The 114,412-nt window shown below is 71.6% G+C and carries 105 protein-coding genes, 2 tRNA genes and 2 pseudogenes (2 of these 109 only partly in view); 35 read left to right on the top strand and 74 right to left on the bottom strand.

What is annotated here, in order from left to right; all coding sequences use genetic code 11:
• Together FY030_RS01815 and ligD are read left to right on the top strand one after the other, a co-directional pair.
• Window positions 1-568, top strand: the 3' portion of a protein-coding gene (locus FY030_RS01815; RefSeq protein ID WP_158060026.1) for an ATP-dependent DNA ligase. Its footprint begins 416 nt before the window's first position; only the last 568 of its 984 coding nucleotides appear in the window; the start codon falls outside the window, past its left edge; it ends in the stop codon at window positions 566-568.
• Window positions 565-1,413, top strand: a complete 849-nt coding sequence (ligD, locus tag FY030_RS01810) for a non-homologous end-joining DNA ligase (protein ID WP_158060025.1) — start codon at window positions 565-567, stop codon at window positions 1,411-1,413. The genes FY030_RS01815 and ligD overlap by 4 nt, the downstream gene beginning before the upstream one ends.
• A gap of 91 nt (window positions 1,414-1,504) precedes the next feature.
• On the opposite strand, the gene FY030_RS01805 is transcribed toward ligD, so the two are convergent.
• From FY030_RS01805 to FY030_RS01780, 6 genes are all read right to left on the bottom strand, one after another.
• A complete protein-coding gene (locus FY030_RS01805; RefSeq protein ID WP_158060024.1) occupies window positions 1,505-1,837 on the bottom strand; it encodes a histone-like nucleoid-structuring protein Lsr2 in 333 nt (110 codons plus the stop codon).
• Window positions 1,838-2,006: 169 nt separating this feature from the next.
• Window positions 2,007-2,186 (bottom strand): hypothetical protein, encoded by a 180-nt coding sequence (locus FY030_RS01800; RefSeq protein ID WP_158060023.1) that lies wholly within the window; start codon window positions 2,184-2,186, stop codon window positions 2,007-2,009.
• The gene (gene lysS / locus FY030_RS01795) at window positions 2,186-3,703 is read right to left on the bottom strand and encodes a lysine--tRNA ligase (RefSeq protein WP_158060022.1); all 1,518 of its coding nucleotides are present in this window, start codon (window positions 3,701-3,703) and stop codon (window positions 2,186-2,188) included. The genes FY030_RS01800 and lysS overlap by 1 nt, the downstream gene beginning before the upstream one ends.
• 113 nt (window positions 3,704-3,816) lie before the next feature.
• On the bottom strand, window positions 3,817-4,326 hold the full coding sequence (locus FY030_RS01790) for a methylated-DNA--[protein]-cysteine S-methyltransferase (RefSeq protein ID WP_158060021.1): 510 nt from the start codon (window positions 4,324-4,326) through the stop codon (window positions 3,817-3,819).
• Window positions 4,323-5,933 carry an AlkA N-terminal domain-containing protein gene (locus FY030_RS01785; protein WP_272950532.1) on the bottom strand — a complete coding sequence of 537 codons (1,611 nt, stop codon included), beginning with the start codon at window positions 5,931-5,933 and terminating at the stop codon, window positions 4,323-4,325. The genes FY030_RS01790 and FY030_RS01785 overlap by 4 nt, the downstream gene beginning before the upstream one ends.
• 55 nt (window positions 5,934-5,988) lie before the next feature.
• The gene (locus FY030_RS01780; RefSeq protein WP_158060020.1) at window positions 5,989-7,233 is read right to left on the bottom strand and encodes a calcium/sodium antiporter; all 1,245 of its coding nucleotides are present in this window, start codon (window positions 7,231-7,233) and stop codon (window positions 5,989-5,991) included.
• 19 nt (window positions 7,234-7,252) lie between these two features.
• On the opposite strand from FY030_RS01780, the gene FY030_RS01775 reads away from it, so the two are divergent.
• Both FY030_RS01775 and FY030_RS01770 read left to right on the top strand, forming a co-directional pair.
• A complete protein-coding gene (locus FY030_RS01775) occupies window positions 7,253-8,314 on the top strand; it encodes an SAM-dependent methyltransferase (RefSeq protein ID WP_238348506.1) in 1,062 nt (353 codons plus the stop codon).
• Between the two features lie 10 nt (window positions 8,315-8,324).
• On the top strand, window positions 8,325-9,494 hold the full coding sequence (locus FY030_RS01770; protein WP_238348505.1) for an NADH-quinone oxidoreductase subunit D: 1,170 nt from the start codon (window positions 8,325-8,327) through the stop codon (window positions 9,492-9,494).
• A 67-nt stretch (window positions 9,495-9,561) separates the two neighbouring features.
• On the opposite strand, the gene FY030_RS01765 is transcribed toward FY030_RS01770, so the two are convergent.
• From FY030_RS01765 to FY030_RS01715, 11 genes are all read right to left on the bottom strand, one after another.
• Window positions 9,562-10,332 carry a VOC family protein gene (locus FY030_RS01765; protein WP_158060018.1) on the bottom strand — a complete coding sequence of 257 codons (771 nt, stop codon included), beginning with the start codon at window positions 10,330-10,332 and terminating at the stop codon, window positions 9,562-9,564.
• A 37-nt stretch (window positions 10,333-10,369) separates the two neighbouring features.
• Entirely contained in the window at window positions 10,370-11,032 is a 663-nt protein-coding gene (locus FY030_RS01760; protein ID WP_158060017.1) for a class I SAM-dependent methyltransferase, read from the bottom strand.
• A 90-nt stretch (window positions 11,033-11,122) separates the two neighbouring features.
• Window positions 11,123-11,620 (bottom strand): DUF3180 domain-containing protein, encoded by a 498-nt coding sequence (locus tag FY030_RS01755; protein ID WP_158060016.1) that lies wholly within the window; start codon window positions 11,618-11,620, stop codon window positions 11,123-11,125.
• Window positions 11,617-12,519 (bottom strand): 2-amino-4-hydroxy-6-hydroxymethyldihydropteridine diphosphokinase, encoded by a 903-nt coding sequence (gene folK, locus FY030_RS01750; RefSeq protein ID WP_158060015.1) that lies wholly within the window; start codon window positions 12,517-12,519, stop codon window positions 11,617-11,619. The genes FY030_RS01755 and folK overlap by 4 nt, the downstream gene beginning before the upstream one ends.
• Window positions 12,503-13,444, bottom strand: coding sequence for a dihydropteroate synthase (folP, locus tag FY030_RS01745; protein WP_337692471.1), 942 nt, complete (start codon window positions 13,442-13,444; stop codon window positions 12,503-12,505). Before folP ends, folK begins: the two co-directional genes overlap by 17 nt.
• Window positions 13,441-14,019 (bottom strand): GTP cyclohydrolase I FolE, encoded by a 579-nt coding sequence (gene folE / locus FY030_RS01740; RefSeq protein ID WP_238348697.1) that lies wholly within the window; start codon window positions 14,017-14,019, stop codon window positions 13,441-13,443. The genes folP and folE overlap by 4 nt, the downstream gene beginning before the upstream one ends.
• 34 nt (window positions 14,020-14,053) lie before the next feature.
• Window positions 14,054-16,096: an ATP-dependent zinc metalloprotease FtsH gene (gene ftsH, locus FY030_RS01735; RefSeq protein ID WP_420371867.1), complete on the bottom strand. Its 2,043-nt coding sequence runs from the start codon at window positions 16,094-16,096 to the stop codon at window positions 14,054-14,056.
• Window positions 16,097-16,259: 163 nt separating this feature from the next.
• On the bottom strand, window positions 16,260-16,811 hold the full coding sequence (hpt, locus tag FY030_RS01730; protein WP_158060013.1) for a hypoxanthine phosphoribosyltransferase: 552 nt from the start codon (window positions 16,809-16,811) through the stop codon (window positions 16,260-16,262).
• Window positions 16,812-16,879: 68 nt separating this feature from the next.
• Window positions 16,880-17,995, bottom strand: a complete 1,116-nt coding sequence (locus FY030_RS01725; RefSeq protein WP_158060012.1) for a tRNA lysidine(34) synthetase — start codon at window positions 17,993-17,995, stop codon at window positions 16,880-16,882.
• A gap of 87 nt (window positions 17,996-18,082) precedes the next feature.
• Window positions 18,083-19,216, bottom strand: coding sequence for a zinc-dependent metalloprotease (locus FY030_RS01720; protein ID WP_158060011.1), 1,134 nt, complete (start codon window positions 19,214-19,216; stop codon window positions 18,083-18,085).
• Between the two features lie 71 nt (window positions 19,217-19,287).
• A complete protein-coding gene (locus tag FY030_RS01715) occupies window positions 19,288-20,865 on the bottom strand; it encodes a D-alanyl-D-alanine carboxypeptidase (RefSeq protein ID WP_158060010.1) in 1,578 nt (525 codons plus the stop codon).
• Window positions 20,866-20,957: 92 nt separating this feature from the next.
• On the opposite strand from FY030_RS01715, the gene FY030_RS01710 reads away from it, so the two are divergent.
• Together FY030_RS01710 and FY030_RS01705 are read left to right on the top strand one after the other, a co-directional pair.
• The gene (locus tag FY030_RS01710; RefSeq protein ID WP_158060009.1) at window positions 20,958-21,479 is read left to right on the top strand and encodes an inorganic diphosphatase; all 522 of its coding nucleotides are present in this window, start codon (window positions 20,958-20,960) and stop codon (window positions 21,477-21,479) included.
• A 234-nt stretch (window positions 21,480-21,713) separates the two neighbouring features.
• Entirely contained in the window at window positions 21,714-23,237 is a 1,524-nt protein-coding gene (locus FY030_RS01705) for a DUF3352 domain-containing protein (protein WP_158060008.1), read from the top strand.
• A 69-nt stretch (window positions 23,238-23,306) separates the two neighbouring features.
• On the opposite strand, the gene FY030_RS01700 is transcribed toward FY030_RS01705, so the two are convergent.
• From FY030_RS01700 to FY030_RS01665, 8 genes are all read right to left on the bottom strand, one after another.
• Window positions 23,307-23,380 (bottom strand) — tRNA-Thr (locus FY030_RS01700).
• Window positions 23,381-23,438: 58 nt separating this feature from the next.
• A complete protein-coding gene (locus FY030_RS01695; protein ID WP_238348504.1) occupies window positions 23,439-25,043 on the bottom strand; it encodes an alpha/beta hydrolase in 1,605 nt (534 codons plus the stop codon).
• 35 nt (window positions 25,044-25,078) lie between these two features.
• Complete coding sequence (locus FY030_RS01690; protein ID WP_158060007.1) at window positions 25,079-26,293, bottom strand: DNA polymerase III subunit delta'; 1,215 nt, start codon at window positions 26,291-26,293, stop codon at window positions 25,079-25,081.
• Window positions 26,290-26,979, bottom strand: coding sequence for a dTMP kinase (gene tmk, locus FY030_RS01685; protein ID WP_158060006.1), 690 nt, complete (start codon window positions 26,977-26,979; stop codon window positions 26,290-26,292). Before tmk ends, FY030_RS01690 begins: the two co-directional genes overlap by 4 nt.
• Before the next feature lie 101 nt (window positions 26,980-27,080).
• Window positions 27,081-27,842 carry a MerR family transcriptional regulator gene (locus FY030_RS01680; protein WP_158062573.1) on the bottom strand — a complete coding sequence of 254 codons (762 nt, stop codon included), beginning with the start codon at window positions 27,840-27,842 and terminating at the stop codon, window positions 27,081-27,083.
• Window positions 27,843-27,884: 42 nt separating this feature from the next.
• Entirely contained in the window at window positions 27,885-28,394 is a 510-nt protein-coding gene (locus FY030_RS01675) for an Lrp/AsnC family transcriptional regulator (RefSeq protein ID WP_158060005.1), read from the bottom strand.
• A gap of 125 nt (window positions 28,395-28,519) precedes the next feature.
• Complete coding sequence (locus FY030_RS01670) at window positions 28,520-33,688, bottom strand: cell wall-binding repeat-containing protein (RefSeq protein ID WP_238348503.1); 5,169 nt, start codon at window positions 33,686-33,688, stop codon at window positions 28,520-28,522.
• Between the two features lie 336 nt (window positions 33,689-34,024).
• The gene (locus tag FY030_RS01665; protein WP_158060003.1) at window positions 34,025-34,606 is read right to left on the bottom strand and encodes a winged helix family transcriptional regulator; all 582 of its coding nucleotides are present in this window, start codon (window positions 34,604-34,606) and stop codon (window positions 34,025-34,027) included.
• 86 nt (window positions 34,607-34,692) lie between these two features.
• Between FY030_RS01665 and FY030_RS01660 the strand changes: the two genes are divergently transcribed.
• Window positions 34,693-35,865 carry a trans-sulfuration enzyme family protein gene (locus FY030_RS01660; RefSeq protein ID WP_158060002.1) on the top strand — a complete coding sequence of 391 codons (1,173 nt, stop codon included), beginning with the start codon at window positions 34,693-34,695 and terminating at the stop codon, window positions 35,863-35,865.
• An 82-nt stretch (window positions 35,866-35,947) separates the two neighbouring features.
• Here the strand turns inward: FY030_RS01660 and topA are convergent, their stop codons facing one another.
• A complete protein-coding gene (gene topA / locus FY030_RS01655; RefSeq protein ID WP_158060001.1) occupies window positions 35,948-38,695 on the bottom strand; it encodes a type I DNA topoisomerase in 2,748 nt (915 codons plus the stop codon).
• 147 nt (window positions 38,696-38,842) lie between these two features.
• Between topA and FY030_RS01650 the strand changes: the two genes are divergently transcribed.
• Complete coding sequence (locus FY030_RS01650) at window positions 38,843-39,535, top strand: hypothetical protein (protein ID WP_158060000.1); 693 nt, start codon at window positions 38,843-38,845, stop codon at window positions 39,533-39,535.
• 12 nt (window positions 39,536-39,547) lie between these two features.
• Here FY030_RS01650 and FY030_RS01645 read toward each other — a convergent pair whose 3' ends face one another.
• Window positions 39,548-41,074 carry a DUF7059 domain-containing protein gene (locus FY030_RS01645; protein WP_158059999.1) on the bottom strand — a complete coding sequence of 509 codons (1,527 nt, stop codon included), beginning with the start codon at window positions 41,072-41,074 and terminating at the stop codon, window positions 39,548-39,550.
• A gap of 116 nt (window positions 41,075-41,190) precedes the next feature.
• Between FY030_RS01645 and FY030_RS01640 the strand changes: the two genes are divergently transcribed.
• Entirely contained in the window at window positions 41,191-42,114 is a 924-nt protein-coding gene (locus FY030_RS01640; protein ID WP_238348502.1) for a GNAT family N-acetyltransferase, read from the top strand.
• Between the two features lie 126 nt (window positions 42,115-42,240).
• Here FY030_RS01640 and FY030_RS01635 read toward each other — a convergent pair whose 3' ends face one another.
• On the bottom strand, window positions 42,241-44,598 hold the full coding sequence (locus FY030_RS01635; RefSeq protein WP_158059998.1) for a sodium-translocating pyrophosphatase: 2,358 nt from the start codon (window positions 44,596-44,598) through the stop codon (window positions 42,241-42,243).
• Between the two features lie 195 nt (window positions 44,599-44,793).
• Between FY030_RS01635 and FY030_RS01630 the strand changes: the two genes are divergently transcribed.
• Entirely contained in the window at window positions 44,794-47,163 is a 2,370-nt protein-coding gene (locus FY030_RS01630) for a DEAD/DEAH box helicase (RefSeq protein WP_158059997.1), read from the top strand.
• Window positions 47,164-47,287: 124 nt separating this feature from the next.
• Window positions 47,288-47,821 carry a leucine-rich repeat flightless-interacting protein gene (locus tag FY030_RS16690; protein ID WP_238348501.1) on the top strand — a complete coding sequence of 178 codons (534 nt, stop codon included), beginning with the start codon at window positions 47,288-47,290 and terminating at the stop codon, window positions 47,819-47,821.
• 83 nt (window positions 47,822-47,904) lie between these two features.
• Here FY030_RS16690 and FY030_RS17255 read toward each other — a convergent pair.
• The 7 genes and pseudogenes from FY030_RS17255 to FY030_RS01595 all read right to left on the bottom strand — a co-directional run.
• Window positions 47,905-48,282: pseudogene (locus FY030_RS17255) on the bottom strand (Rv3654c family TadE-like protein); the annotation flags it as partial.
• Window positions 48,283-48,296: 14 nt separating this feature from the next.
• Complete coding sequence (locus tag FY030_RS01620) at window positions 48,297-48,623, bottom strand: TadE family type IV pilus minor pilin (protein ID WP_158059995.1); 327 nt, start codon at window positions 48,621-48,623, stop codon at window positions 48,297-48,299.
• A gap of 32 nt (window positions 48,624-48,655) precedes the next feature.
• Window positions 48,656-48,859 (bottom strand): DUF4244 domain-containing protein, encoded by a 204-nt coding sequence (locus tag FY030_RS01615; protein WP_158059994.1) that lies wholly within the window; start codon window positions 48,857-48,859, stop codon window positions 48,656-48,658.
• A gap of 210 nt (window positions 48,860-49,069) precedes the next feature.
• On the bottom strand, window positions 49,070-49,666 hold the full coding sequence (locus FY030_RS01610) for a hypothetical protein (RefSeq protein ID WP_158059993.1): 597 nt from the start codon (window positions 49,664-49,666) through the stop codon (window positions 49,070-49,072).
• On the bottom strand, window positions 49,663-50,469 hold the full coding sequence (locus FY030_RS01605; RefSeq protein ID WP_158059992.1) for a type II secretion system F family protein: 807 nt from the start codon (window positions 50,467-50,469) through the stop codon (window positions 49,663-49,665). Before FY030_RS01605 ends, FY030_RS01610 begins: the two co-directional genes overlap by 4 nt.
• A gap of 88 nt (window positions 50,470-50,557) precedes the next feature.
• Window positions 50,558-51,612, bottom strand: a pseudogene (locus tag FY030_RS01600) (TadA family conjugal transfer-associated ATPase).
• A 360-nt stretch (window positions 51,613-51,972) separates the two neighbouring features.
• Window positions 51,973-52,842: a Fic family protein gene (locus FY030_RS01595; RefSeq protein WP_158059991.1), complete on the bottom strand. Its 870-nt coding sequence runs from the start codon at window positions 52,840-52,842 to the stop codon at window positions 51,973-51,975.
• Window positions 52,843-53,249: 407 nt separating this feature from the next.
• On the opposite strand from FY030_RS01595, the gene FY030_RS01590 reads away from it, so the two are divergent.
• Entirely contained in the window at window positions 53,250-53,744 is a 495-nt protein-coding gene (locus FY030_RS01590; RefSeq protein WP_158059990.1) for a phage holin family protein, read from the top strand.
• 39 nt (window positions 53,745-53,783) lie between these two features.
• On the opposite strand, the gene FY030_RS01585 is transcribed toward FY030_RS01590, so the two are convergent.
• Both FY030_RS01585 and nth read right to left on the bottom strand, forming a co-directional pair.
• Window positions 53,784-54,443 (bottom strand): NUDIX hydrolase, encoded by a 660-nt coding sequence (locus FY030_RS01585; RefSeq protein WP_158059989.1) that lies wholly within the window; start codon window positions 54,441-54,443, stop codon window positions 53,784-53,786.
• Between the two features lie 7 nt (window positions 54,444-54,450).
• The gene (nth, locus tag FY030_RS01580; RefSeq protein ID WP_158062571.1) at window positions 54,451-55,164 is read right to left on the bottom strand and encodes an endonuclease III; all 714 of its coding nucleotides are present in this window, start codon (window positions 55,162-55,164) and stop codon (window positions 54,451-54,453) included.
• A 123-nt stretch (window positions 55,165-55,287) separates the two neighbouring features.
• Here nth and FY030_RS01575 point away from each other — a divergent pair, with 123 nt between their 5' ends.
• Complete coding sequence (locus tag FY030_RS01575; RefSeq protein WP_158059988.1) at window positions 55,288-55,965, top strand: Crp/Fnr family transcriptional regulator; 678 nt, start codon at window positions 55,288-55,290, stop codon at window positions 55,963-55,965.
• 121 nt (window positions 55,966-56,086) lie between these two features.
• Window positions 56,087-57,709: a vWA domain-containing protein gene (locus FY030_RS01570; RefSeq protein ID WP_158059987.1), complete on the top strand. Its 1,623-nt coding sequence runs from the start codon at window positions 56,087-56,089 to the stop codon at window positions 57,707-57,709.
• 19 nt (window positions 57,710-57,728) lie between these two features.
• Here FY030_RS01570 and FY030_RS01565 read toward each other — a convergent pair whose 3' ends face one another.
• From FY030_RS01565 to FY030_RS01545, 5 genes are all read right to left on the bottom strand, one after another.
• Window positions 57,729-58,013 carry a DUF1540 domain-containing protein gene (locus tag FY030_RS01565; protein ID WP_158059986.1) on the bottom strand — a complete coding sequence of 95 codons (285 nt, stop codon included), beginning with the start codon at window positions 58,011-58,013 and terminating at the stop codon, window positions 57,729-57,731.
• Between the two features lie 639 nt (window positions 58,014-58,652).
• Window positions 58,653-59,513 (bottom strand): MBL fold metallo-hydrolase, encoded by an 861-nt coding sequence (locus FY030_RS01560; protein ID WP_158059985.1) that lies wholly within the window; start codon window positions 59,511-59,513, stop codon window positions 58,653-58,655.
• Window positions 59,513-60,451, bottom strand: a complete 939-nt coding sequence (locus FY030_RS01555) for an NUDIX hydrolase (RefSeq protein WP_202879742.1) — start codon at window positions 60,449-60,451, stop codon at window positions 59,513-59,515. The genes FY030_RS01560 and FY030_RS01555 overlap by 1 nt, the downstream gene beginning before the upstream one ends.
• Window positions 60,452-60,456: 5 nt before the next feature.
• On the bottom strand, window positions 60,457-60,948 hold the full coding sequence (locus FY030_RS01550) for a RidA family protein (RefSeq protein WP_158059984.1): 492 nt from the start codon (window positions 60,946-60,948) through the stop codon (window positions 60,457-60,459).
• Between the two features lie 4 nt (window positions 60,949-60,952).
• Complete coding sequence (locus FY030_RS01545; protein WP_131103473.1) at window positions 60,953-61,117, bottom strand: Sp36 family protein; 165 nt, start codon at window positions 61,115-61,117, stop codon at window positions 60,953-60,955.
• Window positions 61,118-61,209: 92 nt separating this feature from the next.
• On the opposite strand from FY030_RS01545, the gene FY030_RS01540 reads away from it, so the two are divergent.
• Together FY030_RS01540 and FY030_RS01535 are read left to right on the top strand one after the other, a co-directional pair.
• Window positions 61,210-61,998, top strand: coding sequence for an alpha/beta hydrolase family protein (locus tag FY030_RS01540; RefSeq protein ID WP_158059983.1), 789 nt, complete (start codon window positions 61,210-61,212; stop codon window positions 61,996-61,998).
• A gap of 48 nt (window positions 61,999-62,046) precedes the next feature.
• On the top strand, window positions 62,047-64,752 hold the full coding sequence (locus tag FY030_RS01535; RefSeq protein ID WP_158059982.1) for a transglycosylase domain-containing protein: 2,706 nt from the start codon (window positions 62,047-62,049) through the stop codon (window positions 64,750-64,752).
• A 13-nt stretch (window positions 64,753-64,765) separates the two neighbouring features.
• On the opposite strand, the gene FY030_RS01530 is transcribed toward FY030_RS01535, so the two are convergent.
• Window positions 64,766-65,230, bottom strand: a complete 465-nt coding sequence (locus FY030_RS01530; RefSeq protein WP_158059981.1) for a GatB/YqeY domain-containing protein — start codon at window positions 65,228-65,230, stop codon at window positions 64,766-64,768.
• 131 nt (window positions 65,231-65,361) lie between these two features.
• Between FY030_RS01530 and FY030_RS01525 the strand changes: the two genes are divergently transcribed.
• Together FY030_RS01525 and FY030_RS01520 are read left to right on the top strand one after the other, a co-directional pair.
• A complete protein-coding gene (locus FY030_RS01525) occupies window positions 65,362-66,315 on the top strand; it encodes a metallophosphoesterase (protein WP_158059980.1) in 954 nt (317 codons plus the stop codon).
• A gap of 96 nt (window positions 66,316-66,411) precedes the next feature.
• Window positions 66,412-66,488 (top strand) — tRNA-Pro (locus FY030_RS01520).
• 97 nt (window positions 66,489-66,585) lie between these two features.
• Here FY030_RS01520 and FY030_RS01515 read toward each other — a convergent pair.
• Together FY030_RS01515 and FY030_RS01510 are read right to left on the bottom strand one after the other, a co-directional pair.
• Entirely contained in the window at window positions 66,586-67,224 is a 639-nt protein-coding gene (locus FY030_RS01515; protein ID WP_202879741.1) for a LysE family translocator, read from the bottom strand.
• Window positions 67,221-67,787, bottom strand: a complete 567-nt coding sequence (locus FY030_RS01510; protein WP_158059979.1) for a CGNR zinc finger domain-containing protein — start codon at window positions 67,785-67,787, stop codon at window positions 67,221-67,223. Before FY030_RS01510 ends, FY030_RS01515 begins: the two co-directional genes overlap by 4 nt.
• Window positions 67,788-67,951: 164 nt before the next feature.
• On the opposite strand from FY030_RS01510, the gene FY030_RS01505 reads away from it, so the two are divergent.
• The 9 genes from FY030_RS01505 (at window position 67,952) to FY030_RS01465 (ending at window position 76,371) form a co-directional block, all read left to right on the top strand.
• Entirely contained in the window at window positions 67,952-68,590 is a 639-nt protein-coding gene (locus tag FY030_RS01505) for a hypothetical protein (protein WP_158059978.1), read from the top strand.
• Window positions 68,591-68,796: 206 nt separating this feature from the next.
• A complete protein-coding gene (locus tag FY030_RS01500) occupies window positions 68,797-70,185 on the top strand; it encodes an L-serine ammonia-lyase (RefSeq protein ID WP_158059977.1) in 1,389 nt (462 codons plus the stop codon).
• A gap of 108 nt (window positions 70,186-70,293) precedes the next feature.
• Window positions 70,294-73,092, top strand: coding sequence for a hydrogen gas-evolving membrane-bound hydrogenase subunit E (gene mbhE / locus FY030_RS01495; protein WP_158059976.1), 2,799 nt, complete (start codon window positions 70,294-70,296; stop codon window positions 73,090-73,092).
• Window positions 73,092-73,424 (top strand): sodium:proton antiporter, encoded by a 333-nt coding sequence (locus FY030_RS01490; protein WP_158059975.1) that lies wholly within the window; start codon window positions 73,092-73,094, stop codon window positions 73,422-73,424. Before mbhE ends, FY030_RS01490 begins: the two co-directional genes overlap by 1 nt.
• Complete coding sequence (locus FY030_RS01485; RefSeq protein ID WP_158059974.1) at window positions 73,421-74,929, top strand: monovalent cation/H+ antiporter subunit D family protein; 1,509 nt, start codon at window positions 73,421-73,423, stop codon at window positions 74,927-74,929. Before FY030_RS01490 ends, FY030_RS01485 begins: the two co-directional genes overlap by 4 nt.
• Window positions 74,926-75,279 (top strand): Na+/H+ antiporter subunit E, encoded by a 354-nt coding sequence (locus FY030_RS01480; RefSeq protein ID WP_158059973.1) that lies wholly within the window; start codon window positions 74,926-74,928, stop codon window positions 75,277-75,279. Before FY030_RS01485 ends, FY030_RS01480 begins: the two co-directional genes overlap by 4 nt.
• Window positions 75,276-75,536: an MrpF/PhaF family protein gene (locus FY030_RS01475; RefSeq protein ID WP_158059972.1), complete on the top strand. Its 261-nt coding sequence runs from the start codon at window positions 75,276-75,278 to the stop codon at window positions 75,534-75,536. The genes FY030_RS01480 and FY030_RS01475 overlap by 4 nt, the downstream gene beginning before the upstream one ends.
• A complete protein-coding gene (locus tag FY030_RS01470) occupies window positions 75,536-75,904 on the top strand; it encodes a cation:proton antiporter (RefSeq protein WP_158059971.1) in 369 nt (122 codons plus the stop codon). The genes FY030_RS01475 and FY030_RS01470 overlap by 1 nt, the downstream gene beginning before the upstream one ends.
• A 65-nt stretch (window positions 75,905-75,969) precedes the next feature.
• On the top strand, window positions 75,970-76,371 hold the full coding sequence (locus tag FY030_RS01465) for a hypothetical protein (RefSeq protein ID WP_158059970.1): 402 nt from the start codon (window positions 75,970-75,972) through the stop codon (window positions 76,369-76,371).
• Between the two features lie 98 nt (window positions 76,372-76,469).
• Here the strand turns inward: FY030_RS01465 and FY030_RS01460 are convergent, their stop codons facing one another.
• The 8 genes from FY030_RS01460 to FY030_RS01425 all read right to left on the bottom strand — a co-directional run bounded on the left by FY030_RS01460 (window position 76,470) and on the right by FY030_RS01425 (window position 86,027).
• The gene (locus tag FY030_RS01460) at window positions 76,470-77,048 is read right to left on the bottom strand and encodes a DUF5063 domain-containing protein (RefSeq protein WP_158059969.1); all 579 of its coding nucleotides are present in this window, start codon (window positions 77,046-77,048) and stop codon (window positions 76,470-76,472) included.
• Window positions 77,049-77,099: 51 nt separating this feature from the next.
• Window positions 77,100-77,726, bottom strand: a complete 627-nt coding sequence (gene recR, locus FY030_RS01455) for a recombination mediator RecR (RefSeq protein WP_158059968.1) — start codon at window positions 77,724-77,726, stop codon at window positions 77,100-77,102.
• Between the two features lie 249 nt (window positions 77,727-77,975).
• Entirely contained in the window at window positions 77,976-78,650 is a 675-nt protein-coding gene (locus FY030_RS01450) for a lysophospholipid acyltransferase family protein (protein ID WP_158059967.1), read from the bottom strand.
• A gap of 9 nt (window positions 78,651-78,659) precedes the next feature.
• Window positions 78,660-81,179, bottom strand: coding sequence for a DNA polymerase III subunit gamma and tau (locus FY030_RS01445; RefSeq protein WP_158059966.1), 2,520 nt, complete (start codon window positions 81,177-81,179; stop codon window positions 78,660-78,662).
• Window positions 81,180-81,189: 10 nt separating this feature from the next.
• Window positions 81,190-82,293 (bottom strand): hypothetical protein, encoded by a 1,104-nt coding sequence (locus tag FY030_RS01440; protein WP_158059965.1) that lies wholly within the window; start codon window positions 82,291-82,293, stop codon window positions 81,190-81,192.
• The gene (locus FY030_RS01435; RefSeq protein WP_158059964.1) at window positions 82,290-82,622 is read right to left on the bottom strand and encodes a PadR family transcriptional regulator; all 333 of its coding nucleotides are present in this window, start codon (window positions 82,620-82,622) and stop codon (window positions 82,290-82,292) included. The genes FY030_RS01440 and FY030_RS01435 overlap by 4 nt, the downstream gene beginning before the upstream one ends.
• 77 nt (window positions 82,623-82,699) lie before the next feature.
• On the bottom strand, window positions 82,700-84,931 hold the full coding sequence (locus FY030_RS01430; protein WP_158059963.1) for a HelD family protein: 2,232 nt from the start codon (window positions 84,929-84,931) through the stop codon (window positions 82,700-82,702).
• A gap of 76 nt (window positions 84,932-85,007) precedes the next feature.
• Entirely contained in the window at window positions 85,008-86,027 is a 1,020-nt protein-coding gene (locus FY030_RS01425) for a helix-turn-helix transcriptional regulator (RefSeq protein ID WP_192498673.1), read from the bottom strand.
• A gap of 351 nt (window positions 86,028-86,378) precedes the next feature.
• Here FY030_RS01425 and purD point away from each other — a divergent pair, with 351 nt between their 5' ends.
• The 4 genes from purD to ppk2 all read left to right on the top strand — a co-directional run bounded on the left by purD (window position 86,379) and on the right by ppk2 (window position 93,820).
• A complete protein-coding gene (purD, locus tag FY030_RS01420; RefSeq protein ID WP_158059961.1) occupies window positions 86,379-87,773 on the top strand; it encodes a phosphoribosylamine--glycine ligase in 1,395 nt (464 codons plus the stop codon).
• A complete protein-coding gene (locus FY030_RS01415; RefSeq protein WP_158059960.1) occupies window positions 87,773-88,828 on the top strand; it encodes a phosphoribosylaminoimidazolesuccinocarboxamide synthase in 1,056 nt (351 codons plus the stop codon). The genes purD and FY030_RS01415 overlap by 1 nt, the downstream gene beginning before the upstream one ends.
• Before the next feature lie 11 nt (window positions 88,829-88,839).
• Complete coding sequence (gene purL, locus FY030_RS01410) at window positions 88,840-92,853, top strand: phosphoribosylformylglycinamidine synthase (RefSeq protein WP_192498810.1); 4,014 nt, start codon at window positions 88,840-88,842, stop codon at window positions 92,851-92,853.
• Between the two features lie 70 nt (window positions 92,854-92,923).
• Window positions 92,924-93,820, top strand: coding sequence for a polyphosphate kinase 2 (gene ppk2 / locus FY030_RS01405; RefSeq protein ID WP_158059958.1), 897 nt, complete (start codon window positions 92,924-92,926; stop codon window positions 93,818-93,820).
• Between the two features lie 20 nt (window positions 93,821-93,840).
• Here ppk2 and FY030_RS17150 read toward each other — a convergent pair whose 3' ends face one another.
• The 4 genes from FY030_RS17150 to FY030_RS01385 are packed head-to-tail and all read right to left on the bottom strand — an operon-like array spanning window position 93,841 to window position 95,619.
• The gene (locus FY030_RS17150; RefSeq protein ID WP_202879740.1) at window positions 93,841-94,275 is read right to left on the bottom strand and encodes a VOC family protein; all 435 of its coding nucleotides are present in this window, start codon (window positions 94,273-94,275) and stop codon (window positions 93,841-93,843) included.
• A 35-nt stretch (window positions 94,276-94,310) separates the two neighbouring features.
• Entirely contained in the window at window positions 94,311-94,736 is a 426-nt protein-coding gene (locus tag FY030_RS01395) for an iron chaperone (protein ID WP_158059956.1), read from the bottom strand.
• Between the two features lie 26 nt (window positions 94,737-94,762).
• Window positions 94,763-95,170 (bottom strand): VOC family protein, encoded by a 408-nt coding sequence (locus FY030_RS01390; protein ID WP_158059955.1) that lies wholly within the window; start codon window positions 95,168-95,170, stop codon window positions 94,763-94,765.
• A gap of 5 nt (window positions 95,171-95,175) precedes the next feature.
• Entirely contained in the window at window positions 95,176-95,619 is a 444-nt protein-coding gene (locus tag FY030_RS01385; protein ID WP_158059954.1) for a helix-turn-helix transcriptional regulator, read from the bottom strand.
• Window positions 95,620-95,804: 185 nt separating this feature from the next.
• Between FY030_RS01385 and FY030_RS01380 the strand changes: the two genes are divergently transcribed.
• Window positions 95,805-96,326: a pyridoxamine 5'-phosphate oxidase family protein gene (locus FY030_RS01380; protein WP_158059953.1), complete on the top strand. Its 522-nt coding sequence runs from the start codon at window positions 95,805-95,807 to the stop codon at window positions 96,324-96,326.
• A gap of 38 nt (window positions 96,327-96,364) precedes the next feature.
• Here the strand turns inward: FY030_RS01380 and FY030_RS01375 are convergent, their stop codons facing one another.
• From FY030_RS01375 to FY030_RS16225, 6 genes are all read right to left on the bottom strand, one after another.
• Window positions 96,365-97,663 carry an adenylosuccinate synthase gene (locus tag FY030_RS01375; protein ID WP_158059952.1) on the bottom strand — a complete coding sequence of 433 codons (1,299 nt, stop codon included), beginning with the start codon at window positions 97,661-97,663 and terminating at the stop codon, window positions 96,365-96,367.
• 53 nt (window positions 97,664-97,716) lie between these two features.
• Entirely contained in the window at window positions 97,717-98,694 is a 978-nt protein-coding gene (locus FY030_RS01370) for a helix-turn-helix domain-containing protein (protein ID WP_158059951.1), read from the bottom strand.
• 231 nt (window positions 98,695-98,925) lie between these two features.
• Complete coding sequence (locus FY030_RS01365) at window positions 98,926-99,339, bottom strand: DUF3151 domain-containing protein (RefSeq protein WP_158059950.1); 414 nt, start codon at window positions 99,337-99,339, stop codon at window positions 98,926-98,928.
• A complete protein-coding gene (fbaA, locus tag FY030_RS01360) occupies window positions 99,336-100,364 on the bottom strand; it encodes a class II fructose-bisphosphate aldolase (RefSeq protein ID WP_158059949.1) in 1,029 nt (342 codons plus the stop codon). Before fbaA ends, FY030_RS01365 begins: the two co-directional genes overlap by 4 nt.
• A gap of 64 nt (window positions 100,365-100,428) precedes the next feature.
• On the bottom strand, window positions 100,429-101,073 hold the full coding sequence (locus tag FY030_RS01355; RefSeq protein ID WP_158059948.1) for a TrmH family RNA methyltransferase: 645 nt from the start codon (window positions 101,071-101,073) through the stop codon (window positions 100,429-100,431).
• Window positions 101,070-101,213: a hypothetical protein gene (locus FY030_RS16225; protein ID WP_192498672.1), complete on the bottom strand. Its 144-nt coding sequence runs from the start codon at window positions 101,211-101,213 to the stop codon at window positions 101,070-101,072. The genes FY030_RS01355 and FY030_RS16225 overlap by 4 nt, the downstream gene beginning before the upstream one ends.
• Before the next feature lie 144 nt (window positions 101,214-101,357).
• Between FY030_RS16225 and FY030_RS01350 the strand changes: the two genes are divergently transcribed.
• Window positions 101,358-102,554: a sunset domain-containing protein gene (locus tag FY030_RS01350; RefSeq protein WP_158059947.1), complete on the top strand. Its 1,197-nt coding sequence runs from the start codon at window positions 101,358-101,360 to the stop codon at window positions 102,552-102,554.
• A gap of 96 nt (window positions 102,555-102,650) precedes the next feature.
• On the opposite strand, the gene pyrE is transcribed toward FY030_RS01350, so the two are convergent.
• The 3 genes from pyrE to FY030_RS01335 are packed head-to-tail and all read right to left on the bottom strand — an operon-like array spanning window position 102,651 to window position 104,828.
• Complete coding sequence (gene pyrE / locus FY030_RS01345) at window positions 102,651-103,196, bottom strand: orotate phosphoribosyltransferase (RefSeq protein ID WP_158059946.1); 546 nt, start codon at window positions 103,194-103,196, stop codon at window positions 102,651-102,653.
• 34 nt (window positions 103,197-103,230) lie between these two features.
• Window positions 103,231-104,013, bottom strand: a complete 783-nt coding sequence (locus tag FY030_RS01340; RefSeq protein ID WP_158059945.1) for an SDR family NAD(P)-dependent oxidoreductase — start codon at window positions 104,011-104,013, stop codon at window positions 103,231-103,233.
• A 20-nt stretch (window positions 104,014-104,033) separates the two neighbouring features.
• The gene (locus FY030_RS01335) at window positions 104,034-104,828 is read right to left on the bottom strand and encodes a deoxyribonuclease IV (RefSeq protein WP_158059944.1); all 795 of its coding nucleotides are present in this window, start codon (window positions 104,826-104,828) and stop codon (window positions 104,034-104,036) included.
• 47 nt (window positions 104,829-104,875) lie between these two features.
• On the opposite strand from FY030_RS01335, the gene FY030_RS01330 reads away from it, so the two are divergent.
• On the top strand, window positions 104,876-105,301 hold the full coding sequence (locus tag FY030_RS01330) for a hypothetical protein (protein WP_158059943.1): 426 nt from the start codon (window positions 104,876-104,878) through the stop codon (window positions 105,299-105,301).
• A gap of 9 nt (window positions 105,302-105,310) precedes the next feature.
• Window positions 105,311-106,108, top strand: coding sequence for an exodeoxyribonuclease III (locus tag FY030_RS01325; protein WP_158059942.1), 798 nt, complete (start codon window positions 105,311-105,313; stop codon window positions 106,106-106,108).
• Window positions 106,109-106,147: 39 nt separating this feature from the next.
• On the opposite strand, the gene FY030_RS01320 is transcribed toward FY030_RS01325, so the two are convergent.
• The 8 genes from FY030_RS01320 to pstS all read right to left on the bottom strand — a co-directional run.
• Window positions 106,148-107,380 carry an MFS transporter gene (locus tag FY030_RS01320; RefSeq protein ID WP_238348500.1) on the bottom strand — a complete coding sequence of 411 codons (1,233 nt, stop codon included), beginning with the start codon at window positions 107,378-107,380 and terminating at the stop codon, window positions 106,148-106,150.
• On the bottom strand, window positions 107,377-107,958 hold the full coding sequence (locus tag FY030_RS01315; protein ID WP_158059941.1) for an HhH-GPD-type base excision DNA repair protein: 582 nt from the start codon (window positions 107,956-107,958) through the stop codon (window positions 107,377-107,379). Before FY030_RS01315 ends, FY030_RS01320 begins: the two co-directional genes overlap by 4 nt.
• Entirely contained in the window at window positions 107,955-109,877 is a 1,923-nt protein-coding gene (locus FY030_RS01310) for an MFS transporter (protein WP_192498671.1), read from the bottom strand. Before FY030_RS01310 ends, FY030_RS01315 begins: the two co-directional genes overlap by 4 nt.
• Before the next feature lies 1 nt (window position 109,878).
• A complete protein-coding gene (locus tag FY030_RS01305; protein ID WP_158059940.1) occupies window positions 109,879-110,610 on the bottom strand; it encodes an LppX_LprAFG lipoprotein in 732 nt (243 codons plus the stop codon).
• Window positions 110,611-110,631: 21 nt separating this feature from the next.
• On the bottom strand, window positions 110,632-111,411 hold the full coding sequence (gene pstB, locus FY030_RS01300) for a phosphate ABC transporter ATP-binding protein PstB (RefSeq protein ID WP_158059939.1): 780 nt from the start codon (window positions 111,409-111,411) through the stop codon (window positions 110,632-110,634).
• 21 nt (window positions 111,412-111,432) lie between these two features.
• Window positions 111,433-112,587, bottom strand: coding sequence for a phosphate ABC transporter permease PstA (gene pstA, locus FY030_RS01295; protein WP_158059938.1), 1,155 nt, complete (start codon window positions 112,585-112,587; stop codon window positions 111,433-111,435).
• Window positions 112,587-113,552, bottom strand: a complete 966-nt coding sequence (gene pstC / locus FY030_RS01290; RefSeq protein ID WP_158059937.1) for a phosphate ABC transporter permease subunit PstC — start codon at window positions 113,550-113,552, stop codon at window positions 112,587-112,589. Before pstC ends, pstA begins: the two co-directional genes overlap by 1 nt.
• 120 nt (window positions 113,553-113,672) lie before the next feature.
• Window positions 113,673-114,412, bottom strand: the 3' portion of a protein-coding gene (gene pstS, locus FY030_RS01285; protein WP_158059936.1) for a phosphate ABC transporter substrate-binding protein PstS. 493 nt of this gene lie beyond the right edge of the window; 740 of the gene's 1,233 nt are visible here — the last part of the coding sequence; its start codon lies beyond the right edge, outside the window; the stop codon is at window positions 113,673-113,675.

Below are 114,412 nucleotides of genomic sequence, written 5' to 3'. Positions count from 1 at the left end.
CCTCGACGTCCCGGGGGTGCTCGTGTCCCCCGTGTACGACGACGGGGCCGAGCTGCTCGCCGCGACGGCAGACCAGGGCCTGGAGGGCGTGGTCAGCAAGCGCCGGACCGCCACCTACCTGGAGGGCGGGCGCTCCACCGACTGGCTGAAGTTCCCCCACCGCGACACCATGAGCGTCGTGATCGGCGGTTGGCGGGCGCAGACCGGCACCGCCACCCGGCTGGGGGCGGTGCACGTGGGGCTGCCCGCGCGAGACATCGAGGGTCGGCCGCTGCGGGACGGTGCCGGACGGCTGCAGCTGGTCTACGCGGGCCGGGTTGGCAGCGGGCTGGTCGGCCGGACCGGGCTCGCGCTGGCCGAGCGGCTGGCGCAGGTGCCGGACGCGCCATACCCGTTCACCGCGGCGATCCCGCGCGCGGAGGCGACCGCGTCCACCTGGCTGGAGCCGCAGGTGGTCATCGACGTCGCCTCGCTCGGGCTCACGCCCGGCGAGGGCCGACTGCGCCAGCCCAGCTTCCAGGGCGTGCGCGAGGACCTCACGCCGCTGGACCTGCTGGAGCTGCCGTGAGCAGCCAGAGCGTCAGCGTCGCCGGGCGGACCCTCAAGGTCTCCAACCTGGACAAGGTGCTCTACCCGAGCACCGGCACCACCAAAGGCGAGGTGCTCACCTACTACGTCACCCACGCCGAGCAGATCCTCCCCGAGCTGGAGGGGCGCCCGGTCACCCGCATCCGCTGGCCCGAAGGGGTGGAGAAGGCGCACTTCTTCGAGAAGAACCTGCCCTCGGGTGCCCCTGAGTGGCTGCCACGGGTGACGGTGCCGACCCCGGGATCCTCCCGCGGGCACTCCCACCTGACCTTCCCTCTGGTCACCGACCTGGCGGCTTTGGTCTACCTGGTCAACCTGGGCAGCCTGGAGCTACACGTGCCGCAGTGGCGGGTGGATGAGCAGGGTGAGCCCCTGCCGCCGGACCGGCTGGTGGTGGACCTGGACCCCGGACCGGGGACGGGCCTGGCGGAGTGCGCACGGGTCGCACTCATGGTGCGCGAGCGGCTGGAGGCGGTGGGGCTGAGCACCCGGCCGGTCACCAGCGGGTCCAAGGGAATGCAGCTCTACGCCGACCTCGAAGGCACCCGCACCTCCGAGGAGGTCAGCGCGGTCGCCAAGGCGCTGGCCGAGCAGCTGGCCGTCGAGCACCCCGACTTAGTGACGGCCAAGATGGCTAAGTCGCTGCGGCCCGGACGCATCTTCCTGGACTGGAGCCAGAACAACGGAGCGAAGACCACGATCTGCCCGTGGTCGCTGCGCGGCCGGCAGCGACCGCAGGTGGCCTTGCCCCGGACGTGGGACGAGGTCGAGGCGGCGACGACCGGCCAGGTCGAGCTGACCCAGGTCACGCTGGAGGAGGTGTAGCCGCCGGGCACCGCGGGGTCGGGCACTGCGGGGTCGGGCACGGGCAAGCCCGGGCGCCCCGCAGGGCGGCCCGGGCTCGACCATCCAGGGGTCAGTTCGCGGCGGCGTACGCGTCGCGCAGTTCCTGGGACACGCGGCCCCGGGAGCTCACCTTGTAGCCGTTCTCGCGACCCCACTCGCGAATCTTGCTCAGATCCTCGCTGGGACCGGAGGAGGTCGAGGACCCGCGACGGCGGGTCTGCCGACGGCCGCCGGAGCGACGAGCCTGTCCGATCCAGGGAGCAAGGTCTTCCCGCAGCCGCGTGGCGTTCTCGTCGTTCAGGTCGATCTCGTAGGTGACACCGTCGAGGGCGAACTCGACGGTTTCGGTGGCGTCACCGCCGCTGACATCATCGACGAGGATCACTTGTACGCGCTGAGCCATTCGGTATCTCCTTGGAAGGTGGGATTGGATTCTGCCGAGTCATCGGCAGTCGTGATCACAGTAGCGCATAGTGGTGCATTCGTAGTAACCCTCTGCGACACGTTTCTCTGCCGCCATTTCACTGTCGGCAGAACCCGTCGCCCAAGGCGGGCGGACGTTCAGCAAAAGTTCAGCGAGTTGACGTATCCTCTGACGCACTCTCCTGCCGGTCGAACTCGCGCTGGGCAGCCCGCTCGCGCCGGTCACCCTCGATCATGTGCTTAACGATCACGAAGAAGAGATAAAGAAGCCCTATCGACGGTAGTAGCGCTGCCAGGATCATCCAGCCTTCATACAGCAGATCCGACATCACGCCTCCGGCTTCAGGAACGGGAAAAGGATCGTCTCGCGGATCCCGGTCCCGGTGAGCAGCATCAGCACGCGGTCCAGGCCCAGCCCCAGACCGCCCATCGGCGGCGCCGCGTACTCCAGCGCCCGGAGGAAGTCCTCATCCAGCTGCATCGCCTCGGGGTCACCCCCGGCCGCCAGCAGGGACTGCTCGGTCAGCCGCTGCCGCTGGACCTCGGGGTCGACGAGCTCGGTGAAACCGGTTCCCCGTTCCACACCGCCGATGATCAGGTCCCACGCCTCGATCAGCCCCGGCCGCTCCGGGTGGGGCCGGGCCAGGGGCTGGGCAACCGCGGGGTAGTCGCAGACAAAGGTCGGCTGGATCAGCGTGGGCTCGACGACATCACCGAAGATCTCCAGCGCGATCCTGTCCGCACCCGATCCGGGCTGGACCGGAATGTCGTGCCGGTCGGCCAGGGCCAGGAGCTCCTCGACGGAACTGTCGACCGACACCTGCTGACCCATCGCCTGGGAAAGACCCTCGTAGAAGGGCAGCCAGCGCCATTCCTCACCCAGATCCACCACCCCGGCGGGAGTTTCGATCCGCGTGCCCATTCCCAGGGCCTGCGCGGCGGCGAGAATCATCCGCCGGGTGAGCTCGGCCACGGTGCGCTGGTCGCCGTAGGCCTGGTAGGCCTCGAGCATGGTGAATTCTGGGGAGTGGGTGGAGTCGATGCCTTCGTTACGGAAGATCCGCCCGATCTCGTAGACCCGCTCGATTCCGCCGACGACCGCGCGCTTGAGGTGCAGCTCCAGCGCGATACGCAACGTCATCGGCAGATCGAGGGCATTCAGGTGGGTCCGGAAAGGCCGGGCATTGGCACCGCCGTGGACCGGCTGCAGGGTCGGGGTCTCGATCTCGACATATCCCTCTTCCTCGAGGACCCGACGGACGGCCCGCGTCGCAGCGGCGCGGTCCAGGACCATCTGCCGCGCCTCGTCCCGCACGATGAGGTCGACGTAACGCTGGCGCACCCGCTGCTCCTCGGACATCTCCTTGTGCAGCACGGGCAGGGGCCGTAGCGCCTTGGCGGCCATCCGCCACTCGTCGGCCATCACCGACAGCTCCCCGCGCCGGGAGCTGATCACCCGTCCGTGCACGAAGACGTGGTCACCCAGGTCCACCCAGGCCTTCCACCGCTCCAGCGCCTGCTCGCCGACCTCGGCCAGCGAGAGCATCGCCTGCAGCCGGGTCCCGTCACCGGCCTGCAGGGTGGCGAAGGCGAGCTTGCCGGTGTTGCGGACGAAGACCACGCGGCCGGACACACCGACCAGCTCGTGGGTCTCTTCCCCCGCCTGCAGACCGTCCCAGGTCTGCCGCACGTGCGCCAGGGTGTGGGTGACCGGCACCCGCACCGGGTAGGGGTCGATCCCGGCCTCGAGCATGGCCGCCCGCTTGCCCTTGCGCACGCGGATCTGCTCGGGCAGCTCTGCGTCGGCGGCGGCGTCGGGGAGGGCGTCGGTCAGGGGATCGGTCACCCTTCCAGGGTAGTCGGGCCCGTGCTGGGCTCCCAAAGCGGAGCCCAGGGCCACGACGCGACCGACCGGTCGTCCCGGGTGCTCCTCTGGCGGGGTCGCCGGCCCCCCCGTGCTCACCAGAGCAGGTCGCCGGCCACCCGCCGTTCCAGGTCGAGCAGGACCTGCTTGCGCTCCACCCCTCCGCCGTACCCGGTGATGGCGCCGCTGGCGCCGACGACCCGGTGGCACGGGACCACGATCGAGATGGGGTTGCGCCCGTTGGCCATCCCAGCCGCGCGGGCGGCGCCGGGGCTGCCCACCGCGTCGGCGAGCTGCCGGTAGGAGCAGGTGGTCCCGTACGGGATCCGGGCCAGGGCGCCCCATACCCGCTGCTGAAAATCGGTGCCGGCGGCGGACAGGGGCAGGTCAAAGTCGGTGCGGGTGCCGGCGAAGTACTCCCGCAGCTGGCGGGCCGCCTCCTGCAGGACGGGCGGGGCGTCGACCTCGCCGACCTCTTCACCGAGGTCCTGCGGCGCGTGGCGGTGCTCGCTGAAGTAGACGGCGGTGAGGTGCTGCCCGTCGGTGGCCAGGCGCAGGGTGCCGACCGGTGAGTCGATGGACAGGTGCTGGGCATGGAAGGTCATCGCTTCTCCTGGTGCGGGCGGGTGGGGTGGGTCAGCGGCAGCCGGGCCGCGGCGTGGCTGGAGGAGGCCCAGAGCAGGGCGGTGGCATAGGAGCGCCAGGGCCGCCAACGGTCGGCGAACTGGCCCAGCGCGCGGGGATCCGCGGGCAGCCCGGCGGCAGCCGCGGCCGTGCGGACGCCGAGGTCGGAGGCGGGGAACGCGTCCGGGTCGCCGAGCCCGCGGAGCAGGACGATGTGGGCGGTCCACGGGCCGATGCCGGGCAGGGTCAGCAGCTGCTCCTCCGCCGCCCGCCGGTCGCTGCCAGGCCCGAGGTCGACGGTGCCGTCCGCCAGCGCGGCGGCCAGGGCGCGCAGGGTGCGTCGTCTGGTCGCGGGCATCCCCGGCAGCAGCCCGTCCGGCGCCTCCGCTACCAGCTGCGGCTCGGGGAAGACGTGGGTGACCCCCTTCTCGCCCCAGCCGGATGCGCCGAAGCCCTCCGGCAACGGGGTGCCCAGCGCGCGCACCAGCCGCCCGGCCTGGGTGGCGGCAGCCGCGGTGGACACCTGCTGGCCCAGGACCGCGCGCAGGGCCATCTCGGCGCCGTCGACCGCCCCCGGCAGCCGGACCCCCGGCGTCGACCGGACCAGGGGCGCCAGGACGGGGTCGTTGCCCAGGTGCTCGTCGACGGCCTGCGGGTCGGCATCCAGGTCGAGCAACCGCCGGCAGCGCCCGATCGCCGTGGACAGGTCCGCCACAGCCGAGAGCCGCACGGTGGCAGGCACGTGCCGGCCACTCTCGCCGGGTGGGCGTAGGGCCACCACGCCGGGGCCGCCGGGCAGGCGCAGGGTGCGGGACAGGGCACCGTCGCCCCAGCTCTCCACGCCCGGGACGGCGGTGGCGGCGAGGTGACCGAACAGGCTGGGCGCGTGCAGCGGTGCCCGCTGGGGCAGCCGCAGCGCGATGGTCACTGGGGCGCCGTCCCCCAGGCCGGGCGCGTGTCCTGGCCCGGCCGCCCGCTCGCCGTCGCGGCCCCGCCCGGCGGACGGCCCGCGCCGGCGGGCGGTCCTGCGCAGCTCGGTTGGGGTGGCCGCGTACACGCTGCGCACGGTGTCGTTGAAGGAGCGGATGCTGGAAAAGCCGGCGGCGAGCGCCACCTCGGCCATCGTCAGCGTCGACCCCTCCACGAGTAGACGCGCCGTCTGCGCCCGCTGGGCCCGTGCGAGGGCGAGCGGTCCGGCGCCCAGCTCGGCCCGCAGCAGGCGCTCCAGCTGCCGCATGGAGTAGCCGAGCCGGCGGGCCAGGCCCCCCACGCCCTCACGGTCGACGACGCCGTCGGACAGCAGGCGTATCGCGCGGGCGACGACGTCCCCGCGCACGTGCCAGTCCGGCGACCCCGGGGTGGCGTCAGGCAGACACCTGCGGCAGGCGCGCAAGCCGGCTGCCTGGGCGGCTGCCGCGCTCGGGTAGAAGCGCATATTGCGCACGCGTGGGGTGATCGCGGGGCAGCTGGGCCGGCAGTAGATCTTTGTGGACAGCACCCCGGTGACGAACCACCCGTCATAACGGGGGTCCTTGCTGCGCACGACCGCGCAGCAACGGTCGTGGTCGAGGTGCAGGGGGCCGGTCACCCCTCCATCCTGCGCGCCCAGGAGCACCACGTCTAGCAGGAAAACGACATCACCCTCAGGTGCGCCAGGCGCGATCGATCTCGTCGTCCTGACCGGCGTCGGCCGCCTTGCGTTCCTTGCGCCGGCCCAGGTCGAAGGCCACGGTCCCGACGAGGGTGAGCAGCACGAGCGGAAGGACCAGGACAACCATGACCGTGGTGAAGCCCTCGAGCGCATCGTGCCGGGTGGCGTCCAGGACGACGAAGCCGACGTAGGCGATGTAGAGCGCCATGAAGAGCCCACCCTCGCGCCGGCCGACCCGGTATCCGGTGAAGGCCACCGGCGCCAGGGCCACCGTGGCGGCGATCATCAGCGGGATGTCCAGCGCGATGGCCGGGCCCGGGATCTCCAGGCCGCCGCCCGGGGCGAGGAGTGCCGGCAGGCCCAGCACCAGGCCGAGGTTGAAGATGCAGCTGCCGACGATGTTGCCGACCGCGATGTCCCGCTCACCGCGCAGGGCCGCGATGAGCGAGGTGGCCAGCTCCGGGAGGGAGGTGCCGATCGCGACGACGGTCAGCCCGATGACCAGGCCGCTGACCCCCATAGCGGAGGCGATGTTCACCGCGCCGGTGACCAGGACGCGGGCTCCGAGCACGAGCAGCCCGACCCCGACGACCACCAACAGGATCGCAACCAGCACGCCGGGGTTGCGGTAGGCGGCCAGCACCACCTGCCAGGGGCCCTTGGCCAAGGATCGGGGTTTCGTGGCGGTCGCGCCCTGTCCAGGGCCCGGCGACCGCGGCGCCGTTGGCTCCCCCGGGGGTTCCCGGCCAGCTGCGTCCTTGCCCTCACCCGCCTGCCCGTCGCCGTCCCGACGGCTGAGCCAGAGGGCCAGCGCGGTGTGGACGCCGAGCAGGAGGAGCAGGATCCCGCCTTCCAACCGGCTGATCCGACCGTCGAGGGCGAAGAAGAGGGTGAGGATCGCCAGCCCGATCAGGTAGGGGATGTCCATGCGGACCAGCACCCGCCGCACCGCCAGGGGGGCGATGAGGGCCGAGGCGCCCAGGATGAGCAGGATGTTGGCGATGTTGGAGCCGACCACGTTGCCGATCGCCAGTCCGGTCTCCCCATCCAGCACGGCACCCAGGGTCACCGCCAGCTCGGGTGTCGACGTCGCGGCCGCGACGACTGTCAGCCCCACCACCAGCGAGGACATCCCCGCCCGCACCGCTAGGGATGCGGCTCCCCGCACCAGCAGCTCCGCACCGCCGACGAGCAGGACCACGCCGAGCACGATGCGTCCTACGTCGAGCAGCTCCACGTTGAGGCACCCTAGTGCCGTGCGCGACCCGACGCAGGACCAGTCCGCCGCGGACGCCGAAGACGGCGCCGACGCTGCAGGCACCCCGGGCGCGGCGGGCAACGCCGTTGCCGCAGGTGCGCTGCCGTGGGAGCTGGCCTGGCAGGCCGCGCTCTACGGCCCGGACGGTTTCTACCGCCACCACGCCCCGGCCGAGCACTTCGCAACCTCAGCGCAGGGCCTGCCCGGTGCGGGGGGAATCTTGGCGGAGGCGGTGCTCGCCCTGGCCCGGCGCTATCAGTGCCGACATGTCGTCGAGGTGGGAGCAGGGCGGGGCGAGCTGCTCAGCCAGCTGCGGTCCCTGCCCTCGCATCTGCACCTGACCGGGGTGGACGTGGTGCCCGCTCCTCCCGGGCTGCAGGTCGACCGGTGGCTAGTCTCGCCCGGCGGCGCCCACCTGCCCGACGGCCTCGACGACCTGCACGACACATTGGTGCTCGCCCACGAGTGGCTGGACGTCGTCCCCTGCCCCGTGGTGGACCGGGCGAAGGAGGACCCAGCCGGCTGGCGGTCGGTGCTCGTCACCGTCGACGGCCAGGAACAGCCCGGACCGCCGCCGGCCGGCCCGGACCTTGAATGGGCCCAGCGGTGGCTCAGGCCCGAGGTGGAGCGGGCGGAGATCGGGCTGCCGCGCGACCGGGCGCTCGCCGACCTGCTATCCCGGGTCCGCTCCGGCCTGGTCGTGGTCGTGGACTACGGCCACACCGCGGCCGACCGCCCCCGGCACGGCACCCTGACCGGTTACCGCCAAGGTCGTGAGGTCACCCCGGCCCCGGACGGCACCTGCGACCTCACCGCTCACGTGGCGTTCGACTCCCTCACCCAGGTGACGGGTCGATGGCACCTCACCACGCAAGGGGAGCTACTCCGCGAGCTGGTGGGCGACCCGAAGGACCCGGTGCCCCACCACCTGGCCTCCACCGACCCGCAGGCGTACCTGGCCGCGGTGGCCCGGCGCGCCGCGCTCACCACGCTCACGGCTCCCGGCGGCCTTGGCGACTTCCGCTGGCTCCTCGCTCCGCGCCGGCGCCCCCCGCATTAGGGTGGGCGAGGTGAGCACCCGCGACCTGGACGTCACCCTCGGCGCCGCCGGCGTCGGGGGCCTGCAGACCACCGAGATGGTGCTCAACATCGGTCCCCAGCACCCCGCCACGCACGGCGTGCTCCGGCTGCGCATCACTGCGGACGGCGAGCGGATCACGGCTGCCGAGCCGGTCATCGGCTACATGCACCGCGGGGCGGAGAAACTCTTCGAGGCCCGCGACTACCGGCAGATCCTGGTGCTGACCAACCGGCACGACTGGCTCTCGGCGTTCAGCAACGAGGTCGGCGCCGCGCTGACCGTCGAGCACCTGCTCGGAATGGAGGTCCCCGAGCGGGCCACCTGGACACGGACGCTGCTCTCCGAGCTGAACCGGGTGCTCAACCACCTGATGTTCCTGGGGTCCTACCTGCACGAGCTCGGCGCCATCACCCCGATGTTCTACGCCTTCCGGGAGCGCGAGGAGATCCAGGCCGTCATGGAGGAGTACTCCGGCGGTCGCCTGCACTTCATGGCGACCCGCATCGGGGGCCTGCTGCACGACCTGCCCGACGGCTGGCTGGACCGCGTCGACGCGGCCGTGGAGCTGGTGCGGGACCGCATACCCGAGCTCGTCTCGCTCATGGTGGGCAACGAGATCGTGCGCTCTCGGACCCGTGGGATCGGGGTGCTCCCCCTGGAGAAGGTGCTGGAGTATGGCGTGTCCGGCCCGATCGCGCGGGCGTCCGGTCTGGACGTCGACCTGCGCCGCGACGCGCCCTACCTCGCCTACCGGGAGCTGTTCGCCGAGGGCGGCCCGGGCCGGGTCGTCACCCGCGAGGCCGGCGACTGCCTGGCGCGGCTGGAGGTCCTCATCGAGCAGGTCGACGTGAGCCTGGACCTGGCCAGGGCCTGCACGGCCCGGCTGCGCGACCTCGGCGAGGGGCCGATCAGCACCAAGCTGCCCAAGGTGCTCAAGGTCCCCGAGGGCGAGCACTACCTGGCGACCGAGAACCCGCTGGGGTTCAACGGCTACTTCCTGGTCAGCCGGGGAGACAAGGCACCGCACCGGCTCAAGCTGCGCTCCGCGTCCTTCAACAACGTCCAGGTGCTGCGGGAGATGCTGACCGGCACGGTCGTGCCGGACATGGTGGCGATCCTGGGGTCGATGTTCTTCGTCGTCGGGGACATCGACCGCTGAGCCCGTCGAGCCACCTCGGTCGGCTGGGTCGCGGAGCAGGCTGGGGCGGCCCCTGCGCCACCAGCGGTCAGGTGATGACGGCGAACTGCTCGCCGTCAGGACCGGTGCAGATCGCCAGCCGGCCGAACTCGAAGTCGAACGGCTCGACCGTCACCGCGCCGCCGGCCTCCGTGACCCGCTGTGCCGCCGCGTCGGTGTTCTCGACCTCGAACACCACCGACCAGTAGGGCTGCTCCCCGGCCTCGACCTCGCCGATCCCGCCGGCCTGCGCCTCCTGCCCACCGGTCGTGGTGAAGATCGCGTACTTCATCTCCTCGGAGGACATGTCCTGGTAGGTCCAGCCGAAGACCGAGGTGTAGAACTCCTTGCCCCGCTCGAAGTCGCCGACCATGGCCTCGGTCCAGTTGACCGAGCCGGGCCCGTCGCTGACCTGGAAACCGGTGTGCGCGGCCGGCTCCCAGGTGCCGAAGACGGCCCCGGTCGGGTCGGCGTAGACGCCCATGGTCCCCCACGGGCCGAGCTGCATCGCGGGCAGCACCGTGGAGCCGCCAGCAGCGGCGATGCGGTCCTGCGTCGCGGTGCTGTCCTCCACCGCGAGGTAGACGGCCCAGGTGTGCGGGACCTCCTGCTGGCCCTCCATGGGTGGCGCCAGCCCGGCGACGACCCTGCCGTCGACGGTGGCGTTGACGTAGCCGCCGAACTCCGGCTCACTGCCTTCGTAGTCCCAGCCCAAGACCCGGGCGTAGAAGGCCTTGCTGCGCTCGATGTCGGAGACCGAGAGATCTGTCCAGGCCGGGGCTCCGACCGGCCAGGTGGGGACGGGCTGCTCCTCGCTCATGACGTGCTCCTTCGCCGGGGGCGTCTCCCGGGCGGGCTCAGCGTCCGCCGCTGCCGTCCCCTGCTCGCAGGATACTCACGCAGAAGGCGCTGTGGGGGTGGAACGGGCGCAGGTCCCAGGAGGCGAACCGCTGCTCCAGCACCAGCCCGGTGCCCGGCAACGCCGCGTCCAGGTCGCCGGGGGTGAAGCCGCGGCCGACCCGGCAGCCGACGACCAGGAACCCGGCCGGTCGCACGTGGGCGGCGAGGCGACTGACCGCCTCGGGCCGGTGCCCCTCCCCGATGAAGTCCATGACATTGCCGGCCACGAGCACCCCGTCGAAGAGCTCCCCCTCACCCTGCGCGGCCAGGTCCAGAATGGTCAGGTCACCCACCAGCCAGGTGGCGTCCGGGTGGTCCTCCCGGGCGGCCTCGATCAGAAGGGGGTCGATGTCGACCCCGACGACCCGGTGCCCCAGCCGGGCGAGGTGGCCGCCGTGCCGGCCCGGGCCGCACCCGGCGTCGAGCAGGCGGGCCCGTCGCGGCGCAAGCGTGTCGACCAGCCGGGACTCGCCCTCCAGGTCCTCGCCCTCCCGGGCCATCGCGCGGAACCGCTCGGTGTACCACCGCGAGTGCTCGTGGTCCTCCAGACCGGGCCAGTAGGACGTGGGCAGGCTGCCCGGCGTCGGCTCGACCGGGGCGTGGTACGGCTGGTCGCTCATCCTGGCCACTCTAGAGCCTCGCGCACCGGGGTCCCGACGACGCGGCTTCCTGCCCCACCGCGAACCCGCGAACCAGGCGGGCCGTCGCCGTCAGCCGTAGGCCAGGTCGCCCTCGGCGGCCGCGTCGCCGTCGTCGTCCTCGCCCGGGGGGATCCGGCACCAGGCCTGACCGACGTAGCCGGCGATCGAGAGGGCCAGGGCCGCGACGGCATGCACCAGGGCCCAGACGAGGAGCACCCGCTGGCTGGGGATGTCGGCGTTGGGTAGGTGGACCAGGGCGTTTGCGGCATACCAGCCGAGCAGGGCAGCACCGCCGAGCGCGGCGGCCTGTGCCCCCACCAGGGTCCCGCGCCCACGCTGGGGGCTGGGGCGCAGCGTGCCCATGCCGCGCACGTAGCGTCGGATCTGCCAGCTCATGACCAGCACCAGCGCGGTGAGGCCGAGGAGGGGCACGAGGCCCATCCAGGTGATGACCGGGTAGGCCCCGCCCACCGAGCGCATGACCTGCAGCAGCAGCCAGCAGGCCATGGCTGACAGCACGGCGACGATCACCCCGCTGGCGGGACGCACCCCTTGGGCCGGGTTCACCGCTGCCCCTCCAGCTCGCGGACGGTCTGGTCCGTCAGCCGAGGTATGAGCTCGGCCACCGGCGTCACGCCCTCACCGGTGCGCAGAGCCGCCTCGGGGTCGACGTCCAGCCACGGGACCAGGACGAAGGCCCGCTGGTGCGCACGCGGGTGGGGCAGCAGCACGTCAGGGTCGGTGGAAGCGACGTCGCTGCCGTCGCGGGGGTCGCCGTACTGGACGAGGTCCAGGTCCAGGGTGCGGGCGCCCCAGCGCACGTCGCGGGTCCGGCCGAGGTCAGCCTCGATCCGGTGCAGCCGGGCAAGCAGGGTGGCGGGTGCGAGGCTGGTGCGGGCGAGGGCCACGGCGTTGACGTAGTCGGGCTGCCCGGCCACGAGCTCACCGCCGACCGGGGCGGTGGCGTAGAGGCCGGAGACGCGGACGGCCCGCAGGCCGCGGGTGCGCTGCAGGTGCCGCACGGCCTGCCGCAGCGTGGCCTGCGGCGCCTCCCCGTCCCGCTCGAGGTTGGCGCCGAGGGCGATGACGACCGGCACGTCCTTGGTGCGGCGAACGACCACCTCGACGTCACTGAACGGCACCCCCACGGGCGCCTGCGGCTTGTGCACGGTCACCTCGACGGCCTCGACGAGGGGACGGGCTAGGACGGCCTTCGCGATCTGCTCGGCGAGGCTCTCAATGAGGTCATCGGGCTCACCTTCGACGATCGCGACGACGTCGGCCGCGACCTCACCGTAATGCACCGTGTGCCGCAGGTCGTCGCTGGCCCCGGCCCGGGAGAGATCGACCGACATCTCGACATCGACGATGAAGTCCTGCCCGTCCCGCCGCTCGTGCGCCAAGACGCCGTGGAAGCCGCGCGCCCGGACGCCGGTGAGCCGGATGAGGTCAGCGCGGTACGCCACGGTGCTCCTCCTGGGTCGGTGCCCGGTGCCGGCCGACCCTGGGGGCGGCGGTCCGGTGGCGCTGCGTCATCTCCCACACAGCCAGGGCGTCCCGGCTGGCGGAGACGTCGTGCACCCGGACCGCCCAGCACCCGGCCTGCGTGGCCAACAGACTGGTGGCCGCGGTCGCGACGTCGCGGTCGGTGGGCGGGCTCGGCTCGGCCTGCGCGTCGACCTCGGCGCCGGGTCGGGAAGGGAGGCGCCCCAGGAACCGCTTGCGAGAGGTGCCGAAGAGGACCGGCAGGCCGAGGTCCAGCACCCGGTCGAGCCCGGCGAGCAGCTCCCAGTTGTGGGCGGCGTCCTTGGAGAAGCCGAAGCCCGGGTCGAGGATGAGCTGCTCCCTCGCCACGCCGGATGTGGTCAGGGCGTCGACCCGCTCGGTGAGCTCACGGCATACCTCCCCCGTGACGTCCTCATAGTGCGGCTGCTCGTGCGGCTCAGTAAGCAGCCCGCGCCAGTGCATCACCACGTAGGGCACCCCGGTCCGGGCTACGAGAGCGGGCATGTGCTCGTCGGCCAGGCCCCCCGAGACGTCGTTGATCAGTGCGGCGCCAGCCTCCACCGAAGCACGGGCCACCTCCGCTCGCATCGTGTCCACCGAGACCACGATCCCGTCCGCGGCCAGGGCGCGGACCACGGGGACGACCCGGTCCAGCTCCTCCTGCAGGCTGGGTCGCACGCTGCCCGGCCGGGTCGACTCCCCGCCGACGTCGACGAGGTCGGCGCCCTCCTCGACGAGCTGACGCCCACGGGCGACTGCCGCGTCCGCGTCCAGCCAGCGGCCGCCGTCGCTGAAGCTGTCGGGGGTCACGTTGAGCACCCCCATGAGCCGGGTCGGGCCCGGAGCCAGCACCTCGGTGACAACGGTGCCGGGGCGGACCGTCACGACCGGCCACCCGTCACCAGGCTCATCGCCTCGGCGCGGGTGGCGGAGTTGCGCAGCTGTCCCCGCACGGTCGAGGTCACGGTGCGCGCCCCCGGCCGGCGGATCCCCCGCATGGACATGCACAGGTGCTCGGCCTCGACCACCACCAGCACCCCTCGGGGCGAGAGGTGAGCCTCCAGGGCGTCAGCGATCTCGGTGGTCAGCCGCTCCTGCACCTGCGGTCGGCGGGCAAAGAGGTCGACCAGCCGGGCCATCTTCGAAAGGCCCGCCACCCGCCCGTCCTTGGCCGGGATGTAGACCAGGTGGGCCACCCCGTGGAAGGGCAGCAGGTGGTGCTCACACACGCTGTAGAGCTCGATGTCCCGCACCAGGATCATCTCGTTGTGGTCGACGTCGAAGGTCGTGCCGAGCACGTCGCTGGGGTCCTGGTGCAGGCCGCCGAAGATCTCGGCGTAGGCGCGGGCCACGCGGGCGGGGGTGTCCAGCAGACCGTCCCGCTGGGGGTCCTCGCCGATCGCCTCGAGGATCTCCCGGACGGCGGCCTCGATCCGAGGCTGGTCGACCTGGTGGGCCATGGCGGTCGCCGGGTCGGGCGTCACCGGGTCCGGCTCAGCGCCCGGGCTCGACATGACCACCCTCCGGGACCTGGATCACCTCGACCGGCGGATGCTCCTTGCCGTCGGTGGCCATCGGGTCGTGCCCGTTGGCCATCGCCCGGCGCTCGGACTCGGTGAGCACCGGCCCGTCGTCGTGGACGCCGCGGGCGTCGGAGGACAGCCAGACCGGGCGCTGCGGGCGGCGGCGGACCTGCTTGAACAACTCGGCGAGGGCGGCCGCGTTGAGGGTCTCCTTCTCCAGCAGGTCCAGCACCAACCGGTCCAGGAGCTCACGGTTGTCGTTCAGGGCGTGCCAGGCCTCGTCGTGCGCGGCCTCGATGAGGCGGCGCACCTCCTGGTCGACGATCCCGGCAAGGTTCTCCGAGTAGTCCCGCTCGTGACCCATGTCGCGGCCCAGAAAGACCTCACCGCTGCCGGCGCCCAGCTTGACCGCACCGATCCGCTCGGACATGCCGAACTGGGTGACCATCTTGCGGGCCAGGCCGGTCGCCTTCTCGATGTCGTTGGCGGCGCCGGTGGTCGGGTCGTGGAAGACCATCTCCTCGGCCACCCGGCCGCCCAGGGCATAGGCGAGCTGGTCGAGCAGCTCGTTGCGGGTGGTGGAGTACTTGTCATCCGCCGGCAGCACCATGGTGTAGCCCAGGGCCCGCCCGCGCGGCAGGATCGTCACCTTGCTCACCGGGTCGGTGTGGTTCATCGCCGCCGCCACGAGGGCGTGTCCGCCCTCGTGGTAGGCGGTGATCTTGCGCTCCTTGGCGCTCATCACGCGGGTCCGCTTCTGCGGGCCGGCCATCACGCGGTCAATCGACTCGTCGAGGTCGTGGTCGTCGATGACCTTCTCGTTGTTGCGGGCGGCCAGCAGCGCCGCCTCGTTGAGCACATTGGCCAGGTCCGCGCCGGAAAAGCCGGGGGTGCGACGGGCGATCGCCATCAGGTCCACGTCGGGGGCCAGCGGCTTGCCCTTGCCGTGCACCTGCAGGATGTGTAGGCGGCCGAGCATGTCGGGGGCCTCGACGGCGATCTGCCGGTCGAAGCGGCCCGGGCGCAACAGGGCGGGGTCGAGGATGTCGGGGCGGTTGGTCGCCGCGATCAGGATGACGTTGGCCCGGACGTCGAACCCGTCCATCTCCACAAGCAGCTGGTTCAGCGTCTGCTCGCGCTCGTCGTGGCCGCCGCCGAGGCCCGCGCCACGGTGCCGACCGACGGCGTCGATCTCGTCGACGAAGATGATCGCGGGAGCGTTCTCCTTGGCCTGCTCGAACAGGTCCCTGACCCGGGAGGCGCCCACGCCGACGAACATCTCGACGAAGTCGGAGCCGGAGATGGAGTAGAACGGCACGCCCGCCTCACCAGCGACGGCACGCGCCAGCAGGGTCTTGCCGGTGCCGGGCGGACCGTAGAGCAGCACGCCTTTGGGGATCTTGGCCCCGACCTCGAGGAACTTGCGCGGCTCCTGGAGGAACTCCTTGATCTCGTGCAGCTCCTCGACCGCCTCGTCCGCGCCGGCGACGTCGGCGAAGGTGACCTTGGGCATGTCCTTGGTAGCCAGCTTGGCCTTGGACTTGCCGAACGCCATCACGCCCCGGTTGCCGCCCTGCATGCGCAGCATCAACCACAGGAACAGACCCAGGATGATCAGCAGGGGCAGGAAGTTGGCCATGATGGTGACGAAGAGGTTGGGCTGGGAGACGTTGTCGGTCCACTGCCCGTCCGGGACGTGCTCCTCGACCAGGGACACGATCTGCTCACCGCGGGCCTCGACGTAGTAGGCCTGGACCTGCTCGGTCGCCCCGATGCCCTCCTCCTCGTCGGCGAAGGTCTCCCCCTCGCGGAGAGTCATCTCGATGTGGTCGACGCCGATGGTGGCCGAGGCGACCTTCTCCTCCCGCAGCAGGTCCAGCGCATCGGCGGTGTCGATGCGGGTATAGGGGCTCTGCGAGAGCAGCGTGTACCAGAGGATGCCGAGCGCGAGGAAGAGGAAGATCCACATCCACGGGCTGGGCCTGGTGCGGGGCCGCGGTTTTGCTTGGCTCATGCTGGCGCGTTCGGGACGGGCGCTCAGGCGCCGCCCCGGTCCTCCTGGTCCGTCGTGCTGAAGGTTGACAACATCTCCTGCCGACAACGCGTGGCAGGACCTTGCTTGTTCCGCCCTCGGGCCCCGGCGGGGGTCGGTCGCGCGCTGAGGCGCGCGATCGCCCTCACGAGTACACGTGCGGGGCGAGGGTGCCGATCACCCGCAGGTTGCGGTACTTCTCGGCATAGTCCAACCCGTAGCCCACCACGAACTCATCGGCGATGTCGAACCCGACGTAGCGCACGTCGATCTCGACCTTGGCGGCCTCCGGCTTGCGCAGCAAGGTGACGATCTCCAACGAGGCCGGCCCGCGCGAGCGCAGGTTGGCACTGATCCAGGACAGCGTCAGGCCCGAGTCGATGATGTCCTCGACGATGAGCACGTGCCGGCCGGTGATGTCGGTGTCGAGGTCCTTGAGGATGCGCACCACGCCGCTGCTCTTGGTCCCCGATCCGTAGCTGGAGACCGCCATCCAGTCCATCTCGGCGCTGCCCGGCAGGGCCCGCATGAAGTCGGCCATGACCATCACCGCGCCCTTGAGCACACCGAGGAGCAGGACGTCCTTGTCGTGGTAGTCCGCCCACACCTGCTCAGCCAGCTCGCGCAGTCGGTCCTGGATCTGCTCCTCGGTGAACATCACCGTGGCAAGGTCGTCTCCCATGTGCTCGGCGTCCACGCGCGGCTCCTCAACAGGTCGGGGGCGGGTCAGGTGCGCGGGCGCGGGCCGCCCGTCTCCTGACCCATTCAACTACGTCGCCGCTCCAGCCGAACCCGGTCCCCCTGGCGCCAGGCCCGGACCCCGCCCGGCAGGGACAGCGGCCCCTGGCCCCGCCAGGCGGTGACCAGGCCATCGACCGCAAGCAGGTGCTCACTGGTCAGGTCGGTGCCGGGACTGCCGGCGGCGAGCGCGAGCCGACGCCACAGCCGGGTGCGCAGGGCGCGCGGCAGCGAGGCCAGCCGGCCCACCGTCCAGGGCGGGTCGCCCAGCTCCCGGTATGCCGCCTCACACGCCTCGTCCAGCGCATCGGCGTCGTCGCGCAGCAGCGCCGCGGTGCGGGCCAGGTTGCGCCCGAGGCCGGGCCCGAGGTCCTTCTCCAGGTCAGCCAGCGCCCGCCGGACCCGGACGCGGGCGAACCGCGGGTCCTCGTTGTGCGGGTCCTGCCATGGCACCAGCCCCAGCTCCGCGCACGCGTCCTGCGTCTGCGCCCTGCTCACCCCCAGCAGCGGCCGCCCCAGCACCACCCTGCCCCCGCCCTCACTCTCGCTACCACCTCCGACGGGACACGCCATACGTCCCGACAGAACACGTGCGAAGTCCTCACCGAACACGTCACACGTCCCCACCGAACACGCCGAATGGTCCGACAGGACACGCGACCGCGGCATGCCGGCCAGCGAGCGCGCTCCCGAACCGCGAGCCAGTCCCAGCAGCACCTGCTCGGCCTGGTCGTCGAGGGTGTGCCCCAGCAGCAGTGCCATGGCGCCGAGCCGGTCTGCGGTGCGGCCGAACGCTGCATACCTCGCCCGCCGCGCGTCCGCCTCGGGTCCGGCGCCGGTCTGCTCGACCTGCGCGCCCACCACCTCCACGGGTCCTTGCTCGGTGAGCAGGCTGTACGCGGTCACCGCCACCGAGTCGGCGACGCGCGACGACCCCGGCTGCAGCCCGTGGTCGACGATCACGGTGCCGACCCGCAGCCCTGCCCGAGGTGCTACGAAGGCGGTAGCGGCGAGCAGGGCCAAGGAGTCTGCCCCGCCGGAGCAGCCCACGAGCACCAGGGCACCCTCCGGGAACCTCTCCTCGGTCAGCCATCGCCGTACCGCCACGCGGCAGGCTGCGATGGCAGGTGGTGGCCCGGGCATGGCCCGAGCCTAGGACGTCGTCGACGTGTTCTGTCGAGCCTCGCGCGTGTTCTCTCGGGCCTTCTGGCGTGTTCTGTCGGGAGAAGGTCAGCCGTGGACTCGCGCCACCCAGGCCTGCGGGTCGGGGATCTCCGCCGCCCGGGGGAGAGCCTCGGCCGAGCTCCAGACCTGATTAAAACCCTCCATCCCTACGGCGTCGATCACGGCCCGGACGAAGATGGCGCCGTCGTGGTACTGCCGCATCTTGGCGTCCATCCCCAGCAGGCGGCGCAGCAACTTGTCCACGTTGCCGGCGCCCTTGCGCCGCTGGGTGAACTTGCGGCGGATCTCCTTCACGCTGGGGATCACGCTGGGCCCCACCTCGTCCATGATCACGTCGGCGTGGCCCTCCAGCAGCGACATCACCGCGGTGACCTCGGCCAGCCGGGCCCGCTGCTCCGGAGTGGCGACGATCTGGGTGATGTCCTCCTCCCCCCGCAGCACGCCGGGCAGCTTGCTGACGATCTCGACCATCCGCTGGCCCATGTTCTCCGGCTCGGGCAGCACCTGGCTGCCGATCGAGCGCGCCTCGGCGATCAGGTGCTCACGCAGCCACGGCACCGCGGTGAACTGCACCCGGTGGGTCTCCTCGTGCAGCGCCACCCAGAGCCGGAAGTCCGAGGGATCCACCTTGAGCTCGCGCTCCGCCGCCAGGATGTTGGGTGCGACGAACAGCAACCTCGGGGTCCCCTGCGGCGCGAGGTCGTACTGCCCTAGCACCTTGGTCGAGACCCAGGACAGGATCCCCGCTACCTCGGTGCCGGTGACCTTGCCCGAGATCGCCTGCGAGGCGGCGCCCAGGTCAGGCAGCGCGCGACCAGCTCGTTCGGCCCTCTCCCGGTCAGCCGCCCGCTTCCGGGCCACCACCTCGTCCAGGACCGGGGCGAGCATGGCCCCCATCGACGCCGCATTGGTCCGGATCCACCCGGCCCGGTCCACGATGAGCGCGGGTGGTGCCCCGGGCGGGGTCTCCAGGCGGGCGGTCCGGGCCACCAGGTCCACCGCGCGCTCTCCGGCCTGCCGCAGCTCGTCGACGAGCTGGGTGATCTCCCGACGGTCGGCCTTGGGCCCGGGCGGGGCCAGCCGGCTGGCGGCGGCTGCGGCGAAGTCCCAGTCGACCAGCGCGCTGCCGGACACGTCCGTGGGCTCGGGATGGGCGGAGGTCACCGTGGGCTCGGTCATGCCTCGACGGTATGCCGTGCCGCCGCAAGCTGGCGACTCGGGCGGCGGGGCCGCCGTCTTGCCCTCGAGGGTCAGCAGCCGCAGCGGGCCAGCTGGGCGACGATCTGATCGAGGACGGATGCAGCCTCCACCGCGGCCGAGCCGGTCTCGATGTCGTCGGCCGCGACGGCGAACGCCAGCAGCCTGCCCTCCGCGGTGACCACGGTGCCGGCGAGCGCGGTCACGCCCGGCAGGGTCCCGGTCTTGGCCCGGGCGTTGCCGACAGCCGGAGCGTGGGCGGGCAGGTGGAAGCGCATCCCGGTGCCCAGAGTGCCGGTGTAGCCGGCGATGGGCAGCCCGCCGGCGGCCAGCACCTCCTGCAGGTGCGGGTGGGAGCCGTCCGCAGCGGCCACCAGCACCTCGGCTACCACCTCCATCGACAGCAGGGTGCCGTCGGAGAGCCCGCTCGCGTCCGCGATCCGCATCCCGGTCAGGTCCAGGCCCAGGTCCTCGGTCATCGTGTCCCGGATCCAGGCGGTGACCGACTCCTGGTCGGGGCCGTGGCCGGCGGCGACGGCCGCCTGGCGGGCCAGCTGCTCGAACATCGCGTTGTCGCTCGTCGCGGACGCCAGTGCCAGCACGTCTCGCAGGGCCGCGGACTCGACGGCGGCCAGCTCCACGGCCCCCGCAGGCGCGGTCACCACCTCCGCGCGGGCGTCCTCCCCGCCGTCCTCACCGCCGTCCTCGTCACCCGCGTCGGCCCCGACCACCTCGACGCCCTGGTCGGCCAGCGCCTCGCGGAAAACTCGGGCCACCTCCTGCTCCGGCTGGCGCGGGGAAGGGTTGAACGGCAGGGCCCTGTCACTGGCGCGCCCCAGCTGCACGATCCGCCCGGTCCAGCCCTCGGCGACCCAGTGCTCGCTCCAGGTCTCCAGGGCGTGCGGTCCGGACACGTGCGAGAGGTCCAGACTCACGGTGACCGGGCCGACTGCGTCGGTCCCGGGGCCGGTGGTCGCCTCCCCGCCGTCCTCCTCGGCACCGTCCCCCTCGTCACCGTCCTCGTCGACGTCCCCGACACCACTCCCGCCGGCCCGCAGGGCCGCGGCGGTCTGTGCCGCGAGGTCGCCGATGCCGGCGTGCCCGGCTACTGCCTCCGGGTCACCCTCGCCGTCGGCGAGCAGCATGTCCCCGCCGGCCACGATGACCACGTCCCCCGGCCGCTCCCCCGCGACGACGCGCGTGGTGAAGGTCGTAGCCGGGTCCAGCGCGGTGACGATGGCCGCGGCCGAGAGCAGCTTGGTCGTGGAGGCCGGTGTCACCGGTCGCCCGGAGTGCCGGTCGGCGAGGCTCTCGCCGGTCAGCGCGTCGCGGATCGCGATGCTGCGGCGGTTGCTGGGGCCCAGCCAGCGGCTGTCCAGCTCTTCGGAGATCTGCTGGGCCAGGGGACCACGCTCAGGCACCGGGCCGCCACGCACATCCCCAAGCGGGTCAACGAAGGCGTTGGGTCGCGGACGCACGTCGGCCGCGGTGGTCGTCTCTGGCCCGGCTGGCGCCTGCGTGGACACGACCGGCTCGGCGGTCGTCCCGTCGGTCGACGCGACCGCCCCGCCCCCCTGGACCGCCCCGAACAGGAGGGTGCCGACGACGGCGGAGGTGACCACATACCTCATTCTTGACCTCCAGATGGCACCCGTGCCCCGCGATGGGGGACACTGGGGTCCGAGCCTAAGCCGTTCCACGTGCAACAGATAAGAGAGCACCGATGCAGTTCGACGTCACGATCGAGATCCCGCAGGGCAGCCGCAACAAGTATGAGGTGGACCACGCCACCGGTCGTATCCGGCTGGACCGCATGCTGTTCACCGCGACCCGCTACCCCGCGGACTACGGCTACATCGAGGACACCCTCGGCGAGGACGGTGACCCCCTGGACGCGCTGGTGCTGCTCGACGAGCCGACCTGGCCCGGGTGCCTCGTCGCTGCGCGCCCGATCGGCATGTTCCACATGCGTGACGAGGCCGGTGGTGACGACAAGATCATCTGCGTCCCGGCCGAGGACCCGCGCAAGCTGGCCATCCAGGACCTGGACGACATCGGCACCCACACCCGGCTGGAGATCCAGCACTTCTTCGAGGTCTACAAGGACCTGGAGCCGGGCAAGTCCGTCGAGGGCGCGCACTGGGCCGGCAAGGAGGACGCCGAGCGGGTCTACCACGAGGCCGTGCAGAGGGCGAAGGACGCAGGCCTGTCCACCGCGCGCTGGCCGATGCCTCAGCACGACTGACCGCGATCTCCCCGGCCGGGCCTGGCCCCTCCGCCATCCGGCAGCGTTCCATCCCAGAACCCGTCCCACCGCTCTGGGCTTCGCCGACGACGTCGGGAACCGGGGCGGCCCGGCCGCCGTCGTAGCACCGCTGCATCCCACGGGGCCCGCACCCACTACCATGGTGCAGGGGTAACCGCGAGGCGCGGCGCTCCGAGCGTGGGCATCCGGCCCGCACGAGAACAAGGGGAAACCATGACGACTGTGACCGAGAACCCCGGCGGGGACCTCGCCGAGAGCCGCGGCAAGAAGCCGTGGCTGCTGATCGGCGGTGGCGTGGCCGCCGCCGTCCTGATCACCGGCGGCGCCTACGCCGCCACCATGCTGGGCGGCGGCGGGGACCGCCCGGCTAGCGTCCTTCCGGGCGGCGCCGCCGTCTACGCCCAGGTGGACCTGGACCCCGACGCGGGCCAGAAGATCTCCGCCGTGCGCTTCTTCCAGGGGCTGGACCCTGAGCTGCGCGAGCAGTTCAGCGAGGGCCAGTGGCGCGAGTGGGCCTGGACGCAGCTGCGGGACGAGGTCGACGGGGCGGAGGACATTGACTTCGCCACCGACATCGAGCCCTGGCTCGGAGACCGCGCCGGCCTGGCCCTGCTGCCCCAGGGCGAGGGTGAAGAACCCGTGGTGACGATCGCTCTGCAGGTGCAGGACGGGGACGCCGCCCTGGCCTTCTTCGATGAGCGCACCCAGGCCAACGACGACATCGCCTACTGGCTGGAGAGCGACTACCTCGTCTTCACCGAGCAGGACGCGCAACAGACCGTCCAGGCGGCCGTCGCCGAGGGCACCCTGGCCGAGAACGAGACCTTCTCCTCCGACATGGACGACCTGGGCGAGGCAGGGATCATGGCGTTCTGGGCGGACACCGCCGAGTTGGACGACATGCTGGGCGCCGGCGCCAACCCGGCTATGGCGATGACCGGGGGCATGGTCAACTCCGAGATGCCCGAGGTGGCCGGCCGCACGGCCGCCACCGTGCGGTTGACTCCCGACGCGATCGAGCTGCACGGCGTCGTCCGGGGCGCGGAGGGCGTGGCGATCCCCGAGAACAGCGACGTCGACTCGTTGGTCACCCAGCTGCCGGCCGACACCGCCGTGGCCATCTCCATGGACAACGGCGCCGCGATGATCCAGTCTGCCTGGGACTACTACGCCGAGCAGAACCCGGAGGAGGTCGCGGACGCCACCCAGCAGGCCGCCGCAGAGGGCTTCTCCCTGCCGGACGACATCAAGATGATCCTGGGCGACTCGATGTCGCTGTCCGCCGGGCCGGGCATCATCGATGCGTTCATGGACGTCAGCCCCACCGACAGCGGTATGCCGGCCGTGCCGATCGGCTACCGGGTCGCAACCGACACCGACCGGTTGCAGACCATGCTCAACGAGAACGGTCTGGGTGCAGGCGTTCTGGCCCTGCGCGAGGACGACGGTGTGTTGACCCTGGGTGGAGACCAGGCCTACGTCGACGCCCTGGCGGACGGCTCCGGCGACACGCTGGGCGACCACGAGCTGTTCACCGCCGCGGTGGCCGACGCCGACGACGCCCAGATGGTCCTGTTCGTCAACGTCAACCCCTTCGAGGAGTACTACCTGCCGGAGATCACCGACACCAACGCTCGCTCTGCCCTTGAGCAGCTGGGCGCGATCGGCATCTCGGGCACCAACGAGAACGCCAGCGACGGACACTTCACGCTGCGCCTCGTCGCCGACCCGGAGTGACCGGAAGGCATCAGCGCTGAGAACGCCGAAAGCGCCCCAGGCCGATGGCCTGGGGCGCTTTCGTGTGGGAGCCGCCTAAGGGAATCGAACCCTTGACCTATTCATTACGAGTGAATCGCTCTGGCCGACTGAGCTAAGGCGGCGTGCTGCGCGGAGCAGCCACACGAGGATACCCGACCTCCGGGGAGTGCCCCAAACGGCTCAGCAGCTCAGGCCGTCCTCCGGAACGCTGCCCTCGATGAGGTAGCTGTCGACCGCGTCCTGGACGCAGTCGTTGGAGCGTCCGTAGGCGGTGTGGCCGTCCCCGTCGTAGGAGATCAGCACCCCGGGGTCGAGGATGTCGGCCAGGCTCACCGCCCACTCGTAGGGGGTCGCCGGGTCACGGGTGGTGCCGATGACGAGGATCGGGTCGGCACCCGCGGCGGAGTAGTCCTCGATCGTCTCCTGGGCCTGCGCCGGCCAGTACTGGCAGGCCCCCTCGCCCGCCAGATAACGGCCCCAGCTCGGGGAGACCTGCTCGAACTGCTCCAGCACACTCTCGCGGTCCAGGTCCTCCTCCTCCCCGGCCGGCCGGTCGAGGCAGTTGACGGCGTAGATGGCCTGCATGCCGTTTCCGTCGTAGCTGCCGTCGCTGCTGCGCGAGGCGTAGAGGTTGGCCAGGAACATCATCATCGTCCCGTCGCCCTGCTGAGCCTGCGCGAACGCCTGGGACAGGATGGGCCAGCCGGCCTGGTCGTACATCGCCACGATGATGCCGTACATCCCCCACCCCTCGGTGAGCTCCTCGACCACGTCGCCGCGCACCGGCAGGGGGTTGGCGTCGAGCTCGTCGAGGAAGTCCGGGATGGCCGCCATCGCGGCCTCCACGTCGTCGCCGAGCGGGCAGTCGCCGCCCGCGACGCAGTCCTCGACGTAGGCCCGGGTGGCGCGCTCGAACCCCTCGGCCTGGCCCAGGCCCATCTCCAACCCGCTGATCGTGGGGTCGATGGCGCCGTCGAGCACCAGACGGCCCACCCGCTCGGGGAAGAGGGTGGAGTAGGTCGTGCCCAGGAAGGTGCCGTAGGAGGCACCGAGGTAGGCCAGCTGGTCATCGCCGAGGGCCGAGCGCAGGATGTCCATGTCCCGGGCGGCCTCAACGGTGGAGACATGGCCCACCAGGTCCGGTGCGTTCTCCGCGCAGGCCGCGGCGAACTCCTGCATCAGCTCCTGGGAAGCCTCTTGCTCCTCGGGGGTCTCTGGCGTGGGGTCGGCGCCCAGCAGCGTGTCCATCTGCTCATCGGTGAAGCACTGGATCGGCGCGGACCGGCCGACGCCGCGTGGGTCGAAACCGACCGCGTCGTAGACCTCGCGCACCTGCGCAGAGACCACCATCGGCGCCAGCATCGCGTAGTCGACCCCCGAGGCGCCGGGCCCACCGGGGTTGAGCACCAGCGAGCCCTGGGCCTGGCCGACGGCCGGCGAGCGCAGCAGCGCCAGCTCGATGGTGGCCCCGCCCGGGTCCTGGTAGTCGAGCGGCACCGCGAGCTCCGCGCACTCGAAGCTGCCCTCGCAGCTGCTCCACTCCAGGTCCTGGCCGTAGAAGTCCTCCAGGCCTTCCGGGGCGTCCTCGACGACCGGCGGCGCTGCGCCGTCCGGCCCCGCCGAGGTGGACGCGTCGTCGGCCTGTCCGGACTCCTGGGCCTCATCGGTGCTTGTGCTGTCCGGGTTGGCGTCCCCGGGGTCGTCCCCCTGCTGGCAGCCCGCCAGCAGGGCCAGGCTCGCCGCGGCCGCGATCAGCCGGGTGCGGGGGGTATGCAGTCTCGACACGTGTCGTCCTTCCAAGTGGTCGGCCACGGGTCGGCTCACGAGCCGCGCGGCAGGGTCAGGCCTATCATCATCGCCTCCAGGACCAGCAGGGGCGAGCCGTTGGCGATGAGGCGCTGGCGGGCCAGGCCGATCGTCTCCAGCGCACCCAGCAGCTCCTCCTGCGTCATGGCGCGGGCCAGCTTCTCGATCTGGTCCGGGTCGCTCGTGTTCACCTGGGCCACCTGCGCACCGCTAGCCACGACCAGGGCGTCCCGGTAGGCCGAGGCCAGGTCGGTCAGCGCGGCGTCGATGCTGTCGTGCTGCTGACGGCGGGCCTCCGCCTTGAGCCGGTCCTCCAGTCGGCGCAGGTGCGCCCGCACCGACGGCGGCTGGGTGCGCGCCAGCGGGTCGGCCCCGACCTGCTCGAGCAGCGAGCGCCGCTGTTGCTCGGCGTAGTCCTCAGAGGTTGCCCGGGCTCCTTCGCCGGCTTCCTGGACGAGGTCGGCCGCCGCCCGCAGCGCATCCCCGAGGGAACGCAGGGTCAGCGGGATCGCGACGATCTCGCGTCGGCGGGCGCGGGCGTGCTCGTCGGTGGCCAGTCGCCGGGCGATGCCGATGTGGCTCTGCGCAGCGCGGGCGGCATAGTGGGCCATGGACGGGTCGACGCCATCCCGGCGGACCAGCAGGTCGGCGACGGCAGCCGCCGGGGGCGTCCCCAGCCGCACGTGCCGGCACCGGGACCGGATCGTGACGAGCACGTCCTCCAGCGTCGGCGCGCACAGCATCCACACCGTCCGGGCGGTCGGCTCCTCCAGGGACTTCAGCAGGGTGTTGGCCGAGTAGTCGTTGAGCCGGTCGGCGTCCTCGACGATGATCACCCGCCAGCGGCCGAGACTGGGCCGGGCCTGGGCCTCCAGGACCAGCTCCCGTGCCTCGTCGACCTTGATGAAGGTCTGCTCGGTGTCGACCACGCGCACGTCGGGGTGGCTGCCGGCGAGGACCATCCGGCACGGCTGGCACTCGCCGCATCCGGCCCCACCGGCCTGGCCCTCGGACCGCGCCTGACCAGTAGCCTCACCCGTCCCACCGGGAGCTGCCCCCTGCGCCTCGCACTGCAGGGCGGCCGCAAAGGTCCGGGCCGCGACTGAGCGGCCAGACCCCGGTGGACCGGTGAAGAGCCAGGCGTGCGTCATCGCGCCGGGCACCGTGACCGCCTGCTGCAGCGTGCCGACGACCCGCTCTTGACCGACCAGCTGGTGAAAGACGCTCACCCGGCACCCTCCTGCGCCACGGCCCCGCCCAGCTGCAATAGCTCTGCGACCCGCTGCTGGATCTGCCCGGCCAGCTCCGCCGCGGGCCGGGAGGCGTCCAGCACCAGGTATCGCTCCGGCTCCCGGGCGGCGAGGTCGAGGAAGCCCTGCCGGACCCGGTCGTGGAAGTCGTCGGCCTCCCGCTCCAGCCGGTCGTGCACCTCTCCGCGGCGGGCCCGACCCTCGCGGGCGCTCACGTCGAGCAGCACGGTGAGGTCGGGCACCAACCCCTCGACCGCCCACATCGACAGCTTGCGGACCTCGTCGTGACCCAGCGCCCGCGCCGCTCCCTGGTAGGCGACGGAGGAGTCCAGGTAGCGGTCGGTGAGCACCACCCCCCCGCCCTGGAGCGCAGGGCGCACCACCGAGGCGACGTGGTGGGCCCGGTCGGCGGCGAAGAGCAGCGCCTCGGCCCGCGGGCTGACCGAGCCGTCCTCACCGTGCAGGAGCAGCTCGCGGACCTGGCGCCCCAGGCCCGTGCCACCGGGCTCGCGGGTATGCCGCACGGCATACCCCTGGTCGGTCAGCCACTGCCCCAGCAGCCGGGACTGGGTGGACTTGCCCGCCCCGTCGCCCCCCTCGAAGGCGACGAAGAAGCCCGGTCCACGGCCGCGCGGGGCGGGCTCGGGCGGGGTCTGCTCGGTCACCCGGGCAGCCTACGGGACCGCGCCGACCAGCCCGACCCCGTCCACAACCGGCACCCCTACGGGGCACACCGACGGGGCACACCGACGGGGGCACCGGCGGCTCAATCCCGCTGCGCGTTGGCCACGACCGCGTCGCGGACGTAGCGCGCAAGACCCTCGTGGATGTCTTCGTAGGCCCTGGTGAACCGGGGGTCGGTGACGTACATCTCGGCGATGTTGGCGTGCAGCTCGCGCGGGCAGTCGTAGAACCAGGTGCAGATCTGCTGGCGCGCGGCCTCGGCGACGTCCATCGCCGCCTCGGACTCGGCCGGCGCTCCGCTGGTGAGCAGCTGGACGAACCGGGCGTTCACCTCCTCGCCCTGCGCCTTGATCTGCTCCCACTGCTCCTTGGAGTAGCCCTTGGCCCGACGCTGGGACTGCTCCCAGGCCTCGGTGCCGCCCCATCGCTCCTCGGCCTCCTGGGCGTAGCCGTCGTCGAACCCGTCGCCGAACAGCTCGCGCCGTTCCACTTCAGTGATCTGGTAGTCGTTCATCTGTGCCTCCAGGGCCTTGTCGATCGCGCTGACCAGCCCGGTGAGCTCGGTCAGCCTGTCCGTGATCGCTGCCCGCTGCCGCCGCAGGTGAACGGTGACATCGGCGCCCGCCGCGAGGATCCCGCCGATCTGCTCCAGGGGGAAACCCAGCCGGCGATAGACGACGACGTGCTGCAGCCGTTGCAGGTCCGCCTCGGTGTAGAGGCGGTAGCCGGCCCGGCTGCGCTCCGACGGCCTGACCAGGCCGATCTGGTCGTAGTGGTGCAGGGTGCGCACCGTGACGCCGACCGTCTCGGCGACCTGGCCGACCGTCCAGAGCTGCTCCGTCATCTCGATCACCCGTTCAGCGTGGCGCCTCACGGTGCGTGAGGGTCAAGCCGAGGGCCCGAGCAGGTCCTCGGGACGGGTCATCGTGCCCCGACCACGCTGGCTTTCGAAGATCAGCGAGGTCTCGGCGTGCAGCACCCCCGGCCGGTTGGTGAGGTGGTCGAGCACGAAGTCACGCAGGGCGTCGGCGCTGGGGCAGGCTACGTGGACGTAGTAGTCGATGGCGCCGGAGACGTGAAAGGCCCCGAGCACCCCGGGCAGCGCGGGCACCTCCTCGGTGAACTGCTCGAAGTGGCTGCGCCGGTGGCCGCCGAAGCGAACGGCGATCATCGCCTCCACCGGCCGGCCGACGGCCACCGGGTCGATGTCGGCGTGGATGCCGCGCACGACCCCCCGCTCCCGCAGGCTGCGCACCCGCACCAGGCAGGTCGACTCGGCGATTCCGACCTCTCGGGCGAGCATGGCGTTGGACATCCGCCCGTCTTGTTCCAGCAGGCGCACGAGGGCCAGGTCGATCGGGTCCAGCGGCTTGTCGTCACGAGGATTCTTCGGCACGGCCCCAGGGTATGCCCGCGCACGCCGCATACCCTGCACCGCACCGCCGAGGAAGGCCGCGGTGGACGCGGTCGGCCCGGCAGTCCGTCTGCACGGGCTGCCGGGCCGACCCCGGTCGTGCTACCTCACTCCAGGGTGCGCAGCTGGTCCAGGATCACCTCTTGCACCGCCACCGGGCCGCCCAGGACGGGGATCCGCCCCGGCTGGAGCCGCTCCAGGGAGCTCCACGTCGCACCGGGCACCGAGTTGTTGCGGACCAGGAGCATCGGCACCTCCTCGTGCCCGGCCAGCGCGGCGCCGGCCAGGGCGTCGGGCCAGTTCTGCCCCGAGGCGACGTAGGTGGTGTCGGCGGACGGGTAGGCCTGCGCCACGGCGGCTGCCGTGCGGTAGCGGTCGGTGCCCGCGATCCTGGTCACGGTGCCGTACTGCCCCAGTGCCTCCTGGACGCCGGACGTGACCGCAGTGGTGCCACCCAGCAGCACGATCTGGTCCGGCGCCAGCCGGGCCAGCTCCCGGTGCGTAGCCGCCGGGACCGAGCCCGTGCGCACCAGCAGGACCGGTGCATCGAGCGCGCCGGCCCGGGAGGCGCCTGCGAGGGCGTCGGGGTAGTCGCGCCCGGTGGCCACGAAGACTACCTCCGAGGACTCGAACTCCGCCGCCAGGTTCGCCGCGGTGACGTAGCGGTCGCTGCCGGTGACCCTGCGGATCGGCGCGTCGGTGACGACGTCGATAGCCCGGATCACCCGGTCGTCGACCGCCTGGGTGCCGCCGACGACGACGACCTCCTGCGGTGCCAGCCTGCGCAGCTCAACGCTGGTAGCGCTGGGCAGGCTGCCCTGCCGGGTGAGCAGCACCGGGGACCCTAGGCTGCCGGCCCTTGCCGCCGCGGCGAGCGCGTCGGGGTAGCTGCGGCCGGTGACGACGAAGACCGTCTCCACCCCGGGCTCGAAGCGCTGGGAGACCGCTGCCGCGGTGCCGTACCGGTCCGTGCCCTGGATCCGGAAGACGTCCGGGTGGATCGGGCCGGGGGGCGCCTCGCAGGAGGCGTGGAGCAGGTCGAAGTCCTGCACCGTCACCACCCCGCGCCGCGGGGTCACCCGGGCGGAATCGGGCAGGTGCTGGTTCGCCGAGGCGATCATCTCCAGCTCACCAACCCGGGTGTCGATCCACTGGGCGTACTGCCCCTCGGTGTCGGTGACCAGGCGCCACCTCGGCTGCGGCACCCGGGTCGGGGTCGCGTCGACCGTCGCGCCGCCGAGCGGGCTCAGGTCACCGGTGCAGCTCTCACCCTGAACCGTCCCTGCCAGCTTGCCCCACGTGGCGGGGGGCAGGACCGTCATGGTGACCTCGGTCACCGGGTCGCTGCCCGGCACCCCGCCGACCGCGCGGATGCCCGCGGTGTAGTCGCCGGGCTGAGGCACCGTCCCGTCGGTGGTGACCTGGACCGTCACCGACTCGCCCGGGGCCAGCGTCGCCTCGTACTGGCTCAGCGAGAGCCAGGGGACGTCGGTGACCGAGCCGCAGTCGTCGAAACCCGGGAGGTACTCGACGACATCGGTCGGCTCGAACCCTTCGGCCCCGCCCACGCGGACCAGACCACAGCTGGCCGCGCCGCGGTAGTTGGCCGTGTTGGGGTTCGGCAGGTCCACCCAGGTGTCCTGGGCGGGGTCGTAGCCCCAGGTCTCGTTCGACAGGTCGCCCATGACGACACCGCCGCTGACCACCAGCATGCCGTTGGCGACCGCGTGGGAGCTGGCCCACCAGGGGGCCGGCGCCTCCGCGACCTCCGACCAGCTGTCGCTGGCCGGGTCGTAGGCATAGGTGCTCGACAGCTCGGCCATCTCGTTGGTGCCACCGGTGCAGTAGAGCTGCCCGGCCACCCCGCCGCAGGAGGCGAAGGCCACCGAGACGGGGTAGTCCGCCACGGTCGACCAACTGTCGGCGCCGGGGTCGTAGGCCGTGACCGTGCGCGACATCGGCTCGCACTCGCCGGTGCTGCACCCGCCGACGGAGTAGAGCTGGCCGTCCAGGACGGCCTGACCTGCGGCCGAAACCGTCGAGGGGTTGTCGGCAACCTGCGACCACTCGTCGGCAGCCGCGTCGTAGACGTAGGTGTCCCCGGTGGTCGTGCCGTCCGTCGTCCAGCCACCGCTGACCACGATCTGACCGTCGACCACACCAGCGGTCATCGCCTGCAGCGGGACGGGCAGCGGGGCCACCTCGACCCACTCCATACCGGCCGGATCGTAGCGGCGCACGGCATCGGTGAGCTCGAAGCCGTCACCACCACCGATGACATACCACTGGCCGTCCAGCGTCACCATGCGGTGGTCCATGACCGCGGTGGGGTAGGAGGCGAGCATCTCCCAGGGCTCCTCGGCCGGGCCCTGGGCCGCAGGCTGCTGGCCCGTGGCACGGCCGGGGGAGGCTGCGTAGGAGGTCGGGGCGTCGACCCGGCGGTCGGGGGCTCCCGTCATCTCCCGGGCCTGGCTCGCGGTCATCCGGGTGCCGTCGGCCCGCAGCATGTCGAAGTCGCCGCGCACCTCCTGCAGCTCGATGTCCACGACGTCGTCGCCCTCGTTGGTGACCGTCAGCTCCTCGGTGGCCGGCTCACCCAGGGTCACCTCGGTGTTGATCGAGGGGGGGTCCAGGGTGAGCAGCCCTCCGCCGAGCACGAAGTCGGCCCGGACCGCACCGCCGTCGGGCACCGTGACGTCCTGCACCAGCGAGGTGTAGCTACGCGCGGAGGCCTCGAACGGGTGCTCGCCGGCCAGGTTGCTGAACAGCCAGTAGAAGCCGTCGTCCTGACCCTGGTCGGCCGGGGTGTCCACCGTGACGCCGGTGTCGGACGGGTTGTCCAGGCTGGTCACCCGTGCGCCGCGGATCGGCGCGTCCTGCAGCGAGGAGGAGACGTTGCCGAAGACGTAGCCGCCCTCACCGACCGGGTCGCAGGTGCGGTTGCCGAGGAAGACGTCGTCGACCTGCCAGAACCAGGCCCACTCTGCCCCGTAGTAGTGGAAGCGGACGCGGACGTCGGACTGGTCCTGCGCCATCGGCAGCGGCAGGATGGTCAGGCCCTCCTGGGGGGTGGTGTAGCTGGCGACGGTGGTCCACTCGACGCCACCGTCGACGGAGACGTCGACGTCGGCCACGTCGTTGATCGGCTCGTACATCTGCCGGAAACCCAGCGTCGGGGAGCCCACCTCACTCATGTCCACCGGAGGCGACACCAAGGCGGTGTTCTGCACGCCCTCCGGCCCGTACCAGTCGCTGTCGACGATGGCGAAACCGCCCTCACCGCCGGTGAGGTTGCCCCGGCCGGCGGGGTCGTCGAAGACCCACACCTGGCCGTTGTCCAGGATGTCCTCCACGGTCCAGCCGGGGGGCTGGGTCCCGTCGTCGAAGGTCTCGGTGAGCCCGTCGACGTTGACCTCGTAGCCGTTGGCGGTGCAGGACACCGCGTCGACAGGCACGGCGACGTCGTGGGTGAGGTCGCCGGTGAGCACCACGTCGTCGGAGACGACGGTGTAACCGGGGTACTGCACCTCGACGTTGATCCGGACGGGTGTGTCCAGCGGCACGTCGAGGGTGTAGCTGCCGTCAGCGGGATCGGTGTAGGTGAAGAGGTCGGTGCCGGTCACCAGGACCCGCGCGTAGAGCGGGTAGCCCTGGCCCGAGCCGTCGGTGACCGTGCCGGAGACCGTCCCCGAGAGTGACCGTTCCAGTGCGAAGTCCTGGACGACGGTCTCCTCGGCCGGCACGGTGACCGGCTCGGTCTGGCTGATCCAGCCGAACTTCTCGGCGCTCACCTGGTATTCCCCGGCGGTGACCAGGGCGCGGTAGGCACCCTGGGAGTTGGTGCGCACGGTGCGCTCCAGCTCACCCTCGATGGTGACCTGGGCCGCGGGCAGCGGCTCCCCGGTGGTGGCGTCCGTGACGACGCCCTCGAGGTAGCCGACGTCCCCGCGGGGCGCGGCGCTGACCAGGGCGTGGGCGTCCAGGCGCCCCTCGCCGAAGACGTTGTTGTTCTCGGCGGTTCCGCCGCACTGCAGGTCCTCGGTGTCGATCGCGGTGCCGTTCAGCAGGTCCCAGGTGGTCTCGATGTCGCCGATGAGCGCCGGCGAGCTGGCCCACATCAGCGCGATGGCGCCGGCCACGTGCGGCGAGGCCATCGAGGTGCCGGAGTACCAGTCGTAACCGTTGCCGGGCACGGCTGAGCGCACCGAGGTCCCCGGCGCAGCGATATTCGGCTTGATGCTGCCGTCCTGGCCGGGGCCGCGGCCGGAACTGGGGTTGATGACGTGGTTGGCGTCGTAGTTGCCCACCGAGTAGTTGATGATGCGACTGCCGGGGGAGCCTGAGGTCTCGCACTGTGGGCCGCTGTTGCCGTTGGCCCAGACGCCGAACTGACCGGCGGCCGCCCAGGCCTCGGAGATGTCCTCCATGAACGGGTCGTTGGAGGGGAAGGTGCTGCCCCAGCTGTTGTTGATGACGTGTGGCCGCATGGACGGATCGGGGTCGCTGCCGTCGATGCGGGTCGGCGCCAGCATCCATTCACCCGAGGCGATGAGCGCCTCGTCGCTGGGGCAGCAGCCGTTGGCCGAGATCCACGTCGCGCCTGGCGCGACGCCAATCTGGTTGTCCCCGCCGTCGCTGCCGACCATGGTGCCGGTGACGTGCGAGCCGTGGCCCTCGAAGTCCACCGGCTCCTCCGGGGACGATCCCGAGGCGTCGAACCAGCTGTAGTCGTGGTCGAAGGTGCCGTCGCCAAGGTTGCCGCGGTACTGGTTCACCAGTGCGGGGTGGTCGTACTGGACGCCCGTGTCGATGGACGCGACGACGATCTCCTCACCGGTGATCCCGAAGTCGGCCCAGACGTCGTCGGCGTTGATGTCGGCGATGCCCCACTCGACCGCTGCCGGGCCGACGTCGGCCGGCTCCACCGGCTCCAGGTCGGGCAGCTCGTAGGTGTTGACTGCGTAGAGCCCGTCCACCCGGCTGTCGCCGGCCAGGCTGAGCGCCAGCTCCTCCGTGCCGCCGGTGACGCGGATCGCGTTCGTGATCCAGTACGAGCGGTAGGCCGCCCCCTGCTGCTCCAGTGTGGAGACGGCGCCGGCCTGGCTGGCGCGGGCGGTGTCGGTCAGAGCCTCGTAGACCGCATGGCCCCGCGCATCCCAGCCGGAGATGCCGGCAAACCTCGTCATGTCGGGCCGGTCACCGAAGCGAACCCAGAAGTCGACCCTGGGGTCGCTGTCCAGCGCCTCCTGAAGGTCGGCATCGATCTTGTCGGCCACGCTCCCAGTGGCCGGCAGACCACTCCCTGCCGGACCGGCGGCCGGGGTTACGGCGCTCGCGGCCCCCCCTCCTGCCAGCATCGCTGTTCCCGCGACCGTGGCGACGAGCCGCCGCCATCTGTTCTGCATGGCCACCAGGGCCCCCTTTGTCGTCGATGACTGCCTGGTCGACCCAGGTGAGTCGAACCTAGGACCGGGCCACCGGCGGGACAACGATTCATCCGGGGCACTTGTGGGACAAATTGGGGCAATATTCCTGCATCGGGGCCGGAAGAGCGCAGGTCAGGCAGGAGCCACGGTCTTCCGGGCTGGGTGCGGGCGCGGCGCGGGCGCGGGTCAGGCGCCGTTCGGAGGCTGGGGCTGGGCCACGAGGCGGAAGCCGGCACCCCGGACCGTCTCCACCAGCACCGGCGCCTGGGCCTCGGCGAGCTTGCGGCGCAGCCGCTTCACGACCGCCCGCACCTGGGCGCCGTCCCCCACGAGGCCGGTGGCCCAGACCCGACGGGATAGCTCGGCGAAGGACCACACCCGAGCCTGGTCCAGGCTCAAGGTCTGCAGCAGGGCGAACTCCAGGGGCGTGAGCCGGACGCTGCGCTCACCACCCCAGCACACCGTGCGCTCGGCCGTCCTGACCGTCAGCCCTGGCTCCGGACAGGGGGAGGCGGGCAGAGTCTGCAGCAGCTCCTCCGCCTGCTCGGCGGTGGTCGTGACCAGGACAGCCACGTCCTCGGGCAGCGCCGCCAACAGCCGCTGCTGCTCGGCCCTGCTGGTGGCGATGATGACCACCAGGCTGGGTGCGGGAGAGCGGGATCCGGTGGGCAGCCCCGAAGAGTGCGGCAGCGAGGGCTCGGTTGCGGTGCGGGTGAGCTCGAGCAGGGTGTCGCGGGGCCGCTGTGCTTCGTAGGTCCTAGCCCCCATGGGCAGCAGGATAGCCGTCGCCGGGCAGGACGCGCTCCCCCTTCGGCAATATTGACTCCCGACCGCAGACTCTGCATCATAAGCCCATGAATGCCGAACATCTCAGCGTTGAGACCCGGTCTGTTCACGCAGGACGTGCTGACCTGACCGCCTTGGGCGTGCACGTCCCGCCGATCGACCTGTCCAGCACCTATCCGTTACCCGGGATCGAGGACGGGGGCGCGGCCTACGACCAGATGGCGGGCGGTGGCATACCCGGCGACGGGCAGACGCCCGTCTACCAGCGGTTGTGGAGCCCCGGCGTGGCCCGCTTCGAGGAGGCCCTTGCCGATCTTGAGGGTGGGGAGGCCGGGATCGGTTTCGGCTCCGGTATGGCGGCGCTCAGCGCGGTACTGCTTGCCTGCGTGGCGGCCGGCACCCCGCACGTGGTCGCCGTGCGCCCCCTTTACGGGGGTTCTGACCACATCCTGGCCACCGGCCTGCTGGCCACCCGGGTGACCTGGACCACCGTGGCCGGCATCGGCGACGCCCTGGAGCCGGACACCGGACTGGTGCTCGTGGAGACCCCTGCCAACCCGACTCTGGACCTGGCCGACCTGCGGGCGGTCACCGCCGCTGCGGGGCAGGTGCCGGTGATGGTGGACAACACCTTCGCCACTCCGGTCCTGCAGCGGCCGCTGGAACACGGAGCCACTCTGGTCCTGCACTCGGTGACCAAGTTCCTCGCCGGCCACGGCGACGTCCTGGCCGGCGCCGTCGTGACCTCCTCGGAGTGGGCACAGCGGATCCGCCCGATCCGCGCCATCACCGGGGCCGTGCTGCACCCGTTGTCTGCCTACCTGGCCCACCGTGGCCTGCAGACGCTGGTTGTCCGCGTCCGCGCCCAGCAGGACACTGCGCAGATCGTGGCCCGCTGGCTAGCCGAGCACGCCGCGGTCCAGCACGTGCACTACCCCGGGCTCGACGGTGCCGACCCGGCCGGCCTGGTCGGCACGCAGATGTCCGGCCCCGGCGCAGTCCTGGCCTTCGACGTCGGCAGCTACGGCAAGGCCGCCTCGGTTGCGGAGGGCACCCGGTTGATCACCCACGCCGTCTCTCTGGGCGGCGTCGACACCCTGATCCAGCATCCCGCCGCCCTGACCCACCGGCCGGTCGCTGACGGCTTCAAGCCGGGTCAGGGGGTGCTGCGCCTCTCGGTCGGTCTGGAGTCACCGCAGGACCTCATCACCGACCTGGACCGAGCGCTGTCCCAACTCTGACCCGGATCTGACCGGCAACGCGTGTCGCCGGTCGGGGGCAAAGCGTGTCGCCGGTCGGGGGCAAAGCGTGTCGCCGGTCGGGTCAGGTCGTCTTCTTGGCCGTCGTCTTCTTCGCGCTCGTCTTCTTGGCCGTCGTCTTCTTGGCCGTCGTCCTCTTCGCGGTCGTCTTCTTCGCCGCCCGCTTGCGCGTGGTGGGGCCCTTGGCCCGCTTCTCGGCAATCAGCTCAAAGGCCCGCTCCTGGGTCAGGGTCTCCGGGTCGTCGTCCTTGCGCAAGGTGGCGTTGGTCTCGCCGTCGGTGACGTAGGGCCCGAACCGGCCGTCCTTGACCACGACCTTCTTGCCGGAGACCGGGTCCTCAGCGAACTCGCGCAGCGGCGGCTTGGCCGCACCGCGGCCCCGTGTCTTGGGCTGGGCATAGATCGCCAGCGCCTCCTCCAGGGTGATCGAGAAGATCTGCGCCTCGGACTCCAGCGAGCGACTGTCGGTGCCCTTCTTCAGGTAGGGCCCGTAGCGGCCGTTCTGCGCGCTGATCTCCACCCCCTCGGCGTCAACCCCCACCACGCGTGGCAGCGACAGCAGCTTCAGCGCGGTCTCCAGGTCGATCGTGGCCAGGTCCATGTCCGAGAACAGGGAGCCCGTGCGCGGCTTGACCTTGGTCACCTTCTTCTTCGTGCCCGCCGTCGGCGCTTCCTCGGGGACCACCTCGGTGACATAGGGGCCGTAGCGGCCGGCACGGGCGACGATCTCGCGCCCGGTCTCCGGGTCGGTGCCTAGCACCCGTCCGTCATCGGCGGCGGCCGCGAGCAGCTCGGTCGCCTTCTCCGCGGTCATCTCGTCCGGCGCGATGTCGTCCGGCACGGTGGCCCGCTTGACCTCACCGTCCTCCTCGATCTCGACGTAGGGCCCGTAGCGTCCGACACGCACGACCGACCCGTCCCCGATCCGCACCGCGGACACCGCGCGGGCGTCGATGTCGCCGAGGTCCTGCACCAGGTCGCGCAGACCCTCGGCCCCACGGGCCTTGTCGCCGAAGTAGAACCGCTGCAGCCAGGCCGCCCGCTGCTCGTCACCGCCGGCGATTCGGTCCAGGTCCTGCTCCATCGAGGCGGTGAAGTCGTAGTCGACCAGGCGCGGGAAGTGCTGTTCGAGCAGCTGGGTGACGGCGAAGGCCAGCCAGGTCGGGATCAGCGCCGAGCCCCGCGTCCGGACGTAGCCCCGGTCCTGGATCGTGCTGACCGTCGCGGCGTAGGTCGAGGGGCGGCCGATGCCCTTCTCCTCCAGCGCCTTGACCAGCGTGGCCTCGGTGTAACGCGCCGGCGGGCTGGTCTGGTGACCCTGCGCCTCCGCGCGTAGCGTCTCCAGGCCGACGCCCTCGGACAGCTTGGGCAGCCGGCGGCCCATCTCCGCGTCCTCGCCGTAGCGGGACTCGTCCCGACCCTCCTCGTAGGCGGCGAGGAACCCGCGGAAGGTGATCACCGTGCCGGACGCTGCATACTCCGCGCTGCGAACATCGACGGCGCCCTGCGCCGTGTTCCTCCTGGTGCCCTCCGGCAGCGTGGCGGTGAGCCGCACGCTGGCCGTCGAGCCCTTGGCGTCGGCCATCTGGGAAGCGACCGTGCGCTTCCAGATGAGCTCGTAGAGGGCGTACTCCTGGCCGCGCAGCTCGCCGGCGACCTGGGCGGGAGTGCGGAAGCGGTCACCCGCGGGTCGGATCGCCTCGTGAGCCTCCTGCGCGTTCTTGGACTTCTTGCCGTAGACGCGGGGGGTGTCGGGCACGTAGTCCGCGCCGTACATGTCCCGGGCCTGGGACCGCGCCGCGCTGACCGCCGAGCTGGACAGCGTGGTGGAGTCGGTGCGCATGTAGGTGATGTAGCCGTTCTCGTAGAGCCGCTGCGCCGTGCGCATCGTGCTCTGGCTGTTCAGCCGCAGCTTGCGGCTGGCCTCCTGCTGCAGGGTGGAGGTGGTGAACGGCGCCGACGGGCGGCGGGTGTAGGGCTTCTCGGACACCACCCGGACGACGACGTCGGCCTCGAGGGTCCCGGCGGCGACGGCCTGGGCGGCGGCGGCGTCCAGCTGCACGGCCCCCTGGGTGCGCAGCGTCCCGTCGTCGCGGAAGTCCCGTCCGGTGGCGACCTTGGCCCCGTCGACGGTGCTGAGCTTGGCCTCGAAGGCCTGACCGGTATTGCCGCCGGGGGCGAACTCGCCCTCGACGTCCCAGTAGGAGGCGGACCGGAAGGCCATCCGCTCGCGCTCACGCTCCACCAGGATGCGGGTGGCGACCGACTGCACCCGCCCTGCCGAGAGCCCCTGCCGCACCTTGCGCCACAGCACCGGCGAGACCTCATACCCGTAGAGGCGGTCCAGGATCCGGCGGCTCTCCTGGGCGTCGACCAGGTCCATGTCCAGGTCGCGCGTCTCGTGGACCGCCCGCTGGATGGCCTCCTTGGTGATCTCGTGGAAGACCATCCGCTTGACCGGGACCTTGGGCTTGAGCACCTCGAGCAGGTGCCAGGCAATAGCCTCCCCCTCGCGGTCCTCGTCGGTGGCGAGGTAGAGCTCGTCAGCGTCCTTGAGCGCGCGCTTGAGCTCGGTGACCTTTTTCTTCTTGTCGGCGTCGACGACGTAGTAGGGGTCGAAGCCGCCCTCGACGTCGATCGCGAACTTGCCGTAGGGGCCTTTCTTCATCTCCGGCGGCAGCTCGGAGGGGTTGGGCAGGTCCCGGATGTGGCCGATGCTGGCGTCGACGTGGTACTCCGGCCCCAGGTACTCCCCGATGCTCTTGACCTTGCCGGGCGACTCGACAATCACCAGTTTGCTGCCTGCGGCCATGTTCGATCTCCTTATTGCCTCGTGTGCCGCGGATTCGTCGCAGCTCTGTGGCACGGGCTCCGGGCGTCACCGTAGCCCATGAGGATGAACCGGCTACGCTGCATCCCCATGAAGGCGCGTGCAGGAGCAGGACGGTCAGGAGCAGGTATGCGGCGTGGGTCGCGTGCGGTCGTCCTGGCGGCCGCCTTAGGTGCCCTGGTGCTGACCGGGTGCGACTCCGACGACGGGGACGAGGCCGAGCAGGCCGCCGTGACTGGTGACCTCGATGGAGACGGTGTCGCCGACGGCGACGACGGGCAGGCCGCCCCGGAGCCGGTGCCGCCGCCCACCGAGCCGGCCGAGATCACGCCCGTGCCGCCGTCGCGCAGCGTCAGCGAAGACGGCAGCACAGTCCAGATCGAGGGCGGCCGGGCGGCGTTCGTGCTGCCCAGCGGCAACGTCAGCTGCGTGCTCTCCGAGGAGAACGCCCTGTGCCAGATCGTCGAGAAGACCTACGACGTGCGAGCGGATTTCATGATGCCGGACGTGCTGGGCGACTGCACCGTGGAGAACGCGGACGCGATGACGATGACCAACGAACCCGCGGCCTGGACCTGCGCCCCCGAGGACCTCGCGCCCTCCGCGCGGGTGGACCGGCTGGGCTGGTGGGCCCAGGAGCTGGACGGCGAGACCCTGGACGCCGACGGTGGCACGCTGGCGGTCCTGCCCTACGGCAGCACCATGGTGCACGGTCCCGTCTCGTGCACCGCCAGCGAGAGCGGCGTCACCTGCCGACACAGCGAGCTGGGCAACCGGGAGATCGTGCTGGCCAGGGACACCTACTGGATCCAACGGTTCTGACCGACGCCCCCTTCACCGCAGCAGGCCGTCGGCCACCAGTTCGCGCAGCAGCGGCAGCACTGCCCGCACGACGTCCTCGACGGGCGCCTCGGTCAGCACGGCCAGGCCCGAGCAGAGCTGACGGGCGGTCAGCTCCCCGTCGCAGGCCCCGACCAGGCCTGCGGTCAGGGTGTCCAGGCGCACCAGGCGGCGCAGACCCCCGCCCTGGCGCAGCTGGATCACGGCGGGGTCGACGGCTCCGGGCCGACCCACCCGCTCCTCGGTGACGTCGTCCGCGACGCGCCAGGCGATGTCCAACAGGTCGTCCTCGTCGTGCTCGGCCAGCCAGGTGCGGGCCTGCAGCCCAGCCAGGACGGTGGGGCCCATCGGCGCGGTGACCGGGTGCGGGACCTCGACGAGGTCGTGCCAGGGCTCCCGCGGGGAGGCCGGACGCTGGAGCGTGAGCACACCGAAACCCACCCGCTCCACGCCGCGTGCGGCGAAGTCGTCCAGCCAGGCGACATACAGGGCGTCGAACCCGGGCGTACCCGGACGGTGACCGCCGTCGCGGGCCCACGTCTCGGCATACTCGGCGACGTCCTGCACCTCCCGCTGGACCACCCAGGCGTCCAGCCCCGTGCCGCCCAGCCACCCGCCGAGCCTCTCTCGCCAGTCCTCTCCCGCCCGCAGCTCCCAGTTCGCCAGCAGCTGGGCCACACCGCCGGGTTCGAGGTGAGCGGGCAGATCGCGGACCAGCCCGGCGACCAGGGCGTCGCCGGCGGCGCCGCCGTCGCGGTACTCATACAGCGGCACGTCTGCGCGGCGGGGGGTGATGACGAAGGGCGGATTGCTGACGATGAGGTCGAAGCGCTCCCCCCGCACCGGCTCGAGCAGGCTGCCGCGGCGCACGGCCGCGTCGATGTTGTTGAGCGCCAGGGTGAACCGAGCGAACGCCAGTGCCCGGCCGGACAGGTCGGTCACCGTCCGCTCGGTGGCGTGCCCGGCCAGGTGCAGCGCCTGCACCCCGCACCCGGTCCCGAGGTCGAGCGCGCGGCGGACCCGCGGCCGCGGAGCCCAGGAGGCCAGCGTCGTGGAGGCACCACCGATCCCGAGCACGTGGTCGGTCGACAGCGGCCCGCCGATCGCCAGCTCGGAGAGGTCCGAGGCCACCCACCAGGCCTCCTCCTCCGTCCCGTAGGGCCGCAGGTCGCAGGTGGCCCGCAGGGCGCCGTTTTCGGCCCGGCGCACGAGCCCGAGCTCGAGCAGGCCGCCGGTGCCCGTGCGGGGCAGGGCGGCAGCCAGGTCGGGAGCGTCGACGGGCAGCCCGAGGACGAAGCAGCGCAGGAGGCAGGCGGCGGGCTGGCCCCCGACCGCCGCCGTGGCCCGGGTCGCGGGCAGCGGCTGCTCCCGATACAGGGCGCCGGACGCCACCGGACCGAGCAGGTGGTCCAGCCCGTCGACGGTGTATGCGGCCTCCCGCAGGTCCTCGCGCAGCCCGGCCAGGAGCCGTGGAGAGGCGACGGACGGCGGAGGCTGGGACTCGCTCGGGCGGCTGCTCACCAGCACCACTGTGCCGGGGTACCCGCTCCCCCGCCAACCCGGTGGCGGCCGGCCCCTGGGGCCCCCAGCCGGAAATCCCGTGGCGCCGCCCACCGGTGGGGCGCTTCACTGACGACGTGAACATCGAGGAGTGTCTCCCGAACGGCCTGGGTGCCAGGCCGTTGAGGATGGCCGACGCCCGCGCCGTGTACCAGGTGATGGCCGCCCTGGAGCGGGCCGAGATCGGCTCGGCAGACATCGAGGAGGCTGACATCGTCGCCGACTGGCAGCGGCCGAGCGTCGACGTGCCCAGCGTCACCCTGGGGGTCTTCGCCGGTGACCGGCTGGTCGGGTATGCCGAGGCGGCCCGGGACGGGCGGTGCGACGCAGCGGTCCACCCCGACTGGCACGGACGCGGCATCGGCACGGCGCTGGCCCGGTGGATGCAGCACCGTTCCCGGGAGCTGGGGGCGAGCAGGGTGGGTATGCCGGTGCCGCAGGGGGGCACCGGCGACCGCCTCCTGCAGGCCCTCGGCTACCACGTGGCCTGGACCTCCTGGGTGCTGCGCCTGCCCGAGGGCGCGGACATCGAGCCCCGGGCGCTGCCCGACGGGCACGTGGTCCGCGTGGCCCGGCCGGAGGAGTACCGGGCGGTCCACCAGGTTGTCGACGAGGCGTTCCTGGAGTGGGCTGACCGGGAGCCCCAGCCCTACGAGGACTTCGAGGCCGGCGTCCTGCGGCGACCCGGGTTCGAGCCGTGGCAGGTCCGGGTGGTGGCCAGGTCGGACGGCATCGTGGGGGCGGCGGTGCTGGTCATGGCCCGTGACGAGGAGGGCGCCCCGGTGGAGGGGTATGTCGACAAGCTCGCCGTGCGCCGTGGCCGGCGAGGGCTGGGGCTGGCCCAGGCTCTCCTGGTCGATGCGTTCACGCTCGCCCGGGAGCACGGCGCACCGGCCGTGGGGCTGGCGACCGACTCCCGCACCGGGGCGCTGAGCCTGTACGCCAAGGTCGGCATGGTGGTGACCCAGACCTGGGTGCACCGGGCCATCGACCTGGGCTGAGGGGCCCACGTCGCCTCTGGCCCGGTTGTCCCAGACGGCCCGGCCTCGGACTGCGGGCGGACGCGGGACCGCCGGCGTCCGAGCTCGGACGCCGGCGGTCGGCCACTTCCCCGGAGCGGTCCGGGGTTACTTGCTCTCGCTGAGGACGTTCGCCTCCTCGGGGGCCTCGCCGATGGCGATGTCCCGGCGCTTTGAGACCACGACTGCACCGACGATCACCAGGGCCGACACGAGGGCGATGCCCCACCGGATGAGGTCGTTGCTGCCCTCGCCGTAGGTCAGACCCACGATGGCCGGGGCGATGAGCAGCGCGACCAGGTTCATCACCTTGATCAGCGGGTTGATGGACGGGCCGGCGGTGTCCTTGAAGGGGTCCCCGACGGTGTCGCCGATCACGGTGGCCGCGTGGGCCTCGGTGCCCTTGCCGCCGTAGCGGCCGTCCTCGACGATCTTCTTGGCGTTGTCCCAGGCGCCACCGGAGTTGGCCAGGAAGACGGCCATCAGCACGCCGGTGCCGATGGCGCCGGCCAGGTAACCGGCGAGCGCGCCCACGCCCAGGCCGAAGCCGACGGCGATCGGGGCGAAGACCGCGAGCAGACCGGGGGTGGTGAGCTCACGCAGCGAGTCGCGGGTGCAGATGTCGACGACGCGGGCATAGTCCGGCTTCTCGGTGTAGTCCATGATCCCGGGCTTCTCGCGGAACTGGCGGCGCACCTCGAAGACGATGGCGCCGGCTGCCCGGGTCACCGCGTTGATGGCCAGGCCGGAGAACAGGAAGACAGCCGCGCCCCCGATCAGCACACCGGCCAGCGCCCGCGGGTCGATGATCAGGAAGGACTGGAAGACGTCCGTGGCGGCCTCGTCGGTGGCCACATCGCCCATGGTGTTGCTGATGGACTGCCAGTAGGCGCCGAAGAGTGCGGTCGCCGCCAGCACCGCGGTGGTGATCGCGATGCCCTTGGTGATCGCCTTGGTGGTGTTGCCGACGGCGTCCAGCTCGGTCAGGATCTGGGCGCCCTCCTCGTCGACGTCGCCGGACATCTCGGCAATGCCCTGGGCGTTGTCGGAGACGGGGCCGAAGGTGTCCATCGCGACGATGACACCGACCGTGGTCAGCAGTCCGCAGCCGGCCAGCGCGACGTAGAACAGGGCCACGATCAGCGAGCCGTCCGCGAGCAGGAACAGACCGAAGATGGCCGCGGCGATGGTGACCGCGGTGTAGACCGCCGACTCCAGCCCGATCCCGATGCCGGACAGGATCACTGTGGCAGGGCCGGTGAGGGAGGTCCGGGCCACGTCGTTGGTCGGCTTGGACTCGGTCCCGGTGAAGTAGCCGGTCAGCCACAGGATGAAGGCTGCGAGCACGATGCCGATGACGACGGCGGCCGCGGAGCCCAGGGCCGGGTTGAAGTCCAGGTCGGCCGTGTCCCCGAGCAGCGCGAGAGCGCCGCCGGTGACGGTCCCCGACATCTCACCACCGGCGAGCTCGGCAGAGTCGCTCGGCAGGAAGACGAAGGCGGCGGCGACGGAGGCCGCGGCGGCGACGCCCGCGGAGATGTAGAAGCTGCGGTTGATGGCCTGCAGCGCGTTCTGACCCGGGCGGGCCTTGGTGATGTAGACACCCATGATCGCGGTGAGCACACCGATGGCGGGGATGATCAGAGGGAAGGTCAGGCCTCCGTTGGCGCCCAGGGCTGCGGTGCCCAGGATCAGGGCGGCGACCAGGGTGACGGCGTAGGACTCGAACAGGTCCGCGGCCATCCCGGCGCAGTCACCGACGTTGTCACCGACGTTGTCGGCGATAGTGGCGGCGTTGCGCGGGTCGTCCTCGGGGATGCCGGCCTCGATCTTGCCGACGAGGTCCGCGCCGACGTCCGCAGCCTTGGTGAAGATGCCTCCGCCGACCCGCATGAACATGGCCAGCAGCGCAGCACCGAAGCCGAAGCCCTCCAGCACCGTCGGGGCGTCGCCCTGGAAGACGAGCACGACCAGCGCGGCACCCAGCAGGCCAAGCCCGACGGTCGCCATACCCACGGTGCCACCGGTCCGGAAGGCGATGCGCATCCCCTGGTCCCGGTCGCCGTGGCGGGCCGCCTCGGCGACCCGCATGTTGGCGGCGGTCGCGAGGTTCATGCCCAGCCAGCCGATGAAGGCCGAGAAGCCGGCGCCGAAGAAGAAGGCGACCGACCGTCCGATACGGATGAACATGTCGTCCGCCGGCAGAACCAGCAGCAGCAAGAAGGCGACGACGGCGAAGATGCTCAGGGTCTTGAACATCCGCGCCAGGTAGGCCGAGGCCCCCTCCTGCACCGCCGCCCCGATCTCGCGCATGCTGTCGGTCCCTGTCGGGGTTGCCAGCACCTGCTTGCGGAACATGAAGCCGAAGACCAGCGCGACGAGGGCGATGGCGAGCACCACGACCACGATCGAGGTATCGGCTCCCGAGAGCGACAGATCGCTCGCGGCGGCTCGAAGTGGGACCATGTACAGCCTCCTGGGGCGGCCCGCGACAGTGCGGGCGACGGAAGCGCGACGGACTCGCGCAACTATGCGTGGACGACGTCACTGTAGTGAGGACACCCCCTGGGTCAAACATCCCCCGCGGGATGGCCCGAATATGACCCCTGTCAGGGCCGGTGTTTCAGGGTCTGTCCGTCCGGGCGCGTAGCGTGGTCATCGATGTCTGCAGCCCCGATCCCGGACCGGTCGCCGACCGCTTCGCACACCGCGCCTCAGGACGGGTTCGACCCGCACCGGGCGCTAGCCCACCTTGCCCGCGGCCCGCGAGGCGAGCGGCTGGTGCACGTGCGGACACTGCCCGCGCGCCAGGGCCGGACGCGCCCCTGGCCCGACTGGGTTGCGCCCGAGGTGGTCGCCGCGTTCGAGGGTGGTGGAGTCAGCGCGCTGTGGGAGCACCAGGAGACGGTCGCCCGGCTGGCCCGGGACGGCGAGCACGTCCTGGTGGCGACCGGCACTGCTTCGGGCAAGTCGGTCGGCTACCTGCTGCCGGTGCTGACCGCGATCAGCGAGGGCGCGTCCGCGCTGGGCGGACGCGGCGCGACGGCGCTCTACCTGGCCCCAACCAAGGCGCTGGGCGCCGACCAGGCCGCACGGCTGCATACCCTTGCGGTCCCCGGGGTCCGGGTCGCCACCCTGGACGGTGACACCCCCACCGAGGAACGGCGCTGGATCCGCGACCACGCCCACTATGTGCTGACCAACCCCGACCTGGTGCACCACACGCTGCTGCCCGGCCACGAGCGGTGGCGGGCCTTCCTGCGCTCGCTGCGCTATGTCGTCGTGGACGAGTGCCACGTCTACCGGGGGGTGTTCGGGGCCCACGTGTCCGCAGTGCTGCGCCGCTTGCTGCGGGTCGCAGCCCGCTACGGCGCGCACCCCACCGTAGTCCTGGCCTCCGCGACCGTCGCCGAGCCCGCCGAGCTGGGCCGCTCGTTGCTCGGGCAGCCGGTGACGGCGGTGACCCAGGACGCCTCTCCCCGCGCCGAGACCGTGGTCGCGCTGTGGTCCCCACCAACGGATGAGCAGGGCCAGCGCCGCAGCACCCTGGCCGAGGCGGCTTCGCTGCTGACCGACCTGGTTCGCGCCGAGATCCAGACGGTGACCTTCGCCCGCTCCCGGCTGGGGGTGGAGTCCGTCGCCTCCCGCACCCGGGAGGCGCTGGAGGGCCCCGCGGAAGTCAGCGGGCCCGGCGGCCCACGGGTGGCCGCCTACCGCGGCGGTTACCTGCCGGAGGAGCGCCGGGAGCTGGAGGGTGCGCTGCGGGATCGCTCCGTGATGGGGCTGGCGGCCACCAGCGCGCTGGAGCTCGGGATCGACATCGCCGGGCTGGACGCCGTGGTGATGGCCGGCTGGCCCGGCACCCGCGCCTCCTTCTGGCAGCAGGTGGGCCGCGCGGGACGCCGTGGCGCAGCCTCGCTGGCCGTGCTGGTGGCTGCCGACGACCCGCTCGACGCCTACCTGCTCAGCCATCCCGAGCTGGTCTTCGACTCCCCCGTGGAGACCTGCGTCCTGGACCCGGAGAACCCCTACGTCCTGGGTCCGCACCTCGCGGCGGCGGCCGCGGAGCTGCCGCTGACTGAGGAGGACGTGCGCTGGTTCGGCCAGGGCGTGCCCGCGCTGGCCGAGCAGCTGGTCGTCGGCGGGCTGCTGCGCCGCCGACCCACCGGCTGGTACTGGTGCCGGCCGGACCGGCCCACGGACCACCTGCAGCTACGAGACACCGGCCACACCGTGCAGATCGTCGACTCCCGCAGCGGCCGGGTGCTGGGCACCGTCGACGACGCCCGGGCGCTGACCACGGTGCACGAGGGTGCGGTCTACGTCCACCAGGGACAGCCGCACGTGGTCACCGAGCTGGACCTGGATTCGGGGGTGGCCCTGGTCGTGGCCGGTGACCCCGGCTGGAGCACCCGCGCCTGCAGCCAGAGCACCTTCGCGATCCGGGCGGTGGACGAAGATCAGGCTTGGGGTGCGGCGACCGTCTGCCGCGGGCGGGTGGAGGTGACCACCCGGGTGACGGCGTTCCAGCGCCTGCTGCCCGACGGCACCGTGATCGGCTCCCATCCCCTCGACCTGCCGGAACGCTCGCTGACCACTCAGGCGGTCTGGTGGACTCTGCCGGTGGAGGAGCTGGCGCTCGCCGGGGTCGGCGAGGCCGCCGTGCCGGGCGCGCTGCACGCCGCGGAGCACGCGGCCATCGGCATGCTGCCGCTGCTCGCCACCTGCGACCGGTGGGACCTGGGCGGGGTCTCGACACCGGCCCACCCGGACACGGGCCTGCCGACGGTGATGGTCTACGACGGGCACCCCGGCGGGGCCGGTTTCTCCCGCAGGGGCTTCGAGGTGGCCCAGACCTGGCTGGCCGCCACCCGTGACCTGGTCCGCGGGTGCCGCTGCCGCTCGGGCTGCCCCGCGTGCGTGCAGTCCCCGAAGTGCGGTAGCGGCAACGACCCGCTGGACCGTGCGGGCGCGGAGGCGGTGCTGGACCACCTGCTCAGCGAGCGGGTCCTGCGGGTCCCCACGGGCTGACCTGATCGGTGCTTCTGGCTGCCCTTCGCTACCCTCGGGGTCAGCACCGCCCACCTGGCGCTGCCGCTCATGCACGGAAGTGCCCGCCCCGGCCGGGTGCCGGGCACCGACGGAAAGGTCAGCCATGATCGTCTTCGGCGCGGTCCTGCTCATCCTGGCGCTCGTCGTCATCGCCTACGTGTGGTTGGCGACGTCCGGGATGTCCGATATCTCCATCGACTACGGCGTCCTCAACGTCGAGCTCACGCCGCTCTGGTTCTTCCTCGCCGGCGGGATCACCCTGGCGGTGGGGACCTCGGGCCTGTGGCTGATGGGCGTCGGGGCCAAGTCCTCCACGCGCCGCGCCAAGGAGGTCCGTGAGCTCCGGCGCCAGGCCAAGGAGTCCGGCCGCCGTGCTGAACGTGACGGCGACCGCGCGGCCCTGGGCACCGACCCGGACCGTCGCAGCAGCGTCACGAGCACCGACCGGGCCACGGGCGGGCACCGCGGGGGGACCTCATCCCGGACGCAGTCAGCCCCGGGCGCTGGCACCGGGGAGTCCGGATCGGCCCCGACCGGCACCGGCAGTGGACAGCAGCCGATCCTGCCCCGTCCGGGCCGGGACGAGACCCGCGGCACCGGTGGGCCGGCGGCCGGAAGGCGTGACTCGGACCGCTGAGCCGGGGCAGGTGCTCTGGAGTCGTCAGGGCTGCGGCCTGCGGGCACCGGCTCGAGCGCGGGGGTGGCGGCGCCCGCCGCCGCCCGCGCCGTGAGTGACCACGGCGTGCCGACCACGTCACGCCGCACGCTCACCAGCACCCTGGGCCACGGCTGCCCCGGGTGCATCCCCAACTCGCACGACTCCAGCCTCGCGCCGTTGCTGGCCGCCACCCCGTCTGCCTCCGCGCAAACTCGGTCCCGCCCGGCCCCGATGACCACCTGGCCCGCGCCGGCGAGTGCCGACAGGTCGGCGGCGGTGCGCGCCTGCTGACCTGCGATGAGGACCGCGGCCAGCGTGAGCGCCGCCATCAGCAGCGCCGCGAGACCGCCGATGACGCCGACGGCCAGGATCGACGCGGATCCGCTGTCGCTGCTTCCGCTGCCTTCGCGGTGCGGCCTGGGAGAAGACTCGCAGACCATGGACCCGCGCACCCTCATGGGCCAGCCCCGGGCTCCCATACGGCCGAGGCCCGCGCCTGGGCCTGTGGCAGCGGGAGCAGGCGGGACCTGGACGGTGCCTCCACCCGGACCACCACGATGTGGTCCTCCTGACCGACCTGCAGGTGTGAGCCCTCGGGGGCCAGGTCCAGCACGAGCCGCTGCACCTCGGCCGGGTCCTCCCCGCGGGATGCGGCACGCGCGCCCACGCGTGCCGCATCCGTGACCCGGACCTGGTCGATCGCCAGGGCCAGGGCGGTGAGGCAGATCGCGAGCACCAGCAGGATCGAGGGCACGGTGAGCGCCAGCTCTGCGCTCACCATGCCCCGGTCCCGTCCCCGGTGCCCGCCTGCGGTCACAACGACACCGAGATCGCTGTGGTGATGACCGAAGTCACCAGACCCTGGATCGTCCCGGACTTCAGGATGGCCAGGAGCACCGCCGCGAAGGCGCAGGCAGCGATCGTGCCCACGGCATACTCGGCCGTGCTCATGCCGGACTCGCGGTGCCGTCGCAGCTGCTGCCACGCCGACCGCCGGCCGATGGTGCTCTTACTCATGTTCCCCTCCTCGTGGCGGGCGCGCCCCCGGATGGGACACGTCCTTCGATCTGCCCACCCTCCGACCGCTTCGCGCCCTGCGCCAGCCTCCGACGGGTTTGTGTGGACAACGACAGCCGGACCGTGCGGGTGTGGACAACGCCCAGCGACGGACCCAGCGCGACAGGGCCCGGCCCCGCGGTTGTGGCCCCCCTGGGGCGCCGGGCCGAGTCACCACGACAGGTCGCGGGTGAGCGCCAGCACCAGAGGCAGCACGGTGGTGAGCACAAAGGCGGGCAGGAAAGCCAGCCCGAGCGGCAACACCATCCGCACCCCCAGCCGAGCGGTGCCCACCTCGACGGTGGTGACCATTCCGGCGCGCAGGTCTGCGGCCGTCTGGCGCAGGGCCGGCCCAGGGGCGACCCCGGCGACGCGGGCCAGCTCCAGGCTCCGCCGGGCAGGCTCCCACTGCGGCCCAGCGGCGGCCCACGCCTGGCCGGTGTCCTGGCCGCGGTGCAGAGCCGAAGCCACCTGCGCCAGACCCTCACCGTTGTCTTCCGGGAGCACCAGGGAGACGGTCCGGGCCGCCTCCCCCAGCGCGCCCCCGCCCTGAAGCGCCAGCGCCAGCAGCTCCAGCGCCTCCGGGATCAGTGCCTGCGTCGACCCCACCTGCTGACGCCGTCCACGGCGACGGGCTCGGCCGGGATGCCGGCCAGGCCACATCAGCCGGCTCTCCCGCTCCGCCGCGGGCGTCCAGGCGGTCGGAGGCGGTGGCAGCCACAGCAGGACGACGGCCGCGGTGGCGAGGGCGACGAGCAACGGGGTCATGTCAACGCGTGGAGGACGCGGCCGACCATGCGTCGTGACCAGGCCTGGCCGACGACGACGAGCACAGCACCGGCACCGGCACCGGCCAGGGCCACCGGGTGGGAGTAGAGACTCGTGGGTGGGACACCGAGGACCGCAGCCAGGCCGACCCCGGCCAGGGGCAGCAGGGTGAGCACCGTCACCGTCGCCCGGGCTCCGGCCGTGGCCACCTGCACCGCCCGTTCAAGCCGGCGACGCTCGCGCGAGGCATGGGCGCTGACCCGGATCGCTCCCGCCAGCGGAGCCCCGGTGAGTGCGGCGACCCGCCAGGCCCGGGCCACCGAGTGCAGGGTCGGGCTGGCCGTACGACGCGCCAGCCGGTGCCACACGGGGGCCAGGGCCTGCCCCTGTCCGGCGGCGCGCGCCAGCTCGTTCCAACCCCCGGCTAGCCCTGTGTCGTCCTGCCGGTCCGGCCGTTGATCGACCTGCGACACCGCCAGGACGACCGCCTGCGGGACGGGGAGCCCAGCCTCCAGGGCGGCGGCCAGCCCGTCGAGCACCTGCAGCTCCGCATCGCGCCGCCGCTCAGCGCGGCCGACGCCGAGCCGGCTCAGGAGTCTGCGCGCGTCCTCGCGCAGCGAGCTCCGTGGTGCGGGCTCACCCTCCCCATCGCCTGGCTCCCGCGACGCACCGGGGACCGACGGTGCGGCGGAGGCGCCACCTCCCGGGCGGTCACCGGTCGCCTGACCCGGGGCGGCCTGCGTCCAGAGCAGCACCACCGCAGCCGCGACGAGCCCGCACAGCACGGGGAGGCCGAGCGTCATCCCGACGACCCCTCCCGCACCGAGGGCACCAGCGGCACCGGCGCCAGCGGCCGCAGTGAGGCAGGCGACAACGCCACGCCCAGCCAGGTCACTGCTTGCACCGGGCCGGCTGCGCTAAGACGGAGGGATCCAGCCGTGCCCGGCTGCACAGCTGCTGCCAGCCCGCACCAGGCCGCCACCGTCCGGGACCGCCCTCCAGCGCGGTGACGCACTCGACCTGTCGACCCTCGACGGAGCGCAGCACCGCCACCTCCCGCAGACACCGGCTGCCGGACCGGTCGACGTGCAGGACCACCTGGATGGCGCTGGCGAGCTGGGCGTGCACCGCGGCCGGGGACATCTCGCCCAGCGCCCCCAGCGCCTCGAACCGGGTGATCACGTCACGGGCCGTGTTCGCGTGCACCGTGCCCGCTCCGCCCTCATGACCGGTGTTGAGGGCGGTCAGCAGCTCGCGCACCTCGGCCCCCGAACCTCCCCGACGACCACGCGGTCCGGCCGCATCCGCAGCGACTGCCGGACCAGGGTGGTCAACGTCACCTCGCCCCGACCCTCGACGTTGTTGGCGCGGCCTTGCAGGTGCACCACGTGCGGATGGTCCACCCGCAGCTCCCGCACGTCCTCCACCACCACGATCCGTTCGTGGGCACTGACGAGCCCCAGCATCGCTGCCAGCAGCGTGGTCTTGCCGGATCCCGTGCCGCCGGTCACCACGAAGGAGGAACGTGAGGCGACCACCGCGCGCAGCACCTGCGCCCCCGTCTCATCGACCATCCCCCACCGCTGCAGGTCCTGCAGACCGGGCACCCGTCGGCGCGGGACACGCAGGCTCACGTGCGGACCACCCTCCACCAGCGGAGGCAGGAGTGCGTGCAGGCGGACCCCTCCCGGCAGCAGGCCGTCGACGAACGGACAACTCTCGTCCAGCCGCTGCCCGGCCAACGCAGCGAGCCGCACCGCCAATCGGCGGGCGCTGCCCTCATCGGCCAGCCCCACCCCGGCCGGCTGCACCCCCTGTCCCCGGTCCACCCAGACCGCGCCCGTGCCGTTGACGAGCACATCAGTGGTGCGCGGGTCCTCCAGCAGCGCGGCCAGTGGCCCCAGGGCCGGCCCCAGCGCACCCTCGGGGTCGCCTCGCTCGGACATGACCCCACGCTGCCGGACCGCAGGAGCCTTTGCCAGCGGCGATCCAGCACCTGTGGACAACCGGCGAGGGACTTACCGGGTGTGGACGACCGGCGTTGCGGCTGCTCCAGCGGCTGCTCGCGGAGCACGCGTGGGGTAATCGGGCACCGGCAGCAAAAAGGTCCGGGAAAGGGGACGGCCCCGGCGGGGGGGTGCCGGGGCCGTCGGTGCTCAAGGCCAGGGGGGATGACCCTGAGCACCCGCGCTACGACTCTTGCGAGGAGCGCTGTGCTGAAAAGTATGCACCAGCAGGGGCGGCAATAGCAAGTACGTGCGGTACCTGGAACAGCTGTCGTCGAGCGGTGTTTGCGAGCCTCGGAGTCAGGGGAGCTTGCCGGCTCGCACCGCGTCGGCGACGCGGGTGCCTTCCGCCGCCGACCTGACCAGGGCCTCGGCGCAGTGCAGCAGCCACAGTCGCACGCCGGCGGGGTCCCCGGTCGCGTAGGCCGCGAGCGCCCCCCGGTAGTCGGTGCCTGCCCTGTCGGCGTGCCCCACCTCCGGCACTGCCACCCCGGTCGGGTCCAGCCCGCCGACCCGGACCAGCACCCGTTCCAGCGCCCGCGCCACGACGGCGTTGCCTGCGGCGAAAGGTCTGGCCACCGCCACCTCGGCGTGCACCACTGCAGCCACGATCAGGATGGGTGCGCCACCGTCCGGCACGGCCCCGACGAGCTCGTGGACCAGGCGCAGCCGCTCGCGGGCCTCATCTGGGTCCGGGGCAGGCCCGAGCACATCCTGGCCCGTGGCACGCTCGCCGGCCGAGCGGGGGCGCCCCAGCTGGTCCTCGGGCAGCAGGCCGGCGGAGGAGGCGGTATGGAGCGTGGCGAGCAGTTGTCCGGGTGCGCGCAGGTGCGCCGCGGCCACGTGCTCGGTCGCGGCCGTCGCCCGCACCGCACCGGCGAGCACACGCCAGACCGGGTCGGCGCCACGCTCGGACCACGGCGTCGCCCCGCGGACCAGGTCACGGACGAGCCCGAGGCTCGACTGCGACCCTGCGGGCTCAGCCCCCTCGAGCATTGCCGACGCGGTCGCGCCGCGGATCCTCGACTCCGCGGCCGCCTCGGGGATGCGACGCCGAAGGCCCTCGTGCCAGCGCAGCGTGGTGCAGGCCTCCCGCGCCTCCTCGACCGCCTCGGCCACCCCGGGCAGGTCTCCCAGGGACCGCAGCGCTGCTACCGTCCGTCCGCTCACTGGACCCACCTTACGGCGGCCACGCCACCCGCGGCCGCGCCCGCCGACCCCCCTCACTCTGGTCACAGGAGCCACAGATGTTACCCGGGGGTCTTTACCCAAACTTGACCCGGGAGAGTTGGTGTATCGCTGACCCCCGTGGGACACTTGAGGCATCGACCACAGGAGGCCCCCCGCAAGGGGTGTGGCCCCACCGGCTGTCACGGGACCGGTTCGTCGACACGGTGTCCGCCCGGCACTAACAGGGGGTGCTGGGCGGGCATCGTGGTTCTGGGGCCTGCGCACGGTGCCCGCCAAGGGCCGCCGTCCCACCGCGTCAGCCCCTGGCCCCCGGCACGGCCTGCTGCCGATCTGGCAGGACGTCCTTTGGCAAGCACCGACGCCTCAGCCGCGTTAGCATCCCAGGCATGGCTACCCCCGTAGATCCCGCACCGCAGTCCCGGACCGATGGCACGAGTTCCCGGACCCTGGGACAGCTCGTCTCCGATGTCTCCGCCGACATCTCGCAGATCGTGCGCGGCGAGCTGGAGCTGGCGAAGCTCGAGATCAAGCAGGACGTGTCGCACGCCGGCAAGGGCGCAGGCATGCTCGCCGGCGCGGCGGTCTTCGGCCTGTATGGCTTGGGCCTGCTGTTCCTGGGCCTGGCCGGGGTGATCGCCATCTGGCTCAACTGGTGGGCCGGTCTGCTCATCGTCGCCGGCGTCCTCTTCGTCGTCGCCGCCATTCTGGCTGTCGTCGGCAAGAACGCTATGCAGCGGGTCAAGGGCAAGCCGGAGAGGACCATCGACCAGGCGCAGCAGACCGTCGACACCCTCAAGGGCGCCGCCCAGTCCCCGCACCGCGCGGAGATCGCGGAGCCCGTCCCGCCGACGCGCGACGGCGCCACGGCCCCGCTTCGCTGACCCCAGGGCCGCCGACCAGCGAGGCCGCGAGGGGCTCACTCAACCGATCATCCGCGTTGGGGCGCCCTCCTGCCAGGGCCGGGTCAGGCCCGCGAGGTCCAGCAGGGTGTCCAGCAGCCCGGCGGTGAACCCCCAGACCAGCAGCCCGTCGACGTCCCACGCAGGTCCCACGAACCCGCTGGGGTGGCCTACCCGGAACCGGGCCGCGGGATCCAGCAGCGAGCTCAGCGTCGGCTGGACCACCCGGGCCACCTCGGTCTCGTCCTTGGCCCACAAGGAACCGGGCCGGGGCTCGCGCCACCAGCCCAGCACCGGAGTCACGTCATACCCGCTCACCGGGATGTGCAGGGTGGGCAGGTGCGCGAGGACGTCAACCGAGGCAGGATCCAGGTCCACCTCTTCCCACGCCTCGCGCAGCGCGGTGTCGGCCGGCCCGGCGTCACCCTCCTCGCTTCCGCCGCCGGGGAAGGCTGGCTGCCCTGCGTGGGAGCGCATGGTGTGCGCCCGCTCGGTGATGACCACCGTCGTCTCGTCGGCGCCGCCGGGGCCCTGGACGTCCGGGGCGAAGAGCACCAGCACCGCCGAGTGCCGGCGCCCGCCCTCCGGAGGTGGCAGGAACCGGCTGAACCGCTCCCCCGGCAGTGTCGGCAGGTGCTGCGCCAGGTCGGTCAGCCACCGGGGCGGTGGGTATGCCGTCATCCCCGCCTCACCCGCGTCCTGCCGTGCGCACCAACGCCGCCGCCGCTTCCGGCTGGGTCTCGCCCACGCCGTAGGAGGGGCAGAGCCGGGCGACCGGGCACGCCCCGCAGGCGGGTCGGCGGGCGTGGCAGGTGCGCCGGCCGTGGAAGATCAGCACGTGGGACATCTGGGTCCAGTCCCTGCGCGGCAGCAGGGCCCCGATGGCGTGCTCGACCTTGACCGGGTCCTCCTCGTCGGTCCAGCCGAACCTGCGGACCAGTCGGCCCACGTGCGTGTCGACGGTGATGCCCGGCACCCCGAAGGCGTTGCCCAGCACGACGTTCGCGGTCTTGCGCCCGACCCCGGGCAGGCTGACCAGGTCCGGCAGTCGCCGCGGGACCTGCCCGTCGAAGCGCTCCACCAGCGCCGCGCCCAGGCCGAGCAGCGAGGTGGTCTTGGCGCGGTAGAAGCCGGTCGGCTTGATGATCGACTCCAGCTCCTCCCGGTCGGCACCGGCCAGGGCCGCGGCGTCGGGGTAGCGGGCGAACAGCAGGGGGGTCACACCGTTGACCCGGACGTCGGTGGTCTGCGCGGACAACACGGTCGCGACGAGCAGCTGGTAGGCGTCCTGGAAGTCCAGCTCGCAGTCGGCATCCGGGTAGCGCTCGGCAAGGACCCGGGCCATTCTGCGCGCCCGCCGCTTCAAGGCCAGCGGGCTCTCCCCCGGCGGCGTCGAAGGCATGGCGCTGAGGGCCGCGCCCTCCACGGGGCGGTCGCTGTCTGGTGAGCTCACCCGGCCAGCCTAGACGTGACCTCCGACACACTGGTTCCGACCACCTGCGCCCTGACGTGGCACGATGAGTGGGTGGACCGGCATGTAGTGATGAGAGCACCGCTGTTCGCCGCCCTCGACGAAGAGACCGCCGAGCGGCTCATGGCGTCGATGACACCTCGACGCCTGGCCCGCGGCGAGGTGGTCTTCCAGGAGGGTGACGCCGGCGACTCGCTCTACGTCATCATGAGCGGCAAGGTGAAGCTGGCCCGGACCTCCGGCGACGGCCGGGAGAACCTGCTGGCGGTCCTGGGCCCTGGCGAGATGTTCGGCGAGTTGAGTCTGTTCGACCCCGGTCCCCGGTTGTCCACCGCCTACGTCGTCTCCGACACCGAGTTCATCTCCCTGGGCAACGAGGCCCTGCGCGCCTTCCTCGTCGAGCATCCCGAGGTCGCCATGCAGATGCTGGCCGGTCTGGCCCACCGGCTGCGCCGGACCAACGAGGGCCTGTCGGACCTGGTCTTCACCGACGTGCCGGGACGGGTGGCCAAGGCCCTGCTGGACCTGTCGGACAAGTTCGGCCAGCGGGTCGACGGGGGCGTCCTCGTCGCCCACGAGCTGACCCAGGAAGAGCTCGCCCAGCTGGTCGGCGCGAGCCGGGAGACGGTGAACAAGGCGCTGGCCGACTTCGCGCACCGGGGCTGGCTGGTCCTGGGCGCCAAGGCCGTCACGCTGGTCGACCTGGACCGGCTGCGTCGACGCGCCCGCTGACGGCCTGACCCACCCCATACCGGCCAGCTCTTCGGCCGGCCGCCGGGCGGCCCCAAGCTCATGGTTGCCGAATCCTGACCTGAGCACGGAACCGGCCGGTGCCCCGAGCCGTCTGCCCATCATGGGAACGACACGAGTGATGGCAGCGGTGCTGGCAGCGGGCCTGGGGGTCACGGCCTGCTCGGTGGGGGCAGACCCGGCACCGAGCGGTCCGGACCTGGACCCGCGCAGCTACTACGAGGACTACGACGCGCAGATCGACCGGGACTCCGCAGCCGGCGGCGCACACGCGCCCGTCGCGGTGGACGCGAGCAGCGGGGACTCGGCCGAGGCGGGACCGGACGTCCTGCCGCCCGAGCCGGGCTTCCTGGACGACAACGTCTTCGTCGACGTCGGTGACCCCGGGTGGGTGCAGACCGCCTCGGACCGCGAGTCCACCTTCGCGCTGGACGTCGACACGGGCTCGTTCTCGGTCGCCCGGACCTTCGTCGACAACGGCCACCGTCCGGAGCCGGACTCGATCCGGATCGAGGAGTGGGTCAACTCCTTCGACTACGGTGACCCGGCGCCGACCGACGGCGCGCTCGGCCTGACCGTGGAGTCCGCGGCCTCCCCGCGCGGCGGCGAGGGCACGACGACGGTGCGGGTCGGGGTGAGCACCGAGCAGCTGTCCGCCGAGGACCGGCCCGCGGCGAACGTCACCTTCGTCATCGACACCTCCGGCTCGATGAACATCCGCGAGCGCCTCGGCCTGGTGCAGTCCTCGCTCGCGCTGCTCGCGACCAACCTGCGCCCGGACGACACCATCGCGATCGTCGTCTACGGCTCCGACGCGGAGCCGCTGCTGGTCCCCACGCCGGTCTCCGAGCTCGCGTCGATCGTCGAGGCGATCGAGGCCCTGGAGCCGGGTGGCAGCACCAACATGGAGGCCGGACTGCTGCTCGGCTACGAGCAGGCGCGGGAGAGCTATGACCCGGAGGCGGTCAACGTCGTGGTGCTCGCCTCGGACGGGGTGGCCAACGTCGGCGTCACCGACCCGGCGGTGCTGACCGACCAGATCACCCGGGCCAGCGACGAGGGCATCCACCTGGTCACCGTCGGCTACGGCATGGGCAACTACAACGACCGGCTGATGGAGCAGCTGGCCAACCAGGGCAACGGCTTCTACTCCTACGTCGACACCTTCGAGGAGGCCGAGCGCCTCTTCGTCGACGAGCTCACCCCGACGCTGCACGTGGTCGCCTACGACACCAAGGCGCAGGTCGTCTTCGACGAGGAGCAGGTGGAGCGCTATCGGCTGATCGGCTACGAGAACCGCCGGCTGGACGACTCCGACTTCACCGACGACGCGGTGGATGCCGGCGAGCTGGGGGCCGGCCACCAGGTCAGCGCCCTGTATGAGGTGCAGCCGGTCAACGACGCCGCGCCCGGGCAGCAGCTGGGGACGGTGAGCCTGCGCTGGGCCGACCGGGCTGGCGGCGAGGCCACCCAGCTGGACGCGGCGATCAGCTGGCCCGGCGCCGAGGCGAGCAGCTCCCTGCGTCTGGCGGCCCTGGTCTCCGACACCGCCGAGCTGCTCAAGGGCACCAGCACGGCCGCCGATCGCGGCTTCACCCTCGCCGACCTGCAGGCCGAGGCGGAGCACCTGGCGCAGCTCGAGGTCAACGGGGCGGCCGAGGCGCTGGCGTTCCTCGAGTCGGCCCAGGCCGCGGGGCCGACGGGCCCGCCCGGCGACGAGGACTGATGCCGAGCCGGCCGTGCCGTCAGGCGGGCTGGAAGGTGAGACAGTCCGCGGTGTCGGGGCCTGACCCGATCATCACCGAGGGGGCCGCGCACATCAGGTGCTCGTTGTGGGTGCAGTCGATGCGCTGGCAGGCGCCGACGTGGGCCGACGCGGTCGGCAGCCCGCCACGCTCGTCGAGGGAGATGAGCGTGGTGCAGGGCGCCTCGGAGCCGTTGGCGCCGACGGTAATCGCGTCGGCGGAGCCGTCGTGGTTGAAGGAACACTGGGTGACCGTGCAGTCGGCCACCGTCGCCAGAGCAGTCATGTCTGACTCCTTGCGTGGTTGATCCTCCCCACTGTGCTCCGGTGACCTTGGTCACTGCACGCAAGTCAGAGTTGGCCGATCGGCCTGCAGCTGATCCCCGGGCCGCGCGCGAGAATGTGGCACTAGCCGTGGGCCGAACAGCTCTTCCGATCACCCCAGGCTCCGCAGTCCTTCCGGTCGCGGACAGGAAGTCTCGCCTGTGGCGCGGGCCTGGCTGGCGGTCACGTCCAGGCGCCCACTGGCAGCGGCCGCTGTCGTCGAGCCATACCCACCTGTCGAAGTCGAGGGTGGTCTGGGCCGGCCCCGGCCAATCCCGGCGGCCTCGATTCCCCACAGGCCCCACGTCTCGGCGGAGGTCCACCGGGGGCTCCCGCTCCTCACCATCTCGCGATGAGATCATCGAGGCGCACCCGAGAGGCCGGTCTCCGTGTGCTCCTCACCGACCGCTTGGTCCTGAACGAGTCGTGGCGCGCCACCGCCTGATCATGCGCCTCGGGTGACCAGGACGTGGCGCATCGTGCCGAGTCTGGCCGGCATCGCCGGCCTGTTCCGCGCTCACCGAACGGCAATGCGGTTCTCGGGCGTTGGGTGCGGGGCTGTCGACGTCCGGCGCGGGGCTTGCCGACGTCCCGCGCGGGATCAACCGGCGTCCGGTGCGGGATGGTCGAGGTGGCCCAGGTAGTCCAGCTGGGCCAGCACCGAGAGGCGGGCCGCCGGCCAGACGGCGCGGGGGACGTCGGCGTACACCCGCTCGACGACCAGGTCCGCCAGGTCGCGGGAGGCGTGGGGGAAGGCATCGGCGCCGCCGGGCGCGTGCAGCGCCCGCACCGCGTCGCGGACCTGGTCCAGCCGCTGATGACGGTGCTCCCAGTAGTGCTCGACCGTCCCGGCGGCGTCCGGCACGACCGGCCCGTGGCCGGGGGCGATGCTGGCCGCCGCGCCGGAGCCGGTCAGGTCGCGCAGCCGCTGCAGGGACTCCAGGTATGAGGTGAGGTCGCCATCCGGGTAGGCCACCACCGTGGTCCCCCGCCCCAGCACGGTGTCCCCGGTGAGCAGCACCTGCTCGGCCGGCAGCAGGAAGGAGACTGAGTCGGCGGTGTGGCCGGGTGTGGGGACCACCAGGAGCTCCAGCCCGCCCACCCGCAGCAGCTCGCCCTCAGTGAGATCGTCGTGGCCGCGGCCGACGGCGCGGACCGGGGCAGCGGTCAACTCGGCCCAACGGTCCGCCGACTCCGCGTGGTCGGCATGCCCGTGGGTGAGCAAGGTGAGGGTGACCCGGGCGCCGCGGTCACGCACGTGCCGCAGCACCGACTGCAGGTGCTCCTCGTGCAGCGGACCGGGGTCGACGACGACGACCGCCTCGCTGCCGGGCTCGGCGAGCACCCAGGTGTTGGTGCCCTCGAGGGTCATCGGGGAGGGGTTGGGGCACAACACGGCGTGCGTGCGATCCCCCCACGGCCCGCCCCGCCAGGACGGGTCCGCCGGACCGACCGGCCGCATCAGCCCAGCCCTTCCGGTGCTCTCGACCCCGGCAGCCCGTGCCCGTCGGGCCCGACCGGCGAGCGCATCCACAGCCGGCCGTCCCGCCAGGCGGGCCAGGGCTGGACGCGGTGGACCGGGACGTCCTGGGCCAGCCAGGCCTCGACGTCCCGCACCTGCGCGAGCTGTTCGATCATCACCTGGGTCGGGGGCAGCAGGATCTCCGCTCCCTCGGCCTGCGCGGCCAGCAGGGACGCCGGGTCGTCCCAGCGGGCGCTCTCCGCCTCACTGGTCGCATCGTCGGCCCGCTGTCCCCGCGGCAGCCGCGCGGCGAAGAAACGAGTGTCGTAGCGTCGCGGCTCGCACACCGGGGTGGTCCAGTGGGCGCGCAGCGACAGCAGGTCGGTGCGCAGCACCAGACCCCGCCGGGTCAGCAGCTCGGCGAAGCCCTGGGAGCGGTCCAGCAACGCATCCCGCTCCCGCCGCCACTCCGGGCCGGTGAGGTCCTCGACCAGCTCGCCGGCGCCGGGTCCGGCGATGAGCACCCCGCACTCCTCGAACAGCTCGCGGGCCGCCGCGCAGACCAGCTCGCGCGCCGTCGCCTCATCCGTCGCCAGCCGCTCCGCCCAGCGCTGCGGCCCGGGACCGGCCCACGGCAGGTCGGGGTCGGCGTCGCGGGGGTCGACGCCGCCGCCGGGGAAGGCGATCATCCCGGGTGCGAACGGCATGCCGAGCACCCGGCGCAGCACGAACACCTCCGGCGGCCCCTGGCCCGCCCGCCCGTGCGGCTCGCGCAGCAGCATCACCGTCGCCGAGGCGCGCGGCACGGCCACCGTGCGCTGCTCCTGCGGGATGTCCAGCCACTCCTGGGAGTGCCGGTCGACGGGCGGCGGCAGGACGAAGTCGCGGTATGCGGCCGGCTGGCCAGGAAAGCTCAGGTCCGCGGTCGGCTCGGGCACGCAGATCAGTCGCCGACGGCGACGACGATCTCCACCTCGACGGGGGTGTCCATGGGCAGCACCGCGACACCGACGGCCGAACGGGCGTGCACGCCCGCGTCGCCGAAGGCCTGGCCCAGCAGCTCGGAGGCGCCGTTGATGACTGCCGGCTGCCCGGTGAAGGCGGGGTCGCTGGCCACGAACCCGACGACCTTGACCACCCGCGTCACCCGGTCCAGGTCACCCACCTGGGCGCGCACCGCGGCAATGGCGTTGAGGGCGCAGATGCCGGCCAGCCGGGCGGCCTCCTCCGGGCTGACCAGATCCTCCCCCTCGCCGACCTTGCCCGTCGCCGGCAGCTTGCCGTCGACGAAGGGCAGCTGGCCGGAGGTGAACACCAGGTCGCCGTGGCGCACGGCCGGCACGTAGGCCGCCACCGGTGCGACGACCTCGGGAACCCTCAGGCCCAGGTCGGCCAGGCGCTGCTCGACCCCGCTCGGCGCACTCTCGGTGCTCACGCGATCAACCCTTCGGGCGCTTGAGGTAGGCAACCAGGTTGCTGCCCTCGCCGGGGCCAGGCACGACCTGGACGAGTTCCCAGCCGTCCTCGCCCCACTGGTCGAGGATCTGCTTGGTGGCGTGGATGAGAAGAGGGACGGTGGCGTATTCCCACTGCTGGTTCGTCATGTCTCGACCCTACAAGGCCCGCCCGCGCGGACGCCCCGTCCGTCCGGGACCACCGAAGGTGATCCACACTCGGGCCGTGGTAGGACGGACCCATGAGCGAGGGATCCACGCCCCCGGCCGACGACCGTTCCGTCCTGGACCGCACCGGCCCCGAACCGGCACGCACCGTCTCCTACGGCCCGGCTGCACACCAGGTCTACGAGGTGCACGAGCCGTCCGGCCTTCCCCGTGCCTGGGTAGCGCTGATCCACGGTGGGTTCTGGCGGGCCGAATGGGACCGCACCCACCTGCGCCCGCTGGCGGGTGCCCTGGCCCGAGATGGGTATGCGGCGGCGCTGGTCGAGTACGTCCGGCCGGGCATGCCCGGTGGCGGCTGGCCAGCCACCGGGGAGGACGTTGCCGCGGCCGTGGCCGCGCTCGCGCGAGACGAGGCCGCCGGGGCTCCAGTCGTGTTGGTGGGCCACTCCGCCGGCGGCCACCTGGCGGTCTGGCTGCTGCACCGGCCCGAGGCGCAGGGGGTCCGCGGGGCGGTCTCCCTGGCCGGTTGCCTCGATCTGCACCTCGTGCACGAGCTCGGCTTGGGCGACGGCGCGGCGCGGGGCCTCATGGGGCTCCCGCCGGAGGAGGTGCCGGACGCCTGGGCCGGGGCCGACCCGGCCCGGCTGGGGCCCACCCCATACCCCGTGCTCGTCCTGCACGGTGACGCGGACGAGCGGGTGCCGGAGGCGGTCTCACGGAGCTGGTGGGAGCAGGCCGCGACTCCCGGCCGGGACGGGCTGACCTTGCTGCCCGGCGTCGGCCACTTCCCGCTGATCGACCCCGAGGCGGCCCCCTACGCCGCCCTGCTGGACGGCCTTGAGGACCTGCTGCGGCGCATGTGACACGCGCGGGCGCCGAGAACTGCCAGGAAACTCCCGTACCGTGGTGTTATGCGCTCTGCTCTCACCGTCGCCCGGGTGACGTCCCTGCTGGGGGTGTTCCTCGCCGTCTCCGTGCTCATGGGGTTCATCGGGGCCGGTCTCGCCGCCCCTGTCGTGGGGGTCGCCGGGATCGCCGCCCGCGAGGGCGTGGGCATGTTCGAACGACTCCCGGGCGACCTGGAGCAGAACCCCCTCGCCGAGCAGTCCCGGATCCTCACTGCGGACGGCACCGTGCTGGCCACGCCCGCCGAGCAGAACCGGATCATCGTGGGCAGCGAGGACATCTCGGAGTGGATGAAGCATGCGCAGGTCGCGATCGAGGACGAGCGCTTCTACGACCACGGGGGCATGGACGTCGAGGGCCTGGGGCGCGCGGTCTTCCAGAACGTCACGACCGACAGCACTCAGGGTGGCTCGACGCTGACCCAGCAGTACATCAAGCTGGCGCTGCAGGACCAGGCGCTGCGGGAGGGCAACGCCGAGGCGTGGGACGCCGCCCAGGCCCGCACCGGCATGCCCGGCTACGTCCGCAAGCTGCGTGAGCTGAAGTACGCCATCACCCTCGAGGAGCGGCTGACCAAGGACGAAATCCTCACCGGCTACCTCAACCTCGCCTTCTTCGGCCAGCGCACCTACGGGGTGGAGGCGGCTGCGCGCTTCTACTTCGACACCAGCGCCGCTGACCTCACCATCGCCCAGTCGGCGCTGCTCGCCGGGGTGGTGCAGACGCCGAGCACCACCAACCCGGTGTCCAACCCGGAAGCCGCCCAGGCCCGTCGTGACCTCGTCCTGGCGAAGATGCACGAGCTGGAGATGATCACCGACGGGCAGTACCAAGCGGCGCTGGACCTGCCCGTCGCGAACATGCTCGAGGTCACCGAGAGCCAGCGCTCCTGCTTCAACTCGCGCAACCCCTACTTCTGCGACTACGTCGAGGCCTGGCTCATGGAGCAGCCGGCGCTGGGCGACACCCAGGACGAGCGGTGGTCCACCCTGACCACCGCCGGCCTGACCGTCGAGACCACCCTGGACCTGGAGCTGTCCGACCAGCTGCACGAGATGCTGCAGGACGCGACCCCGCTCGACAACGAGTACTACCTGGCCTCGGCCGCCAGCGTGGTCGAGCCCGGCACCGGGCACATTCTGGCCTTCAACCAGTCCAGCAAGTACTCCCTCAACGAGACCCAGGACCGGATCCGGGAGACCTCGGTGAACTGGAACGTCGACTCCCGCTACGGCGGTCCCGGCGGGATGGAGCTGGGCTCGGTGGCCAAGGCGTACACCCTGGTGGACGCTCTGGAGAAGGGCGTGCCGATCGAGGGTGACCTGGCGATCCCCGAGCCGGAGAAAGCGACGTGGGGCAACGTCTGGCTGGAGGACCCGGACGACCCGGTGGCGCAGGCCGACTGGCCCAACGACCCGGACGACGTCTTCGACGCCGTGGTCTTCTTCCCGGAGGACTTCCAGGAGGGCTGCACGATCGGCGAGGATCACTGGACCGTCCGCAACGCCGGCGACAACGAGATGCCGAAGACGATCCCCCTGCGCCGCGCGACGGCACTGTCGATCAACACCGCGTTCGCCGCACTGGCCTCCCAGGTCGGCACCTGCGACATCGGCGACACGATGACGACGATGGGCCTGACCAACGCCTCCGGTCAGACCTACGGCGTGGACCCGGGAAACCCGGACAGCAAACTGGCGACCTCGCTGGTCCTGGGTTCGGACTGGTCCAGCCCGCTGACCGTCGCCGCCTCCTACGCCACCTTCGCCTCGGGCGGCATCTACTGCCCACCGGTGCCGGTCACCCGGGTCTTGGACGCTGACGGCAACGAGCTGCCGCTGCAGGTCGAGGAGTGCCGTCGCGCGATCGATGAGGACATCGCGCTCGGGGCGGTCGAGTTGCTCAAGGACGTCGTCGATCCGCTGGGTTCGGGCTACAAGGCCGTCCTTGAGGGTGAGCGTCCGGCCGCGGGCAAGACCGGCACCAACAACAACGCCAGCCACACCTGGTTCGCCGGCTTCACCCCCCAGCTGTCCACCGCGGTCTTCGTCGGCAACATCCCCGGCGCGGCCCGCTACGAGGGGACCCTGGTGGACCTGAGGATCGGGGACATCGTCGTGGACGGGCCGCTCTACGGGTCCTCTGTGGCGGCGCCGACGTGGAAGCGGATTATGGACTGGACCTCCCGCGACCTGCCGGTGGAGGACTGGGACCCGCCCTCGTCCGAGCTGCTCACCGGCAAGCGGGTGAGCATCCCCGACGTCGTCGGCATGGACGTGCGCGAGGCGCGGGAGCGGCTGCAGGAGGCCGGCCTGACGGCCAGCGTCACCCGGATCGCCTCCCGGGCGCCCGAGGGTCAGGTGGTCTACACCACCCCGGGCGTGGGCAGTTCGGTCGTGACCGCCGACCCGGTCGTGCTCCACGTCGCCTCCGGCTCAGCGTCGGCGGCCGCCTCGCGGTCCGCCCCGCAGCCGGGCCCTGCCCCGCAGCCGGCTCCGAGCCCTGCCCCGCAGCCGGCTCCTGCTCCGCCGGCTCCGAGCCCTTCGCCCTCGCCGTCGCCGTCTCCCTCCCCGTCGCCCTCCCCGTCGCCCTCACCTTCGCCCTCACCTTCGCCGGCGCCGGCGCCCGCGCCGCCGCCGACCAACCCTGGTGAACCCGTCGACCCGCCTGGCGACCCCGGTATCCCCGAGCCGCCGGACGACGACGAGTGAGAGCAGACCCTCCTCAGCTGGCGAGCACCCGCTTGACGATCACGGCGACCCGGCCGCCCTCGGCCCGCCCAGCGATGCGTGGCTGCAGCGCCTTCATGACCTGGCCCATCCCCCGCAGGTCGCTGACCCCGGCCTCGGCGACAGCCTCGCGCACGAGGCTGTCGAGCTCTGCGTCGGACAGCTGGGCAGGCAGGTACCCCTCCAGTACCACCAGCTCGGCTTCCTCCGCCTCCGCCAGCTCGGGACGGCGGGCATCCCGGTAGGCCTCCGCAGCCTCCCGCCGCTTCTTGCCCTCCTTGTTCACCACCCGCAGCACCTCATCCTCGGACAGCTCGCGGTGCTCCTTGCCGGCGACCTCCTCGGTGGTAATCGCAGTGAGCGCCATCCGTAGGGTCCCCGCCCGCACCCGGTCCTTGCTACGGATCGCCTCGGTGAGGTGCGCCTGGAGGGTGGCCTTCAGTCCGGTCTGCTCGCTCATCCCCCCAGTCTCCCACCGCACCCCTCCGACAGAACACGCAGAAGAGCCCCACAGAACACGCCGGAGACCGACAGGACACGGCAGAAGGCCCGAGAGAACGCGTGACCTGACCGCCTGGAAAGATCAGGCGCATGATCTCTGGGGTATGGCGCACGCTTGGCCTGGGGGGCGGTGCGGCGGTGGGTGCAGCCGCCTACGCGACGTGGGTCGAGCCGCGCTGGTTCGCACTGCGCCACCGTGAGGTGCCCTGCCTGCCGGCCGGCTCACCCAGGCTGCGCGTGCTCCACCTGTCCGACCTGCACCTGGTGCCCACCCAGGAGCGCAAGCGCACCTGGGTCCGTGAGCTGGCAGAGCTGGAGCCGGACCTGGTGCTGCACACCGGCGACCACCTGGCTGCGATGGACGCCGTCCCCGCGGCCCTGGAGGCCTATAGCGGACTCCTCGACAGGCCAGGGGCCTTCGTGCTCGGGTCCAACGACTACTACCCGCCCACCCGGAAGAACCCGCTGCGCTACTTCACCGACTCGCACAAGAAGGGCGCCGAGCTGACGCCGCTGGTGCTGCCGACCCAGGACCTGGTGGACGGGCTCACCGAGCGGGGCTGGATCGACCTGACGCACCGGCGCACCCTGCTCGACGTCCACGGCGTACCCCTGGAGCTGGTCGGCACCGACGACGCCCACCTGGGACGGGACAACTACGCCTCGGTCTCGGCGCCCGCCTCCCCCGACGCCGCCCTGACCGTCGGCGTCACGCACGCCCCCTACCAGCGGGTGCTGGACGCGATGGCTTCCGACGGCGCGGGCCTGCTCATCGCCGGCCACACCCACGGTGGGCAGCTGCGGGTGCCCGGTTACGGAGCGTTGGTGACCAACTGCGACCTGGACACCTCCCGCGCCCGGGGGGTGTCGCGCTGGTGGCCCGGGGCCGGGTCGACCCCCTCCTCACCGGCTCCCCCGGGAGCCGCGTGGCTGCACGTCTCGGCGGGTCTGGGCGGCAACCCCTACACGCCGTTCCGGTTCTGCTGCCGCCCCGAGGCCACGCTGCTGACGCTGACGCCAGGCGCCTCACCGACCGCCCGCTAGGTTCGCTCGGCGGCCGGCCGACGCCGGATTTAGGCCAGCCCGGCGGCGTGGGTTATCCTTGCGGACGCTGCCCGGTCCACTGGACCGGGCCGGACACGGGGTGTGGCGCAGCTTGGTAGCGCGCTTCGTTCGGGACGAAGAGGCCGCAGGTTCAAATCCTGTCACCCCGACCACCAGGAAACCGACCCTGACCCGCGGAAACGCGGTCAGGGTCGGTTTCTTGTCCCGCGTGGGCATCACCGGCCAGTGGGCGTGCGCGTCGAAACGTCGTTAGTTGGCCAAAGGCAGAAGTCTCTCAACGCCGGGGAGGGTGAGCCAGGCGCCGATGCCGGCGAGGAGGCATCCGGTGGTTCGGTCCCAGAGTTTGCGTCGCCGGGGTTGGGCCAGCAGGAGTCCGAGCCGTGAGCCGAGCACGATAACCGCGACCCAGGGCAGCAACCCGTAGAGGACGTCGACCATGCCCAGGACGAGGACCTGAACGGGGATCGAGTGTTCCGGGGAGATGAACTGCGGAAGGATGCTGACGAAGAACAAGAGCGCTTTGGGGTTGAGCAGGTTGGTCAGAAGTCCGGCCAGGAACGGGTGCCCGGCGCGGTGCTGGTCGGAGTGCTCGCGGCCGTCCGAGCAGAGCAGGCGGGTGCCGAGGTAGACCAGATAGAGCCCGCCGACCACCCGGATCAGGTCCAGGACCTCTGGTTGGCGGGACAGGATGGCGGACAGTCCGCCGGCGGCAAGCAGCATATGCACGGCCAATCCGGTCTGGGCACCCACGGCGGCCAGCACACCGTGACGCCAGTGGCGGGTGGCTGACTTCAGGATGATCACGAAGTCAGGCCCAGGTATCACGTAGGCCAGCGTCATCACGACGAAGAACGGCACCCAGTCGATGGCCAGCAACGCTTGGCTCACGGCTCCTGCCCGGCGGGTCTGGCTTGGCGGTGGCGGTGACGGTCAACCCGGGCCCGGTTGCCGCACCCAGGGCTGCACCACCGCTGGTTGGGACGAGCCCGGTGGAAGAACTGGCCGCACCCGGGGGCCCGGCACAGAGCGAGGTTGGCCAGATCCTCGCGGGCAAGCAGATCGATGGCCGCAGCGGCCAGCATCCCGCGCAGGGCCATCACCGGGTCTGAACAGGCCGGGACGGCCTGGGTCTGGCCAACTCCGATCAGGGTCCGGGTGGTCGCAGCCTTAAATACTGCGTCGTTGACCAACGTTACCGCCGGGGCTGGAAGCTCACCGCCCGCGGTGGCCGCGTGCAGCAGGGACAGGATGCTGTCTCTGAGCTGGCGCAGATCCCGTAGACCGTCCTCGCTCAGCTCCTCCAGCTGGGGCAGCCGCTGGGCCTCTTCGCCCAACCATCCGGTGAAGTCATCGACGGTGGGGATGAGGTCGACCATCGCCCCGCCGACCTCACGGACAGTGTTCGCGAAGTCGACAGCGAGGTGGTCCCCAAGCCAGGTCCAGGACGTCATCACCCCACCCTGACAGCCGAACGGGAAGACGCGCAAAAACCATTACCGCAACGCAGCTCTAGCTGCGGTGCAAGGATGACATCGATGAGCAGAGGCGCCAGGCACGCACCAAGGGGGTATGCAGGTCCGTTCTGCCGTGCGCAGAGGGCCGCCTACGAGCCGTCATGACCCGGGAGGTGTTCATCGAGACGGGGGCCGGTATGGCGTTCGACGATGCCGCGGCGGCCTGGTCCTTCGACCTGGAGTTGTGGGGCCGCTGCATCCAAGCCATGACGGCGGAGGACGCACACGCGAGGTTTACCGCGCACTTCGGCCCCTCGAGGATCATCGAGACCATCCGTGGCGATGAGCAGGCTTTCAACCGCGATCAAGAGACGCTGCGCGATGATGAGCTGGACGCGACGCTGGCCATCCTGCGGGTGCAGCGGGACCGCGCCATCACCCTGTTCACGTCCCTGCCGCAGGACGTGCTCGATCATGACGATCACGCCAGAGAGCTGCCGTCCTATGCGCGGTGGCGCACGATTCGGCAGATGCTCTGGCACATCACGGACACCGAATCGCGGTACTACCTGCCCTCCCTCGGGCTCCCCGCACGGCCACGCGCTGGTGAGCTCCTGACCGAGCTTCGGGACTCTTCCACCCATCTACGGGCCACACTCGCCACGATGCCACGAGACGCCCTCGCCCAGCACCGCGGTGAGCTGTGGACCTCGACGAAACTTGCCCGCCGCCTCGCCTGGCACGAACGCGGCGAGCTCGACGCGATCGAGGAGCTCCTTACTCGCTGGGGGCACTCATAGGCCAGTCCTCCAGGGACCGAGGCACGACATCGACATCGACACCGACACCGACACCGGAAAGGAGACCCCATACAGGGGCGCTACTCGCTTTTTGGGGATCAGGACTCCGATCAGCAGAAGCCCTCACGAGGCCCGTCGCGACAAGCCGATCGGGACCGCCATGCGGGGCTGCTGGCCAGGCTGCGACGTGTGCCACCCTGGGTGGCGTGACGCTCAGCGTGTTCGACCTCTACTCCATCGGCATCGGTCCCTCCTCCTCGCACACGGTCGGCCCCATGCGGGCCGCCGCGCTCTTCGTCGCCGCGCTGCAGGAGGCGGGCGAGCTGGACCGGGTATGCCGCGTCAGGACCGAGCTGTTCGGCTCGCTGGGTGCCACGGGGCGAGGGCACGGCTCCGACCGTGCGGTCCTGCTGGGGCTGATGGGCGAGGACCCGGAGACGGTCGACATCGCTCTTGCCCTGACCGTCCTGGACCGCTCCCGGGAGAGCGGCACACTGCACCTGGGCGGACGACATACCGTGTCGCTGGACGTGGACCAGGACGTGGTGCTGCGCCGGGGGGTCTACCTGCCCGGCCACAGCAACGGCATGCGGTTCACCGCCTATGGCAACGGCGGCGAGGACGACGTGCTGACCGAGGGCACCTACTACTCCGTCGGGGGCGGGTTCGTCGTCGACGAGGCCGCTCTGGAGGCCGACCGGCTCGTCGAGGACACCACCCAGGTGCCCTACCCGTTCACCACTGGTGAGGAGTTGCTGGACATCTGCCTGCGCCACGACCTGCGGGTCAGCGACGTGGTGCTGGCCAATGAGCTGACCTGGCGCCCGGAGCAGGAGGTGCGTGACTACCTGCTGCGGGTGTGGGCGGTGATGCAGGAATGCGTCGATGCCGGCTGCCGCACCGAGGGTGTGCTTCCCGGCGGTCTGCAGGTGGGCCGGCGTGCCCCCGGGATGGCGCGCAGGCTCAGGGCGATGGCCGACGACCCGTCGATCGGCCCCTCCGACTGGGCCAACCTCTACGCCCTGGCGGTCAACGAGGAGAACGCCGGGGGTGGCCGAGTCGTGACTGCGCCGACCAATGGCGCGGCCGGGATCATCCCCTCGGTCCTGCATTACTACACCCGCTGGTGGCACGACGACAGCCACGGCAGCGAGGACGACGCCGTCGTCCGGGTCCTGCTCACGGCGGCTGCCATCGGGATGCTGTGCAAGATGAACGCCTCCATCTCCGGCGCCGAGGTCGGCTGCCAGGGCGAGGTGGGCTCCGCCAGCGCGATGGCTGCCGCCGGTCTGTGCGAGGTGATGGGCGGCACCCCGCAGCAGGTCGAGAACGCCGCGGAGATCGGCATCGAGCACAATCTTGGCCTGACCTGCGACCCCATCGGGGGCCTAGTGCAGATTCCCTGCATCGAGCGCAACGCGATGGGTTCGATCAAGGCGATCAACGCGGTCCGGCTGGCGCTCCACGGCGACGGGGAGCACTTCGTCAGCCTCGACCAGGTGCTGCGCACGATGGCGGACACCGGCCGGGACATGCACGAGAAGTACAAGGAGACCTCGTTGGGCGGGCTGGCCGTCAACGTCACCGAGTGCTGAGTCCGGACAACGGCACCTGCTTGCCGCGTGCCGCGACCGACAAGCGGTGCGTAGTTGGACCTTGGGCACTTGGTAGGTTTGCCCTGCCCCTACCCGGAAGGTTGACCGGTGTCGCTCCTGCACGTGCTCGTGGCGGTAACCCTCGTGGTCGCCCTCGCCCCGGTGCTAGCCCGAGTCATGGGGCGGTCAGCCGGGTGGGTGCTGGCGGCGGCCTTGCTGGGGTGCGCAGGGCTGCTCGCGTCCCTGCATACGCCCGGGGAACGCCTGGAGCAGGTGGTCCCGTGGATCCCCTCCGCGGACATCATGCTGAGCCTGCGCCTGGACGGGTTGTCGTTCCTCTTCTCTTTGGTCGTCCTGATCATCGGCGCCGTGGTCATGGCCTACTCGGCTGGCTACCTCAAGGAGCAGACACCCAGCGCCTTCTACACCCTGATGACGTTCTTCGCCGCCAGCATGATGCTGCTGGTGCTGGCCGACGACATCGTCCTGCTCTACGTGGCGTGGGAGCTGACCACGCTGTGCTCCTACCTGCTCATCCTGCGCTCCTCACCGGAGGCTGCTGCTCCGGCCACCAGGACGCTCCTGATCACCGTCGGGGGCGGGTTGTGCCTGCTCGGTGCCGTGGCGACCCTGTGGAGCACGACGGGCACAACCAACCTCACGGAGGCCCTGAGCCACCCCGCCTGGTCGCAGGACCCGGTCTTCGCTGGAACGGTCGCCGTGCTGGTCGCGGTCGCCGCCATGACCAAGTCCGCGCAGTTCCCCTTCCACTCCTGGCTCCCGGACGCGATGGTCGCTCCCGCCCCGGTGAGCGCCTACCTGCACGCAGCTGCCATGGTGAAGGCCGGAATCTACCTGCTGATGCTCTTCGCCGCGGCCGCCGCGAACTCCCCCGTCTGGTCGGCGCTGCTGATCACCGTCGGCCTCATCACCACCGTGATGGGCGGGGCCTTCGCACTGCAGAAGCACGACCTCAAGCAGTTGCTGGCCTACTCGACCGTCAGCCAGCTGGGTCTTCTCGTCGTCATCATCGGCGTGGGCACCCCCCTGGCCATGCTGGCGGCGAGCACCCACGTCGTGGCCCACGCCCTCTTCAAGGCAGCGGCCTTCATGCACATCGGCCTGTTGGAGAAGCGCTTCGGCAGCCGCCACATCAACGACCTGTGGGGGCTGGCCCGCAGCACCCCGTGGGACTCGGCGATGATCATCCTGGCCGCGGCCAGCATGGCAGGGGTGCTGCCGCTGCTTGGCTTCGTCAGCAAGGAGCTGATCCTGGAGGCCGCGCTGGAGGGACCGAGCGGGTGGCTGGTGGCCGGGATCCTCACCCTGGGTGCGGTCCTCACCGTCGGCTACAGCGCCAGCATGATCTTCAACACCCTGCCCGGCTCGGTCGTCAGCGAGCCCGTCCGGGAGGGCACCCGGCCCATGGTGGTGGCGATCGCGACCACCGCCCTGGGTGGGCTGATCCTGGGCCTGGCGGTCCCCGTCCTGGAGCCGATCATCCTCCCCTCGGCGGCCGTCGCAGCGGGCGTGGGCGCCGACCAGGTGGGTTACCTGGCGCTGTGGCATGGCGTGAACACACCTCTGCTCCTCTCCCTGGTCGCAGTGGCCGGCGGCGTGGGTTTGGCCATGTGGGTCCGCCGGCATCTGGAGCTGGTGGAGCGGCCGCTGCTGCCGTTCACCGGTGTGCAGATCACCCAGCGCCTGCTCGCCGGCACCATCGCCGCGGGTCGCCGCGTGGGTGATCTGACCCGCAGCGACGCGATCTCGGTCCACCTCGGGATCCCGGCTGTCGCCCTCGGCATTGGCGCGGTCCTGCTGCCGCTGACCTGGCACGGGATGCCCGGAGCTCAGCGCACCGAGCCCTTCGACGTGGTGCTGTTGTGCGTGGTGGCCATCGGCCTCCTGGCCGTCGTCACCGCCCGGCACCGACTGACCGCGGTCCTGTCCACCGGCATCGTCGGGTTCGCCGTCGCGCTGTGGTTCTACTCCCTCGGCGCCGCCGACGTTGCTCTGACCCAGATGCTGGTGGAGATCCTCACCGTGGTCATCATGGTGCTGGTCATCAACCGGCTCGGCCGACGCATGCTGGCCACTCCTGGACGCCGGCGCCGGGCGCTCACCGCGCTCATTGCCCTCGGGGGCGGGACCGCTGCCACCCTGGCCACCCTGACCCTGACCGGCCACCGCGACCTGTCCCCGGCCGGGGAGTACTTCCTGCGCAACGCCGAGGCCGACACGGGCGGCACCAACGTGGTCAACACCATCCTGGTCGACTACCGGGCCCTGGACACCTTTGGTGAGCTCGTCGTGCTGGCTATCGCCGCACTGTCGATCTACGCCCTCATCCAGGCCCGGGCCCTGGTCCACGAGCCGACCCCGACGCTGCGCCTGTCGACCCTTGCCGATCCCTACGCCAACGCGATCTTCCTCACCACTTTCGGCCGGGTCCTACAGCCGGTGATGATCGTCGGCTCGTTCTACGTCCTGCTGCGGGGCCACAACGCCCCCGGTGGCGGCTTCATCGGCGCCCTCGTCGGCGCCTCCGCGCTCGCCCTGGCCTACCTGTCCAGCGCCAGCGACGACAGCCGCTGGATGCGGCTGCCCTATCTTGCCATCGCCGGGTCCGGCATCCTGGTGGCGGTCGGCAGCGGCCTGCTCGGTTTCGCTGACGGTTCGTTCCTGCGCCCGCTGCACGCCTACCTCGGGGGACAACACCTGACCACCGCCCTGATCTTCGACGTTGGTGTCTACCTCGGCGTCCTCGGCGTCATCCTGGCGGCCGTGCGGCTGCTCGGACGGGACCAGCCGGCGGTGTCGGCCACCGCCGACTCGGTGCTCAGCCCGAGCACGGTCCATCCGGCCGACACAGCACCACCTGCCGACGTCGACGGAGGTGACCGCTGATGATCCTGGCCCTGACCGTCGGCGCCCTGACCGCGGGTGCGCTGTACCTGCTGCTCCAGCGTGACTACCTGCGCACCATCCTCGGCTTCGTCCTGCTCAGCCACGCCGCCAACCTCCTGCTCTTCAGCGCCGGTGGGATCCAGCGCCGGGGCGAGCCCCTGGGCTCAGCCCCCGACCCCGCCACCACCGCCGACGCCCTGCCCCAGGCGTTCGTGCTGACCGCGATCGTCATCGCCTTCGCGATCACGATCTACATGCTGTCGCTGTCGGTGACCGGTCGTCGGCAGGACGCCGAGGGTGAAGGCCAGTCCGCGCAGGAGGAGACCTCATGACCCTGGCCTCCCTGCTCCCCCTCTACGTCGCCGCGCCCCTGACCCTCGCGGGCCTGACCGCGGCCGCGCCAGCGCGGTGGCTGTGGCCCCGGCTGCTGCTCATGGTCGCTCTGCTCACCCAGCTCGTGCTCTCGGCCCTGCTGGTCGGCACCCTGCGCGACGGCCGGGTCATCGCCCACGGGGTGGGTGGCTGGCAGGGCGGGATCGCCATCCCGTTCGTGGCGGACATGCTCTCCGCGCTCATGCTTGTGGTCACCAGCCTGCTCGCCCTGACCTGCGCCGGCTTCGCGTTGGCCTCCCACCCCGGGCGGGTACGCCTCTTCGTCCCGTTGACGCTGGGGTTGGTCGCGGGGGTCAACGGGGCGCTCCTCACTGGTGACCTGTTCAACCTCTTCGTCTTCATCGAGGTCATGCTGCTGCCCACCTACGGGCTGTTCATCCTGGCCCGGCGGCAGCAGGGCACCTTCCGCTCCCACGTCGGCTCGCGCCTCTACGTCGCCTTCAACCTCTTCGTCTCCACCGTCTTCCTCATCGGCGTAGCTCTGATCTACGGCGTGACCGGCACGGTCAACCTGGCTGAGCTGGCCGGGGCGGCCGCCGAGGACCACCTGGTGGCAATCGCCGGCGGCGTGGTTCTCGCGGCCCTGTGCATGAAGGCCGCCGTGGTGCCGACCCACGGTTGGCTCGCCCGCACCTACCCATCCACCTCGCCGGCCATGACTGCCCTGTTCTCCGGGCTGCACACCAAGGTGGCCATCTACGCCATCTACCGGATCTACGCGGTCCTCTTCGACGGAGACACGCGCTACCTGTGGATCGGTCTGGTGCTGTTCACGCTGACGATGGTTGTCGGGGTGATGGGCGCCGTCGGCGAGAGGACGACCCGGTCTATCCTCGCCTTCCACATGGTCAGCCAGATCGGCTACATCCTGCTGGGCGTCGCACTCTTCACGCCAGCCGGCCTGGCCGCAGGCATCTTCTACCTGCTGCACCACATGATCGTCAAGGCCTCGCTCTTCCTGTCCACCGGCGCCATCGAGGAGCACTACGGCACCAACGAGCTCAGCCAGCTCAAGGCTCGGATCAGACGTGAGCCGGTCGTCGCGGCCAGCTTCCTCTTCGCTGCCCTGTCCCTGGCCGGCCTTCCTCCCTTCTCTGGCTTCGTGGCCAAGCTGACGCTCATCGTGGCCACCGTGGACGCCGGACACCTGTGGGTGGCGGTGGCCGCCCTGATGGTCAGCCTCATCACCCTGATGTCGATGCTGAAGATCTGGGACGCCGTCTTCGCCAGCCACACCAGCGACGAGGCCAGCCAGCCCTCGGCCCGCATCCGCGCCGCACGCCGGCTGCGCATCCCTCCCGGCATGGTCGTGCCTGGGGCGGCGCTGGCAGTGGTGACGCTCAGCCTGGGTCTGGGTGGTGAGGTCCTCTACGGTTTGTCCATGACGGCCGCTGAGGGTCTGCTCGACACCACCGGGTATGTCGAGGCGGTCCTGGCACCGTGACCCTTACCTCCCTCGCCAGGTTCCCCGGCTTTCTGGTCTGGTACGTCTACCAGGTCCTGCACTCCTCCGGCTCGGTTCTCAGCAATATCCTGACCAGAGAATTGCGCCACCCTCTGCGGGTCGTCCAGATTCCTCTGGCCTCGACCCGGGACTGGCAGGTCGCGATCTTCGGCGGGCTGATCACCCTGACCCCGGGCACCCTGACCCTCGGTGTGGTGCAGGAGGCGGGCGAGCGCTACCTGCTGGTGCACTCGATGCAGCACGCCAGCAACGAGCAGGCGCGGGACGAGCTGGCCGACATGGAAGCGCGGATGCTGCGCGCCTTCCCGGGACGAGGGGACAGGACGTGACCTACGTCATCGTGATCGCCGTGGCCGGCCTCTCGCTGGCCGCACTCGCCGGGGTCTATCGCATCGCGGCCGGGCCCACGGATGCCGACCGGGTCGCGGCGGCGGACCTGCTGACCTACTCGGTGGTGGGGCTCATCGCGGTCACCGGCATGCGGCTGGGCAGCATGGGGACCCTGGATCTGGTCCTCGTGGCCACCCTCGTCGCCTTCCTGTCCGCGGTCTCCCTCGCCCGGGCCCTGACGCGAGGAGCCCGCTGATGCTCACCGTGGTCTCCAGCGTCCTCATCGCCGTCGGCACGGTGGTCTTCTGCATCGCCGGTCTGGGGCTGCTGCGGCTGCCGGACGTCTTTACCCGGATCTCCGCGATCGGCACCGCGGCCGGGATCGGCGTCGCCTTCATCGTCCTGGGGGTAGCCCTGCAGGACCCGACCCTGGCGAACGCGATCAAGGCGATGGTGGCGATCCTGCTGCAGGTCACCACCTCGGTCATCGGGGCAACCGCGATCGCCCGGGCCGCCGTCCTGCGCCGCCAGCACTTCGCCTCGGGCACGGACCTGGACTCGGTGGCCCACCTCGGTGCCGTCGCCAGCCGGCCGGAGGGGCAGACCCCCGGCCGGGACCGCTAGGCCCGCCTGTCCCAGGATGTATCCCGTGCCGCCGACTTCTCCACCCGGCGTGCGACTGTAGGGCCGTGAACAGACAACGACCCGGCCTGCGTCGCGTGCTGGTCAGCGCGACTCTCCTCGTGCTGGCCGTGTTCGCCGTCATCGTGATCCCGGAGGCGCGGCCTCTTGCCACCGTCGTGTCCTTCCTGGCCCTCGCGGCCCTCGCGACAGGACTCACGCAGGTGCTCGACCTCGGTGAGGTCGCCCGGGTGCGGGTCGCGGGCGCAGGCCTCCTGCTGCTGGGTCTGGGGTTCGCCGCAGGTGCGGTCGTCATCGCGTTCGACCCATCGGCGCTTCCCGAGTCCGGCTTCCCGCAGATCTCCGCGACTGCGCAGATCACCGTCGGTATCGCTGGCGCACTACTCTTCGGGGGCCTTGGCCTGGCAGTCCTGCTCCGCCGCGCCGGGTCCTCTGGAGGGGTCTCTTGAGTTCCCGGCCCTCTGCCGGCTGGCCCGTCGCGGGTCAAGGACTCAGTCAGGGTTCACCCTGCCCGAGGTGAGGCCTCTCCGCAGGCCGTCGCCACCGGTCAGCCGGGCGAGTGCAGGGCGGCCAGCTCGGCCTCCATCACCTGCTCGTCGTCGGCGTCCAACCGCACGTGCGCGAGCAGGGTCAACAGCACCCGCAAGGCCGCGGAGGCGCGCTCCCCCCACGACGACAGGTAGCTGAACTGCCACCACCACATCGCCTCGGTGACCCGACCCTCCAGATAGTGCGTGCGTCCGTGGGACAGGTCCGCGGCGACCGAGACCAGGTCGGCAGACAACGAGCCCGGGACGACCCCGGTGGAGATGACCGGGTCCTCGACGTCGCAGTAGTCGTCCAGCCCGCCCAGCAGCATGTGCAGGCCCTCTCGGACTGCCTCCAGATCGGTGTCAGGGCCGGCGTCAGGCTCGAAGCGCTCGACCGGCACGACGTCGACGAGAGCACCCACCCGGGCACCGGCGGCGCACAGCTGCCCTACGGAGAGCAGGAGCAGCGGCAGCGCGGTCTCGGCGGCGGCCCCGGACGCCACCTGCTCCAGCGCGGCGAAGTAGGCCTCCACCTCGGCGTGCATCAGGGCGGCCTGCTGCTCCCAGCCCTCATCCTCCTCAACGGGCTCGCTCATGGCCCCCACCCTAGACCTCAGGGACAGGGAAGGGACGGCATCGGGCTCCCGTCAGCGGGTGGCCGGCGAGGGGGTCTGCCCAGAGACCTGTCGGCGGCCCTCGAAGGCCCGGCCGAGGGTGACCTCGTCGGCATACTCCAGGTCCCCGCCCACCGGCAGGCCGGAGGCGAGCCGGCTCACCATGACCTCCTCGTAGGGCGCCAGCAACCGGGTCAGATAGGTGGCCGTGGCCTCACCCTCCAGGTCGGGGTCGGTGGCGATGATGACCTCGCCGACCGCACCGTCCGCGAGGCGGGCCACCAGCTCGCGCAGGCGCAGGTCCTCCGGGCCCACGCCCCCGATCGGGTTGATGGCGCCGCCGAGCACGTGGTAGCGCCCACGGAACTCGCGGGTGCGCTCGATCGCGGCCACGTCCTGGCTCTGCTCGACCACGCAGATCACCCCGGGGTCACGGCGCTCGTCCAGGCAGATCCGGCAGCGCTGGGCCTCCGCGACGTTGCCGCACACCTCGCAGAAGCTGATCTTCTCGCGGATCTGCAGCAGGGCCTCCGCCAGCCGGGTGATGTCCTCCGGGTCCGCGGTGAGCAGGTGGAAGGCGATGCGCTGGGCACCCTTGGGACCGACACCGGGGAGTCGACCGAGCTCGTCGATCAGGTCCTGCACCACGCCTTCATACACAGCAGACCACTCTAGGCGCTCCGGGGGACAGACCCCGACAGACCACCCCGACGGGGACCTGCCGGTCCAGCAGTCCGGTGAGCAGGTTGGCAGCCCCCGGGCAGTGGCGATCAGGGTGTCATGGTGGACCAGGTTGCGCCTGGGGCACCAGGCGATCCGGCGCGGTGAGGGCATGGCGGCAGGAGGCGAGGATGAACGGCACCGTGTCGGCAGGCGTCCCGTCGAAGTCGAAGAGGCCCGGGCCCCTGCTCACGCCGGCGTCTCGGGGGCGCGCTGGTTGTACTCACCGGCCCACTCCTGGCCGCTCATCGCCAGGATAGCGGCCATCACCTCGTCGGTGAGCTCGCGCCGGGCCCGGCCCTGCGGCCCATCCTCGAAGCGTCCCGCGACCTCGATCGGGGCACCGAACTCGACCCGGACCTTGGCCCGACGGGGCAGCTTGGACCCGACCGGCATGATGTCCCGCGTGCCGGATAGGGCGACGGGCACGATGGGGCACTGTGCCTGCAAGGCAAGCCAGGCCATCCCCGTCCGCCCGCGGTAGAGCCGTCCGTCGCGGGACCGGGTGCCCTCGGGGTAGATGCCGAAGGCGCCGCCCTCGAGCAGGTGCGCCAGGGCCAGGTCCAACGACTTTTGAGCGGCGCGGGTGTCGTCCCGGTCCACCGGGATCGAGCCCACTCCCTGGAACCACTCGCGGCTGATCCAGCCCTTGAGGCCGGTGCCGGTGAAGTACTCGGCCTTGGCGAGGAAGGCGACCTGCCGGGGAGCCGTGAGCGGGATGACCACGCTGTCGACGAACGACAGGTGGTTGCTGGCCAGGATCACCGGGCCTTCCGCAGGCACGTGCTCCGTGCCCACGACCTCGGGTCGCCAGATGACGGTGGCCAGCGGGGTAGCGATGGGGTGAAGCAGCTCGTAGATCATGCAGCCCTCTCAGGCGACCGGCTCGTCGTTGATCTCGATGACGGTACCGCCCAGGACGGTCTCGATGACCGGCTGTCCCACGCCCCCCGACGTGCCCAGGTCCTCGTCGTCGTCGCTGGGCGCGTCCGAGAACTCTTCCACGGCCGTCGGACCGCGCCGCGCCCGGACCGCCTCCCGCTCCTGGGGGTCCGGACCGCCCGCCCTCGGGGGCCCGCGGTGCACCTCCGGACGGAGCTGCCCATCCGTGGGCCGCTCGGCCCGCCGGGCTACCTGCTCCTGCTGGCCTGGGCCGGGTGGGCCCTGGGGAGCCTGCGGTATGGCGTCGTCCTCGCCGGCGCCGGCCCCCGCGAAGGACGGGGAGCCCTCGGTCGCCCAGGCCGGCGCGGCGGTGCTGCGTGCCGACTGCGCCCAGTCCGGACCGACCTCGGCCGGGGGACGGGCACCCACCGCGCCAAGCTGTTCGGCCATCGAGGGCTCGGCGGGTCCGCTCGGCGTCTCGCCACCGGCGCCGCCCCCTCCACGGCCGCGCACCCGCACCGGCTGGTTGCTGCCGGGAGCCTGGGCGGGCTGAGGCGGCGTCTGCCCGCCGCGGGTCCGCAGCCGACCGCGCGGAGGCGCGTCGCCGACCGGAGGCTGAGCACCCGCCGGCGCACCGGACGCTGCCGGGGCCGCCCCCGGCTCGACCGGTGGCTCACCGTGCCCCTCCGGCTCACCAGGCCCCTCCGGCGGGTCACCGGGCCCGGCCGGTGGGTCGTCAGGTCCGGCCGTCGGCCGGGGTGACGACGGTGGCCGTGCGGGCTCGCCAGGCTGCTGCTGCGACGGCGGCGCGGTGGCCACCGGGCGGGCCTCGTGGGTCTGCTCGCCGACCCCCGGGGGATGCGGGCCGTCTGCCCCGGCGACCGTCGCCTCGATCCGCACGTCCAGGGCCAGGGCGTCGAGCACGCCCTGACGCAGCGCCTCCTCGTTGGAGGTGCCCATGAAGTGCCGGATCCAGCGCTCGTCGGGCATCCCGACCAGCAGCCGGCGGCCGTCGTAGTCAACGACCTGGATCGACTCGAGTGCCCCGGCGGTGCGGCGGCTGATCTCGCGCACCGCGGCGATGATGTCCGGCCAGTGGCGGCGCAGAGCAGCGGTGTCCAGGTCACCCGGTCGGGGTGGTCCGTCGGAGCCGGGCGCGGTGCCAGGTCCAGGGCCGGGTGGCGGCCCGGCGGGACCCTGCGCAGGCCCGGACGGCGCAGCCGGGGGCGGTCCAACCGGAGCCGGCTGCCCGGTGGGCTGGGACCCCGGCCAGGCCGGGGTGGGCTGCGGCTCTGGGCCAGGGGCGCCCGGCTGCCGCGGCGACCCGACCGGCTGCTCGTCCGCGGCCGGACCCGCCGCGAGGCGGCGCTCGATCCGGTCCAGGCGGGCGCCATACCCGTCCTCCCCCGCGGCTGCCGGGAGCAGCAGCCGAGCTGCGAGCAGCTCGAGCATGAGCCGGTAGGACACGGCGCCGGCCATCTCGGACAGGCCGCGGGCGACGAGGTCGGCGGCGCGGGACAGCCCTGCGGGGCCGTAGCCCTGGGCCTGCCGGCGCATCCGTTCGACCTGGTCCTCGGGTAGGCCGGGCAGCAGGCCCCCTGCCTGCTCACCCACTGCGGCCAGCACGATGAGGTCGCGATAGCGCTCCAGCAGGTCCTCCACGAACCGCCGGGGGTCGTGGCCGGACTCCATCACCCGGTCCACCTGTTGGAAGACGGTGGCCGAGTCCCCCGCCGCCACGGCATCGACGACCGCGTCGAGCAGCTCCACATCGGTGAAACCCAGCAGCGCGGCCGTGCGCTCGTAGGTCAGCCCCTCCTGGCCCGCCCCCGAGATCAGCTGGTCGAGCGCCGAGAGCGAGTCGCGCACGGACCCGCCACCGGCACGGGTGACGAAGGATAGCACCCCCGGCTCCAGCCGGACCCCCTCCTGGGTGCACAGCTGCTCCAGGTAGCCGGTGAGCCTTTGCGGCGGGACCAGGTGGAAGGGGTAGTGGTGGGTCCGCGAACGGATCGTCGCCAGCACCTTCTCCGGCTCGGTCGTCGCGAAGATGAACTTCACGTGCGGCGGCGGCTCCTCGACGATCTTCAGCAGCGAGTTGAAGCCCTCGCGGCTGACCATGTGCGCCTCGTCGATGATGTAGATCTTGAACCGGGACTGGGCAGGCCCGAAGGCGGCCCGCTCCCGCAGCTCGCGAGTGTCGTCGACCCGCCCGTGGCTGGCCGCGTCGATCTCGATGACATCGACCGACCCCGCCCCCTGCCGGGCCAGGGCCACGCACGACTCGCAGGTGCCGCACGGCTCTGGTGTCGGGCCCTTCTCGCAGTTCAGGCAGCGGGCCAGGATCCGGGCGCTGGTGGTCTTGCCGCAGCCGCGCGGCCCGGAGAACAGGTAGGCGTGGTTGACCCTCCCGGAGCGCAGCGCCTGCATGAGCGGCTCGGTGACGTGCTCCTGGCCGATGACGTCGGCGAAGGACTCGGGCCGGTAGCGGCGGTACAGGGCGGTGCTCACCTGTCCGACCCTAACGCCCTGTGCCGACAGGGGTGCCCGATCCTCCCGGGCCCTGTGGGTCGTCGGTCGCACGCCGGACCCGGCGCCATCCCTGCACGGCTAGGGTCAGCGTGACCGCCACCATCATCAGTCCGTAGCCCGAGATGCCGGACGGGGTGGGTTCCTCCAGCAGCCCACCGAAGGCCACCAGCGCCGCCAGCGGCACGAGGGCGGTCTGCAGCCAGGCGGCCCGGCGAGCCCGAGTCGCCCGGTCCCGGGCGAAACGCGAGGCGTAGGTGGCTGGCGTCCCGAACTCCTGGGCCAGATCCTGGCCGGACTGTGCCGCATGTGACCGAGCCTCGCGGACGATCTCCCGGACCTTGGTCTCGGGAAGGTTCATGCGCAACCGCAGCGTCCCTGCGAGCTCCCGCGCCCAGGCCTCGTCGTCCAGCGGTGGCCGACGCCGATGGCCGCGCTCGGGCAGCAGCCGTTCCAGGGCACCGGCGAGCAGGGCATACCCGATCGCCAGCAGGCCGAGGGAGAACGTGCTGCCGGTTGCAAGCACGTCGTCCCGGGTGCCCAGCAGCAGCCAGGCCAGCAGCGCCACGGTCAGCGCCGCGACGCCGAGCCCGGCGGCGGCAGCCATCCAGGCGGGGCGGCGGGTGAGGACTCTCTCCCAGGTCGTCAGTGCGCCCATCACCCCCGTTCCGGCGACCAGCGGCAGCAGGAGCAGGCCCCAGGTGTAGTCGGTGCTGAACCCGTCGCGCACCAACCAGACCACCAGGATCATGAGGCTGATCAAGGAGGCCACCACCGAGCCCACCACCAGGACGTCCCGCCAGGTGGAGTCGGGCGTGGAGTCCACCGTGGGCAGACCCTGCTCGGCCCGGTCGACCACCCGCTCGCGCGCCCACTCCCGGGCCGGGCCGTAGAGCACCTCCGGCCCCTCCCCACTCTCGCGGACCAGGTTCAAGGCGTCCTGCAGCTCGCGCCGGATGAGCCCGGGTGAGACCTCGTCCAGCACCAACGTGCCCACCACCTGCTCGGCCCAGGCCTGGTCCTGCGCCACCCCACGAGCGTCTCGGTATGCCTGCAGCACCCCGGTCAACGGCCCCTCATGTCGTTCGCGGCTCATCGGCTCTCCTCCGTGCGTAACGTGTCGGTCAGGTCGTCCCAGGCAGCGAGACCGTCGCTGAGATGACGTCGCCCCTCGGCCGTCAGGCGGTAGTCCTTGCGCCCGGGCCCACTCTCGACCTGGGCCCAGGCGGCCTCGACGTGCCCCGCCTCCTGCAGTCGCGCCAGCGCCGGGTAGAGCGATCCGCCGCGCAGTCGCCCGAACCCCCGGGCCTGGAGCTCCTGCGCGAGCGCGTACCCGTGCAGCGGTGCCGACGCCAGCGTGCCCAGGATCGCCAGGTCCAGACTGGCCCGCACCCAGGACATGGGCCATCGGGAAGCTTCATCCATGTACCTAAGTATGCACTATACCTAGGTATGCATGTCGAAGCACCCTCTCTGCAGGCGAGCGGGCAACCCGGGGGGGCCTAGCCGCCGATGCGCAGCACCGTCATCCGGTGAGCGGCCCGGGTGAGCACGACGTACAGCGCACGGACGCCGCCGGGGGACTCCGCGACGATCGCGTCGGGGTCCACGACGACGGTGGCGTCATACTCCAGGCCCTTGGTGGACAGCGGGTCGATGAGCAGGGAACGTGAGTCCCCGGCCCTGCGGTCGACGACCTGGCCCAGCTGCTCGTGCCAGGACCAGGGCGCAATGACGGCCACCTGGCCGTCAACCTCCTCCAGCAGGCGCTGCACCTCTTCGATGACGGCGCCCACCATCTGGTTCGCCGGGACGGTGAGCTCGCCCGGCTCGACCCCGGTCTCGCGGACGGCCGCGGGGATGTCGGCGTCCGGCACATGCTCCTGGATCATCCGGGCCGCCAGCTCGAAGATCTCCCGGGCGTTGCGATAGTTGGTGTCCATGTGAAAGGCCTGCCGAGGCAGGGTCCCGAACGCTTCCTCCCGCGCCCGGGCCGCCTCCTCCAGGTTGTCCCACGACGCCTGGGCCAGGTCGCCCACCACGGTCCACGAGGCCCACCGGCCGCGGCGACCGAGCATCCGCCACTGCATGGGCGAGAGGTCCTGGGCCTCGTCCACCAGGACGTGCGCGTACTCCTCGGGTTCGCCGAGCCGTCCGGCGAGCAGCCGCTCTCGCGGGTCCTGGGACAGCCGCTGCGCCGCCGAGGCGTCGCCGAGCGCGCCGTGGTCTCCGGCGACGTGCTCGTCGCCGGAGCCGGCCCGCAGAGCCGCGACCCCGTACTGCGAGGCGTCATCCAGCTCCTCGATCTCGTAAAAGCCCCGTTCCTCGCTGGGCAGGTCCACCATCGGCCCCAGCCGGGCCTGCAGGTCATCGATGAGCGCCATGTCGGCCACGCTCCATGAGCCGATGCGCAGCGCCTCCTGGTAGGACCCGGCGATCACCTCAGCCTCCCGCGGGGGGACCCCGAGCCGACGGATGGTGTGCTCGTCGGCGAGCCACAGGAGCAACTCGCGCGGGTCCAGCGGACGCCACCACTGGCGCATGAATGTCTCGACGTCGCCGGAGTCGGTGAACCGGCCGATGAACTCCTCGCGCTCCCCCTGTAAGACCTGCTCCCAGGCGATGGCGGCCAGCGCATCGACCGCCGCGTCGTAGGCCGAGTTGCGGTGGTGGTGGCGCAGCACCTGGCGCCGCGCGCGGTCGAGGTCGGACTGCTCCAGCCGGATGGCGTAGCCGGCGACGAAGGTGCGCAACAAGGTCGGGGCGCCCGGGATGGGCGCCCGGGACAGCCGGGAGAGCAGCTGGCGGATGCGCAGGCTGCCCTTGAGGGCGGCGACGGCTGGCTGGTCTAGGCGGGTGGCGCCGACCCCGGCGACCACGTCGCCGATCGAGCGCAGCACGACGGAGTCCTCACCGAGCGAGGGCAGGACCCGTTCGATGTAGGCGGTGTAGGCGGACGAGGGTCCGACGACGAGCACCCCGCCCCCCTCGAAGCGCCGTCGGTCGGAGTAGAGCAGGTAGGCCGCACGGTGCAGGGCGACGACCGTCTTGCCGGTGCCCGGCCCGCCGGTGATCTCGGTGACACCGCGGGCAGGAGCCCGGATGGCCTCATCCTGGTGCTGCTGGATGGTGGCCACGATGTCGCGCATCTGGGCACCGCGGGACCGGGTGAGGGCCGCCATGAGGGCACCGTCGCCGACCACGACGACGTCGTCGGGGGCCTCGGCGACCATGAGGTCGTCCTCCACCCCGACCACCTGCTCACCACGGCAGCGCAGCACCCGACGACGGATCACGCCCTGGGGGTCGACAGGGGTGGCACGGTAGAAGGGTGCGGCGGCGGGGGCACGCCAGTCCACCACGAGCGGCTCGTAGTCGTCGTCGCGCACCCCGAGCCGGCCGACGTAGCGCACCTCACGGGTCCGACCGTCCTCGTCCGGGGTGGTGTGCTCCAGGTCGAGCCGCCCGAAGACCAGCCCTTCGTGCTGCTGCTCCAGGCTGGCCCGGCGTTTCCCAGCCGTGTAGACCAGCGCGTCTCGCTCAAAGAGCCCGGCGAGTTCCTCCTCCCGCGGATCCCCCGTCCCCCGACGGTCGGTCTGACCCCGGGCCATCCCCTCCGCGTGGATCAGCTCCACGCGCTGCGCCGCCTTGGCCAGCTCGGCATACACCTTGTCCACGTGCGCCTGCTCGGCCGCGATCTCGGCGGCGACGACGTCACCCTGGGTCGCGGTCATCAACCACCTTTCGTCGCGGGGTCCCGGCACGGTCCGGCACCCCGGCAAAGACCTCACTCTACCGCGCGTGGTGAGCTCAGACCCAGCCTCGGCGCACCGCCTGGACGCCGGCCTGGAATCGGGTGGCCGCACCCAGGTGGTCCGTGAGGTAGCGGATCCGGCGCTCGACGGTGCGCACGGAGGACCCGATCTGGCGGGCGATGACCTTGTCGGAGGCGCCGATGGACAACAGGGCCAGCACCTTGGTGTCGCGGTCGTCCAGCGGGGCAACCGGCTCCTCCCCCGTAGCCTCGAGCACCTGGCTGGTGGGCCCGAACGGGGTGGACAGCGACCAGATCGCCTCGAACAACCGGATGACCGCCTGCCGGGCGGGCCGTCGGCGCAGGGCCAGCGAGCCGTAGCCGTCGGGGTCGTAGGCGCTGATGTCCACCAGCACCGACTCGTCGTCGCAGACCAGGACGCCGAACGGCACGCCGTTGCCGACCCGGGCGGAATACCCCTGGGCGTCCGCTCGCTCCAGGCGGTCCAGCGCCCACGGCTCGTTCAGCACCGAGGTGTCGAGCACGAGGCGCACGTCCACGCCGTCGGCCAGCGCCAGCAACCTCTCGTCGGCGGCTACCCGGACCAGCAGCTCGCGGGTCACCACCGAGGCGTCCAGGGCCCACCACAGCCGTTGCCGGGCCGAACGGTGCATCGCCTCGATCCGCTCGATCACCTCCGGGACGCTGCTCAGCAGGTCGAGGTCGGGCAGCGTGGCCCGGGTCCCCCGGCCGACCGCCCGCCGCCATTGGTTGTCGAGCTCGGGGATCGAGGCCCGCGCCAGCGCAGTCCGGTGCTCCATGATCTCCAGATACTGAGGGAAAGACTCCCGAGGCGGGACCACCGCCCAGGTGTCCTCCTCGTCGCTGTGCGCGAGGAAACCCCGCGCCAGCAACTCGGCCGTGCCCAGGTCGATCTCGGCGTCCGAGTAGCCCCGCTCGCGCAGGCGGCCGCGATCCGCCGTCCCGAGCCGGATGCAGGCCACGCACATCCGAGAGACAAACTCTTCGAACGCGACGCCGTGAAGGTCGGCGTCCCCCCGGGGGTCATGATTCATGCGATCATCCTGGCGGATCTCCGCCATTGTCGCCATTCCGACTGTCTTGGAGGTGACAAGGCCGCCGCCGGTGTGCGAAGGTAAACAAGCCGGTTCGCCGGAGCAGGGAATGTGCGAGTTATCCGGGATATGCCCCCATCTTGTCCCGTGACGACCCTGCCCTGCTGTGCAAGGTCCTCCTGGGAGATCACCCCCCTGCCTCCCAGGAGGACCTTCACCATGTCTTCACCATGTACGGCGCCTTTCGCGTCTTGGCGCGTCATCCCCATGCCATCCCCTGGCCCCACTCACGCGCGCCTCTCGACCGGCCGCGCACCGTCCGCCCGCCGCGGCTGGGTAGGCTCAGGTGCTGTGAAGGTCCTTCTCCTCGGCTCCGGGGCGCGGGAGCATGCCCTGGCCCGGTCCCTCGCCCGCGATCCTGCGGTGAGCGCGCTGATCGCCCTGCCCGGCAACCCCGGAATCGCATCCCTGGCCCGGTGCCGGCCCGGGGATCCCGCCGACCCCGAGGTGGTGATCGAGGTCGCCACCTCGATGCAGGTCGACCTAGTCGTGGTCGGGCCCGAGGCGCCGCTGGTGGCCGGGGTCGCCGACGAGGTGCGCGCGGCCGGGATCCCCTGCTTCGGCCCGTCCGCCGAGGCGGCCCGGCTGGAGGGGAGCAAGGCCTTCGCCAAGGAGGTGATGACCGCGGCCGGCGTTCCGACCGCCGCGGCGCACGTCTGCACCACCCTGGACGCCGTCGAGATGGCCCTGTCCGCCACCGGCTCACCGTTCGTGGTCAAGGAGGACGGCCTGGCTGCGGGCAAGGGGGTCGTCGTGTGCGCCAGTCGGGACGAGGCCCTGGCCCACGCCGCCGCCTGCCTGGGCCGCGAGGACGGGCGGGTCGTCGTGGAGGACTTCCTGGACGGGCCGGAGGTCTCCCTCTTCTGTCTCGCCGACGGGCGCACGGTGGTCCCGCTGGAGCCCGCGCAGGACTTCAAGCGGGTCGGTGACGGGGACGCAGGGCCGAACACCGGCGGGATGGGTGCCTACACGCCCCTGCCCTGGGCACCCGAGGGCTTGGTCGAGCAGGTGGTGCGCACGGTCGCCGAGCCCACGGTGCGCGAGATGGCCGACAGGGGTATGCCGTTCGTCGGCCTGCTCTACATCGGGCTGGCCCTGACGCCGGCCGGGCCTCGGGTGATCGAGTACAACGCCCGGTTCGGCGACCCCGAGACCCAATCGGTGCTGGCCCGGTTGCGCACCCCCCTGGCCGGCGTGCTGCTGGCCGCCGCTCAGGGCCGGTTGGCCGAGCTACCTCCCCTGGAGTGGTCCCCCCAGAGCAGCGTGACTGTCGTGGTGGCCGCCGACGGGTACCCGGCCGGACCCCACACCGGCGACCCCGTCCAAGGCATCGACGAGGCGGAGTCAGTGGACGGGGTGCACGTGCTGCAGGCCGGCACCCGGGTCCACGAGTCGCACGGACAACTAGTCTCCGCCGGCGGGCGGGTGCTGTCCGTCGTGGCGCTGGGCGACGACCTGACCCAGGCCCGGGAGCGCGCCTACGCCGGCGTCTCTCACATCTCGCTGCGCGCCTCCCATCACCGCCGCGACATCGCCGAGCGCGCCGCCGCAGGGGAGATCGAGATGCCGAGCCTGGCCGGAGTCCTTGACGCCGTCTCGGCCGGCGCGGGTCCAGGCACGGCCGTCGCCGCGTCGGGCGACACCCACGCGGAGGAGCCGACAAGATCCCCCAGCCAGGAGCCGTGATGAGCGCTTCCCCGAAGGCACCCGAGATCCCCGGCCACGCGCTGCTCTACTCCGGCAAGGTGCGGGGGCTGTACGCGCCGCTGGACCCCCGGACCGGCGAGCAGGACCGGAGCCGCCTGCTCCTGGTGGCCTCGGACCGGATCAGCGCCTACGACCATGTCCTCGACACCCCGATCCCGGACAAGGGCGCCGTGCTGACGCAGCTGTCGCTGTGGTGGTTCGACCAGCTGGCCGGTGTCGTGGACGCCCCCCACCACGTCCTCTCCGCCGACGTGCCGGCCGAGGTCGGTGGTCGTGGGATCTACGTCCGACGCCTGCGGATGCTGCCTGTCGAGTGCGTCGCCCGTGCCTTCCTCACCGGAGGGGGGCTAGCGGAGTACCGCGCGGATGGGACCGTCTCCGGGGTGCCCCTGCCGGGAAACCTCGTGGATGGCTCGCGCCTGCCGGAACCGGTGTTCACCCCGAGCACCAAGGCACCGGCAGGCGAGCACGACGAGCCGATCAGCTATGACCGGGTGGAAACGCTGGTCGGGCCTCGCCTGGCCGGCCGGATCCGCGACCTGGCCGTGCGGATCTTGGTGCACGGCAACGAGATCGCTGCCGAGCGCGGGATCCTCATCGCAGACACCAAGGTGGAGTTCGGCCTTGACCCGACCCAGTTGGGCGCCGCTCTGGGGATCACCCCTGAGCAAGCCATGGAGGATGACCTCGACTGGGCCGCGGTCGATCCCGATGCGGTGCCGGTGGTCTTGGCCGACGAGGTCCTGACCCCCGACTCATCCCGGTTCTGGCGGGCAGAGGCGTGGGAGCCGGGCAGGTCACAGATCTCCTACGACAAGCAGGTGCTGCGCGACTGGCTCACCTCGCCCGCCAGCGGATGGGACCGGTCCTCCGACAGCCCACCCCCGGCGCTGCCCGACAACGTGGTCGCCCTGACCCGGGCCCGCTACGTCGAGGCCTACGAGACCCTCACCGGACGTGCCTTCCAGGCCCCCGCCCACTCCGGCAACCCCTCCCACCCCGCCCATCCCGACCGGCCGCCCACCGACCGTTGAGGAGCTCTCCCGTGGCTGTGCACACCTACCACCTCACGGCCGTCCCGGGGGGCAGCGCGCTGTCCGACTTCCGTGCCGCCGCCCTGCTGCGCCGCCTGCAGGCCGTCACCCCCCGTGTCACCGGAGTCCGGGCGCAGTTCGTGCACTGGGTGGCCACCCAGGGGCAGCCCGCTCCGCGGACGGCGCAGGAGATCGCCGACCTTCTGACCTACGGCGAGCCCGTCGCCGACACAGCAGCCGCCAGGGGCGAACAAGCTGCGGACCCGGCACGGCACACGGAGCTGACGGTCGTCGTCGGACCGCGGCTGGGCACCATCTCGCCCTGGGCCAGCAAAGCCACCGACATCGTGCACAACTGCGGCATCGACATCCACCGGGTCGAGCGGGTCGTCGAGTACACGCTCGCGCTCGACCTTGCGGGCGCAGAGCTGCAGGACGACGAACTGGCCGCCCTGGTGGCCCCTCTGCACGACCGGATGACCGAGTCGGTGCTGCACGCGCACGAGGCCCCGCACACGCTCTTTGACGAGCGCGAGGCGGCGGCGATGGAGCACGTGGACGTGCTCGGCCGCGGTCGGGACGCGCTCACCGAGGCGGACGCGGCCTGGGGGCTGGCCCTGTCCGCCGACGAGATCGACTACCTCGTCGACGCCTTCACCCGGCTCGACCGCAACCCCACCGACGTCGAGCTGACCATGTTCGCCCAGGCCAACTCCGAGCACTGCAGACACAAGATCTTCAACGCCGACTTCGTCATCGACGGCCAGGCCCAGCCGCACAGCCTGTTCGGGATGATCCGGCACACCGAGCAGGTCTCCCCTCAGGGCACGGTGGTGGCCTACAGCGACAACGCCTCCGTGATGGAGGGTGGGCGGGTCGTGCGCTGGCTGCCGGAGAGCGGCACCGGCACGACATACCCCCGCAGCGGCCCCACCCGCTACGCACCGCGCGAGGACGACGTGCACGTGCTGATGAAGGTGGAGACGCACAACCACCCGACCGCGATCTCCCCCTTCCCCGGCGCCGCGACCGGCGCGGGGGGCGAGATCCGGGACGAGGGCGCAACCGGGCGCGGGAGCGCGCCCAAGGCCGGGCTGACCGGTTTCGCCGTCTCCCACCTGCGCCTCCCCGGCACCGACGAGCCCTGGGAGTCCGGGACCACAGACGCGCCGGGCCACCTGGCCAGCCCGCTGGAGATCATGACCGACGGCCCGCTCGGTGCCGCCGCCTTTAACAACGAGTTCGGCCGGCCCGGCCTCGGCGGGTTCTTCAGGGTCTACGAGCAGACCGTGGGCGGGGTGCACCGCGGATACCACAAGCCGATCATGAGCGCCGGGGGCCTGGGCTCCATCAGCGCCTCGATGACCGAGAAGGTCCGCTTCCCGGCCGGCACCCTGCTCGTCCAGATCGGCGGGCCGGGAATGCGGATCGGGATGGGAGGCGGTGCGGCCAGCTCGATGGCGGCCGGGGCCAACACCGCCGAGCTCGACTTCGACTCCGTGCAGCGCGGCAACCCCGAGATGCAGCGCCGCGCCCAGGAGGTCATCAACCACTGCTGGTCGTTGGGGCCGGACAACCCCGTCCTGGCGATCCACGACGTGGGCGCCGGGGGGCTGTCGAACGCCTTCCCTGAGCTGGTCGACGACGCCGGGCTGGGTGCGCGGTTCGAGCTGGGCAGCGTGCCGTTGGAAGAGTCCGGCCTGTCCCCCAAGGAGATCTGGAGCAACGAGAGTCAGGAGCGCTACGTCCTGGCGATCGCGCCGAAGTCGCTGGACGGCTTTGCCCGGATCTGCACGCGGGAGCGCTGCGGGTATGCCGTCGTGGGGGTCGCGCAGGACGACGGGCAGCTCGTCCTCACCGGGCCGGAGGACGTCGACGGCGGGACGGGTCAGCCGGCCGTCGACATGCCGATGGAGGTGTTGCTCGGCAAGCCGCCGCGGATGACCCGCGACGTGCACCGGATCCAGCGCTCCACCGCAGAGTTGGACCTGTCCGCGGTGACCGGGGACAAGGTGCGGGACACCGCCTATGCGGTCCTGCGCCACCCCAGCGTGGCGTCCAAGCGCTTTCTCATCACGATCGGTGACCGCACCGTGGGCGGGCTCTCGCACCGCGACCAGATGGTCGGCCCCTGGCAGGTGCCGGTCGCCGACGTGGCGGTGACCCTGGCCGACCTGGTCGGCTTGGCCGGTGAGGCGATGGCCAGCGGCGAGCGGATGCCGCTGGCCGCGGTCAACGCACCGGCCTCCGGCCGGATGGCGGTGGGCGAGGCGCTGACCAACCTGCTCGCCGCGCCGGTGCCGGAGCTCTCACGGGTCAAGCTGTCCTGCAACTGGATGGCCGCCTGCGGCCAGCCCGGCGAGGACGCCGCCCTCTACGACACCGTGCACGCGGTCGCGATGGAGCTGTGCCCCGCCCTGGGTATCTCGGTGCCGGTCGGCAAGGACTCACTGTCGATGCAGACCACCTGGACCGGCGAAGACGGCGAGCGGCAGCAGGTCGTCTCCCCCGTCTCGCTGGTGGTCTCCGCCTTCGCCGCGCTGCCCGACGTGCGCGGCACGTGGACCCCTCAGCTGCACGCCGGTTCCGAGCTGTTACTCGTGGACCTCGGGGCCGGGCGCAACCGGCTCGGCGGCTCGATGCTGTCCCAGGTGCTCGGCGACTTCGGCGGGCCGGTCCCTGACCTGGACGACCCGCAGCGGCTGACCCGGCTCGCATCCGCGCTCACCGAGCTGCGGGAGAAGACGCTGGTCACCGCCTACCACGACCGCTCCGACGGTGGCCTGTGGGCCACGTTGTGCGAGATGGCCTTCGCCGGCGCTGTCGGCCTCGACGTGACGGTCCCCACCTCCGGCGAGCCGGACCCGGCGAGCGTCGACCTGCACGACGAAGGTCTGGCGGCGCTCTTCACCGAGGAGCTCGGCGTCATCCTGGAGGTGCCGACGGACCGGTTGCGGGAGGCCGGCGAGGTCCTCGAGGCGCACGGGCTGACCCCGTTCATGCACCACCTCGGCCGATCGACCTCCGAGCGTCGGGTCCGGCTGCGGGCCGGCACCGTCACCCTCGATGAGCCGCTCCGGAGGTTGGCCCAGGCGTGGGACGAGGTGTCCTGGCGGATCGCCGCCCTGCGCGACAACCCTGAGTGTGCCGACGAGGAGCATGCGGCCTTCGGCTCCGACGACGACCCAGGGCTGCGGGTGCAGACCACCTTCGACCCCGCCGAGGACGTCGCCGCGCCCTACCTCAACCTCGGGGTCAGGCCCAAGGTCGCGATCCTGCGCGAGCAGGGGGTCAACTCGCACGTGGAGACCGCCTATGCCTTCGACCGGGCCGGTTTTGAGACCTATGACGTGCACATGACCGACCTGCAGGCCGGCCGGTTCGACCTAGCTGACCCGTCCCTGAAGGGCCTGGTGGCCTGCGGCGGCTTCTCCTACGGCGACACCCTGGGCGCCGGGGAGGGTTGGGCCCGCTCGGTTCTCTTCAACTCGCGGCTCACCGAGTCCGTCGCCGGCTTCTTCGCCCGGCCCGACACCTTCGCCCTGGGCATCTGCAACGGCTGCCAGATGTTCGCCGCGCTGGCCGGCCTGATCCCCGGTGCGCAGGCCTGGCCCCGCTTCGTCCGCAACCGCAGCGAGCAGTATGAGGCGCGCCTGTCCCAGGTGGAGGTGCTGGACTCCCCCTCGATCTTCTTCTCCGGCATGGCTGGCTCGCAGATCCCGATCGCGGTCGCGCACGGTGAGGGACGGGCCGACTTCTCGGCCCAGGGTGACCCCTCTGCGGTGCTGGCGGCGATGCGCTACGTGGACCACGGGGGACGCCCCACCACGGCCTACCCGGCCAACCCGAACGGCTCGCCCGGTGGGCTGACCGCCGTGACCACCGCAGACGGGCGGTTCACCGCCGTGATGCCGCACGCGGAGCGGGTCACCCGCAACGCCCAGATGTCCTGGACCAGCGGGTCTGTCGCGGCCGAGAGCCCCTGGCTGCGGATGTTCCGCAACGCCCGGGTCTGGGTCGACTGACGGCTCCGCACGCACCGTCTCGTGCCAGGCCCGCCTGCGCCCCCCGAGGCTGGGCGGGCAAGATGGAGCCATGGCCCAACGGATGAACCTGCGTGAGTACATCGACAAGCTGCGGGTGGAGGGGTACACCGTACGTGGTGCCACCGAGGAGGACCCCACCCTGATCGCCCCGGACGGCAGCGCCGTGGAGACCTGGCGTCAGGGCTATCCCTACGACGAACTGATGGACGAGGTGGTCTACGAGCAGCAGAAGTACGACCTGCAGGTCGAGCTGCTGAAGCTGCAGTACTGGAGCCAGGACGTGGGCGCCAAGCACGTCATCGTCTTCGAGGGCCGGGACGCCGCCGGTAAGGGTGGCACGATCAAGCGTTTCACCGAGCACCTCAACCCACGGGCTGCGCGCGTAGTGGCCCTGAACAAGCCGTCCTCGACCGAGCAGGGGCAGTGGTACTTCCAGCGCTACGTGAACCACCTGCCCACCGCCGGGGAGATGGTGATGTTCGACCGCAGCTGGTACAACCGCTCCGGTGTCGAGCGGGTCATGGGCTTCTCCACCGACGAGGAGTACCAGTGCTTCATGAAGCAGGCGCCCCGGTTCGAGCAGATGCTGGTCGAGAGCGGGATCACGGTGACCAAGTTCTGGTTCTCAGTGACCCAGGACGAGCAGCGGACCCGGTTCGCCCTGCGGCAGATCGATCCGGTGCGGCAGTGGAAGTTGTCCCCGATGGACCTGGAGAGCTTGGACCGCTGGGAGGACTACGGCGCGGCCAAGCAGGCGACCTTTGACCAGACGGACAAGAAGTTCGCCCCCTGGACCGTGGTGAAGTCCAACGACAAGAAGCGCGCCCGGGTCAACGCGATGCGTGCCTTCCTGCACCAGTTCGACTACGAGGGCCGCGACGACACCGTGGTTTACGCGCCGGACCCCAAGATCGTCTCGCGGGCCAAGCACACTGAGGGCGACTGAGCACCCGGCCGCTCGACTCCCTATTCGGTCCAGCGGTCCATGACCGCCTGCACCTCCTCGGGATCCAGGGTCAGCGGGGAGCCCACGATCCACTGGTGGCCGAACGGATCCAGGAAGCGGCCCTGCCGGGCGCCGTACGGTTGGTCGGTCACCTCGAAGACCATCCGTGCGCCCCGTGACACCGCTGCTTCCGCCACGGCGTCCGGGTCCTCGCACTCGATGTCCAGGAGCACCCCGCCACCGCCCCTCGGCGGGGCCGGATCGTGCTGGTCCGCGTCCTTGACCTGGAGTACGTCACCGCTGGGAGCTCCAGCTGGGCGAAGACCACCGACTGGCCCACGGTGTACCGGGCGGCCAGTCGGGCTTGGAGCACGCCCCGGTAGAAGGCGAGGGCGGCGTCGGCGTTCTCGACGCAGAGCTTGGGGCGAAGGCGTGGTTGACCCATACCGGTCCACGGTAGCCCCGACCGGTGGCTCGCGTCAGGGCGTGGTCACTCTTCCCCGGTGGCCCTGCGGACCAGCCCTGCGACCCTCTTGGCGTCCGCGGCCGTCAGCTTCGTCAACGCCCAGGACGTGGGCCACATCGATCCCTCGTCGAGCTGGGCGGCCTCGTCGAAGCCGATGGTGGAGTACCGGGCCTCGAACTTCGAGGCCCCCTGGAAGTAGACGACGACCTTGCCGTTCTCGTTGGCGTAGGCCGGCATGCCGTACCAGGTCTTGGCCGTCAGCTGGGGCGCCACCCTGGTGACGATCTCGTGCACCTTCCGGGCGATCTTCTGCTCCGTCTCCGGCATCTCCTCGATCGCGGCGAACAGGGCCTGCTCGAGCTTCTCCTTCTTCTGGCTGGCCTTCAACTCGCGCGCGCGTTCCCGGACCGCCTTCTTCTCGGCTGCGGACAGCGTCTCCTCCTGCGCCATCGTGGTCCCTCCTCCTCGTGCCGTAGTCAGGCCTGCTGGATCCGGACCGAGTTGCCGGCGGGGTCGCGCACGGCGAAGTCCCTGGCCCCCCAGTCCTGGTCCATCGGCTCCTGCATGATGTCGGCGCCGCTGGCCTGGACCCGCTCGAAGGCCGCGTCCAGGTCGGCCGTGGCCAGGTTGATGCCGGCGTAGGTGCCCTTGGCCATCATCCGGGCGATGACGCCCTGCTCCTCCTCGGTGATGCCGGGGTCGGCGTTCGGGGGGTGCAGCACGATGGCGGTGCCCGGTTGGGAGGGTGGGCCGAGCGTGATCCAGCGCATCTGGCCGGACCCGACGTCGGCCCGCACCTCGAAACCGAGGGCGTCACGGTAGAAGGCGAGCGAGGCCTCGGGGTCGTCGGCGGGCAGGAAGCTGGAGGCGATAGTGATGTCCATACCGCTCAACCTAGGGACGTGGTCGGCAGCCTCGCTTCTCGATTTCTGATCGGTCTGGTGACCCGCTTGACCACGCAGGGCGGTATGGAGAGCCGCTCCGCCTCGCGTCGGTAGACACTGGGCGGCACACCGACCAGCTCGGAGAAATGGGTGCTGAAGGTCCCGAGCGAGGAGAAGCCGACCGCGAAGCAGACCTCGGTGACGCTCAGCTCGCCCCGACGCAGCAGGGTCATCGCCCGTTCGATCCTGCGGGTCATCAGGTAGGAGTAGGGCGACTCGCCGTAGGCCTCCTTGAACTGCCGGGACAGGTGCCCTGCGGACATCCCCACCTCGCGGGCGAGGCCCGGAACGTCCAGCGGCTGGGCATGGTCACGGTCGATCCGGTCGCGGACCTGGCGCAGCAGCGCCAGGTCGCGCAACCGCTGGTCGGCCGCACTGCGAGGACTCACCCTGCTGATGATGCCACCGACCCGGCCGCGGCGGTCAGGGCGCCGGTGAGCTGGCGGCCCTCCGGTCACCCCCGCCGGCGCGCCGACGTCGTCGTCCTTCGGCACGATCGGGCCCTCGCCGGCGGGGACGCGACCCTAGGCACGACTGCCCCACACGGGTGCGGGAACGGGTCTACCGTCGCTTCATGGAGAGCACACCGATCCCCGACCGACCCACCTTTCCCAACGGCTACGGCGTCCCGGCGACCAGCGACGGGCTGCTGCGCTGGGACCAGGTCGAGCCGCGGCTGCGCCAGGCGCAGCACTACTGGCTCAGCAGCGTACGGCCCGACGGCCGGCCGCACGCGGTGCCCCGCTGGGGCGTCTGGTTGGACGGGCGGTTCTGGTACGACGGGGCCCCGACCACCCGGCATACCCGCAACGTCGAGGCCAACCCGTCCGTGACGCTGACCCTGGAGAGCGGGACCGAGGTAGTCATCGTGGAGGGGGAGTCGCACGCGGCCCGCGCCGAGCCCGACGACCTGGGCGCGCGGCTGGCGGAGGCGTTCGACAAGTATGCGGCGTCGGGCTACTCCCCGACAGCGGACTCCTGGTCCGGCCCGGACGGCGGGGGGCTGCGGGTCATCGCCCCCCGCCGCGTGCTCGCCTGGTTCGACTTCCCGACCGACTGCACCCGGTTCGTCTTCGGCGCTGGCAGCGCGTCGTAGGCGGGACGTCCGCAGGGCGCCGACCCGGACCACCCGGCTCAGGCCGTGGCACCCTCCAACATGTCGTGCCGGACGATGACCTCGTCGCGACCTGGGCCGACGCCCACTACCGAGATGCGCGCGCCCATCAACTCCTCCAGCCGCTCGACATAGCGCTGGGCGGCGGCAGGGAGGTCCTCAAAGGTGCGGGCCCTGGTGATGTCCTCGCTCCAGCCCTCCAGGTCCTCGTAGATGGGCGTGGCGTGGTGGAAGTCGGACTGGTTGATCGGCATCTCGTCGAACCGCCGGCCCTGCACGTCGTAGCCCACGCAGACCGGGATCTTCTCCAGGCCGGTCAGCACGTCCAGCTTGGTGAGCACGAAGTCGGTGATCCCGTTGACCCGCTGGGCGTAGCGGCCGATGACGACGTCCGCCCAGCCGCACCTGCGGGGGCGTCCGGTGGTGGTGCCGTACTCCGCCCCCACGTCGCGCAGGCGCTCGCCATACTCATCCTCCAGCTCGGTGGGGAAGGGCCCCTCGCCGACCCGTGTGGTGTAGGCCTTGAAGACACCAATGACCCGGTCGATCCGGGTGGGCGCCACCCCGGCACCCGTGCAGGCGCCGCCCGACGTGGCGTTGGATGAGGTCACGAACGGGTAGGTGCCGTGGTCGACGTCCAGCAGGGTGGCTTGACCGCCCTCGAAGAGCACAGTGGCGCCGTCGTCGAGGGCCTGGTTGAGCTCCAGCACCGTGTCGCCGACCATGGGGGCGATCCGCTCGGCGTGCTCCAGCAGGTCGTCCATGACCTCCTCGACCGCGATGGCGCGCCGGTTGTAGATCTTCAGCAGCAGCTGGTTCTTGGTGCCCAACGCCGCCTCCACCTTCTGCCGCAGGATGGACTCGTCATAAAGATCCTGGACACGGATGCCGACCCGGTTCATCTTGTCGGCGTAGGTGGGGCCGATGCCGCGGCCGGTCGTCCCGATCCGCCGGTTGCCGAGGAACCGCTCGGTCACCCTGTCCAGCACCCGGTTGTAGGGCGGGATGACGTGCGCGTTCGCGCTGATCCGCAACCGGGACGTGTCCACCCCACGCGCCTCCAGACCATCCAGCTCCTCGATGAGCACCGCCAGGTCGACTACCACGCCGTTGGCGATGACGGGGACGACGTTCGGCGACAGGATGCCGGAGGGCAGCAGGTGCAGGGCGTAGGTCTGGTCGCCGATGACGACCGTGTGGCCGGCGTTGTTGCCGCCGTTGAACTTCACTACGTAGTCGAGCGCGGAGCCGAGCAGATCGGTCGCCTTGCCCTTGCCCTCGTCACCCCACTGGGCGCCGACCAGGACGATCGCTGGCATGTCCGTGCCTTTCACTTTGAGTCCGGACTGACTCCTCACTCTATCCGCCAGGCTCAACCGACCAGGCCACGCCTGGCAACGGCCAGGCCCAGCTGGAAGCGGGTCTCCACGCCATGCTCGTCCATGAGGTGCGCGACGCGGCGGCGGACGGTCCGCAGCCCCAGGCCCATCTGCCGGGCGATCGCCTCGTCCTTGAACCCCATCGAGAGCAGCTCCAGGACCTTCACGTCCTCCTGCGAAGCATCCTTGGTCAGCAAGGGCTCGGCCCGGCGCCACAGTTCCTCGAAGAGGTCTAGGAAGGCGGACACCACGACGGGGGGCCGGAGCACGAGGAAGTCCGCCTCGGGCGCCTGCCCCTCGGCGATGAGCACCCCGGCCCGGCCGAAAACGCCGAACTCGACCCGCAGCGCATCGTCAGCCAGGTAACGCTGCTGCTCGCCCGCCGCCGCCCGCCGTGCCGCGAAGGCCTGCCACTCAGGCTGCACCAGCACCGACATCGGGAAGATGGTGCGCAGCGCGCGTCCGGACGCCGCCACGTCGTCCCAATGCCGCTGGATCCGTTCGGCCTGCCCCGGCCCGGAACCCACCTGGACGACGACCTGCACGACCGGCCCCTCGGAGGTACGGTAGAGCTGCTCGACCACCGGCGGCGCCTCGGAGGCACCCACCTGCTCCCACGGCGGGAGCCGGGGCCCGGACAGCTGCAGACCGCGGCGGTAGTCAAACTCGAAACTCTCCAGGGACTCCCGCAGCGCCAGCAGCTCCTGGCGTCGTTCATCCAGCAGCGCCTCCTCCGCCGCCAGCAGCCGACCGACGCTGGCGCGGGGGTCCTCGGCCCGGACCAGCCCATCTGGCGTGCGCCGCACCAGCGCCTTCTTCTCCAAGCTTTTCACTGCGCGTTCGCAGGCGCGCAGCGTCCAGCCCAGCTGGTCAGCGTGGACCGCCAGCTCACTGGGCTCGGAGCGCAGGACGTGGCGGTAAAGCTGCTCGGCCTGATCGGTCAGGCCGGATGGGCGTGCTTGAGCATTCACCTATGGCAGGTTAGGGCCACTGGCACGACGGTGACAACTTCGCGAGGAAAGACATGGTTACATAGACATCCGCACCGAAGGCGAGACGTCAGGGGACGCGCACGTCCTTCGGGCACGGGGCGCCGACGGCGGCCAGAGTGCATCTGGCCGCCGGCCAGCGCGCGGGATCCCCGGGGACCTCAGCGTCGAGGATCTCGGGGCCCAGCGGTTGCGCCGGGGTCGCCCCGAGACCTACAGCCCCAGCTCGCGGGCCCCCGCCGCGGATGAGGCCCGGAGAAACTCCGTGCACCGCACTGCTTCCTCGGCCTCACCGATCTGTCCGGCCGCCTTGGCCAAGGCGGCCAGGGCACGCAGGAAGCCCTGGTTGGGCTCGTGCTCCCACGGCACCGGTCCCTGCCCGCGCCACCCGGAACGACGCAGCAGGTCCAGCCCCCGGTGGTATCCGGTGCGGGCGTAGGCATAGGCGGCCACGTCGTCACCCTCGTGCAGGGCGTCCTCGGCGAGCATCGCCCAGGCCAGGCAGGAGCTGGGGTATGCCGCGGCGACCGTGCGCGGGTCGCCCTCCTCCAGTGCCCGCGCGGCGGGGTCCGGCGGGAGCTCGGTGGGCGGGATGCCCAGCAGGTCAGAACCCGGTGTGGCGGTCACCGGCTGGTCCCGGCGGAGCGCAGCGCCTCGCAGGCCTCCACGACCCGCGCCGACATGGCGTTCTCAGCGGCCTTGCCCCACGAGCGGGGGTCGTACATCTTCTTGTTGCCGACCTCCCCGTCGACCTTCAGCACACCGTCGTAGTTCTCGAACATGTACCCGGCGACCGGCCGGGTGAAGGCGTACTGGGTGTCGGTGTCGATGTTCATCTTCACCACGCCGTAGTCCACCGCGTCCGAGATCTCCTGGGCCGAGGAGCCCGAGCCGCCGTGGAAGACCAGATCGAAGGGGCGGGAGTCGTCGGGCAGCCCGAGCTCCTTGCTGGCCGCCTCCTGAGCGGTCTGCAGGATCTCCGGGCGCAACTTGACGTTGCCCGGCTTGTAGACGCCGTGGACGTTGCCGAAGGTCAGCGCGGTCAGGTAACGGCCCTTCTCGCCGTGGCCGAGCGCCTTCACCGTGGCGATGGCGTCCTCGGGGGTGGTGTAGAGCTTGTCGTTGATCTCGTGAGCGACGCCGTCCTCCTCACCGCCGACGACACCGATCTCGACCTCGAGGATGATATTGGCCTGCTGGCACAGCTCCAGCAGCTCCTCCGCGATCTGCAGGTTCTCCTCCAGCGGCACCGCCGAACCGTCCCACATGTGGGACTGGAAGTAGGGCAGCCCGCCCTGCTTCACCCGTTCGATCGAGGCGTCCAGCAACGGGCGGACGAAGCCGTCCAGCTTGTCCTGGGGGCAGTGGTCGGTGTGCAGGGCGATGTTGACGTCGTAGGCCTTGGCGACCTCCTCGGCGAACGCCGCGAACGCCAGGGAACCGGTCACCATGCTCTTCACCCCCTGGCCGGAGAAGTACTCCGCACCGCCGGTGCTCACCTGGATGATGCCGTCGGAGCCGGCGTCGGCGAAGCCCTTCAGGACCGCGTTGAGCGTCTGGCTGCTGGTGACGTTGATGGCCGGGTAGGCAAAGTTGCCCTTCTGCGCCCGGTCGAGCATGTCGGCGTAGACCTCAGGGGTGGCGATAGGCATGGGATCCTCCTCGAGCGGCGGGGGTCGATACGCCTCCCACTCTTCCACAACGGGCCCTGGTGCCCTACCCCTGGCCGGGTCCCGGGTCGGCATGCTGCAGGGCCCAGTGGTACATCACGACGGCGGCCGCCGCGCCAGCGTTGATCGACCGCGTCGAGCCGTACTGCGTGATGGCGAGCACCACCTCGCTCGCGGCCAGCGCCTCCCTGCTCACCCCAGGCCCCTCCTGGCCGAAGAGCAGGATGCACCGGCGGGGCACCGCATAGCCCTCCAGCGGGACCGAGCCGGCGACGTTGTCGACGGCGAGGATTGGCAGCCCGCGCTCGCCCGCCCACGCCCCCAGGTGGGCGATGTCGGGGTGGTGGTGCTCGTGCTGGTAGCGGTCGGTGACCATCGCGCCGCGACGGTTCCAGCGACGGCGACCCACGATGTGAAAGGCGGCGGCATTGAAGGCGTTGGCCGTGCGGATGACCGAGCCGATGTTGAAGTCATGCTCCCAGTTCTCCACCGCCAGATGGAAGCCGTGGCGGCGCTGGTCCAGGTCGGCGACGATCGCCTCGTGGCGCCAGTAGCGGTAGCGGTCGAGAACGTTGCGGGTGTCACCGTCCCGCAGCAGCTCAGGGTCGAGGTATGCCGGGAGCTCACCGTGCGCGTCGGCCGGCCAGGCCCCCTCCCAGGGGCCCACCCCGACCGGCGGACCCGCCGTCATCGCCTCGCCTCGGGTGCGTCCCAGGGCTCGCGGGAGTGTCCCACCATGCGGACGACGAAGACGATCGCACCGCAGACCACCAGCCACTGCAGCAACACGGCGCAGGCAGCGACTCCGGTCAACTCTGGGGCATCACTCACCCCCCAATTCTGTCACTGCTGCGCAGGTCGGCAGCCCGTAGCCGTGGCCGCCAGCACCGAATCGCACTACGGTAATGATCACGGCGCAAGTGATGCTTGTCCCGACATCGCGGCCGGTGACGGTCGCCAAACGGAGGTAGGACGATGGACAACTCGACGACAACGTGGATCATTGTTGCGCTCTTGGTGCTGCTCATCGGCGCCGCAATCTTCATGCTTTTGCGTCGGCCGGGCGGCGAGGACTCCCTGGATGGGAAGGATGCGCCGGCCGTGGACCGGGACACCGACCGCCGTGGCGACCTCGACGGGCGCACCGCTCCGGAGGAGGCCCAGGCGGTCGCCACGGGCGCCGGCCCCGCGCGCGACGACGCCCCGTTCGACCAGACCAGCTATGATTCGCCGGCCGCCACCGGAGGCGCCACCCCGGTACACCGCGCCGACGTCGCGGACCGGACTGGCGTCGACGCAGGGGATGACCCGAGCCCCACCCGGCACGTCGCCGACGACACCACGGAGGCCCGCCGGCCGGCCGACGACTTCCTCGGCGTCGACCGCGAGTCTCGGGATGAGGTCGAGCCGGACCCGATGTTCCAGGATCCCCGCACCGACGGCCACCGGATCGCCGAGGACGAAGCGTCGCACGACGAGGCGCGGCACGACGAGGCGCGGCACGACGAGGCGCGGCACGACGGGGCGACGGCCGCTGACCGGCCGGGGGACGAGGGTCGACTCGGCGCCCCGGCACACGACGGCTACCACGCCGAGCCCGCGAGCCAGGGTTATGTCGCCGCACCGGCCGACGAGCAGGCCTACCAGGCACCGCCCGCAGCCTCCGAGCCGCCCCAGCAGCAGAGTCAGCATGAGCACACGCACCTCGCGGAGCAGGCCGAGCATCCAGCGGGCGGGGTGCAGGACGAGCCGTTGACCGCCGACGAGGTGCTCGACTCCCGCGATGCGGCCGATCGCGACCACAGGGACGGTCACGCCGAGCCGCCGGTCGCCGCTGAGCCGGCCGCCACCGAGTCGGTCACCACCCAGTCAGTCACCACCCAGTCGGTCACCGACGAGCCGACGACCGACGAGCCGACGACCGGCGGGCAGCGGGATGCTGCCGTCGGCGGCCACGTCTTCGCCGAGTCCGTCTATGGCGTCGGGTCGGTCGAGCCGGCCGAGGACGGCTCCGGGCCCGAGGGCTGGGAGATCAAGGGCAACACCGGCTCGATGCTGTTCCACACCGCAGACTCACCGAGCTACGACGCGATGCGGGCCGAGGTGTGGTTCGACAGTGAGGAGTCGGCGCGCAGCGCCGGTTTCGCGCACTGGGACCGCCGCCGCCGCTGACACCACCCTGAACCCACGAGCAGGGCCCGACCACCTCGGGCCCCGTTCGCTGCGTCTGGCTTGCGGACAGGGACTGGCCAGCCGATGTCGGTCGGTTCAGGTGAGCCCGATGTCGGTCAGCCCGTAGGCCGCCCGGTAGTCCAGGCCCTGTGCCCGGAGCGCTTCCTCCGCGCCGCTGGCCCGGTCGACGATGACCGCCACCGCGACGACCTCGGCACCGTTCTCACGCATCGCCTCGACGGCGGCGAGCGGCGACCCGCCTGTGGTGGAGGTGTCCTCGACCACGAGCACACGGCGTCCGGCCACGGACGGCCCTTCCACCCGCTGCTGCAGGCCGTGGGTCTTCTCCGCCTTGCGCACGACGAAGGCGTCCACCGCCCTGCCCTGGCGCGCCGCCGCGTGCAGCATGGCGGTGGCGACCGGATCGGCCCCCATCGTCAGTCCGCCGACCGCGTCGATGTCCAGGTCGTCCACCAGGTCGAGCATCACCTCACCGACCAGGGGTGCGGCCTCACCGTGCAGCGTGATCCGCCGCAGGTCGACGTAGTAGTCGGCTTCCCGGCCGGAGGACAGGGTCACCTTGCCGTGCACCACGGCGAGGTCCCGGATGAGCTGCTGCAGGCGGTCACGGGCGGACGTCATGGCTGGCACCCTACTTCGCCGCTGCGACACAGCCTCACGAGCGTTTGCCGCGGCGCCGCCGCTCAGCCAGCTCGCCGGCGACGCGGCGGATGATCGCCCTCGGCATCACCCGCAGCAGGCCGACGACGCCCTTGTAGGTCGCCGACGGGACCGAGACGACCTTGCCCCTGGCCACGTCGTCCAGGGCCTGCCGGACCACGTCCGGGGCCTTGAGCCACAGCGCCTCCGGCAGCCGTGACATGTCCATCTCGGCCCGGTCGTGGAACTCCGTGTGCGTGAAGCCGGGACAGACCGCCGTCACGGTGACTCCGTCGGGCCCCAGCTCGGTCGCCAACGCCTCGGAGAACACCGTGACGTAGGACTTGATCGCCGAGTAGTGACCCATGACGACGAACCCGGCCACCGACGAGACGTTGAGGATGGCGCCCCGTCCCCGGCCGCGCATCGCGCCCCCGGCCGCATGGGCCAGCACCATGACCGCCTTGATCATCAGGTCGACGGCCCGTTCTTCCTCGTCCAGGCTGTTGCGGACGAAGCCCTGGCGCGAGCCGAACCCGGCGTTGTTGACCAGCAGGTCGACCGGGCGGTCCGGGTCCGCCAGCCGGTCCGCGACCTCCTGCAGCTGTGACCGGTTGGTCAGGTCGGCGGGCAGCACCTCCACCCGCACACCACGGCGGGCGTTCAGGTCCGCAGCCAGCGCCTCCAGCACCTGCCGGCCGCGGGCGACCAGCACCAGGTCATGGCCGCGGGCGGCGAGCTGGTCGGCGAACTCCTTGCCGAGTCCGGAGGAGGCTCCCGTCACTAACGCTATGCCCATGTCAGCCACCATAGGTGGGCTCAGAGGCGCTCGCTCAGCCACCTGAGGTCAGCGGCGTGCAGATCCTGGCCCGGGGTCTCGAGCATGACCGGGGCGGCGGCGCTGCGAATCACGTCGGCGAGCTCGTCCTCCGGGATCTGGCCCGAACCGAGCCCGGTATGCCGGTCCGCCCCGGAGCCCGCGGCGTCGCGAGAGTCGTTGGCGTGGACGAGGTCGATCCGGCCGGTGATGGCCCGGATCTGCTCGACCGCGTCGCCCAGCTCGATGCCGCCGGCCCAGGCGTGGCACGTGTCCAGGCAGAAGCCGACCATCTCGGCGCCCTCGGCGGCCTGAATCGCCTCCCAGGTGCGCGCGATCCGGTCCAGGTGGCGGGCCATGGCGTTCTCGCCGCCGGCAGTGTTCTCCAGCAGGAGGGGGACCTTCAGGTCGGTCGCCTCGATCGCCTTGCGCCAGTTGTCGAAGCCCTTCTCGGGGTCATCGTCCTCCCCCACGTGCCCGCCGTGCACGATGAGGCCCCTGGCGCCGATCTCGGCCGCCGCATTCAGGTGCTGCTGCAGCAGCTTGCGGGAGGGGATCCGGATCCGGTTGTTCAACGTCGCGACGTTGATCAGGTAGGGGGCGTGCACGTAGAGGTCGACCCCGGCCTCCTCGGCAGCCCCCCGAAGAGCCTGAGCGCCCCCTGCATAGCGCACCTGTGGCCCCTTGTAGCTCTGCGGGTCGCCGAGGAAGAACTGGACCATCGAGATGCCGCGCTGCTGGGCCTCCGCGACGGGGTCGGTCTGGTCGACGTGCGCTCCGAGGGGCTGGCTGCTCATGCCCGTCATCGTAGGCGCGCTGCCCGACACCCTCTAGCCTCATGGGTATGCCGCGCCCCGCCTTCCAGATCGAGCTGCTGGTCGCCGGTCCGCCCGCCCAGGTGTGGGACCGGTTGTGGGACCTAGACCGGCATACCGCGGCCGTCCCGCTCACCACCGTCGGGGCCGGATCATCGCCCGGCTTGCGGCAGGGCGCCCGGTTCACCGCCCGCACCGCGCTCGGTCCGTTCCGGATCGACGACCACATGCTGGTCCGCAGCTGGGACCCACCCCGGCACGCAGTCCTCGACAAGGTGGGGCGCGTGCTGTCCGGGCGCATCGAGGTGGACCTGCGCGCCGAGGGCGCCGACACCCACCTGTGCTGGATCCAGACCTTCGGGGCCGTAGGGGTGCCCGACACGCTGGCCGGCTGGGCTGCGAGACCGGTGCGGGCCGCATACCGCCGGACGTTGGCGCAGATCACCCGCCCGTAGGCTGGTCGGGTGCGCATCGCCACCTTTAACTGCAACTCCATCCGCACCCGCGTCGACCGCGTCGTCGCCCTGCTGGAGCGCCACGAGATCGACGTGCTGGCGCTGCAGGAGACCAAGTGCAAGGACGACCAGTTCCCACTGCTGCCCTTCGAGGCAGCCGGCTACGAGGTGGCGCACGTCGGTCACTCGCAGTGGAACGGGGTCGCGCTGGTGAGCCGGGTGGGGATCGAGGATGTCGAGGTCGGCTTCCCCGGGCAGCCGGGCTGGGGCGACCCGGCCCAGGCCGAGGCGCGCGCGATCGGCGCGTCCTGCGGAGGCGTGCGCCTGTGGAGCCTGTACGTGCCCAACGGTCGCTCCCTGGGCGACCCGCACCTGGCCTACAAGCTGGACTGGCTCGCCGCGCTGCGGGAGGCCGGCACGGCCTGGCTGACCGAGGACCCTCAGGCGCAGATCGCGCTCATGGGTGACTGGAACATCGCGCCGCGGGACGAGGACGTCTGGTCGGTGGCGTTCTATGAGGGGCGCACGCACACCAGCCCGGGCGAGCGGGCCGCCTTCCAGGGGGTGGTGGACGCGGGGTATGCCGATCTGGCCCGGCCGTACACCGAAGGGCCGGGGGTCTACACCTACTGGGACTACACCCAGCTCGCCTTCCCCAAGCGGCGTGGGATGCGGATCGACTTCGTCCTGGGCAGCCCGACGCTGCGGACCCGGGCGGAGGGGGCGTTCGTCGACCGGGATGAGCGCAAGGGCAAGGGCGCCTCGGACCACGCACCGGTGGTCGTCGAGGTGGCGGACGCGGGCTGAGCCCCCCGCTGCCCGGGAGACGGGGCCGGGTGGGTGGCCTCAGCGCGCTCTGAGCGCCGAGCGGATCGCCCACGGCAGCGTGAGCAGGCAGAGCGCGGCGGTGAGCGCCATCGCCGGGCCGAAGCCGGCCCCGAGGGCAACTGCCCCGACGAGCAGCGCGCCGGTGCCGGTCCCGGCATCGAAACCGGCGTTCCAGACCGCGCTCGCAGCACCGACGCGGCGGGGACCGGCGGCGGCGAAGGCCTGCAGCATGGTGAGGCTCTGCAGTGCGCCGTAGCTGATGCCCACGACCGCGCAGGTGGCGACCCAGGCCGCCACCTGCGCGGTGCCGACAGGGGTGCGGACCACCCAGGCGAGCGCGGACAGACCGAGAACGATGAGGATGACGAAGGGCCAGAGCAGCCGGTCCACGCCGACCCGGTCGGAGAAGGCCCCGATCCGCCACCGGGTCAGGGTGGCGGCCAGTCCGAAGGCGAACAGCCCGACCGCCGAGAGCCAGGGCACCGCCACCAACTGCGGTGCGAAGGTGATGATGCCGCCCCCGGCGAGGGTGACCGTCAGCAGGATGAGGCTGGGCGGGATCAGCCGGAGGTATGTGGTTCGCCCGGCGGGCGTGCCCGACGGGAGGTCAGGGGCTTGGGTGGAGCGCTCGGGCAGGTGGCGGGACAGGGCGAAGCAGGCGGGGATGCCCAGCAGGGGGACGGCCCCGAGGAGGAAGACCGGCCAGAAGCCCCAGGTGTCCCCGATCCATCCTCCGCTGGGCATGAGCAGGACGTTGGGCACCGACAGGGCCAGAGAGTAGGCACCGACCGCGGCACCCCGCCGACGCGGCTCGACAAGGAGGACGGCGGCGGCGCTGGCCGCGACGGTGAGGATCCCGAAGCCCACACCTCGGACGGCCGAGAGCGCGAGCGTCGGGGCCAGGTCCGCCGTGAGTCCGTGCAGGAGGGAGGGCAGGCCCAGGAGCACCATCCCGGCCGCAAGCACGGGGCCCCAGCCGAGTCGCCGGATCAGCCAGGGCACGGCGAACTGGGTCGCGACGGTGGCGCCGAGGAGCACGAAGTTGACCGCGCCCGCGCCGGCGGAGTCCGACGTCCCCTCGCGGACGACCCACAACGGGGCAGCGGGCAGGAGCGCGGCATACCCGGAGAAGCCGGTGAAGGCCACGACCGCCAGGGCGATCATGCCGGGGGTGGCCCAGACGGAGGTGCCGGGCAGGTCTGGGGACCCGGCCCGGCCGGACGCGGGCAGCCCAGGGTCGGGGCGGCTCACCCCCGAGCTGCCTTGGCGGCGGCCTTCTTCTCCTTCTTGTAGGCCCGCACCTGCTGGAGGGACTCCGCGCTGGTGACGTCCGCGATGGACATGTGCACGCCGTCTCGCCCATAGTCGCCCGCCGCCTCCCGCCAGCCCGCCGCCGTCAGACCGCGCTGCTTGCCCAGCAGCGCCAGGAAGATCCTGGCCTTCTGCTCACCGAACCCGGGCAGACCCTTGAGCCGCTTGAGGACCTCCTTGCCGTCCGGGTCGCCCTCGGTCCAGATGGCCGCAGCGTCACCGTCGTAGTCCTGCACCACCGCGGTGGCCAGGTCGTGGACGCGCTGGCCCATGGACTTGGGGAAGCGGTGCACGGAAGGGGGCGTGGAGCAGATCTCGATGAACTTCTCCGGGTCGGTCGCGGCGATCGTCGCAGGGTCGATCGTGCCCAGCCGCTCGTAGATCTTGCGCGGCCCGTCGAAGGCCACCTCCATGGGGATCTGCTGGTCCAGCAGCATGCCGGTGAGCAGGGCGAACGGGTGCTCAGTGAGGATCCGGTCGGCCTCCGCCTCACCGACCAGGTGCAGGGTCTCGGTCATGCTCCCAGGGTAGGCCGTCCACCGCCCGACCGGTCTTGCTGCTGGGCCTGCCGGCTCTGCTGCCCTGCCGGCTGTTGCTCGGGCTGCTGCGCCGTCGACCCGACGGGGCGCAGGCCCAGCGCCAGCGCGACGACCGCTGCCACCGCGGCTGCGATCCCGGCTCCCGTCAGCACGGTCTGGACCTGGATCACGGCGGCGTCGAGGAGGGCGTCGCTGTCGCTCGGGTCGACGAGCTGCCCGACCTCGAGGTGGAAGCGGCGCAGGCCGAGCGAGGTCAGCAGGGCCAGGCCCACCACCATGCCGACCATCCTGGCTACCACCACGAGCGAACTCACCGCCCCGTGCCCCTCCTCGACGGCGTCAGCGAGGGCGGCGTCGTTGACCGGGGCGATGGCCAGGCCGACGCCCAGGCCTGCCCCGACCAGCGGCAGGGTGGTCGCCACGACGGCGTCCAGCGAGCTGCGCTCCCACTGGGCCATCGCCAGGATCGAGACGGCCGCGAGCGCCAGGCCGGGGGTGGCGACCAGGGCCGGTCCGAGCCGCCGCAGCAGCCAGCCCCCGAGGACCGCACCGATGGGGACGGCGACGAGGAAGCGGACCAGGACCAGCGCCGCGTCAGTCTCGTCAGTGCCCTGCGTCAGCCGGGACAGCAGCGGCACGTCGACGACGACCGCCACCAACGCGGACCCGACGAGCAGGCTGACGACGAGGGCCGGCCAGACGCGGCCGCGCACTACCCCGCTCGGGATGAGCGGGCGGCGGGCCGTGCGCTGGCGGACGAGGAAGGCGATCCCCGCCACCGCACAGAGTGGCAACAGCCACCACCCCATCGGGCCCAGCACCTCGGTCTCCGGGTTCGCCGTGGAGAAGGTCAGGACAAGCGAGCCCAGCGCGAGCGCCAGGAACGTGGCCCCCAGCAGGTCGGCCGCGAGCAGCAGCGGCAGCCAGCGGCGGGCGGTGAGCACCGCGAGCAGCACGGTCAGGGCGATCGCGGCGAGCCCGATCGGCGTGCCGACACGGGTGCCCCACCCCTCGATCGGCACGAACGGGCCGCCCAGCGCGATCGAGCTGGTCAGCGCGGCGGGCGCGGTCAGGGTGAGGGTCCACAGGGCCGCGCCCAGCACCGCCACGAGGTATGCCGCGCCGGTCACCCCCCGGGAGCGGCCGGCGGTCCTACGCAGCTCGGGTCCGGCGCCCTCGCGTGTCCTGTCGGACTCTTGCGCGTGCCCTGTCGAGCCCTTCTGCGTGTCCTGTCTGCGTGTCCTGTCGGGTCCTGTCGCGTGTTCTGTGGGGAGGGGGCGCAGGAGCCAGACGCCGAGCAGGCAGGCGGCGCCGAGCGCGACGTTGATCCAGAAGATGTCCCGCCAGTCGCCGACCATGAGGACGAGGGCGCCCAGGAGGGGGCCGAGGACCGAGCCGAGCTCCTGGACGCCGCCGACGACGCCGAGCGGCAGGCCGCGCTGCCCGCGCGGCCACAGGTCAGCGACGAGCGCCAGGGTCGCCGGGACCAGCCCACCCCCGCCCAGGCCCTGCAGGAAACGCCCGGCCACCATCACCGATAGGTCCACCGAGACCGCAGTCACCGCCGAGCCGATGATGAAGACCACCAGGCAGCACAGCAGGATCCGGCGCCGGTCGACCAGATCCGACAGCCGTCCGATGAGCGGCAGCACGGCGATGTAGCCCAGCAGGAAGCCGGAGATGATCGGCGTCCCCCGCTGCAGGGACTCGATGCCCACCCCGACCCCGGCCATCATGTCGGTCAGGGCCAGCACCACCACGTAGGTGTCCGCGGCGGCGAGTGCCACGGCCAGCGCGGCGATGGTCAGCAGCCCCCGGGAGCGCGGCGGCGGGCCCGACGGGCTGCCGACAGTCGCTCCGTCGGCCCCCGGGGGGCGTGAGAGTTCTCCCCCCGTCACGTCAGGGAGCGGTGACGGTGACGGGTGCCCCGTAGGAGCTGAGCATCAACGAGTAGGTCGAGGTGGCGGGCGGGTAGAACGGCCCGGTGATCACCACCGTGCGGACCTGCCAGTCCTCCTCGACCAGGCCGTAGCTGACGTCGAAGTCCGCGTCCGCGTCTCCGGCGCTCAACAGGTCGCGCACCACCTGGCCCGGCAGCGTCCCGACCACCTCCTGCACGACCTCTGCCCCCTCCCTGCGGCGCTCGCCGAACTCCGGCTCCTGCGTCTGCCCCAGCAGACCCACCAGCCCTTCCTCCGGGTCGAACAGCGTCGCGGGGTCCGGCACCCCCAGGTCCTCAGGGTCGGTGCGCACGTGCCGGGGCACGTAGGGCAGCTTGACGTAGAGCTCCCCGTCGACGGCGACCGTCGGCACGTCCGCCTGGATGCCGGCCATCTGAGCGGTGATCGTGCCGTCGAAGGCCGGCGGGTCCATCGTGCCCTCACCGGTGGCGCTGATGATGTAGGTGCTCTGGTCCTCCGGCAGGTCGCTGCCGGACATCGCCAGGTGCAGCGACCCGGCCTCGACCAGCACGCCGTGCGCCTGGGTCAGCCGGTCGGCCGCGCTGGGCGGGGGCGGCGCAGCGGTCGTCTCGGTCTCGTCCTCACCGTCGCTGCAGGCCGTGAGCATGGCCGCCGCCAACAAGGCGAGGGCGACCAAGTGGCGGGTCTGCGGTGCGCTGCGCCTCGTCATACCCGCCACTATGGCAGCCGGTCAGCCGAAACGACCGGAGATGTAGTCCTCGGTCGCCTTCTTGCTCGGGTTGTTGAAGATCGTCTGGGTGCTGTCGAACTCGACCAGCTCCCCCGGCTTGCCGGTCGCCTCGAGGTTGAAGAAGCCGGTCCGGTCCGAGACGCGAGCCGCCTGCTGCATGTTGTGCGTGACGATGACGACCGTGTAGTCCTGCTTGAGCTCGTTGATGAGGTCCTCGATGGCCAGCGTCGAGATCGGGTCCAGGGCCGAGCACGGCTCGTCCATGAGGAGCACCTCGGGCTGGATCGCGATCGCGCGGGCGATGCACAGCCGCTGTTGCTGACCACCGGAAAGGCCGGAGCCGGGCTTGTCGAGCCGGTCCTTGACCTCGTTCCACAGGTTGGCGCCGCGAAGCGACCTCTCGGCCAGCTCGTCGGCGGCCTTCCCGGACAGACGCTTGGAGTTCAGCCGCACCCCAGCCAGAACGTTCTCCTTGATGGACATCGTGGGGAAGGGGTTGGGCCGCTGGAAGACCATCCCCACCCGACGGCGCACGTCAACCGGGTCCACTTCCCTGCCGTAGAGGTTCTTTCCGTCCATCTCCACGACACCGTCGACACGGGCCCCGGGGATCACCTCGTGCATCCGGTTCAGGGTGCGGATGAAGGTTGACTTGCCGCAGCCGGACGGGCCGATGAAGGCGGTGACGGCCTTGGGCTCGATGGTCATGCTGACGTCCCTGACGGCGTGGAACTCGCCGTAGTAGATGTCAAGGTTCTTGACGTCGATGCGCTTGGACATAGGTGTTTCTCCCAGGGGGTGTCAGCGGCCGGTCTTCGGCGCGAAGATCTTGGCGATGAGGCGGGCCGCCAGGTTGAGCAGGATGACGATGACCAGGAGCAGCAGGGCCGCTGCCCACGCGCGCTGCAGGCTGGGCTCGGCGTAGGAGCCGGGCGAGAGCGGGTTCTTGAACAGGTCGTAAGCGTAGACGGCCAGGGTGTTCATCCGACCGTCGACCGGGTTCAAGTTAAGGAAGGGCACGGCCCCGATGGTGACCAGCAGGGGCGCCGTCTCACCGATGACGCGGGCGATGGACAGGGTGACGCCCGAGGCCAGGCCGGAGGCCGCGGTGGGCAGGACCACCTTGAGGATGACCCGCCACTTGGGCACACCCAGGGCCAGGGCCGCCTCGCGCAGCTCGTTGGGCACGATGCGCAGCATCTCCTCGCTGTTGCGCACGACCGTGGGGATCATCAGCACGCACAGTGCCACCGATCCGGCGATGCCGATCTTGGCGTCGGCCGGACCGAGGAAGAGGGAGAACAGCGCGAAGGCGAACAGACCGGCGACGATGGAAGGGATGCCGGTCATCACGTCGACCATGAAGCGGATGGCCTGGGCCAGCTTGGAGCCCGCGCCGTACTCGACCAGGTAGATCGAGGTGAGCAGGCCGATGGGGACCGAGATGAGGGTGGCGATCCCGGTGATGATCAGGGTCCCCATGATGGCGTGGTGGACACCACCGAGCAGGGGGGCGCCCTCCTCGAAGAAGGCCCGGTCGTGCCGACCGTCAACCCCACGCATAGTGGACTGCAGGAAGTCCGGGCTGGTGGCCAGACCGATACCGTTGCTGGTCACGGTCCACAGCAGGGAGATCAGCGGCAGGACCGCCAGCAGGAAGGCACCGGTGATCATGCCGGTCATCACCCGGTTGACCGCCTGGCGGTGGCCGGAGACCCTCCGGTAGACGACGTAGAGGGCCACCAGGTAGATCAGGAAGGCGAGGGCGACGGACACCGCGACGTGGAAGCCGACGACCTGCCAGAGCAGCACGGCCACGACGGCGGCCACGACCAGGACAATGCGGCCGGGGGCGTTGGTCGCAGGGTGCACGGGGGCCACCTCGACGCCGGACACCTGGTCCAGCCCGGTGGGCGGCAGCTCCTCGTGGGTCTGCGGCCGCAGATCAGTGCTCATCAGTTGGCTCCAGAGAACTCGGCGGAGCGCTGGACGATCCACCGGGCGACGAGGTTGACGGCGAGGGTGATGACGAACAGGACCAGACCGGCGGCGATGAGTTCGTGCATCCGCAGCCCGCCCTGGGCCTCGGGGAAGTTCAGCGCGATCTCGCCGGGGATGGTGCGGTTGCCGGAGCTGATCAAGGACCAGGTGAACGGCCCGACGGACAGGATCATGGCCACGGCCATCGTCTCACCGAGGGCGCGGCCCAGCCCCAGCATGGTGCCGCCGATGATGCCGGGCTTGCCGAACGGCAGCACGGCGGTGCGGATCATCTCCCACTTGGTCGCGCCGAGGGCCAGGGCGGCTTCCTCGTGCAGCCGCGGCGTCTGCAGGAAGACCTCGCGGGAGACGCTGGTGATGATCGGCAGGATCATCACCGCCAGCACGATGCCCGCGGTCAGCAGGGTGCGCCCGGTGGTCGAGGGATTGCCGCCGAAGAGGGGCAGCCACCCCATGTTCTCGGACAGCCACTCGTAGAAGGGACGCATCTGGGGGGCGAACACCATGTAGCCCCACAGGCCGTAGACGACGCTGGGCACCGCGGCGAGCAGGTCGATGACGAAGCCGATGGTGACTCCCAGCCGCTTCGGGGCATAGTGCGAGACGTAGAGGGCGATGCCGACGGCGACGGGCGTGGCCAGGACCATCGCGATGAGCGAGACCACCACGGTGCCGGCGGCCAGCGGCCAGACGTAGCTGAAGAAGCCGTTGCCACCCGAGATGTCCTCGGGGTCGGCCTCGAAGACCGGAAGGGCGTTGATGATCAAGAAGATCGCGACCCCGGCCAGGATCGTCAGGATCAGGGCGGCCGAGCCGATCGACAGACCGGAGAAGACGAGGTCGCCAGGACGGCGGACGGCCTTGCTCGACGGTGCGGGTGCGGGGCGGGTCTCAGGCGCGTCCTGCGTCGTGTTGCTCATCGGCAACCCTTTCGTTCACCAGGAGGACTGTGGCGAGGATATCCCTCGCCGACGGCCACGACGGTCGTCGTCCAGCCTGGGGCTGGACCACGACCGTCGTGGCGTCAGTGGGGGGTGGGATCAACCGCCGTTGACGGTGTCCAGGGCGCCCAGCACTTGCTCGCGCAGACCGTCGGAGATGGGGGCGGAGCCGGCACCGTCGGCCGCGACGTCCTGGCCCTCCGGGGAGGCCACGTAGGAGATGAAGTCCTTGACCAGGTTGGCCTTGTCGGCGTCCTGGTAGTTCTTGCAGACCACGTGGTAGGAGATCAGCACGATCGGGTAGGCGTCAGCCTCGGTGGTGGCGTAGTCCAGGTCGACCGCGAGGTCGCCCTCGACACCGGTGTCGGCCAGCGGCGAGGCCTCGACAACCCGTGAGGCGGCCTCGGGGGAGAGCTCGACATAGTCATCGCCCACCCCCACGTTGACCAGGGTCATGCCCTCGACGGCCGAGGCGTCGGAGTAGCCGATGGTGCCCGGGGTGCTGGACAGGATGGAGACCACACCGGCGGTCTGGGCGCCGGCCTCACCACCGGCCACCGGCCAGGTCTGGCCCGGCTCGTGCGGCCAGGCGTCACCGGCCGCAGCGGCCAGGTACTTGGTGAAGTTGTCGGTGGTGCCGGAGTCGTCCGAGCGGTTGACCGGAACGATGCGCTCCTCGGGCAGGTCCGCGTCGGGGTTCTGCTCGGCGATCTCCGGGTCGTTCCACTCAGTGATCTCCTGGTTGAAGATCTTGGCGATCGTCTCGGCGTTCAGGTTGAGGGAGTCCACACCCTCCAGGTTGAAGGCCACCGCGATCGGGGAGACGTAGACGGGCAGGT

The organism is Ornithinimicrobium pratense (assembly GCF_008843165.1).
Lineage (GTDB): Bacteria > Actinomycetota > Actinomycetes > Actinomycetales > Dermatophilaceae > Ornithinicoccus > Ornithinicoccus pratensis.
Note: the sequence above shows the minus strand (reverse complement) of the source record. Positions and strands in the feature narration are given on the sequence as shown.

Bases quoted from the DNA above. Each gene is read 5' to 3' on its own strand.
- FY030_RS01725 (WP_158060012.1), bottom strand. From the start codon at position 17,995: ATGCCCGGGCCACCACCTGCCATCGCAGCCTGCCGCGTGGCGGTACGG.
- FY030_RS01565 (WP_158059986.1), bottom strand. From the start codon at position 58,013: ATGACTGCTCTGGCGACGGTGGCCGACTGCACGGTCACCCAGTGTTCC.
- FY030_RS01615 (WP_158059994.1), bottom strand. From the start codon at position 48,859: ATGAGTAAGAGCACCATCGGCCGGCGGTCGGCGTGGCAGCAGCTGCGA.
- FY030_RS01435 (WP_158059964.1), bottom strand. From the start codon at position 82,622: ATGGATGAAGCTTCCCGATGGCCCATGTCCTGGGTGCGGGCCAGTCTG.
- FY030_RS01560 (WP_158059985.1), bottom strand. From the start codon at position 59,513: ATGCGGCCGGTCGGTCCGGCGGACCCGTCCTGGCGGGGCGGGCCGTGG.
- FY030_RS01665 (WP_158060003.1), bottom strand. From the start codon at position 34,606: ATGGGGGCTAGGACCTACGAAGCACAGCGGCCCCGCGACACCCTGCTC.
- FY030_RS01585 (WP_158059989.1), bottom strand. From the start codon at position 54,443: ATGACGGCATACCCACCGCCCCGGTGGCTGACCGACCTGGCGCAGCAC.
- FY030_RS01705 (WP_158060008.1), top strand. From the start codon at position 21,714: ATGACGACTGTGACCGAGAACCCCGGCGGGGACCTCGCCGAGAGCCGC.
- ppk2 (WP_158059958.1), top strand. From the start codon at position 92,924: ATGGCCCAACGGATGAACCTGCGTGAGTACATCGACAAGCTGCGGGTG.
- FY030_RS01380 (WP_158059953.1), top strand. From the start codon at position 95,805: ATGGAGAGCACACCGATCCCCGACCGACCCACCTTTCCCAACGGCTAC.
- FY030_RS01635 (WP_158059998.1), bottom strand. From the start codon at position 44,598: ATGGTCCCACTTCGAGCCGCCGCGAGCGATCTGTCGCTCTCGGGAGCC.
- FY030_RS01715 (WP_158060010.1), bottom strand. From the start codon at position 20,865: ATGAGGTATGTGGTCACCTCCGCCGTCGTCGGCACCCTCCTGTTCGGG.
- FY030_RS01760 (WP_158060017.1), bottom strand. From the start codon at position 11,032: ATGAGCGACCAGCCGTACCACGCCCCGGTCGAGCCGACGCCGGGCAGC.
- FY030_RS01470 (WP_158059971.1), top strand. From the start codon at position 75,536: ATGCTCACCGTGGTCTCCAGCGTCCTCATCGCCGTCGGCACGGTGGTC.
- pstB (WP_158059939.1), bottom strand. From the start codon at position 111,411: ATGTCCAAGCGCATCGACGTCAAGAACCTTGACATCTACTACGGCGAG.
- fbaA (WP_158059949.1), bottom strand. From the start codon at position 100,364: ATGCCTATCGCCACCCCTGAGGTCTACGCCGACATGCTCGACCGGGCG.
- FY030_RS01790 (WP_158060021.1), bottom strand. From the start codon at position 4,326: ATGACCTTCCATGCCCAGCACCTGTCCATCGACTCACCGGTCGGCACC.
- nth (WP_158062571.1), bottom strand. From the start codon at position 55,164: ATGCCTTCGACGCCGCCGGGGGAGAGCCCGCTGGCCTTGAAGCGGCGG.
- FY030_RS01425 (WP_192498673.1), bottom strand. From the start codon at position 86,027: ATGAATCATGACCCCCGGGGGGACGCCGACCTTCACGGCGTCGCGTTC.
- folE (WP_238348697.1), bottom strand. From the start codon at position 14,019: ATGGCCCACCAGGTCGACCAGCCTCGGATCGAGGCCGCCGTCCGGGAG.
- FY030_RS01710 (WP_158060009.1), top strand. From the start codon at position 20,958: ATGCAGTTCGACGTCACGATCGAGATCCCGCAGGGCAGCCGCAACAAG.
- FY030_RS01440 (WP_158059965.1), bottom strand. From the start codon at position 82,293: ATGAGCCGCGAACGACATGAGGGGCCGTTGACCGGGGTGCTGCAGGCA.
- FY030_RS01510 (WP_158059979.1), bottom strand. From the start codon at position 67,787: ATGACGTCCTGGACCTGGCTTGGGGACCACCTCGCTGTCGACTTCGCG.
- FY030_RS01590 (WP_158059990.1), top strand. From the start codon at position 53,250: ATGGCTACCCCCGTAGATCCCGCACCGCAGTCCCGGACCGATGGCACG.
- FY030_RS01450 (WP_158059967.1), bottom strand. From the start codon at position 78,650: ATGATCTACGAGCTGCTTCACCCCATCGCTACCCCGCTGGCCACCGTC.
- FY030_RS01570 (WP_158059987.1), top strand. From the start codon at position 56,087: ATGGGAACGACACGAGTGATGGCAGCGGTGCTGGCAGCGGGCCTGGGG.
- FY030_RS01765 (WP_158060018.1), bottom strand. From the start codon at position 10,332: ATGAGCGAGGAGCAGCCCGTCCCCACCTGGCCGGTCGGAGCCCCGGCC.
- FY030_RS01605 (WP_158059992.1), bottom strand. From the start codon at position 50,469: ATGACGCTCGGCCTCCCCGTGCTGTGCGGGCTCGTCGCGGCTGCGGTG.
- FY030_RS01375 (WP_158059952.1), bottom strand. From the start codon at position 97,663: ATGCCAGCGATCGTCCTGGTCGGCGCCCAGTGGGGTGACGAGGGCAAG.
- FY030_RS01315 (WP_158059941.1), bottom strand. From the start codon at position 107,958: ATGACCGAGACCCTGCACCTGGTCGGTGAGGCGGAGGCCGACCGGATC.
- FY030_RS01430 (WP_158059963.1), bottom strand. From the start codon at position 84,931: ATGACCGCGACCCAGGGTGACGTCGTCGCCGCCGAGATCGCGGCCGAG.
- FY030_RS01395 (WP_158059956.1), bottom strand. From the start codon at position 94,736: ATGGCGCAGGAGGAGACGCTGTCCGCAGCCGAGAAGAAGGCGGTCCGG.
- FY030_RS01305 (WP_158059940.1), bottom strand. From the start codon at position 110,610: ATGACGAGGCGCAGCGCACCGCAGACCCGCCACTTGGTCGCCCTCGCC.
- FY030_RS01505 (WP_158059978.1), top strand. From the start codon at position 67,952: ATGACCCGGGAGGTGTTCATCGAGACGGGGGCCGGTATGGCGTTCGAC.
- FY030_RS01460 (WP_158059969.1), bottom strand. From the start codon at position 77,048: ATGAGCGAGCCCGTTGAGGAGGATGAGGGCTGGGAGCAGCAGGCCGCC.
- FY030_RS01330 (WP_158059943.1), top strand. From the start codon at position 104,876: ATGCCGCGCCCCGCCTTCCAGATCGAGCTGCTGGTCGCCGGTCCGCCC.
- FY030_RS01535 (WP_158059982.1), top strand. From the start codon at position 62,047: ATGCGCTCTGCTCTCACCGTCGCCCGGGTGACGTCCCTGCTGGGGGTG.
- FY030_RS01335 (WP_158059944.1), bottom strand. From the start codon at position 104,828: ATGAGCAGCCAGCCCCTCGGAGCGCACGTCGACCAGACCGACCCCGTC.
- pyrE (WP_158059946.1), bottom strand. From the start codon at position 103,196: ATGACGTCCGCCCGTGACCGCCTGCAGCAGCTCATCCGGGACCTCGCC.
- FY030_RS01660 (WP_158060002.1), top strand. From the start codon at position 34,693: ATGAATGCCGAACATCTCAGCGTTGAGACCCGGTCTGTTCACGCAGGA.
- FY030_RS01490 (WP_158059975.1), top strand. From the start codon at position 73,092: ATGATCCTGGCCCTGACCGTCGGCGCCCTGACCGCGGGTGCGCTGTAC.
- FY030_RS01350 (WP_158059947.1), top strand. From the start codon at position 101,358: ATGGACAACTCGACGACAACGTGGATCATTGTTGCGCTCTTGGTGCTG.
- FY030_RS01680 (WP_158062573.1), bottom strand. From the start codon at position 27,842: ATGACGGAGCAGCTCTGGACGGTCGGCCAGGTCGCCGAGACGGTCGGC.
- FY030_RS01610 (WP_158059993.1), bottom strand. From the start codon at position 49,666: ATGACCCCGTTGCTCGTCGCCCTCGCCACCGCGGCCGTCGTCCTGCTG.
- FY030_RS01540 (WP_158059983.1), top strand. From the start codon at position 61,210: ATGAGCGAGGGATCCACGCCCCCGGCCGACGACCGTTCCGTCCTGGAC.
- FY030_RS01415 (WP_158059960.1), top strand. From the start codon at position 87,773: ATGAGCGCTTCCCCGAAGGCACCCGAGATCCCCGGCCACGCGCTGCTC.
- FY030_RS01340 (WP_158059945.1), bottom strand. From the start codon at position 104,013: ATGGGCATAGCGTTAGTGACGGGAGCCTCCTCCGGACTCGGCAAGGAG.
- FY030_RS01650 (WP_158060000.1), top strand. From the start codon at position 38,843: ATGCGGCGTGGGTCGCGTGCGGTCGTCCTGGCGGCCGCCTTAGGTGCC.
- FY030_RS01630 (WP_158059997.1), top strand. From the start codon at position 44,794: ATGTCTGCAGCCCCGATCCCGGACCGGTCGCCGACCGCTTCGCACACC.
- FY030_RS01720 (WP_158060011.1), bottom strand. From the start codon at position 19,216: ATGACCGAGCCCACGGTGACCTCCGCCCATCCCGAGCCCACGGACGTG.
- FY030_RS01805 (WP_158060024.1), bottom strand. From the start codon at position 1,837: ATGGCTCAGCGCGTACAAGTGATCCTCGTCGATGATGTCAGCGGCGGT.
- FY030_RS01800 (WP_158060023.1), bottom strand. From the start codon at position 2,186: ATGTCGGATCTGCTGTATGAAGGCTGGATGATCCTGGCAGCGCTACTA.
- FY030_RS01620 (WP_158059995.1), bottom strand. From the start codon at position 48,623: ATGGTGAGCGCAGAGCTGGCGCTCACCGTGCCCTCGATCCTGCTGGTG.
- pstA (WP_158059938.1), bottom strand. From the start codon at position 112,587: ATGAGCACTGATCTGCGGCCGCAGACCCACGAGGAGCTGCCGCCCACC.
- FY030_RS01530 (WP_158059981.1), bottom strand. From the start codon at position 65,230: ATGAGCGAGCAGACCGGACTGAAGGCCACCCTCCAGGCGCACCTCACC.
- FY030_RS01390 (WP_158059955.1), bottom strand. From the start codon at position 95,170: ATGGACATCACTATCGCCTCCAGCTTCCTGCCCGCCGACGACCCCGAG.
- FY030_RS01545 (WP_131103473.1), bottom strand. From the start codon at position 61,117: ATGACGAACCAGCAGTGGGAATACGCCACCGTCCCTCTTCTCATCCAC.
- ftsH (WP_420371867.1), bottom strand. From the start codon at position 16,096: ATGAGCCAAGCAAAACCGCGGCCCCGCACCAGGCCCAGCCCGTGGATG.
- topA (WP_158060001.1), bottom strand. From the start codon at position 38,695: ATGGCCGCAGGCAGCAAACTGGTGATTGTCGAGTCGCCCGGCAAGGTC.
- pstC (WP_158059937.1), bottom strand. From the start codon at position 113,552: ATGAGCAACACGACGCAGGACGCGCCTGAGACCCGCCCCGCACCCGCA.
- FY030_RS01525 (WP_158059980.1), top strand. From the start codon at position 65,362: ATGATCTCTGGGGTATGGCGCACGCTTGGCCTGGGGGGCGGTGCGGCG.
- FY030_RS16690 (WP_238348501.1), top strand. From the start codon at position 47,288: ATGATCGTCTTCGGCGCGGTCCTGCTCATCCTGGCGCTCGTCGTCATC.
- FY030_RS01485 (WP_158059974.1), top strand. From the start codon at position 73,421: ATGACCCTGGCCTCCCTGCTCCCCCTCTACGTCGCCGCGCCCCTGACC.
- FY030_RS01355 (WP_158059948.1), bottom strand. From the start codon at position 101,073: ATGACGGCGGGTCCGCCGGTCGGGGTGGGCCCCTGGGAGGGGGCCTGG.